This window comes from Pseudarthrobacter sp. WHRI 8279 (assembly GCF_040224115.2).
Taxonomy (GTDB): domain Bacteria; phylum Actinomycetota; class Actinomycetes; order Actinomycetales; family Micrococcaceae; genus Arthrobacter.
In genome coordinates, this window is record NZ_CP168162.1 from 1,773,934 (window position 1) to 1,889,276 (window position 115,343).

At 65.6% G+C, this 115,343-nt stretch carries 92 protein-coding genes, 2 tRNA genes and 1 riboswitch (2 of these 95 only partly in view); of the genes, 36 read left to right on the forward strand and 58 right to left on the reverse strand.

Annotation, left to right across the window (positions count from 1 at the left end; genetic code table 11):
• The 5 genes from ABRP28_RS08070 to glf all read right to left on the reverse strand — a co-directional run.
• On the reverse strand, window positions 1–589 hold the 5' portion of the coding sequence (locus ABRP28_RS08070; RefSeq protein WP_350001756.1) for a DUF6541 family protein. Its footprint begins 1,394 nt before the window's first position; 589 of the gene's 1,983 nt are visible here — the first part of the coding sequence; its start codon is at window positions 587–589; the stop codon falls past the left edge of the window.
• Window positions 590–679: 90 nt separating this feature from the next.
• Complete coding sequence (locus ABRP28_RS08075) at window positions 680–1,435, reverse strand: ABC transporter ATP-binding protein (protein ID WP_163162339.1); 756 nt, start codon at window positions 1,433–1,435, stop codon at window positions 680–682.
• A 1-nt stretch (window position 1,436) separates the two neighbouring features.
• Window positions 1,437–2,306, reverse strand: a complete 870-nt coding sequence (locus ABRP28_RS08080) for an ABC transporter permease (RefSeq protein WP_350001759.1) — start codon at window positions 2,304–2,306, stop codon at window positions 1,437–1,439.
• A complete protein-coding gene (locus tag ABRP28_RS08085) occupies window positions 2,307–4,298 on the reverse strand; it encodes a glycosyltransferase (RefSeq protein WP_350001761.1) in 1,992 nt (663 codons plus the stop codon).
• Window positions 4,295–5,482, reverse strand: coding sequence for a UDP-galactopyranose mutase (gene glf / locus ABRP28_RS08090; protein WP_350001763.1), 1,188 nt, complete (start codon window positions 5,480–5,482; stop codon window positions 4,295–4,297). Before glf ends, ABRP28_RS08085 begins: the two co-directional genes overlap by 4 nt.
• A 222-nt stretch (window positions 5,483–5,704) precedes the next feature.
• On the opposite strand from glf, the gene ABRP28_RS08095 reads away from it, so the two are divergent.
• Window positions 5,705–9,856, forward strand: a complete 4,152-nt coding sequence (locus tag ABRP28_RS08095; RefSeq protein ID WP_350001765.1) for an FtsK/SpoIIIE domain-containing protein — start codon at window positions 5,705–5,707, stop codon at window positions 9,854–9,856.
• 15 nt (window positions 9,857–9,871) lie between these two features.
• Here the strand turns inward: ABRP28_RS08095 and ABRP28_RS08100 are convergent, their stop codons facing one another.
• Window positions 9,872–10,279: a hypothetical protein gene (locus tag ABRP28_RS08100; RefSeq protein ID WP_350001768.1), complete on the reverse strand. Its 408-nt coding sequence runs from the start codon at window positions 10,277–10,279 to the stop codon at window positions 9,872–9,874.
• Window positions 10,280–10,590: 311 nt separating this feature from the next.
• On the opposite strand from ABRP28_RS08100, the gene ABRP28_RS08105 reads away from it, so the two are divergent.
• On the forward strand, window positions 10,591–10,839 hold the full coding sequence (locus tag ABRP28_RS08105) for a WhiB family transcriptional regulator (protein WP_015937605.1): 249 nt from the start codon (window positions 10,591–10,593) through the stop codon (window positions 10,837–10,839).
• A 122-nt stretch (window positions 10,840–10,961) separates the two neighbouring features.
• Here the strand turns inward: ABRP28_RS08105 and ABRP28_RS08110 are convergent, their stop codons facing one another.
• Genes ABRP28_RS08110 through ABRP28_RS08125 form a run of 4 tightly spaced genes read right to left on the reverse strand, consistent with a single transcriptional unit; the run spans window position 10,962 to window position 19,316 of the window.
• The gene (locus ABRP28_RS08110; RefSeq protein ID WP_104184989.1) at window positions 10,962–12,428 is read right to left on the reverse strand and encodes a sensor histidine kinase; all 1,467 of its coding nucleotides are present in this window, start codon (window positions 12,426–12,428) and stop codon (window positions 10,962–10,964) included.
• A 28-nt stretch (window positions 12,429–12,456) separates the two neighbouring features.
• The gene (locus ABRP28_RS08115; RefSeq protein WP_350001771.1) at window positions 12,457–17,310 is read right to left on the reverse strand and encodes an NAD-glutamate dehydrogenase; all 4,854 of its coding nucleotides are present in this window, start codon (window positions 17,308–17,310) and stop codon (window positions 12,457–12,459) included.
• Between the two features lie 57 nt (window positions 17,311–17,367).
• Window positions 17,368–18,675, reverse strand: coding sequence for a P-loop NTPase (locus tag ABRP28_RS08120; protein WP_350001773.1), 1,308 nt, complete (start codon window positions 18,673–18,675; stop codon window positions 17,368–17,370).
• A complete protein-coding gene (locus tag ABRP28_RS08125) occupies window positions 18,672–19,316 on the reverse strand; it encodes a hypothetical protein (protein WP_350001774.1) in 645 nt (214 codons plus the stop codon). Before ABRP28_RS08125 ends, ABRP28_RS08120 begins: the two co-directional genes overlap by 4 nt.
• Window positions 19,317–19,464: 148 nt before the next feature.
• Here ABRP28_RS08125 and ABRP28_RS08130 point away from each other — a divergent pair, with 148 nt between their 5' ends.
• Window positions 19,465–19,680 (forward strand): helix-turn-helix domain-containing protein, encoded by a 216-nt coding sequence (locus ABRP28_RS08130; protein ID WP_231455677.1) that lies wholly within the window; start codon window positions 19,465–19,467, stop codon window positions 19,678–19,680.
• 32 nt (window positions 19,681–19,712) lie between these two features.
• Here the strand turns inward: ABRP28_RS08130 and ABRP28_RS08135 are convergent, their stop codons facing one another.
• A complete protein-coding gene (locus ABRP28_RS08135) occupies window positions 19,713–20,285 on the reverse strand; it encodes a hypothetical protein (protein WP_350001776.1) in 573 nt (190 codons plus the stop codon).
• A 238-nt stretch (window positions 20,286–20,523) separates the two neighbouring features.
• Here ABRP28_RS08135 and ABRP28_RS08140 point away from each other — a divergent pair, with 238 nt between their 5' ends.
• Both ABRP28_RS08140 and ABRP28_RS08145 read left to right on the forward strand, forming a co-directional pair.
• The gene (locus ABRP28_RS08140) at window positions 20,524–21,321 is read left to right on the forward strand and encodes a LysM peptidoglycan-binding domain-containing protein (RefSeq protein ID WP_374152954.1); all 798 of its coding nucleotides are present in this window, start codon (window positions 20,524–20,526) and stop codon (window positions 21,319–21,321) included.
• A 188-nt stretch (window positions 21,322–21,509) separates the two neighbouring features.
• Window positions 21,510–21,857 (forward strand): Rv3235 family protein, encoded by a 348-nt coding sequence (locus tag ABRP28_RS08145; protein ID WP_350001779.1) that lies wholly within the window; start codon window positions 21,510–21,512, stop codon window positions 21,855–21,857.
• Between the two features lie 92 nt (window positions 21,858–21,949).
• Here the strand turns inward: ABRP28_RS08145 and secA are convergent, their stop codons facing one another.
• From secA to mtrA, 7 genes are all read right to left on the reverse strand, one after another.
• Window positions 21,950–24,688 carry a preprotein translocase subunit SecA gene (gene secA, locus ABRP28_RS08150; RefSeq protein ID WP_350001780.1) on the reverse strand — a complete coding sequence of 913 codons (2,739 nt, stop codon included), beginning with the start codon at window positions 24,686–24,688 and terminating at the stop codon, window positions 21,950–21,952.
• 46 nt (window positions 24,689–24,734) lie between these two features.
• Window positions 24,735–26,000, reverse strand: coding sequence for a DNA glycosylase AlkZ-like family protein (locus ABRP28_RS08155; RefSeq protein ID WP_350001782.1), 1,266 nt, complete (start codon window positions 25,998–26,000; stop codon window positions 24,735–24,737).
• A gap of 32 nt (window positions 26,001–26,032) precedes the next feature.
• The gene (gene hpf, locus ABRP28_RS08160; RefSeq protein WP_231455689.1) at window positions 26,033–26,758 is read right to left on the reverse strand and encodes a ribosome hibernation-promoting factor, HPF/YfiA family; all 726 of its coding nucleotides are present in this window, start codon (window positions 26,756–26,758) and stop codon (window positions 26,033–26,035) included.
• Between the two features lie 144 nt (window positions 26,759–26,902).
• A complete protein-coding gene (locus tag ABRP28_RS08165) occupies window positions 26,903–27,826 on the reverse strand; it encodes a phosphoribosyltransferase family protein (protein ID WP_350001784.1) in 924 nt (307 codons plus the stop codon).
• 104 nt (window positions 27,827–27,930) lie between these two features.
• Window positions 27,931–29,649, reverse strand: a complete 1,719-nt coding sequence (locus tag ABRP28_RS08170; RefSeq protein ID WP_350001786.1) for an LpqB family beta-propeller domain-containing protein — start codon at window positions 29,647–29,649, stop codon at window positions 27,931–27,933.
• A complete protein-coding gene (mtrB, locus tag ABRP28_RS08175; protein ID WP_374152971.1) occupies window positions 29,646–31,394 on the reverse strand; it encodes an MtrAB system histidine kinase MtrB in 1,749 nt (582 codons plus the stop codon). Before mtrB ends, ABRP28_RS08170 begins: the two co-directional genes overlap by 4 nt.
• Before the next feature lie 136 nt (window positions 31,395–31,530).
• The gene (mtrA, locus tag ABRP28_RS08180) at window positions 31,531–32,205 is read right to left on the reverse strand and encodes an MtrAB system response regulator MtrA (RefSeq protein WP_350001790.1); all 675 of its coding nucleotides are present in this window, start codon (window positions 32,203–32,205) and stop codon (window positions 31,531–31,533) included.
• A 509-nt stretch (window positions 32,206–32,714) separates the two neighbouring features.
• Here mtrA and ABRP28_RS08185 point away from each other — a divergent pair.
• From ABRP28_RS08185 to ABRP28_RS08210, 6 genes are read left to right on the forward strand one after another with little or no spacing between them, the layout of a single operon-like run.
• A complete protein-coding gene (locus ABRP28_RS08185; protein WP_350001791.1) occupies window positions 32,715–33,782 on the forward strand; it encodes a hypothetical protein in 1,068 nt (355 codons plus the stop codon).
• Window positions 33,772–34,464, forward strand: a complete 693-nt coding sequence (locus tag ABRP28_RS08190; RefSeq protein ID WP_350001793.1) for a DUF4129 domain-containing protein — start codon at window positions 33,772–33,774, stop codon at window positions 34,462–34,464. Before ABRP28_RS08185 ends, ABRP28_RS08190 begins: the two co-directional genes overlap by 11 nt.
• The gene (locus tag ABRP28_RS08195; RefSeq protein ID WP_350001795.1) at window positions 34,461–35,654 is read left to right on the forward strand and encodes a DUF4350 domain-containing protein; all 1,194 of its coding nucleotides are present in this window, start codon (window positions 34,461–34,463) and stop codon (window positions 35,652–35,654) included. Before ABRP28_RS08190 ends, ABRP28_RS08195 begins: the two co-directional genes overlap by 4 nt.
• The gene (locus tag ABRP28_RS08200; protein ID WP_350001796.1) at window positions 35,651–36,646 is read left to right on the forward strand and encodes a MoxR family ATPase; all 996 of its coding nucleotides are present in this window, start codon (window positions 35,651–35,653) and stop codon (window positions 36,644–36,646) included. Before ABRP28_RS08195 ends, ABRP28_RS08200 begins: the two co-directional genes overlap by 4 nt.
• The gene (locus ABRP28_RS08205) at window positions 36,646–37,938 is read left to right on the forward strand and encodes a DUF58 domain-containing protein (RefSeq protein ID WP_350001798.1); all 1,293 of its coding nucleotides are present in this window, start codon (window positions 36,646–36,648) and stop codon (window positions 37,936–37,938) included. The genes ABRP28_RS08200 and ABRP28_RS08205 overlap by 1 nt, the downstream gene beginning before the upstream one ends.
• A 45-nt stretch (window positions 37,939–37,983) precedes the next feature.
• The gene (locus tag ABRP28_RS08210; protein ID WP_231455702.1) at window positions 37,984–38,697 is read left to right on the forward strand and encodes a DUF4166 domain-containing protein; all 714 of its coding nucleotides are present in this window, start codon (window positions 37,984–37,986) and stop codon (window positions 38,695–38,697) included.
• A 24-nt stretch (window positions 38,698–38,721) separates the two neighbouring features.
• Here the strand turns inward: ABRP28_RS08210 and ABRP28_RS08215 are convergent, their stop codons facing one another.
• From ABRP28_RS08215 to ABRP28_RS08255, 9 genes are all read right to left on the reverse strand, one after another.
• Window positions 38,722–39,789 (reverse strand): hypothetical protein, encoded by a 1,068-nt coding sequence (locus ABRP28_RS08215; protein ID WP_350002130.1) that lies wholly within the window; start codon window positions 39,787–39,789, stop codon window positions 38,722–38,724.
• Between the two features lie 2 nt (window positions 39,790–39,791).
• Window positions 39,792–40,199 carry a chorismate mutase gene (locus tag ABRP28_RS08220; protein ID WP_231455704.1) on the reverse strand — a complete coding sequence of 136 codons (408 nt, stop codon included), beginning with the start codon at window positions 40,197–40,199 and terminating at the stop codon, window positions 39,792–39,794.
• Between the two features lie 105 nt (window positions 40,200–40,304).
• Window positions 40,305–42,029: an ABC transporter ATP-binding protein gene (locus ABRP28_RS08225; protein WP_350001799.1), complete on the reverse strand. Its 1,725-nt coding sequence runs from the start codon at window positions 42,027–42,029 to the stop codon at window positions 40,305–40,307.
• Window positions 42,026–43,039: an ABC transporter permease gene (locus tag ABRP28_RS08230; protein WP_350001801.1), complete on the reverse strand. Its 1,014-nt coding sequence runs from the start codon at window positions 43,037–43,039 to the stop codon at window positions 42,026–42,028. Before ABRP28_RS08230 ends, ABRP28_RS08225 begins: the two co-directional genes overlap by 4 nt.
• Window positions 43,040–43,041: 2 nt before the next feature.
• Window positions 43,042–44,133 carry an ABC transporter permease gene (locus ABRP28_RS08235; protein WP_190609954.1) on the reverse strand — a complete coding sequence of 364 codons (1,092 nt, stop codon included), beginning with the start codon at window positions 44,131–44,133 and terminating at the stop codon, window positions 43,042–43,044.
• A 142-nt stretch (window positions 44,134–44,275) separates the two neighbouring features.
• Window positions 44,276–45,910, reverse strand: a complete 1,635-nt coding sequence (locus ABRP28_RS08240; RefSeq protein WP_350001803.1) for an ABC transporter substrate-binding protein — start codon at window positions 45,908–45,910, stop codon at window positions 44,276–44,278.
• 237 nt (window positions 45,911–46,147) lie between these two features.
• Window positions 46,148–47,275: a tRNA 2-thiouridine(34) synthase MnmA gene (mnmA, locus tag ABRP28_RS08245; protein ID WP_350001804.1), complete on the reverse strand. Its 1,128-nt coding sequence runs from the start codon at window positions 47,273–47,275 to the stop codon at window positions 46,148–46,150.
• A 139-nt stretch (window positions 47,276–47,414) separates the two neighbouring features.
• Window positions 47,415–48,644, reverse strand: coding sequence for a cysteine desulfurase family protein (locus ABRP28_RS08250; protein WP_350001806.1), 1,230 nt, complete (start codon window positions 48,642–48,644; stop codon window positions 47,415–47,417).
• 47 nt (window positions 48,645–48,691) lie between these two features.
• Window positions 48,692–49,384, reverse strand: a complete 693-nt coding sequence (locus tag ABRP28_RS08255) for a hypothetical protein (RefSeq protein ID WP_350001808.1) — start codon at window positions 49,382–49,384, stop codon at window positions 48,692–48,694.
• Window positions 49,385–49,590: 206 nt separating this feature from the next.
• On the opposite strand from ABRP28_RS08255, the gene ABRP28_RS08260 reads away from it, so the two are divergent.
• From ABRP28_RS08260 to ABRP28_RS08275, 4 genes are all read left to right on the forward strand, one after another.
• Window positions 49,591–50,541, forward strand: a complete 951-nt coding sequence (locus ABRP28_RS08260) for a J domain-containing protein (RefSeq protein ID WP_350001809.1) — start codon at window positions 49,591–49,593, stop codon at window positions 50,539–50,541.
• A gap of 22 nt (window positions 50,542–50,563) precedes the next feature.
• Complete coding sequence (locus ABRP28_RS08265) at window positions 50,564–51,031, forward strand: tRNA (cytidine(34)-2'-O)-methyltransferase (protein WP_231457869.1); 468 nt, start codon at window positions 50,564–50,566, stop codon at window positions 51,029–51,031.
• 195 nt (window positions 51,032–51,226) lie between these two features.
• Window positions 51,227–51,835 carry an ECF RNA polymerase sigma factor SigK gene (sigK, locus tag ABRP28_RS08270; RefSeq protein ID WP_350002131.1) on the forward strand — a complete coding sequence of 203 codons (609 nt, stop codon included), beginning with the start codon at window positions 51,227–51,229 and terminating at the stop codon, window positions 51,833–51,835.
• 1 nt (window position 51,836) lies between these two features.
• The gene (locus tag ABRP28_RS08275) at window positions 51,837–52,724 is read left to right on the forward strand and encodes an anti-sigma factor (protein ID WP_350001811.1); all 888 of its coding nucleotides are present in this window, start codon (window positions 51,837–51,839) and stop codon (window positions 52,722–52,724) included.
• Window positions 52,725–52,801: 77 nt separating this feature from the next.
• Here ABRP28_RS08275 and ABRP28_RS08280 read toward each other — a convergent pair whose 3' ends face one another.
• The 4 genes from ABRP28_RS08280 to ABRP28_RS08295 form a co-directional block, all read right to left on the reverse strand.
• Complete coding sequence (locus ABRP28_RS08280) at window positions 52,802–53,581, reverse strand: PIG-L deacetylase family protein (RefSeq protein ID WP_350001813.1); 780 nt, start codon at window positions 53,579–53,581, stop codon at window positions 52,802–52,804.
• A 4-nt stretch (window positions 53,582–53,585) separates the two neighbouring features.
• A complete protein-coding gene (locus tag ABRP28_RS08285; protein WP_350001815.1) occupies window positions 53,586–54,533 on the reverse strand; it encodes an electron transfer flavoprotein subunit alpha/FixB family protein in 948 nt (315 codons plus the stop codon).
• Window positions 54,534–54,547: 14 nt separating this feature from the next.
• Entirely contained in the window at window positions 54,548–55,348 is an 801-nt protein-coding gene (locus ABRP28_RS08290) for an electron transfer flavoprotein subunit beta/FixA family protein (RefSeq protein ID WP_350002132.1), read from the reverse strand.
• A gap of 252 nt (window positions 55,349–55,600) precedes the next feature.
• Complete coding sequence (locus ABRP28_RS08295; protein WP_350001817.1) at window positions 55,601–57,259, reverse strand: trypsin-like peptidase domain-containing protein; 1,659 nt, start codon at window positions 57,257–57,259, stop codon at window positions 55,601–55,603.
• A 285-nt stretch (window positions 57,260–57,544) separates the two neighbouring features.
• Between ABRP28_RS08295 and ABRP28_RS08300 the strand changes: the two genes are divergently transcribed.
• The 3 genes from ABRP28_RS08300 to ABRP28_RS08310 all read left to right on the forward strand — a co-directional run bounded on the left by ABRP28_RS08300 (window position 57,545) and on the right by ABRP28_RS08310 (window position 62,029).
• Window positions 57,545–59,593, forward strand: coding sequence for a TPM domain-containing protein (locus ABRP28_RS08300; RefSeq protein WP_350001818.1), 2,049 nt, complete (start codon window positions 57,545–57,547; stop codon window positions 59,591–59,593).
• A 109-nt stretch (window positions 59,594–59,702) separates the two neighbouring features.
• A complete protein-coding gene (locus ABRP28_RS08305) occupies window positions 59,703–60,494 on the forward strand; it encodes a PspA/IM30 family protein (protein ID WP_231457986.1) in 792 nt (263 codons plus the stop codon).
• 101 nt (window positions 60,495–60,595) lie between these two features.
• On the forward strand, window positions 60,596–62,029 hold the full coding sequence (locus ABRP28_RS08310) for a deoxyribodipyrimidine photo-lyase (protein WP_350001820.1): 1,434 nt from the start codon (window positions 60,596–60,598) through the stop codon (window positions 62,027–62,029).
• Between the two features lie 30 nt (window positions 62,030–62,059).
• Here the strand turns inward: ABRP28_RS08310 and ABRP28_RS08315 are convergent, their stop codons facing one another.
• The 5 genes from ABRP28_RS08315 to ABRP28_RS08335 form a co-directional block, all read right to left on the reverse strand.
• Window positions 62,060–62,992 carry a hypothetical protein gene (locus ABRP28_RS08315; RefSeq protein WP_350001822.1) on the reverse strand — a complete coding sequence of 311 codons (933 nt, stop codon included), beginning with the start codon at window positions 62,990–62,992 and terminating at the stop codon, window positions 62,060–62,062.
• Window positions 62,993–63,134: 142 nt separating this feature from the next.
• A tRNA-Met gene (locus tag ABRP28_RS08320) sits at window positions 63,135–63,208 on the reverse strand.
• A 144-nt stretch (window positions 63,209–63,352) separates the two neighbouring features.
• Window positions 63,353–63,426, reverse strand: a tRNA-Met gene (locus ABRP28_RS08325).
• Between the two features lie 121 nt (window positions 63,427–63,547).
• The gene (locus ABRP28_RS08330) at window positions 63,548–66,532 is read right to left on the reverse strand and encodes a UPF0182 family protein (protein ID WP_350002133.1); all 2,985 of its coding nucleotides are present in this window, start codon (window positions 66,530–66,532) and stop codon (window positions 63,548–63,550) included.
• Window positions 66,533–66,699: 167 nt separating this feature from the next.
• Window positions 66,700–67,728 (reverse strand): S16 family serine protease, encoded by a 1,029-nt coding sequence (locus ABRP28_RS08335; protein ID WP_350002134.1) that lies wholly within the window; start codon window positions 67,726–67,728, stop codon window positions 66,700–66,702.
• Window positions 67,729–68,049: 321 nt separating this feature from the next.
• On the opposite strand from ABRP28_RS08335, the gene ABRP28_RS08340 reads away from it, so the two are divergent.
• On the forward strand, window positions 68,050–69,528 hold the full coding sequence (locus tag ABRP28_RS08340) for a zinc-dependent metalloprotease (protein ID WP_350001824.1): 1,479 nt from the start codon (window positions 68,050–68,052) through the stop codon (window positions 69,526–69,528).
• A 35-nt stretch (window positions 69,529–69,563) separates the two neighbouring features.
• Here ABRP28_RS08340 and ABRP28_RS08345 read toward each other — a convergent pair whose 3' ends face one another.
• The 3 genes from ABRP28_RS08345 to nudC are packed head-to-tail and all read right to left on the reverse strand — an operon-like array spanning window position 69,564 to window position 73,378.
• Window positions 69,564–70,163, reverse strand: a complete 600-nt coding sequence (locus ABRP28_RS08345; RefSeq protein WP_350001825.1) for a M48 family metallopeptidase — start codon at window positions 70,161–70,163, stop codon at window positions 69,564–69,566.
• Complete coding sequence (locus tag ABRP28_RS08350) at window positions 70,163–72,298, reverse strand: ATP-dependent DNA helicase UvrD2 (protein WP_350001829.1); 2,136 nt, start codon at window positions 72,296–72,298, stop codon at window positions 70,163–70,165. Before ABRP28_RS08350 ends, ABRP28_RS08345 begins: the two co-directional genes overlap by 1 nt.
• 57 nt (window positions 72,299–72,355) lie before the next feature.
• Complete coding sequence (nudC, locus tag ABRP28_RS08355; RefSeq protein WP_350001830.1) at window positions 72,356–73,378, reverse strand: NAD(+) diphosphatase; 1,023 nt, start codon at window positions 73,376–73,378, stop codon at window positions 72,356–72,358.
• A gap of 140 nt (window positions 73,379–73,518) precedes the next feature.
• On the opposite strand from nudC, the gene ABRP28_RS08360 reads away from it, so the two are divergent.
• Window positions 73,519–74,817 (forward strand): macrolide 2'-phosphotransferase, encoded by a 1,299-nt coding sequence (locus ABRP28_RS08360; RefSeq protein ID WP_350001832.1) that lies wholly within the window; start codon window positions 73,519–73,521, stop codon window positions 74,815–74,817.
• Window positions 74,818–74,829: 12 nt separating this feature from the next.
• Here ABRP28_RS08360 and ABRP28_RS08365 read toward each other — a convergent pair whose 3' ends face one another.
• From ABRP28_RS08365 to ABRP28_RS08375, 3 genes are read right to left on the reverse strand one after another with little or no spacing between them, the layout of a single operon-like run.
• On the reverse strand, window positions 74,830–78,468 hold the full coding sequence (locus ABRP28_RS08365) for an ATP-dependent DNA helicase (RefSeq protein WP_350002135.1): 3,639 nt from the start codon (window positions 78,466–78,468) through the stop codon (window positions 74,830–74,832).
• Window positions 78,469–78,521: 53 nt separating this feature from the next.
• Complete coding sequence (locus ABRP28_RS08370; RefSeq protein WP_374152955.1) at window positions 78,522–81,869, reverse strand: ATP-dependent helicase; 3,348 nt, start codon at window positions 81,867–81,869, stop codon at window positions 78,522–78,524.
• The gene (locus ABRP28_RS08375; protein ID WP_350001833.1) at window positions 81,866–82,282 is read right to left on the reverse strand and encodes an MGMT family protein; all 417 of its coding nucleotides are present in this window, start codon (window positions 82,280–82,282) and stop codon (window positions 81,866–81,868) included. Before ABRP28_RS08375 ends, ABRP28_RS08370 begins: the two co-directional genes overlap by 4 nt.
• Before the next feature lie 63 nt (window positions 82,283–82,345).
• Between ABRP28_RS08375 and ABRP28_RS08380 the strand changes: the two genes are divergently transcribed.
• The 4 genes from ABRP28_RS08380 (at window position 82,346) to ABRP28_RS08395 (ending at window position 85,832) form a co-directional block, all read left to right on the forward strand.
• On the forward strand, window positions 82,346–83,056 hold the full coding sequence (locus ABRP28_RS08380; RefSeq protein ID WP_350001834.1) for a 3'-5' exonuclease: 711 nt from the start codon (window positions 82,346–82,348) through the stop codon (window positions 83,054–83,056).
• A 325-nt stretch (window positions 83,057–83,381) separates the two neighbouring features.
• Window positions 83,382–84,317 carry an ABC transporter substrate-binding protein gene (locus tag ABRP28_RS08385; RefSeq protein ID WP_231456310.1) on the forward strand — a complete coding sequence of 312 codons (936 nt, stop codon included), beginning with the start codon at window positions 83,382–83,384 and terminating at the stop codon, window positions 84,315–84,317.
• Between the two features lie 16 nt (window positions 84,318–84,333).
• Window positions 84,334–85,098: an amino acid ABC transporter permease gene (locus ABRP28_RS08390; RefSeq protein WP_102974951.1), complete on the forward strand. Its 765-nt coding sequence runs from the start codon at window positions 84,334–84,336 to the stop codon at window positions 85,096–85,098.
• Window positions 85,095–85,832 carry an amino acid ABC transporter ATP-binding protein gene (locus tag ABRP28_RS08395; RefSeq protein ID WP_350001836.1) on the forward strand — a complete coding sequence of 246 codons (738 nt, stop codon included), beginning with the start codon at window positions 85,095–85,097 and terminating at the stop codon, window positions 85,830–85,832. The genes ABRP28_RS08390 and ABRP28_RS08395 overlap by 4 nt, the downstream gene beginning before the upstream one ends.
• A gap of 174 nt (window positions 85,833–86,006) precedes the next feature.
• Here the strand turns inward: ABRP28_RS08395 and hemL are convergent, their stop codons facing one another.
• From hemL to hemE, 9 genes are all read right to left on the reverse strand, one after another.
• Window positions 86,007–87,338, reverse strand: a complete 1,332-nt coding sequence (gene hemL, locus ABRP28_RS08400) for a glutamate-1-semialdehyde 2,1-aminomutase (protein ID WP_350001838.1) — start codon at window positions 87,336–87,338, stop codon at window positions 86,007–86,009.
• A gap of 17 nt (window positions 87,339–87,355) precedes the next feature.
• Window positions 87,356–88,471, reverse strand: a complete 1,116-nt coding sequence (locus ABRP28_RS08405) for an LLM class flavin-dependent oxidoreductase (protein ID WP_350001839.1) — start codon at window positions 88,469–88,471, stop codon at window positions 87,356–87,358.
• Window positions 88,468–89,451, reverse strand: a complete 984-nt coding sequence (gene hemB, locus ABRP28_RS08410; protein WP_350001840.1) for a porphobilinogen synthase — start codon at window positions 89,449–89,451, stop codon at window positions 88,468–88,470. The genes ABRP28_RS08405 and hemB overlap by 4 nt, the downstream gene beginning before the upstream one ends.
• Before the next feature lie 62 nt (window positions 89,452–89,513).
• Window positions 89,514–90,398, reverse strand: coding sequence for a uroporphyrinogen-III synthase (locus tag ABRP28_RS08415; protein WP_350001841.1), 885 nt, complete (start codon window positions 90,396–90,398; stop codon window positions 89,514–89,516).
• Window positions 90,399–90,468: 70 nt separating this feature from the next.
• Complete coding sequence (hemC, locus tag ABRP28_RS08420; protein WP_350001842.1) at window positions 90,469–91,467, reverse strand: hydroxymethylbilane synthase; 999 nt, start codon at window positions 91,465–91,467, stop codon at window positions 90,469–90,471.
• Complete coding sequence (locus ABRP28_RS08425; protein ID WP_350001843.1) at window positions 91,464–92,741, reverse strand: ferrochelatase; 1,278 nt, start codon at window positions 92,739–92,741, stop codon at window positions 91,464–91,466. The genes hemC and ABRP28_RS08425 overlap by 4 nt, the downstream gene beginning before the upstream one ends.
• Window positions 92,738–93,439 carry a hydrogen peroxide-dependent heme synthase gene (gene hemQ, locus ABRP28_RS08430; protein ID WP_188811698.1) on the reverse strand — a complete coding sequence of 234 codons (702 nt, stop codon included), beginning with the start codon at window positions 93,437–93,439 and terminating at the stop codon, window positions 92,738–92,740. The genes ABRP28_RS08425 and hemQ overlap by 4 nt, the downstream gene beginning before the upstream one ends.
• A 147-nt stretch (window positions 93,440–93,586) precedes the next feature.
• On the reverse strand, window positions 93,587–95,047 hold the full coding sequence (gene hemG, locus ABRP28_RS08435) for a protoporphyrinogen oxidase (protein ID WP_350001845.1): 1,461 nt from the start codon (window positions 95,045–95,047) through the stop codon (window positions 93,587–93,589).
• Window positions 95,048–95,051: 4 nt separating this feature from the next.
• Entirely contained in the window at window positions 95,052–96,146 is a 1,095-nt protein-coding gene (gene hemE, locus ABRP28_RS08440; protein ID WP_231456286.1) for a uroporphyrinogen decarboxylase, read from the reverse strand.
• Window positions 96,147–96,304: 158 nt separating this feature from the next.
• Between hemE and ABRP28_RS08445 the strand changes: the two genes are divergently transcribed.
• Window positions 96,305–97,621 carry a glutamyl-tRNA reductase gene (locus tag ABRP28_RS08445; RefSeq protein WP_350001846.1) on the forward strand — a complete coding sequence of 439 codons (1,317 nt, stop codon included), beginning with the start codon at window positions 96,305–96,307 and terminating at the stop codon, window positions 97,619–97,621.
• A 195-nt stretch (window positions 97,622–97,816) separates the two neighbouring features.
• On the opposite strand, the gene moeB is transcribed toward ABRP28_RS08445, so the two are convergent.
• A complete protein-coding gene (moeB, locus tag ABRP28_RS08450) occupies window positions 97,817–99,016 on the reverse strand; it encodes a molybdopterin-synthase adenylyltransferase MoeB (RefSeq protein ID WP_350001848.1) in 1,200 nt (399 codons plus the stop codon).
• Between the two features lie 83 nt (window positions 99,017–99,099).
• On the opposite strand from moeB, the gene ABRP28_RS08455 reads away from it, so the two are divergent.
• The 3 genes from ABRP28_RS08455 to ABRP28_RS08465 are packed head-to-tail and all read left to right on the forward strand — an operon-like array spanning window position 99,100 to window position 100,378.
• Window positions 99,100–99,765 (forward strand): TetR/AcrR family transcriptional regulator, encoded by a 666-nt coding sequence (locus tag ABRP28_RS08455; RefSeq protein ID WP_231456289.1) that lies wholly within the window; start codon window positions 99,100–99,102, stop codon window positions 99,763–99,765.
• A 48-nt stretch (window positions 99,766–99,813) separates the two neighbouring features.
• Entirely contained in the window at window positions 99,814–100,038 is a 225-nt protein-coding gene (locus ABRP28_RS08460; RefSeq protein ID WP_104185044.1) for a DUF3107 domain-containing protein, read from the forward strand.
• Window positions 100,039–100,075: 37 nt separating this feature from the next.
• A complete protein-coding gene (locus ABRP28_RS08465; RefSeq protein ID WP_350001850.1) occupies window positions 100,076–100,378 on the forward strand; it encodes a hypothetical protein in 303 nt (100 codons plus the stop codon).
• Between the two features lie 175 nt (window positions 100,379–100,553).
• Here the strand turns inward: ABRP28_RS08465 and ABRP28_RS08470 are convergent, their stop codons facing one another.
• The 4 genes from ABRP28_RS08470 to ABRP28_RS08485 all read right to left on the reverse strand — a co-directional run bounded on the left by ABRP28_RS08470 (window position 100,554) and on the right by ABRP28_RS08485 (window position 103,349).
• Window positions 100,554–100,892, reverse strand: a complete 339-nt coding sequence (locus ABRP28_RS08470) for a 4a-hydroxytetrahydrobiopterin dehydratase (protein ID WP_231456400.1) — start codon at window positions 100,890–100,892, stop codon at window positions 100,554–100,556.
• Between the two features lie 41 nt (window positions 100,893–100,933).
• Window positions 100,934–101,746 (reverse strand): thiazole synthase, encoded by an 813-nt coding sequence (locus tag ABRP28_RS08475; protein ID WP_350001851.1) that lies wholly within the window; start codon window positions 101,744–101,746, stop codon window positions 100,934–100,936.
• A 5-nt stretch (window positions 101,747–101,751) separates the two neighbouring features.
• Window positions 101,752–101,988 (reverse strand): sulfur carrier protein ThiS, encoded by a 237-nt coding sequence (gene thiS / locus ABRP28_RS08480; RefSeq protein WP_231456398.1) that lies wholly within the window; start codon window positions 101,986–101,988, stop codon window positions 101,752–101,754.
• An 8-nt stretch (window positions 101,989–101,996) separates the two neighbouring features.
• The gene (locus ABRP28_RS08485; protein WP_350001853.1) at window positions 101,997–103,349 is read right to left on the reverse strand and encodes an FAD-dependent oxidoreductase; all 1,353 of its coding nucleotides are present in this window, start codon (window positions 103,347–103,349) and stop codon (window positions 101,997–101,999) included.
• A riboswitch (TPP riboswitch) is annotated at window positions 103,345–103,462 on the reverse strand. (Overlaps the previous gene by 5 nt.)
• 27 nt (window positions 103,463–103,489) lie before the next feature.
• Between ABRP28_RS08485 and thiE the strand changes: the two genes are divergently transcribed.
• The 4 genes from thiE to ABRP28_RS08505 all read left to right on the forward strand — a co-directional run bounded on the left by thiE (window position 103,490) and on the right by ABRP28_RS08505 (window position 108,709).
• Window positions 103,490–104,239 (forward strand): thiamine phosphate synthase, encoded by a 750-nt coding sequence (gene thiE, locus ABRP28_RS08490; RefSeq protein ID WP_350001854.1) that lies wholly within the window; start codon window positions 103,490–103,492, stop codon window positions 104,237–104,239.
• A 75-nt stretch (window positions 104,240–104,314) separates the two neighbouring features.
• Entirely contained in the window at window positions 104,315–105,844 is a 1,530-nt protein-coding gene (locus ABRP28_RS08495; RefSeq protein ID WP_350001855.1) for an RNB domain-containing ribonuclease, read from the forward strand.
• Window positions 105,845–106,145: 301 nt separating this feature from the next.
• Window positions 106,146–107,828, forward strand: a complete 1,683-nt coding sequence (locus ABRP28_RS08500) for a DEAD/DEAH box helicase (RefSeq protein ID WP_350001856.1) — start codon at window positions 106,146–106,148, stop codon at window positions 107,826–107,828.
• Between the two features lie 8 nt (window positions 107,829–107,836).
• Window positions 107,837–108,709, forward strand: coding sequence for a DNA methyltransferase (locus ABRP28_RS08505; RefSeq protein WP_350001857.1), 873 nt, complete (start codon window positions 107,837–107,839; stop codon window positions 108,707–108,709).
• A gap of 14 nt (window positions 108,710–108,723) precedes the next feature.
• Here ABRP28_RS08505 and ABRP28_RS08510 read toward each other — a convergent pair whose 3' ends face one another.
• Window positions 108,724–109,572: a PHP domain-containing protein gene (locus tag ABRP28_RS08510; RefSeq protein WP_350001859.1), complete on the reverse strand. Its 849-nt coding sequence runs from the start codon at window positions 109,570–109,572 to the stop codon at window positions 108,724–108,726.
• A gap of 133 nt (window positions 109,573–109,705) precedes the next feature.
• Here ABRP28_RS08510 and ABRP28_RS08515 point away from each other — a divergent pair, with 133 nt between their 5' ends.
• Complete coding sequence (locus tag ABRP28_RS08515) at window positions 109,706–111,292, forward strand: aminopeptidase P family protein (protein WP_374152956.1); 1,587 nt, start codon at window positions 109,706–109,708, stop codon at window positions 111,290–111,292.
• Window positions 111,293–111,369: 77 nt separating this feature from the next.
• On the opposite strand, the gene ABRP28_RS08520 is transcribed toward ABRP28_RS08515, so the two are convergent.
• Window positions 111,370–112,287: a general stress protein gene (locus ABRP28_RS08520; RefSeq protein ID WP_350001860.1), complete on the reverse strand. Its 918-nt coding sequence runs from the start codon at window positions 112,285–112,287 to the stop codon at window positions 111,370–111,372.
• 77 nt (window positions 112,288–112,364) lie between these two features.
• Here ABRP28_RS08520 and ABRP28_RS08525 point away from each other — a divergent pair, with 77 nt between their 5' ends.
• The 3 genes in view from ABRP28_RS08525 to ABRP28_RS08535 are tightly spaced (each overlapping or abutting the next) and all read left to right on the forward strand, a layout consistent with a single transcriptional unit that may run on beyond the window.
• Entirely contained in the window at window positions 112,365–113,648 is a 1,284-nt protein-coding gene (locus tag ABRP28_RS08525) for a magnesium transporter MgtE N-terminal domain-containing protein (RefSeq protein WP_066277496.1), read from the forward strand.
• Complete coding sequence (locus ABRP28_RS08530) at window positions 113,632–114,333, forward strand: DUF1003 domain-containing protein (protein WP_350001862.1); 702 nt, start codon at window positions 113,632–113,634, stop codon at window positions 114,331–114,333. Before ABRP28_RS08525 ends, ABRP28_RS08530 begins: the two co-directional genes overlap by 17 nt.
• Window positions 114,333–115,343, forward strand: partial view of an Mrp/NBP35 family ATP-binding protein gene (locus ABRP28_RS08535; protein ID WP_350001864.1) — the 5' portion only. It continues 132 nt past the right edge of the window; the window shows 1,011 of its 1,143 coding nt (coding positions 1–1,011); its start codon is at window positions 114,333–114,335; its stop codon lies beyond the right edge, outside the window. The genes ABRP28_RS08530 and ABRP28_RS08535 overlap by 1 nt, the downstream gene beginning before the upstream one ends.

Genomic DNA, 115,343 nt, shown 5'->3' on the forward strand with positions numbered 1-115,343 from the left:
CGCCGATGGCAATGCTGGTGGAATTCACGAGGACGGGTATGGTCGCACCCGTGAGCTCCCCCACGATTGCCACAAATGCGTGCCAACCCGCGGGATAGGCACTGATCCCCGTAAAGGCTCCCAAATTGAGGGGTGATGAATTTTGTGACTCCATTGCCCAACGGACTGCATTCAAATGGAAGACATTATCGTAGGTCTGCGAAATGGAGTCGGGATGGATCATGGCAGTTGCCATTTGCATGCTGATGACCAAAGACGTAATGACGATTCCGACGCCCACCGTCAGGGATAATCCTGACCTGCTCCGAGGATGTTCGGCGCGGGCTTTCCCCGAACCCCAAAATTTGGACACAAAGAACGCAACAACTGAGACGACCGCGCAGCCTACAACGACCGGTACTGGCGACCACGGTATCCGGGCAAATGGAAATATCAGCGCCAGGAACCCGATAGTTCCGATGCTGAACGCTGGTGCGACCAGGAGGGCACTGATTCCCCGCATTCGGACAGCCAACGCGGTTGCCAAACCAGGAAGCAATAGCAGCAGCACTGCTGTAAGGATTACTGGCAATGATTGCCACCAGGACACGGAACACCACTCTCGGGAGATTTGGGACAGATACTGACAGGGAGGCGCCGGCTAGGAAACCACGTCGATCCAGTTCACCGGCTTCTAGCTCTAAGTCTCAGTGAGGGACCGGCGACGCAGTTCCGAAACGACGTCATGCACATCCCCGTCCATAATGACTTGGCCGTGCTCCAGAAGGACGCCGCGCTCACAGACAGTGGCAACGAGGTCCAGATCATGGCTGACCACAAAAAGCGTCTTGCCCAAATCGGCCAGCTCCTTGATCTTTGCGATGCACTTCCGTTGGAATGGTTCGTCGCCGACAGCCAAAATTTCGTCGATCAGGAACACTTCAGGATCTGTGTGCACTGCGATGGAGAAAGCGAGCCGGAGATACATTCCGGACGAATAGAATTTGACTTCGGTGTCGATGAATTCACCAATCTCGGAGAACTCGACGATTGAATCAAACATATTATCGATCTGCTTCTCAGTCATCCCGAGAATCGCGCCGTTCAGGTACACGTTGTCACGACCGCTCAGGTCATGGTGAAACCCGGCACCCACTTCAATCAGTCCGGCCACCCGGCCCCGTGTCCGGACAGTCCCGCCGTCTGGCTGCAGAACTCCAGAAATGAGCTTCAGCAGTGTCGACTTTCCGGAGCCGTTGAGGCCCATAAGCGCCACCGTTTCCCCTTGTTTCACCTCAAGAGAAACGTCTTTAAGCGCCAGGAACTTTTTGGACAAGTCCCCCTTCCGGCCCTTGACGAGCCAAACAAGGGCTTCCTTCAACGAGCGTGTATGGCGCAGGACAAACTGCTTCCTGAGGCCCACACAACTGATGGCCACGTTGCCGTGGGAAGTCATCTCAAAGCTCCTGTGCAAAGTGGATGGCAAGGCGGCGGAATGTCAACTGGCCCAGGAACAAAACTGCTAATGTCACCAGCATCGCTACGGGCAACCAGACCGTCAGAAGATCGGGCGGCATTGTGTCGGCGACCATCTGATCCGCTTTCAGCGTCGGTTCCCAAAACGCCCAGTGGAAGACCTCGACGGCGACTGTCATGGGGTTCAGCTGGTAGACCCAGAACCATGGTCCCATCACCCGTTCGACCATTGACCAGACATAGAGTACGGGCGAGGCCCACGTTACGACCATCACGATCATATCCACAATGTTTTCGGAGTCGCGGAAATAGACGTTGATAGCACCGAACATAAGGCCCAGCCCCGTGGCCAGAACAGCGACCATCCCGAAAATCAGGACCACCGCGCCCAATTGCAGGATCGATGGCGTCCAGCCCACAACAAAACAGGCACCAATCAGGACGAGTAGTTGCGGCAGGAAGTGGGCGGCCGAAACCCACACAGTGGATACCGGAAACAGTTCTCGGGGGAGGTAAATCTTCCGAATCAGATCACGATTATCAACAATGGAACGGGTTGCATTTGAGAGCGACTCCGTGAAGAAATTCACCAGGACAATGCCGGCAAACAAATAGATGGCGTAGTTGGGTGTGCCCCGCTGGAGGTTCAGGAAGATGCCCAGCGCAACGAAGTAGATGAGGAACTGCACCAGCGGCTTGACATAGGACCAGAGCAGCCCCAATACGGAGCCGCGGTAGCGCACCTTGATTTCCTTGCGCACCAGCAGCTTTAGGAGGAACCTGTCCCCGTATACGTCAAGAAGCCCTCGTCCGCTTCCAGGCTTTACTAACTGGTCGGTTTGACCGGCCATCTAGGCGTCGTCCTTCGCATTCGCCTCGAACGTCTTCTTCCAGGCGTCGAAGGAGCTGATTTCCGGCACAGCCCGACGATACTGGTCGGCGAGCTTGTCCCACTCTCGAAGTAGCTTGGCGTGCAGCAGGGTCGCTTCGGCGAGCATCGATTTCAGCTTTTTTGGGTCCCGCTGATACCACGAAGCACCGGTGCCTTCGGCGTTGGACACCACAACGCTGTCGTAGTGGGCAACCCTGAACCAACGGTTATCCCGGTGGGCCAAGTATCCTTGAGGACGCTCGGTGCTCTCCGGACCGGGCGCTTTGATCAGCTGCCGGGCAACCGTCTTTATCCCCCAAGGAATCAGCTCCTTCTTGCTGGGCATTCCTACGACTGTGCCCCCCATAGGTCCGCGGCCGATCTTCGGGGCAGGGAAGTCGTCCACGTCATCCTTCAGCTGGGCATCCGGATACTCGGACTTCAGCGCATTGATCTCCGGCAGTTTGGTGGGCAGGAGTTTATGGAGACCTTCGGGCCCCTTGAAGAGGTCCCGGAGCGCCTCAATCCGACCGTGCTCGGTGAAGTACTGCATGGACACAAGATGTTTAACATCGGCCTGCACGGATTCACGCAAAACACGGCCCCCCTTTGGATAGGGACTGTGGATCAGCGTGGTGATCAGCCGGTTCCTGGCGTGGAAATACGCCTGCCAGCCCACCAGGTCATCCTTGTCAATCCAGGAGACGTGCCACACAGCCGCACCGGGGAGTGACACGGTGGCGAATCCTGCTTCCCTCGCGCGAAGTCCATACTCGGCATCGTCCCATTTAATGAAGAGCGGAAGGGATAGGCCGATCTCCTTGATGACCGATGTTGGGATCAGACACATCCACCATCCGTTGTAATCCACATCCACGCGCCGGTGCAGCCACGGAGTCTGGCGGAGATTGGCTACGCTGAAGTCGTGCCGTGTTTCCATGTCGGCATGCGGCAGGGCCGGAACAATCCGGAACGGATCCACGACCTCGCCGAAGGTATGCAGGACGCTGCGGTTATAGAGGTCGAACATATGGCCACCAACAATGGTCGGTTTCCGGCAATGGTCGGCGAAAGTTAGCAGCCGGACAATGCTCTCGGGCTCCACCACAATGTCGTCATCGAGCAAAAGTACGTAGTCGCTGCCGTTTTCTACCGACTCATACATCCCGCGGGCGAAGCCGCCCGATCCCCCGAGGTTGGCCTGGTTTATCACCCTTAGCTTGCCGCCCAGTGATTCCCTAACAGCCTCGAAGTCCTCTTGCTGTTCGACCTTCAATGTTCCCTGGTCCACAATGAGAATCTCCTTGACGTTGTCCAACACGTCACGGTTCTCAGCCAAAATTCGGGCGTTGTTAAGGCAGAAGTCAGGTTTATTCATGGTGGTGATTTGCAGCGTTACCTGGCCCTTCGGCCGGGAACCGTCCCGGGCTTCCCACTGCCCGTTCTCAATAACGAGATCACCGGAGCTCGCAGCCAAGTCAAACCAATACCAGCCGCCGTCTCCGAACGGCTTCAGCGTCAGTTCAAAGATTGAAGTGGCAGTACCGTCGACATGTTTTCCATCGACCCGCTGCACAGACCCGCGGGCGTTGGACTTGTAGACAGTTACGGTCCCGGTTCCTTTTGTCTGGACTACGAGGCGCACGTCGCGCACGGAGGTCCAGCGCCGCCAGTAACTCGCAGGGAACGCGTTGAAGTAGGTGCCAAAAGACATCTGTTCACCAGAACGGATGCGCATGGAGTGACGGGACAAAAGGTCTTCGAAGTGTGCCTCACGGCTTTCCGAACTGGACATCTGCAGCTTATCTTCAAGCAGCTTGGGCGTTCGGGCAAACTCATCATTTTCGCGAAGCCGAATTCCACTGGCGGATCCGGCATCCACATAGAGGGACACTGTGTCCGGCTGGTCCGACGAGGGCAGAATGATGCGCTGAATAGGTGCCCAGCGGGTGCTTTCTTCTTGCTCACTCATGCGTCCACTCCTCCACTTTCAAGTTTGGTGCCCGCCTCGAAGTGCGGCCTGATTTTGTTGTCGAACATGCTGAGTGCAGAACCAATGGCCATATGCATATCAAGGTATTTGTATGTGCCCAGCCGGCCGCCAAACAGGACGTCATTCTCCACAGCAGCGAGGTCTCGGTACTTGAGCAGGCGTTCCCGGTCGGCGGAAGTGTTGACCGGGTAGTACGGCTCATCGCCCTTCTCGGCAAAGCGCGAGAATTCGCGCATGATAATTGTCTTCTCCGTCTGGTAGTCGCGCTCCGGATGAAAATGGCGGGGTTCGATGACGCGGGTGTAGGGGACGTCGTCGTCGTTGTAGTTCACAACCGAGGTGCCCTGGAAGTCACCGATATCCAGGACTTCTTCTTCAAAATCGATGGTGCGCCAGGAAAGGTCGCCTTCGGCGTAATCGAAATAGCGGTCAACCGGCCCCGTGTAAACAACCGGGATGTTGCCCACCACTCTTTTCTTGCTGTACTCATGCGACTCGTCGAAGAAATCTGTATTCAGCCGCACCTCAATGTTCGGGTGCTCTGCCATCTTCTCGATCCACGCGGTGTAGCCGTTCGTGGGAAGGCCCTCGTACTTGTCGTTAAAGTACCGGTTGTCGTAGTTGTAGCGAACCGGAAGCCGGGAGATGATGCCAGCCGGCAGGTCCTTGGGATCCGTCTGCCACTGCTTTCCTGTGTAGTGCTTGATGAATGCCTCGTACAAGGGACGGCCAATCAGCTGGATTCCCTTGTCATTCAGGTTCTGGGGATCCGTTCCGGCAAGTTCGCCTGCCTGCTCCTGGATAAGGTCACGCGCCTGGCCGGGCGTGAGGTTGGCACGGAAGAACTGATTGATCGTGGCCAAGTTGATGGGCAGGGAATAGACCTCGCCCTTGTGGACGCCGTAAACCTTGTGGACGTAGTTCGTGAACGTGGTGAAACGGTTGACGTACTCCCACACACGCTCGTTTGAGGTGTGGAACAGGTGGGCCCCGTAGCGGTGCACCTCGATACCTGTCTGCTCTTCTCTTTCGCTGTATGCATTACCACCGATGTGGTGGCGGCGGTCGATAACGACGACCTTCAAGCCGAGTTCAGTAGCGGCCTGTTCTGCGATTGTCAGGCCAAAAAAGCCGGACCCAACGATAACGAGGTCAGCGGTCACAAAATCTCCAGTGTCGTATGCGGGCAGCACAATGTCGTCCAAAGTCTGCTGCTCTAGCCTACCCGAGGCACAGCAGCCCTCGTCGAATCGGCTGGGCACCGGCGCGCACACAGCACCTCTGCCACGGACATGCGGAACTTGTCCACATGGGACATATGGGAGTGTCGCGCAGTCAGTGCCGCTGGCTAGCCTGAGTGCAAAGGCACCAAAGGATCTGCAACCATGACGCTTCACTGCACACTGGTCCGAGGCCCGCGGTCACCGCAAGCCGGACCGCCCCTGGAACTCACTGTCACGGCTCCCGCCGGCACGTCCGGTGAGGCAATCCACACTGAGCTTGTCAGTACGTTCGGCACGGGAGTTGTCTATGTTGACGGGGAGGATCTGCGTTCCCTGAGCCTCGGAACGGCACCCCTGATCGCGGGCGCCGTCCTGGTTGACGGCGGAAGCGAGCCCGCTGGCCGGAAAGCCCGGCGGCGGCCTGCCTCCGATTCCGGTGCCCCCATCGCTTTGGCGGTTCACAGCGGCGCCGGAGCCGGCACCCTGATTCCCCTGCAGCGCGGCACCTACACCATTGGCAGAAGTAGCACCCGCATCATCATCCCGGACCCTGAGCTTTCCCGGGAACACGCCCGTCTGGTCGTCACCGAAAAGGACATCATGATCGTCGATCTGGGCAGTGCCAACGGCACGTTCATCGACGGCGAGCGGGTACGCCATGCGCTGATCTCCTCGGCTACCTCCATCCGCTGTGGCAGTTCAACGATGTCCCTGATCTTTCTCGACGGCCCGGAGAAAGCACTTGCCGACGCCGGCACTTCAGTCCAGGATCCCCTTACCGTTGCGGGTCGTCCGGAGTCCGGCAACCGCGGAATCCTTGTGCTCACCGCAGTGCTTCCCCTGGTCATCGGCGTGGGACTCGCCGTCCTCACGGGCATGTGGATGTTCCTGGCTTTTGCGGCGGTTTCGGCAGTATCCGTGCTCATCCCGCTGGCTGCCGGGCGTCGGCAGCGGCTCGAATTCGCCAACAGGATCAGCGCCGCCGTCAAGGCGGACCAGGAGCGGCGGAAGCGCGCCGGCCCGTCACTGGCGCTGCTGGCGCTCGCTGCAGCCCAATGCCAGGTTGCGCCTTCGGCAGCTCCCGGGGAGGGCAGGGTGTGGCTGCGGCTTGGACTGGCTCCGCAGGCCGCCAACCTGAAGATCGAATCGGGGAACGCTCCGCAGGCGATTCCGTCCGCCGGGGAGATGCCCGTGTTGTTGAACCCGGCGCACAGCCCCACCACCTTGCGGGGACCCCGGACAATGCTCGACGGAATGCTGCGGTCACTCGTTATGCAACTCGCCGGGTATCCAGGAGGCTGCAGGGCGCGCATTGTGATCTGCGGCCATCCGGGAACACTTCCCCTTCCTGCCCGCTTTCTCCGCAGCGTCACGCTGGCCGCCTCCCTGGAGTCGTGCCTGCGCACGCTCACGGAAGGTTTCAATCACAACCATGATCACGGCGTGCTCCTGCTCACGTCCGCCTTGGGCGAGGATGAGGCAGGGCTGCTCGAGCAGGCGGCTCAACAGGGCTGGCAAGTGCTGGAGTTTCGTTCGGCTGACAGCCCTTCCGGTATTGCCGACGTAGAACTCACCGAAAAGGAGTCGTACCTGCGCGAGCCAGGCAGGGAAACCACGTTCATCCCGGACCTCGCGCCTGAGGATGTGTTCAGCAGCTACTGCCGGCAACTGGCGGCCTCCCCGCAGCGGCTGGACCGCGCGGAGAACCAAGTTCCCCCGGTCTGCACCCTTGACGGGCTGCTGCCTCCGTCCCCCACGCACACTGCTGCCCGCTGGAACTCCCCTGCGCGCGCGGGCACTCTGGCAGTCCCCCTGGGCCTCCAGGCAACGGGTCCCTTGATCCTGGACCTGCAAAGCGATGGTCCGCACGTGCTGGTTGCAGGAACAACTGGTTCAGGAAAGTCCGAACTGCTGCGCAGCCTGGTGCTGGCACTGGCTCTGACCCATCCGCCGGACCGCGTCAATTTCCTTTTCATCGATTTCAAAGGCGGTGCCGGACTCAGCCCCTTGGACGGACTGGTCCACTGCGTCGGCGTCCTGACCGACTTGTCCGCCCATGAGCTCGAACGTACGCTTACCTCGCTCAAGGCTGAGATCAGGCTCCGCGAGCAAGCCCTCGCTGCGGCACAGGTGCCGGACCTTGCAGCCTACCGAACCTCTCCTGCCTCCCGGGACAACCCACTTCCCCACTTGGTGATCGTCATCGACGAGTTCCGCATGCTCGTGGACGATGCGCCCGAAGTACTCCGAGAACTGATGCGCATCGCCTCAATCGGCCGCTCGCTTGGCCTGCACCTGGTCATGGCAACCCAGCGGCCCCAGGGCGCACTGACCGCAGATATCCGGGCAAACGTCACCTCAAGCATCGCGCTCCGCGTTCAATCCGGTATGGAGTCGCACGATATCCTCCAGAGCAACGCTGCTGCAGGAATCAGCATTGGCACCCCGGGGCGTGCCTTCATCGCCCGGGGTACGGAACCGCCTGTGGAGTTTCAGGCTGCATCAATCGGGATGCCCGCCCCGGACGGGGACCTGGAAGAAATCAAGGTGCAGCTCGCCGCTGATTTCCTTTCTGCCTGCGGCCAAATCAGCCCGGCACCTGCAGGTCCCGCGGGCCGGACTCCCGCACAGGCAGCTGCCCCTCTCGTCGCGATGGTTCGGCATCTTTGGACCATAGCGGCAGGTCCGGCACCGCGGATTCCGGTGGCCCCTCCGCTGCCGCTGAAGCCAGCCCGCCCTGAGTCCGGCGTGCCCGTGTTGCACCCGGGGGGCGGCAGGACAAAGGGGCCAGCTATTGCATTGGGCCTGATCGACATGCCCCATCGGCAGGAAATCAGGTCCTTGGTCTGGTGCCCGTCAACTGACGGCCATCTTGCCTTGATAGGTGCTCCCCTGTCCGGAGCATCAGAAGCCCTCGAACTGGCAGTCCGTGGCATGGCAGAACATGCGGAAGAAACCCACTTGTACTTCCTGGATGCGGTTGCCGCGTTCCGCGGACTGGCAGCGCACCCGCGCACCGGAGCTCACGCCGGCCTGCATGAGCTGCGGCGGGGCGTCCGTGTCCTTGAGCGGCTGGGCCAGGAACTGGCCACCCGGCTAAGCCGGGCTGACCACGGGGGTATTCCGCTGGTTCTCGCCATCTCTGGATGGGGTTCCTGGGTGTCAGCTTTTCGGGCGGGCCCGTTCGCTTGGGCCGAGGACGTAATGCTCGATCTTGTCCGCGACGGAATGAGGACCGGAATTACTGTCATCATCTCCGGAGAGCGGGAACTCGTTACCGCCAGGTTCTGCGGATCGCTGCCCAGCCGCATCTATTTCCCCACCGGTTCCAATGAGGACAGCAGGATAGCGTGGCCAAAGCTGCCCGCCACTGCAGCGGTCAAGGGTAGAGGCGTAGCGTTTGGTTCCATTGCCTGCGGCACCGCATCTGTGTGCCAGCTTTACGAGCCCGCTCCCGACACTTCCGGGCCCGACAGAGCCGGCAGGACCGTCACCCAGCAGTCTCTGGCACGGCCCTTTCGGATTGAGCCGCTGCCCGTCCGGCTGACAGTCGCGGAGGCCAGGGCAGCAGCCCATGGTACGCAAGGGACGGCGACGGGACGGGGACAGCCTGCTATTGCAGATGCAGTGGCCCAGACTAAGGCTGCGGTAGCCGCAAAGTACGGGCCAAGGCAAGCCGGGGACAACGCACCGGAAGGAATCTTCGCGCCAGCATTGGCAGGGGTTGCTGGACATCGCCCTGCGGCCGGTGCGTCCGTGCCGCGGGATGTGCTTGTCGGTGTCGGCGGCGACGAGCTGGACCCCGTCTTTGTGCAGGTGCCGCCAGGGGGCACCTTTGCCGTCTTGGGAGGACCTGGATCAGGAAAAACAAACTTCCTGCGGGCCCTGCAGGCGCTGAACCCGGGTGCAGACGCGTGGCTTCACCCCGCCAAGATGAGCGACCCCGCCGAGTTTTGGAAGGGAGTCCTCGAGAAGGCGAGGCAGGGAACACTGCCCCGATCAGCGGCGCTGTTGGTGGACGACATTGACCTGATGGCTGCCGGTACCCTCAGGGATCTCTCCGACCTGCACAGCCTGGGCCAGGCAGTGGTCTTCACGGCCAGCTACAGTCCTTTACTGATCCAGCGCGTTCCCGTGGCGATGGACGCCCGCGCCGCCGGGAGAGGGCTCCTGCTGGGGCCGCGATCAATGTCGGAGGGCGACCTTTTCGGAATCCGCTTCGAGATAGAACCGAACCCTCCCCCGGGCAGGGGGGTTCTGATTGCCCGCGGGAAGTCTTCGGCGGTGCAGGTTGCCTGGGCGGGGACGACCTGATGCGACGGAACCGGGTCATAATGCCGGGGTGGCACCTCCGGTGCGGGAGGCGTAGCTGATCACTTTGTTGTTGAACAGGAGCACGATCGCGGTGACCGCAGGAACCAGCATTGCGAGGCCGGCGGGCACGAGGCCGCTGCTGAGGGCTGGGAACCCGATGGTTAAAACAAACAGTTGCGCCACCAGGGCAGCGGCGCGGGTCCAGCGGTACCCCCGGAAAAGGAAGACGGCAACGGCGTACAGCCACGCAGAGAAGGCAAGCAATAGGCCTAAGGTGAATACAGCTCCCCAGAAGGACAGGACCGGGGCCCCGATCACCAACTGGTACCCGTACCAGCCGGCAGCGAGCAGTAGGGCCGTGGCTTCTGCTGCTACCACCAGAGTCACGACAATAGCGGCCGGCGGCCGGTGACCCTGGGCCATTCCATCAGGCCGTTCCGGCCCCTGACCGGGTTCTTCGAAGGAAGGCTGGGGGTTCGTTGGGTTTATCGGGGGTCTTGACACACTGGCACCCTACCGGACATAGTCGGACAGTGGTTGGGGCCGCCAGCGCCAGTGTGACGTATCGCTCAGCTTTCCGCGGATATCAAGCCGTATTACCTCTTGTTTACACGTCGTTAACATGACAGGCTTGATTCAGATGACCAAGGGGGCCCTGCCGGGCCCTTTTCCTTTGTAGCCACTAGTGAATAATTTCACAAGGGCTCTTCCCAGAAATGGAGCAACTGATCAGCATGGATTGGCGTAACCGCGCAGCGTGCCTCGAAAAGGACCCTGAACTCTTCTTCCCCGTCGGGAACACCGGGCCAGCCCTTCTGCAGATCGAAGAAGCAAAAAGCGTCTGCCGCCGCTGCCCCGTTGTGGACACGTGCCTGCAGTGGGCGTTGGAATCGGGCCAGGACGCAGGCGTCTGGGGCGGCATGAGTGAAGACGAGCGCCGTGCGCTGAAGCGCCGCGCTGCACGCGCCCGCCGCGCTTCCTAGGCATACAGCAAGGCATAAATAACAGCCCCGGCCGCAACCACAAGGTTGCAGCCGGGGCTGTTGCTTGTTCGGCCTGCCCAACCCGAAGGTCGGGCTAACCAACAGCTTCCCGCGGAATGGACTTACTTACCGGCCAGGCTTATCCGAATCTCCACTGCGGTGCCCCCGCCTTCGCGCGGCCGCCATTGGATAGTCCCGCCCAGCTCGCTGGTCACCAAGGTCCGAACGATTTGAAGCCCAAGCCCCTCAACGTGAGGCGTATCCGGAAGCCCCACGCCGTCGTCGGCAATGGTGACAGTCAGTTCCTCACCATCATCCCCCTCGGACCGGTCAGCGATGAGCCAGACAGTCCCGGCCCTGCCTTCGAGCCCGTGCTCCACAGCATTGGTCACCAGTTCATTGATGACAAGGGCCAGCGGGGTGGCAAGATCGCTCGGCAGCTCTCCGAAAGTGCCGGATCGCTCCGTCCGGACCTGCTGCGAGGGTGAGGCGACTTCGGCCGACAACCGGAACTGGCGCCCGATCAGCTCGTCGAAATCAACGCTCTGCGTAAGCCCCTGGGACAAAGTTTCGTGGACCAGCGCAATAGTGGCGACCCGGCGCATGGCCTGCTCCAGCCCCTGCTTTGCTTCGTCGCTGACCATCCGGCGGGACTGCATGCGCAGCAGCGCCGCTACAGTCTGGAGATTGTTCTTGACGCGGTGGTGGATCTCACGAATGGTTGCATCTTTGGTCACCAGCTCCATTTCGCGCCGGCGAAGCTCCGACACATCACGGCAAAGGACCAGCGCGCCGAACCGTTGCTGCTCATCCCGCAACGGAATCGCGCGCAGTGACAGGCTCACGCCACGTGATTCGATTTCACTGCGCCAGGGCATCCGCCCGGTAACCACCAGGGGCAATGTCTCGTCCACCATGCGGCGGTCCTTGAGCAGGCTGGCGGTCACCTCGGCCAGTGAGCGGCCCTCCAACGATTCCCCATCACCGAGCCGTCTGAACGCCGAGACGCCATTGGGGCTCGCGTACTGCACGATTCCCTCCGCATCCAGCCTGATGAGCCCGTCCCCTACGCGGGGTGCGCCGCGGCGGGAACCGGTGGGCGAGGCGAAGTCCGGCCACAGCCCCAGCGTGCCCATCCGCAGGAGGTCGTAGGCGCACTGGCGGTACGTGAGTTCAAGGCGGGACGGCATCCGCGAGCTGGAGAGATCCATATGGGTGGTGACCACCGCCAGCGTGCGCCCGTTGCGGACCATGGGAACGGCCTCCACGCGGAGGGCCATATCGCTGCTCCAATTGGTTTCGCTGGAGCGCTCGATGGAACGGCTGTTCCAGGCCTTGTCCACAAGGGGCTGCAGGTCGGAGCGGATGCCCTCCCCCACGAAATCCCCGTGGAACACGGTGTGCGTGGTGGAGGGCCGCACGTGGGCGAGCGCCACGTAGCCAAGCTCAGGGTGGGGAAACCACAGGGCCAGGTCGGCGAAAGCAAGGTCCGCAACCATCTGCCAGTCCCCCACCAGGAGGTGCAGCCACTCGGCATCGCCCGGCCCAAAATCAGCGTGTTCCCTGATAGGGTCCGTAAAGATTGCCACTGCACCTCCATTTGCGACGCCGGACTTGCTAGCGTCGGACGATTGACCTCAAGAGCCTCAATGCTACCGACAGTGAAGCCATATCGTCGGCCTCCAGCGAATTCACCTCGTCGAACATGCTCTTGGCCCTGGTGAGCTGCTCGGCATTCCGCGCCTCCCAGTCCTTCAGCCGCGCCTCCGGCGAGTCAGCGGCGGCAGTAGCGTCCAGCACCGCCGTCGTCATGTCTGAAATGGTGGAGTACAGGTCATCCCGCAAAGCCGCCCGGGCCAGCGCCTGCCACCTGTCCTGCCGGGGCAGGCTGCTGATCCGCTCCAGCAGTGAATCGGCGTGGAACCGGTTGAAGACGGTGTAGTAAACGGCCGCGATCTCCTCTACCGGGTCTTTGCGCACGTGCGCAATCTTGGCGATGTCGAGCAGCACAAAGCTTTCGAAAAGTTCTGCCCAACGCAGGGCAAGACCTTCCGGCAGCTCCCACTCGCGTGCGTTCTCCAGCCAGCCGGCCACCCGTTCCCGGTCATCACCGCGCAGGTATTCCAGCAGGCGCCCCCGCATTGGCTCCATCACGGGTTTGAACTCAGAGACTACGTCTGCGATGGGCCGCGACAGCGTTCCCTGTCCCAGGAGCCAGCGGACTGCCCGGTCCAGCAACCGCCTGATGTCCAGGTGGACGGTGCTCCAATGCTCCGTGGGGAAGGACGCCGGGAGGCTGTTCAGTTCCCCCACCATGGTGTCCAGATCGTAGACCTCCCTTAGCGCAACGAACGCCTTGGCCACGGCCACTTCACTGGCGGAGGTTTCCTCCATGACCCGGAAGGCGAACGTAATCCCGCCGAGGTTGATCATGTCGTTGGCGACCACCGTGGCGATGATTTCGCGGCGGAGCGGATGGGTGTCCAGTTCGGCGTCAAAGCGCTCGCGCAGCTGCGCCGGGAAATAGGCGCGCAGTGTCTGCCTGAACCACGGGTCGTCGGCCAGGTCGCTTTCCCTCAGAGCAGTCGCCAGCTCGATCTTTGCGTAGGCGGCCAGCACCGAGAGCTCCGGAGACGTCAGCCCCTGCCCCTGCTGCAGCCTCTCGTGCAGCGCCTCCGTTGTGGGAAGCGCCTCGAGATCCCTCTTCAGGTCGGCTTTCTTGTCCAGCCAGTCCATCAGACGTTCGTAGCTGGGGCTCCACTCGGCAACCCTGGTCCGGTCATTAAGCAGCAGGATGTTCTGGTCGATGTTGTCTTCGAGCACCAGCCGGCCCACTTCGTCGGTCATTGACGCCAGGAAGCCAGCGCGCTCTTCCGGCGACAGCTTTCCAGCCGCCACCATCCGGTCCACGAAAATCTTGATGTTGACCTCATGGTCGGAGCAGTCAACACCGGCAGAGTTGTCAATGGCGTCGGTATTGAGGATGACGCCCTGCAGCGCTGCTTCAATGCGGCCGCGCTGTGTCATGCCGAGGTTTCCGCCTTCGCCCACAACCTTGACGCGCAGGTCCCGGCCGTCGACGCGGATCGCGTCGTTCGCCTTGTCCCCGACCATAGCGTTGGTTTCGGTGCTCGCCTTAACGTATGTACCGATGCCGCCGTTGTACAGCAGGTCCGCCGGGGCCAGGAGGATGGCGCGGAGGAGTTCGGGCGGGCTGAGCTCGGTTGTTTCCGCCGGCAGCCCCAGTGCAGCACGAACCTGGGCTGACACCGGAATTGATTTGGCCTGCCGGGCAAAGACGCCGCCGCCCTCGCTGATCAGCGACTTGTTGTAGTCATCCCAGGAGGACCTCGGCAGCTCGAACAACCGCTGCCGTTCCGCGAACGAGGATTCCTCGTCGGGGTTGGGATCGAGGAAGATGTGCCGGTGGTCGAAAGCGGCGAGTAGGCGGATATGGCGGGACAGCAGCATGCCGTTGCCGAACACGTCTCCGGACATGTCACCCACGCCGACCACGGTGAACGGCTGGGTCTGCGTATCAAGGTCGAGCTCGCTGAAGTGGCGCTTCACCGACTCCCAGGCGCCGCGGGCGGTGATACCCATCGCTTTGTGGTCGTACCCTACAGAGCCGCCGGATGCGAACGCGTCACCCAGCCAGAAGCCATATTCCGCAGCCAGGCCGTTGGCGATGTCCGAGAAGGTCGCAGTGCCCTTGTCGGCGGCCACCACGAGGTAGGAATCGTCGTCGTCATGCCGGACAACGTCCGACGGCGGCACGAGCCTTTCGTTGTCACCCTCAGTAATAAGGTTGTCGGTGATGTCCAGCAGACCCCTGATAAAGGTCTTGTAGCTTTCGATTCCTTCCGCCATCCAGGCAGCACGGTCGGCGGTGGGGTCCGGCAGCTGCTTGGCGAAGAACCCGCCTTTGGCGCCCGTGGGCACGATGACCGCGTTCTTGACGGTCTGCGCCTTCACCAGTCCGAGGATCTCGGTGCGGAAATCCTCGCGACGGTCGGACCAGCGCAGCCCGCCGCGGGCCACCTTGCCGAAGCGGAGGTGGACGCCCTCTACCCGCGGCGAATAGACCCAAATCTCGAACATGGGACGCGGGAAGGGCAGTCCCTCGATCTGTGAAGGATCGAGTTTAAAGCTCAGGTGGGTTCTGTTCTGGTAGTAATTCGTCCGGAGCGTCGCCTCGATCAGGTTGACGAACGTGCGCAGGACCCTGTCGGCGTCGAGCGTTGCCACCTTCTCAATGGACACTTCCAGATCCTTGCGGACGGAAGCCTGCGCCTCGGCCCGCTCGTCTTCCGAGAGGGACGGGTCGAATCGCGCCGCGAACAGCGCATTGAGCCCCTTGGTTACGTGCGGGTTGGCCAGCAGGGTATCTGCCATGAACCCGAAGGAATTGGTGTTGCCCATCTGGCGCATGTACCGCGCATAGGCGCGCAGCACGGTGACCTGCCGCCATTGCAGGCCCTCCCGCAGGACCAGGCGGTCGAAGCTGTCCGATTCGGCTGCGCCCGTAACCGCGGCGCCGAAGGAATCGGCCAGCAGCTGCCCGGTCGAGAGCGGATCCACCTTGGCCGGGTACTTCAGGCCGAGGTCGTACAAAAAGAAGTCGCGGCTGTCCGCGGTCTCAATTTCAAAGGGCCGCTCGTCCAGGACTTCCAGGCCAAGGTTGTGGAAGTACGGCAGAATCTGGCTGAGGCTCTTGGGTTCCAGCATGTAGAGCTTGACGCGGGCGTCTTCCTCCAGCGTTGCGCCCGCTCCTTCCGGGAGGTAAACGTGCACGCCGGGCCGCTCCTGCACGGTGCCCCCAGACCGTTCTGCGGCCGCGCCGTATTTCTCGAAACGCGCGATATCTTCGAGGGCGTCCTCGACTTCGTAGTCCACGCGGTAGCTGGCCGGGAACGCCTCGGACCAGATGGCGGCAAGCTCCTTTGCCCCCGCAACGTCCCCCTTCTCGCGCAACACCTCCGCGATGCCCTCGCTCCAGGAACGGGCGGCGCGGACCAGGCGCTTCTCGAGCTCCACGGTATTCACGCCGCTGAAGTCGGCATTCTTGGGCAGCCGGATGCGGAAGAACAGCCGCGCCAGCGCCGACTCCGTCATGCGGGCTTCGTAGTCGATGGAAACGGCCTGGAAGGTTTCGCGGAGCTCCTGCTCGATACGGAGCCGGACGTTGGTGGTGTACCTGTCCCTGGGGAGGTACACCACGGCGGACATGAACCTGCCATAGATGTCCGGCCTGAGGAAAAGCCTGGTGCGCCGGCGCTCTTGAAGCTTCTGAATCCCAAGAGCCGTTGCGGCCAGGTCCTGGATCTCGATTTGGAACAGCTCGTCCCGCGGGTATGTTTCCAGGATTCCCAGCAGGTCCTTGCCGGAGTGGGAGTCCGGCGGAAAGCCTGCGCTCTGGAGCACCGCGTCCACCTTTTCCCGCACGATGGGGATATCCCGGACGGAGCCGGTGTAGGCGCTGGTGGCAAAAAGTCCAATGAAGCGGCGCTCCCCATTGACGTTGCCCTCGGCGTCAAAGCTCTTTACCCCGATGTAGTCCAGGTATGCCGAACGATGGACGGTGGACCTGGAGTTCGCCTTGGTGATGACCAGTGCACGCTTCTCACGGGCTTTTTTCCGGCCGGTATCTGTCAGGTGCTGGATATGGGGCGAGTCCTCGGAATCCCTCAACAGCCCAAGGCCGCTGTTGTCGCGCAGCTCCAGGACGTCTTCACCATCGACATTGACCAGGTCGTATTCCCGATAACCGAGGAACGTGAAGTTTCCATCGTCAAGCCAGCGCAACAGGTCCTTCGCTTGCCGCAGTTCCGCGATTTGTGCAGGATGGGCGATCTGGTCCAGGCTTTCCGCGATCTGGACGGCCTTCTGGCGCATCTTCGGCCAGTCCTCAACGGCGGCGCGGACATCCTTAAGGACACGTTCAAGGCCCTCGAGGAGAGCCGTCTTTGCTTCCTGCGACACACGGTTAATCTCGACGGCGATCCACGACTCCATGTGGGAGGCATCCCCGCCCTGGGCAATCAGGTGCGAAAGGCTGGGCATGGCAGCAGTGTCACCGCTGGATATGCCGAGGTGGGCCGGGACCCTGCTGACCTTGGCCAGCTGGCCGCTCTCCCGGTTGCGCGCCGCTACAAAAAGCGGGTGGATTACCAGCTTGATGGCGGCATGCTGCCGGACAAGCTCGGCATTCACGGAGTCGACCAGGAACGGCATGTCATCCGTGACAACGAAGACGACGCTGCTGTCTTCCTCGTCCATGACGGCGATATTCGCCTGTCCCCGCTGCCGGACCGAGGCGACCTTGCGGTGATAGTCCGCCCGCGCCACCAGCACGTCCCGAGGGTAGGCCCGGGCATCCTCTTCGGCTAGGTGCTGGTAGTAGTCCCCGATGAAACTCTCATCGCCTTCAATGGAAAGGGGCTGATCCTCCACGCTGGATCCAGACGACATCGACAAACGCCTCCATCACGAAATATTTGCTGCACCATTGCAGCTCTTATGGCGAGCCTAGTCCTTCGCCCGGCGGCTTGCTGTAGAAGAAAAGACAGAGGATTTCCGCTTTTGCTGGGCGGGTGCACAAACCAATTCCCGGATTGCGTGGCGAAGAGGAGAATCAGGTGCCGCTTCAAGCAGCAGCGAGCCTCCCAGGAGGGCGGCATCAGCCGCGGCAGCATCGTGGGGCAGGAACCCCTTGAGGTCAGATGACGGGCCATAACGTTCCCACGCGTCCCTCAACTGGCGTTCGGGGCCCCTGCCCACGGCCGAGGCACGCACCCTGTTCATGACGACAATTGGCGAGATGCCGGGTACGGCCTCGTCGAGTTCGGACAGACCGCGCACCAGTCTTGGCACCCCAACCGGATCGGCAGCACCGACTGCGTAAACCGTGTCGGCCAGTTCGAGGGACCGCAGCGTTGCCGCATTCCGCCGCGGCGCCATCGTGTCGAAGCTGAGCTCCTCATCCGCTTCAAGGCAGAATCCGGCGTCTACCACCACCACGTCAGCTATTTCCCGCGCCCGGCCGAGGACGAGCGCGAGTGCTGAGGCGCGAAGCTCCGTCCAGCGGTCTGCGCGGGTTATGCCCGTGAGCACCCTGAAGGTACCGGACTTCATGGCGACCGGCGCTGCGATCTTTTCAAGCGCTTCGCTGTCCAGCAGTCCCTGGTCTGCGAGCCGGCAAGCTTGTGCCAGGCCAGCGGACTCATCGAGGAGCCCGAGCACGGCAGCGATGCTGGCGCCATAGCTGTCAGCGTCGACAAGAATTACTCCTTTACCATCCGCCGCCAGCTCGCCGGCCATGTTTGCAGCCACGGTGGTCCGGCCGGGCGCTCCAGCCGGTCCCCAGACGGCGATGATCTTGCCCGGCCCAGGATCGTCAGCGCCTGGAGGCGGCTCCGCGGGGACCGGCTTCAGCGCGTCGCCGGGATCAGCCGGGCTGCTCCGGGCGGAAGCACGCGGTCCCGTTCCCGACAACTGGGACACAGCCTCGGCAATCCTGTCCGACAATGCAGCGGACTCCACCCCGGTCAGCGCGGACGCTACCCCTATCGCCCGGAGCCTGGCCGCTTCATCCGTGTTGTCTGTCAGGGCAACAATGGCCACCCCAACTGCTGAAAGCCGGTCCACCAGCGAGGAGGTCAGGCCTTCGGATCCTTCCGCCACGACGGCGGCCCGCGCCAGCCCGCTTTGGCATGCGGCGAGGAGTTCGGGAAGTTCCGCACACCTCCTGACCACCGTTACCGGCCCGTGCAGCCGCTCCAAGCCACCGACAAGATCCTCCCGGCTCTGACCGACGGTGACCACCGGAATGCTCATTTGGTGCCGCCGCCCGGGTTCCAGACAACTGAGATCTTAGCTCCGTTGGCTTGGGCTCCCAGCAAGGCAGGCATATGGCTGTCCTCCACCAGCACCATCAGGACGGTTTTCTTTGACGACCCCAAAGCCGTGGATCCGGCTGCCACCTCGGCTATCTCAGCGCCGGGAAGAAGGAGCTTCGGCTCGTTGAATCCATTGCGGGCATCCGGTAGCCCCACCCAGACGTCTACCCTGGCTCCGGCTACGGCCTGTGCCGGGAGTGTCTCGTCAACAGTGACAGCTACCGGCTTTCGGTCAAGTTCGTCCACCTCGCCGAGGCTGGCCCGGGGAACCAGCTGGTTCTCTCCAATACGCTGAAGTGCCACGACGCCTTCAGGGAGCCCGGACTCTGCTGTGATGTACTGGCTTTCGGTATCTCCCAGGCGCACCCTCGCACGAACCACGTTGTCTTGGGTCAGCCTCTCCCCTACAGCGATACCATCCCGCGCCGCGAATACTTCTGTTGTCCGGTCCGCGCTGCCGACAAGGAAAACAACACCCGCCACCGAGACCAAAACCAGGAGGATACCCACCAGCAGCCGGGGATCCTTCCAGGACGGCCGCTTCAGCCGTGCCGCTGTGGCAGATACTTCAGGCACCATCAAGTCTTCTCCCCCTATAAGCCGGCCCTGCTCGCCGTATCACCCTCATTGTTACCGCCGGGACGCCGGAACAGAAGTCATATCTGCAAACAAGGCCAATCTGTGGATAACAGCAGCACTTGAAGCCATTCGATGGCAAAATGGGATTATGCCCAGGTTCCTCACGCTCGCAGATGTTGCCGAACAACTCCAGATCAACTCTCCGGCCGCTTACGCACTGGTCCGCAGCGGAGAACTGAAAGCCATCCAGGTCGGTGGCCGGGGTCAGTGGCGCGTGGAGGAGAAGATGCTGGAGCAGTACATCGAGGAGCGCTACGCCGAGGCCAGCCGGATGATCCAGGAGTCGAAGGCCAAGTCCGTCTGAAGGCGCGTTGGTCATCCCGGCGGGCGAGGCCGCTAGAATTCTGCGGACCTTCGGGACCTGATGACTCCCAGCGCCGCGAAAGGGATGACTGCCACCTGCTTGACCTGGCTGCTGCGCCGCACCTCCCCGGGAGTGAAGACGGCCAGGTCCAGATGATCCTTGCCCACCCTGTCGATGACTCCAACCAGCCTGACCGGGCCGGAACCACGCCCCCTTACCGTCACTGACAGTTCCGCGCGGTCCCTTGCCAGGCCCCGCAGAGAGTGGGCAAGTCCAATACCCTTGCGCACCCGTGACGGCTCTGCCACGGCTGCGCGGCCCAGCCCTTCATACCAAATAACGGCCGTGTACGGGATGAGAACCTGATACTGTTCCTCGTCCACCAGCAAGGCGTCCGCACCCGCATGGCTCAACGCGCCCCTGACCACATCCCCACAGTCGAGATGGGCCGCAATCCGGCAGCCAACCGCCGCCCGCAGCCGATCCGCAAGTTCTGTGGATACCATCTCAGCCCGGGCGCGTTCAGTAATTTCAGAGTCAATCGCCAGCCGCTCTGATTCAGCGAATTGACTTTCCATGTCGTTGAAAAGGGAATCCCAGCGCATTGCGCCAGCGTAGGGCCCTGCAGGAGACCCGGTCAATCGGAAGAAACATCTATCCAGTGTATGGACAAATCAAGACACACTCCCGCAAACTTGGTCTATGCACACCAAACTGCATCAAACTGCATCAAAGCCGGTTAGCGCAGGCCGATCAGAAGCCTCCCGACAGGCGGGTGACACCCTCACCGCGCTTGCTCTGCTGCTCCTGGGACTGCTTCTCTGCCTCATTGGCTTGGGCCTCGTGGGTGAGCTGAAGGAAGCCGTCGGCCGACGCCAGGAGACCCGCATCGATGACCTCCTGGGTATCGGGTCGGTCGTGGCCGGGGCCTGCCTTCTGGGTTGGTGGATCTTGTCGCTCGTATGTGCTGCCCTGAGCGCCCTTCTGGACCGGACCGGCCGTACCCGCGCCGCGGCAGCGACACGAAAACTCTCACCCGCCTTCATGCAGAGACTGGTTCTGGGCGCACTGTCAGTCCACCTTCTGGCCGGGCCCGCAGCGCAGGCCGCAGTCACCGGCCCGGGGTCGGGGCCGGAATGGGCTCCCACCCAAGGACAGTTCTCCTCGGCTCCTGCCATACCCGCCACCGAAGAACCCGCAGAAGGGGTAGCGGGGGCAGCCGCGGTGGAGGACCAGACCCCGCAGGCCATCTTCGGGACGCCGGCCACCGTACCGGAGCCGTCCGCTGCACCACGAGAGGTCCCTTCGCCTGAACCGGCTGGAACAGTAGCCGCTCCCCCGTCAACCTTCAACCCAGGCTGGCAGCCCGTCCCACCCATCGTGGATCCTGGAATGCTCGCAGCTCCGGCCCACCGTTCCGCTCCAGGAGAAGGCCGCCTGCAGGACGAGGGTGTCACCGTCCAGGCCGGAGACACGCTCTGGGACATAGCGGCCCGCCATTTGGGACCCGGCGCGTCCGACCTGGACATCGCACTTCAATGGCCCCGCTGGTACGAGGCCAACCGGGGCGTCATCGGCCAGGATCCCGATGCGTTGCTCCCGGGGCAAATTCTTCAGCCACCACTGGCCGGACGGAAATAGCCCGGCCGCACCAATCAATCAACGTGAGGGGAAGACAGATGACTGCAGCAACACCATTACACGCCGTTCGGAAGAGGACCACGCCCGGAGCAACAGAACCCGCCAACCCACCCCAGGGGCTGGCTGCAACTGCCCCCGTGGTGCCTTTACGCGACGGAGCCTCGGCACCTCTGCGTCCTGTGGACCCTATGGCGGAAGTCCGCGCAATTACCCGCGGCACAGTCCAGGCCGCAATGGAAGTCCTTGCCGGAATCAGGCCCATCCATCAGCTCGCCAGGCGCCTTGACCCCCGGTGCCTTGCCGCACTGCAGCACCGCGCTGCCCTGATCAGGCGGGAAATCACCAGGACCGGCAATCCGGCGCTCGCCCGGCTCCACCGCAATTCCGCAGTCCGCTCCGTCCGTGTCTGCGAAGTCTCCGACGGCATCTACGAAGCCAGCGCTGTGGTGGTGGACGACGTGCGCGCACGCGCCGTGGCCGTCCGGCTTGAGCGGAGCAAACAGGTGTGGCGGGTGACTGAACTTGTCATCGGCTGAAAGGGAACGGAACGCGGCAGGGCCGGGAACACCGTTCCCGGCCCTGCCAAAACCACTGTGAGCCCCAGCGCGGCTGGCAGCTCAGCCCTCGGTCAGCGGCGCTTCTTCTTCGCCGGACGTTTGGCCGCATCCTGTGCTGCCGCCTTGGCCGGGTTGCCTGACCTGCCCGAAGAGCGCGTCTCCACACGGGTCTGCGTTCCACCGCTTTCGCTGGGGGCGGTGTACTGCAGCTGGGCTGGTTTCTCCGGCGCTTCAAGCCCGGCAGCGTGAACCTGTGGCTGCACGTGCTCGGTGTGTTCGCCGGCGTCGTCCGCGACCACGACATCCTGTGCGGGGGTGACCTCAACTTCGAGATTGAACAGGAATCCGACGCTTTCTTCCCGGATAGCTTCCATCATGCCCTGGAAGAGAATGAAGCCTTCACGCTGGTATTCCACCAGGGGGTCGCGCTGGGCCATGGCGCGGAGGCCGATTCCTTCCTTGAGGTAGTCCATCTCATACAAGTGTTCCTGCCACTTGCGGCCGATGACGGAGAGGACCACGCGGCGCTCAAGTTCGCGCATGCTCTCGGAGCCAAGGGCCTCCTCCCGCGCCTGGTACACAAGCCGCGCGTCGGACAGCAGTTCTTCCTTCAGGAATTCCACCGTCAGCCTGGACCTGCCGCCGGCTTCCTCGATGATCTCTTCCGGCGTGACGCTCACGGGATACAGGGTCTTGAGGTTGGTCCAGAGCTGGTTGAAGTCCCAGTCGTCGCCGTTGCCTTCCGCCGTTGCGGCGTCGATGAGGGCGGTGACGGTGTCTTCGACGAAGAACTGGACCTTCTCGTGCAGGTCGTCGCCTTCCAGGATCCGCCGCCGGTCGCTGTAGATAGCCTCACGCTGGCGATTGAGGACGTCGTCGTATTTCAGGACGTTCTTGCGCTGTTCGGCGTTGCGGCCCTCAACCTGGCCCTGCGCCGAGGCGATGGCCCGGGACACGAGCTTCGATTCCAGTGCGACGTCGTCGGGCACGGAACTGTTCATGAGCCGCTCCGCGGCGCCCGAGTTGAAAAGCCGCATGAGGTCATCGGTCAGCGACAGGTAGAAGCGGGATTCGCCGGGGTCACCCTGGCGGCCGGAGCGTCCGCGGAGCTGATTGTCGATGCGGCGCGACTCGTGGCGCTCTGTTCCAAGGACGTAGAGTCCGCCGAGGTTCAGGACTTCCTCGTGCTCGTCCTTGACCGACTGCTTGGCAGCTTCGAGCGCTGCGGGCCAGGCGGACTCGTACTCCTCGGAGTTCTCCTCCGGATCCAGCCCGCGCTTTGCCAGCTCGGCCACGGCGGTGAATTCAGCGTTGCCGCCAAGCATGATGTCCGTACCGCGGCCGGCCATGTTGGTTGCCACCGTGACGGCGCCCTTGCGCCCGGCCTGGGCGACGATGGCAGCCTCGCGTGCATGGTTCTTCGCGTTGAGGACCTCGTGCCGGATGCCTTCCTTGGCAAGGAGCCGGGAAAGGTATTCGCTCTTCTCCACGCTGGTGGTGCCCACCAGGACTGGCTGGCCCTTTTCATGCCGTTCGGCGATGTCCCGGACAACGGCGTCGAACTTTACCGTTTCGTTCTTGAAGACCAGGTCCGCCTGGTCGATGCGCTGCATGTCGCGGTTGGTGGGAATGGCCACCACGCCCAGCTTGTAGGTGCTCATGAATTCCGCTGCCTCGGTTTCGGCAGTACCGGTCATGCCTGAGAGCTTCTGGTACATGCGGAAGTAGTTCTGCAGCGTCACGGTGGCCAGGGTCTGGTTCTCGGCCTTGATCTCGACGCCTTCCTTGGCCTCAATCGCCTGGTGCATGCCCTCGTTGTAGCGGCGGCCGGCAAGGATGCGGCCCGTGTGCTCATCGACAATCAGGACTTCCCCGTCCAGGATGACGTAGTCCTTGTCCCGCTTGAAAAGTTCCTTGGCCTTGATGGCGTTGTTGAGGAACCCGATGAGGGGTGTGTTGGCAGACTCGTACAGGTTCTGGATACCGAGGTAGTCCTCCACCTTCTCGATGCCGCTCTCCAGTACGCCGACGGTGCGCTTCTTCTCGTCGACCTCGTAGTCCTTCTCAGGCTGGAGCCGGAGGACCACCTTGGCGAATTCGCTGTACCACCGGTTGGTGTCCCCCTGCGCCGGACCGGAGATGATGAGCGGTGTGCGGGCCTCGTCAATGAGGATGGAGTCCACTTCGTCAACAATGGCGAAGTGGTGCCCGCGCTGGACCAGCTCATTCTTGTCCCAGGCCATGTTGTCGCGCAGGTAGTCGAAACCGAACTCGTTGTTCGTGCCGTACGTGATGTCAGCGGCGTACTGCTGGCGCCGGACGGCGGGATCCTGGTTCGCGAGGATGCACCCGCTGCTCAGGCCCAGGAAACGGTAGACACGTCCCATCAGGTCCGACTGGTATTCAGCGAGGTAGTCGTTCACGGTGATCACATGGACGCCCTTGCCGGTGAGCGCATTCAGGTAGGCGGGAGCGGTCGCCACCAGGGTCTTGCCTTCACCGGTCTTCATCTCTGCGATGTTGCCCAGGTGCAGCGCGGCGCCGCCCATCATCTGGACATCGAAGTGGCGCATGCCCAAGGTACGCGAGGAAGCTTCCCGGACGGCGGCGAACGCTTCCGGAAGCAGGTCATCCAGCTTCTCCCCGTCCTGGTGCCGCTCCCTCAGCCGGTCGGTTTCCTCCCGGAGTTCGGCGTCCGTGAACGACTTGAACGAATCTTCCAGGGCATTGATGGAGTCGGCATAGTTCCGCAGTTGCCGGAGGGTTTTTTTATCACCGGTGCGGAGAAGTTTTTCGATAAGTGATGCCACGTGAAGATGCTCCCAGTCTTTGCCGCCGAATTCTGGCGTTTTTAGTCTACGGGAGAGACACCGCCGAGGCGCCCGCTTGTTCCCTCAGAGCGGAGTCCGCTCCCCTGCCTACAGCGTGGGCGAGGCTGCCTGCAAGGTCGCCAACGGGGAAAACCTCAACGTCGGGCAGGCCCAGCCAGCCGGCCATGAGCCAAAGCTCCGCAGCAAGTTCAACGGCGGTGTCCGGCGGGGCGCCGGGTTCCGCGAAGGAGGACCTTACCAGCAGCTTCCCTTCTTTCCGGTCGGCCTTGAGGTCCACCCGCGCCACGATGCTTTCCCGGAGGAGGAAGGGCAGGACGTAGTAGCCGAAGCGTCTTTTGTGTTCAGGTGTGTAGATTTCGATCCTGTAGTGAAAGCCGAACAGTTCCTCAAGCCGCCGGCGTTCGAAGACCAGTGAATCGAAGGGGCTCAGCAGCGCACGGCCCGTCGCCCGTCGGGGCATTTTCGCGTCGACGTGGCGGAAGACGGCACGGTCCCAGCCGGCCACGGTCACCGGTTCCAGCCTTCCCCGCTGCACAAGATGTCCGACGGCGGCCGCTGCCTCTTTGACAGGCGTGCGGAAGTAGTCCGCGAAGCAACGTACGGTGCCGATGCCGTGGGCCTGCGCGGCGGCGTCGATCAGGCGTTGCATCGCCTCGGCTGCCGCGTCGGCGCCTGTTACCTGGATGGGAGGCTGCGGCAACACTTTGGGAGCCAGCGCGTACCTCCGCTCGAACTGCTCCGTCCGCGATGCAGCTGACACCAGGCCCTCCTCAAAGAGGTGCTCCAGGACCCTCTTCACCGCATTCCAGTTCCAGCCCCAGTTCACTGTCTGCGTTTCCTCAACGTGCCCTATCCGGGCGGTCAGCTCGGCAGCGGTCAGGGGGCGCGACCGGGCGAGGGTGTCGAGGATACGCCCGGAGATGTCGGCACGAAGTGCGGGGTCCATACGGGAGGCACCCACCCAGGACCGCTTCTGCCATAAGAGGAGGTCCGCATAGTGTTCCGGCCGGATGTAGCTGGCCTCATGTGCCCAGTACTCCACCATGCGCCGCGGATGAACGGCGGACATCCGCTGGAGGATCGTGCGGTCGTAATTGCCGAGCCGGGAAAAGAACGGAAGGAAGTGGCTGCGGGCTACAACATTGACGGAATCGATCTGGACAAGCTGGATCCGGGCAAAGGTGCGGCCCACCGTCCGTGATGTCACGGGGCCGGCGGGCCGTCCTTTATCAAGTCCCTGAGCTGCCAAAGCGATCCGCCGTGCCTGGTCCAGGCTCAGCGTTGCCGGCACATCAGTCCTCTCTGTTGATGGTTTTCACCACCCTAGGCATTGGCCGGGGTGTCGTCCGAACGGTAGGCAAGGACTTTTTCCTCCACCACTGTGTCACCGGGTTCGCATTCGTGGTCCAGGGTGATCACCCCGTAGGTCCAGCCGCGGCGGCGGTACACGACCGATGGCGTGTTAGTGGCCTTATCCACGAAAAGGTAGAAATCGTGGCCAACGAGCTCCATGTTGTCCACGGCATCATCGAGGGAAAGCGAAGCGGCCGGGAAGACTTTCCGCCGGATCAGGACCGGGGAATTGCCGGCCGGGATGTCGTTTTCGACATCGTAGGGAGACTTGTCGTCAGGGGCAGCAGCAGCCTCGTTCCGGTGGCTTGCCTCTACGTAGAGGGGCTCGTTCGGGCTGGCGGGCTCGAGGGAGGCGGTAGCTTCGCGGACAGCTTTGGGTGTGTGCCGTCCATGGTGGACCTTCTTGCGGTCCTTGGCGCGCCGGAGGCGTTCGAGCAGCTTGTTGTAGGCGAGGTCGAATGCTGCGAACTTGTCAGCGGCGCTGGCCTCAGCGCGGATCACGGGCCCCCTGCCCAGGACTGTCACCTCAACGGTCAGCTGATCGCCGGTCTGCCGGGCATTGGTCTCCTTGGAGACTTTCGCATCGACCCGCTGGACCTTGTCTCCAAGCGATTCGATTTTCGAGATCTTTTCCCCGGCGTATTCGCGGAACCGGTCTGAAACTGTCAGATTTCGTCCGCTGATCATAAACTCCATGGTGCCCTCCAAATGACTTCGGTGACACGACGGCGGCGCTTCCCTGGGCCGATCTGCCTGACAGTCGAGCCCCTCTCCGAGCCGCCATCGAAAGGTACATTCTGTTCTTGGTACCCACCACCGACGTTAGTTCATAGGCACCCGTTATTCATCCTTTCCCGGTTTATTTTTTTCTAAGTCATGGCAGGTTCCGCGGGTCTGCGCGGCCGCTGCGGCGTAGCCATCGGCGTCCGGCGGGCGTGTCGCCGCGAGGACGACGGCGCCCGCCACCTGCGCCCCGGCCGCATGAAGGGCCCGGGCTGCTTCAGCCAGCGTAGCCCCGGTGGTCAGGACGTCGTCGACGATGACGCAGGGGTATCCGGCGACCTTGTTCCGGGCCCGTCGGCGGACCCGCATGGAGCCGCGCACCCGCTTTGCCCGGGCACCACGGCCAAGGCCTTTCTGCCCGCCGGACAGCAGCAGGCCCGGCCCGCGTGTTTTGGTGAGGACATCTGCAACACCCAGCCCCGGCAGCTGTCCTGGCGTGCCGCCCAGGAGCAAATGAACAGGGCTGAACCCCCGGTTCAGGTACGCCGCGGCGCCGGTAGGGACAGGGACCAGGAAGAATTCTCCTGCACCTTCCGCAGCGGCACGGACCGCGCCGCCCAGCGCGCGCCCCAGGCTTCCCTTGAGCTGGTGCTGGCCATGCCTTTTGAAGGAGAGCAGCGCCTGGGCAAGTTCTTCGCGGTAGACGCCGGCGGCAACCACGGGAAGCAGCACCGTCCCCGCCACGTCCATAAGCGCCGGGGCTGCGCTCTCCGCACGGAACGGGTTCGCGGTGAGCCGCCGGATGTTGCGGTCGCACCGGATGCAGAGCGCCCGGTCTTCAGCACCGCAGCAGACGCAGTCCACGGGAACTGCCAGGGAAAGCAGGTCAGCCGCCGCGCCCGCCAGCTGGTCCAGGGAGCGCAGGACCCTGCTGCCGTGCTCCGCACGGTGCCTGGCGCTGTATCCGGGCGGCGGGGCCAGGTCAGGGTCCAGCCGCAAGGGTGTCCCGGCGCTGTCACGCAGTCCTGCTCTGGTGGCCATTCCTTGACTGTCCTCCGGCCGGCGGCTCCGGGACAGCACCTACCTGCGTTATGTGGACAAGGCCCGGTCCTGCGGGGCCCCGCGCCGCTCCACGCAGATGGTGGTCAGCCTGGAAAGGATGGATCGGTAGGCCCCTTAATCTGCGGTGACCAGCCGTTCCCCAGTCGCTGGAAGACGCCCTCAGCTGACTGGGCATAGATGTCCTCAGGACCGTTCCCCGCGCTCAAGGCGACGAGGCCTGGCCAGGGCGCCAGCTGTTGCGGCTGCCCGGAGGCCAGTGACAGCAACTCCGGCGTTACGTTTGATGCCGCCGACCCCTTCATGACCGCGATGGTTGTGTCGGAGACCCAGGCGCCCTGGTCGGGCTCGCTGCCGGTTGCCAAAGTGATGGGCGGTGTCAGCTCACGGGGTGTACCGTCGCCGCCGCGGATTATGCCGGTCACCTGCACCCGGGTCTTTCCGTTCTGCTCCGAAATCACCAGCGCCCGGACCCCTTCCCTGGAAATCCTGAACTCTTTGACGGTCCGCCCGGCCAGCCAGGCCGGCGTCAGGGTGACGGAGGGCACGGTGGCGCCCTCGGCAATACCCTCCGGGCGGTAAGCCACCACTTCGGTGCCCCCCGTTGCTCCGGGCCCGGCCGACCAGACCCATTCATTAAGCCCGAAGGACGGCCTGCTCAGGGTGCTCCTCGTGGTGAGCGCCCGGGCCGGTTGCCCGGGGCTGATGCTGTACAGGGTGGTGCGGCTGTCATTGAGGAAGGCCGCAGTCTGGGACACGGGAGATTCCGCGGGAAGCCTGGGGTTGAGGGAGGAGACGGGCTGCATGTCGGGCAGCGGCGAAACCCTGTTGTTTTCATACCGCACCAGCTCGTTGCCGCTGATGGCTATCTGGCGAGAGGGCACGTTCTTGTCCTGCACAGGCGGAAGCACGGATCCGTCGTCTTCCACCCGCACGAGGTCCTGGTTTGCCCGCAGTTCGACATTGACGACGTCGGGCTGGCTGCGGAAAGTCAACGTCAGCTGCATCTGCATCCGCAGCCTGTCCTCCGGCGACGTTTCCATCAGCTCTTTTGCAGTGAGGTCCACCTGCGCCGCGCCGGAAACGACCGGGACCGACTCACGGGCCAGCTTGATGCCGGAAGGAAAGGCGCTTGCGACGGCGCCGCGCAGGTAGGGTGCCGGCCCCGCCAGCAATGCACTGGTCATCGCTTTGACGGTCTTGTTCTTGATGAACCAGCGGACGTCCGGGACGGCGAACGTAAAGGAGGGGTCGTAGAAATAGATCGGGTAGGCACCGTAGATGACCTTGAAGGTTTCCTCCGCGATGGCGGTGCCGTCCGGAATGTCGGAGATCCTCCATTCACCTTCCACCTGGGTGACGGTCACTGGGATGTTTTCAATCGTTCCCTGCGGCGACTGAGTGGCAATGCCGTCTGCGTCCACCGTGTAGGCGACGTCAAGCTCGTAGTTGTAGACGTTCTCGGTGGCGGTCGCCACCACCCGCGCCTCCCGGTACACGAGGGCACGCTGGTCCGGTTTCCAGGACACGGAGGAGGCCTGCGTCAGGTACTGGCGGGCCACGGCGTAATCGTCTTCGTAGCCGCTTCCGGCCCGGTAGAAGTAATCGATGATGGTCTCTGGCGAGGCGCCCGGCTGCGGCGCCGCCGGCAGGAACACCGGCGCGCTGAGGTTGCCCGCGCTGCCCTCACTGCTTTTGCCCACCGGCCCGGACGTGGGAATCCTGGCGCAGCCCGCCATCAGGACGAGCAGGAGGACCAGCAGGGAGGCAGACAGTTGTGCCCGGCGGCTGGCGCAGCTTGTCATGTTCCCTCCTCGGGGGCAGGCCCTGTTCCGGCCGGGGCGCGTGTTCCCAGGACCAGCATGTTGCCGTTCCCCTGTTCTCCAGGCATCACAATGTCCTCCGGCTCAAGCTGGACCGGCGATTTGTCGATGTCTTCCCCCTGGCGCAGGGGCAGAGTCAGCCGGAAGTTCGCCCCGCTGCCTTTCTTGCCCCAGGCCTGGAGCCAGCCGTTGTGCAGCTTGGTGTCCTCCATGGCGATGGACAGGCCCAGGCCGCTTCCGCCGGTTGTTCGGGCACGTGCGGGGTCGGCCCGCCAGAAACGGTCGAAGACGCGCGCCGCCTCTGCGGGCGCCATTCCGATCCCATGGTCACGGACGGCGATTCCGACGGCGGTCTGGCTGGCTCCAACTGTGACAGTGACCGGCTTCCCTTCGCCGTGCTCCACCGCATTAAGGATCAGGTTCCGCATGATCCTGTCGATGCGCCGGGCGTCCATCTCCACGATGATGGCACCCTCCGGCGCCCTGAGGACGATCTCCGAACCGTATTCCGCAGCTACCGGTGCTGCGCCCTCGATGGCATGGGTGACCACCTGCAGGATGTCCTCCGCCTCGGCGTCGAGCACTGCCACGCCGGCGTCGAAGCGGGAGATTTCGAGCAGGTCCGACAAGAGTGACTGGAAGCGTTCAACCTGGTTGTAGAGCAGCTCGGCGGAGCGCTTATTGATGGGATCGAAGTCGTGCCGCGCGTCGTACAGGACTTCCGCTGCCATCCGCACCGTGGTCAACGGCGTGCGCAGTTCGTGGGAGACGTCGGAGACGAATCGCTGCTGCATCTGCGAGAGGGTCGCCAGCTGGGTGATCTGCTCCTGGAGGCTGGCTGCCATGTGGTTGAAGGATGCCCCCAGACGCGCAACTTCGTCTTCGCCCCGGACCACCATCCGTTCCTGCAGCTGGCCGGCGGCGAGTTTCTCGGACACCATGGCGGCATGGCTGACGGGGCTGACCACGTTGCGGGTGACGTACCAGGCAACGGCGCCGATCAGCAGGACAAGCACCGCGCCGCCGGCCCAGAGGACGCTCTGGATCTCATCCAGGGTCTGTTGTGCGGAGTTGAGGTCGTAGATGAGGTAGAGCTCATAGACGGTGCCGTTAAAGGTCACCTTGTTCCCCACTGCAATGCCGGGGCGGTCCTCGGTGCCCACCGGAATGACGGTGGAGGCCCAGTACTGGTCCTTACCCGACTCCTGCACGGCCTTGCGCAGTTCGGGCGGGATGACGCTCACAGTCAGCTGGTCCGAGGCCCGGGATTCGACCCAGCGGTTCCTGGGCTTGGTCTGCTCCGGCATGGCCTCAAAAACGTACCTGCGCTGGATGACCGAGCCGCGTCCTTCCACCGCGTTGAGGGTGTCGTATACAAGGGTGATAACACTGGCCTGGTCGGTGACCTGCGCGCCGTCGAACGTGTCCTGCACCTGCTTGACGTGGTAGCTGGTCTCCGACTCAGCCTGCGCCAGACGCTCCTGGAAGAGGTTGTTGGCGATCTGGTTGGACAGGTAGGCGCCCACAACCGCGAACGAGGTGACGGCAAGGAGGAGCGTGGTGAGGACTGTCCGGAACTGCAGTGACCGGCGCCACCGCCGGTGAAGGGACCGGCCGATGAATCGGAGCGCCGGCAGGAATCGCCGGAATCCCGTCCTGACCAGCCGCGCGACCCGCAGGCTGACGATCAGGGCTCGCCGCTGCCAGAGGTGGGAGCGGAACGTCAGGCGCCGGAGGCGGGCAGTGACGGCGTCGGTGTGCTCGGGCCCTGGAGGCAGGCCCGCCCCGCCGTGATGCCCCGAAGAGGAACTCCCCCCGGAAGCGGGCGCGCCCGTACCCGGAGCACTGTCCTGCGCCGCGGGTTCAGGCCCCTGCTTTGTAGCCGACACCACGCACCGTCAATACGACTTCCGGGGCTTCCGGATCCTGTTCGATCTTGGACCGGAGGCGCTGAACATGGACGTTCACGAGGCGCGTGTCGGCAGCATGGCGGTAGCCCCAGACCTGCTCAAGCAGCAGTTCGCGGGTAAACACCTGCCACGGTTTCCGGGCCAGGGCCACCAGGAGGTCGAACTCCAGGGGCGTCAGCGAAATCCGGTCGTTGCCCCGGCTCACGGTGTGCCCGGCAACGTCGATGGTGATGTCGGCAATGCGCAGGGTTTCCGGAGCCTTCTGGTCGCCCGGGCGGAGCCGGGCCCGCACGCGCGCCACCAGTTCAGCAGGCTTGAAAGGCTTGGGCACGTAGTCGTCGGCACCGGACTCAAGTCCCCGAACGACGTCGGACGTGTCCGATTTGGCGGTGAGCATGACAATGGGCACATCCGACTCTCCCCGGATCTGCCGGCAGACCTCTATGCCGTCCACGCCCGGAAGCATGAGGTCCAGCAGAACAAGGTCCGGCCGCGATGACCGGAAAACATCGAGCGCCTGGGCGCCGTCCGCGCAAAAGACCGGCTCAAAGCCGTCGTTGCGAAGGACAATTCCAATCATTTCGGCCAGCGCTTCATCATCATCTACCACCAGAATGCGTGCCTTCATAGTTATATATTCCCTTATCAGGATGGCTTTGTCCTGTTCAGCGCCCTCCGGCATGGCGGGCGCTAGGATGCCCGACGCCGGAACTATAGGCTGGTGCCACGCCGGACGTTCAGAGCGACATGCGGGAGTTGCGGAAGCGGCGCCAGGCCGACGGCGGACTGCATGGGGGAAGGAACATGGTGTCACCAAAGGATTCGGACGCGGAGGAGCCCCGCGACCCCGGCCTGCCTGCATGGCGGCAGGCTCCGGAGCAGCACCCGCCTCCGGGAGGGCAGCAACCCTGGGGGCCACCGCCGGATCGGCAGCAACCCTGGGGCGCGCCAGCGGATCAGCAGCAACCCTGGGGTCCACCGCCGGATCAGCAGCACCCCTGGGGGCCGCCGGCGTGGCAGCAATCGTGGGGCCAGCCCGGTCCGGCATACCCAGGCCCGCCGCGGGCGCAACCTCCCAACGCCGGCTATCCCGCCGGCTATCCCCATGGGGGCTCCCCCTACGGCCAGCCACGGTATGTGGCTCCGCCCAAGCCGGGCATCGTCGCCCTGCGCCCCCTGATGTTCGGCGAGATCATGGACGGTTCCTTCCAAACGATCAGGCGGAATGCAAAAGCCATGCTGGGTGCTTCCCTCCTGGCCCAGTCCCTTGCCGCCATCCTGACGGCTGTCCTTACGGCCGCCACAGCCACATCGGTGGGCTCCATCGAGGCCTGGGCGGAAAGCGCCAGCCCCGCCGACCTCACATCGCTCGGCCTGGGCTTCGTTGCCGCCATCATGCTGGTTGCTGTCCTGACCATCTTCCTGGCCTCAGTCCTGCAGGGCGCCATGGTGGTGCCGGTGGCGCGGTCCATCCTGAACCGCCCCACCGGTTTCCGCCAGATGTGGGCCCTGGCCAGGCCGCGGGTGGGAGCACTGATGCGGCTGGCGGCACTGCTGATGGTTGCCGGCCTGCTTGGCATCCTCATCCCGGCAGCGGCAACCGTCGCACTGATAGCCAGCATGGAGCGGATAGGCATCCTGCTGCTCATCCCCATGTTCCTCGGCTTTGTTGCCCTGTTCGTTTGGATCTACATCAAACTTCTGGTGGCCCCGGCCGCCGTCGTCATTGAAGAACTGGGCGCCCTGGCCGCCCTGCGCCGGTCCTGGGAACTGACCCGGGCCAACTGGTGGCGGATCCTTGGAATCACCCTGGTGGTGGGCATCATGGTGGGCGTCATCAGCCAGGTGGTCATGATCCCGGTGAGCCTTGTGCCTCCGCTGATGGCGGGCTTCCTCTCACCCCACGGTGGTGCCGGGCAGGACGTAGCCATTGCCGTCGGCGTCGGAATCGTCACCGCCATCCTCGGTGCACTTGCAGGAGCGTTGGGTTACGCCTTCCAGACGTCCGTCATGGCGCTGATCTACATGGATCTCCGGATGCGGAAGGACGGACTGGATATCGCGCTGCTCCGCATGATGGAGTCCGGCGCGGATCCGGACGGCATCCCGGGCCGTAGCCAGGGAACCGCCCGGACCGGAGGGTACGCCGGTGGCTGGAACCCCGGCCCCGGGCCTGCGCCAAAGGCATGGCCGGATGGCCGCTGAACCGCCGGTGCTGCCCGGCGCCGAGGAAGCCCGACGCTGGGCAGCAGAGGAGCTTTCGCAACCTGAATACCGTGACGCCGCCCCGCCTTGGGTGGAGACGCTTTGGGAGGACTTCCTGGATTGGCTTTCGTCCCTGGACGGGTCGCCCGATCCGTCCAGCACGGTGCCAAGCCCCGTCATTGGAGTGGTGATCGCAGTGATCGTCGTGGCCGCGGTGATCATTGCCAGGCCCCGCCTGAACCACAAGGCGCGGCAGGCTAACGAGGTGTTCGGTACCGAAAGCGTCCTGGCAGCGGGCGACTACCGGCGGCGCGCTGAAAATTCCGCAGCGAATGGAAGGTGGGCAGACGCCGTCGTGGACCGTTTCCGGGCCCTGGTCCGCTCTGCCGAAGACCGCACCATCCTGGACCCCCAGCCGGGGCGGACGGCCGATGAAGTAGCCCGGGACCTGGCTCTTCCCTTCAGCGCCGAAGCCCAGCGCCTGGGCTGGGCGGCAGGCACCTTCGACGCCATCCGCTATGGAAACAGGGCGGCGGACGGGGCAGACTACCGGGCGATGGCCGGCCTGGACGACGCGCTCGAAGCCCTCAAGCCCATCCGCAGCCCGGACCACCAGCAGGAAAGCCACCGGGACGGAAGCCACCAGGACCACGGGGCATCGCATCCGGCGGCCCTGCCATGACCGGCGCAACTCCGGCTTCCACACTTCATGAAAGCCCCGACGCGGAGCCGGCTCCCCTCCGCAGGACAGGGTGGCTCCGACGGCACCGTGCAATTGCGGTATTCAGCGCAGTGGTGGCTGCCGCGCTGGGACTTGTCCTCTGGGCTCAGCTCAGTCCCAAAGGCGACGCCGTTCCGTTGTCGGTGCACAACGCCGGTCCCGCGGGTGCCCGCGCCGTCACGCAGATCCTGGGAAGGCACGGCGTTGCGGTCCAGGATGCAGGAAGCTACGAAGCAGCCATGGCAGCGCTGCAGGCGGGTTCCTCCCCCACCCTGCTGCTCTACGACAGGAACGGCTTCCTGGACGGGCCCCGTCTCCTCAACCTGGCGGCGTCCGCGCAGAGGATGGTGGTGGTATCCCCGAGGCTGCAGACCCTCGACGGCCTCGATGCCGGCATCCGGCAGGCCGGAGTTGTGCCGGACGCCTCTCCGGTGCTGGAGCCCGGGTGCAGCCTGACTGACCCGCAAGCCGCAGGTACGGTTTCCGGGGAGTCCGGCTTCCTGTACGACGGCGGGACGTCCTGCTACCGGCCGGACGGTTCCGACGCCGGACTCGTTGCCGCCAGCAGCGACGGCCGGCTCATCGTCGTCGGCAGCACCGCCGTCTTCAGTAACGGAGAGCTGGACCGGCTTGGGCATGCCGCGCTGGCCATCCGGACCCTGGGCCCGTCCCCGGACCTTGTCTGGTACATCCCAACCCTTGAAGACCTGGAAACCGAGGGCCGGCCCGAAAGCCTGGATGAGCTGGCCCCCGACTGGGTGCGCTTCCTTGGCCCCTGGCTCGTCCTGGTTGCCCTGGCGGCAATAGCCTGGCGTGGCAGGCGCCTTGGCCCGCTGGTGTTTGAGCCTTTGCCGGTTGTGGTCAAGGCAGCGGAGACGGCCGAGGGCCGGGCACGGCTTTATCAAGACTCCCGCGCCGTGGACCAGGCGCGGGACAACCTCCGGGCCGGTACCCTGGTGCGGCTTTCCGGGCATCTGCGGACCGGGCCAGAGGCCACTGCCGGCCAGGTCATCGAAGCAGCCGCGCAGCACCTCGGCAGGCCGGCCCGGGATATCCGCGAACTCGTTAATGAACGTCCCGGCACCGAGGCGAGGCTTGTGGCCTGGTCGCGCGAGCTGGACACCCTAGAGAAAGAAGTCAAGAGCCGATGAGCGAGCAAGGCAGCAGCCCCCGGGTCCTGGACCACATGGACCACGATTCCGCCCGGCAGGCCCTTTTGGACGTGCGGCACGAGGTAGCCAAGGCCGTGGTGGGGCAGGACGCCACCGTCACAGGGCTGCTGATTGCGCTCCTCTCCCAGGGGCACGTGCTGCTTGAGGGCGTCCCGGGCGTCGCAAAAACCCTGCTTGTTCGTGCGTTGTCCGCAGCCCTGAGCCTGGACACAAAGCGCGTGCAGTTCACGCCGGACCTCATGCCCGGTGACGTGACGGGATCCCTGGTCTACGACTCGCACACCTCAGAATTCACGTTCCGCGAAGGGCCGGTATTCACCAACATCCTGCTGGCGGACGAGATCAACCGCACGCCGCCCAAGACGCAGGCATCCCTGCTCGAGGCCATGGAGGAACGGCAGGTTTCAGTGGACGGGGTGTCCCGTCCACTGCCCGCACCTTTCCTCGTGGCTGCCACCCAGAACCCGGTGGAGTACGAAGGCACTTATCCCCTGCCCGAAGCACAGCTGGACCGCTTCCTCCTCAAGCTGACCATGCCGCTGCCCGAACGCCAGGATGAAATGGAGGTCATCCGGCGCCATGCTGCCGGCTTTGATCCGCGGGACCTCACAGCGGCCGGGGTCCGCGCAGTAGCGGGCGCGGCAGACCTGGCCAAAGCCCGGCAGGCGGTGGCTTCGGTGGCGGTGGAGCCGGAAATCATCGCTTACATCGTGGACCTGGTGCGGGCCACCCGCTCTGCCCCGTCCTTCCTGCTGGGAGTCTCGCCCCGTGGGGCCACTGCCCTGCTGAACACGTCCAGGTCCTGGGCCTGGCTGTCAGGCCGGAGCTTTGTCACCCCGGACGATGTCAAGGCCCTCGCCCTCCCCTGCCTGCGGCACCGCGTGGCGCTCCAGCCGGAAGCCCAGATGGACGGGGTCCGGGTGGATGACGTGCTGGGCAGCATCCTGGCTTCCGTTCCCGTGCCCCGCTGATGGCCATCTCCGGCCGTTTCGTGCTCCTGGTTCTGCTGGGTGTGGTGCCGGTCCTGGTGCTGCCCGGCTGGGGAACGGTGCTGTTGGTAGCCGGGCTGCTGACGGTTCTTGCCGCCGTCGACCTTCTGGCAGCGGCTCCGCTGCGGACGGTCAGCGTCCAGCGCACGGAGCCCGGAAACGTTACGCTGCATGCGGCCGTGGACGCCGGGCTGAAAGTCCGGAACGACGGCGGCCGCCGGCTCCGCGGAGTCCTGCGCGATGCCTGGCAACCCTCGGCCGGAGCGGAGAATCCGGTCCAGGACGTTGAGGTTCCGGCCGGCGAGGGCAGGCGCGTCACCGTCCGGCTGCGGCCCGTCCGGCGCGGAGACCTGCGGGCACCGCACGTCACACTCCGGTCTTTCGGCCCCCTGCTGCTGGCTGCGCGCCAGCGGACCATCGATTGCCCCGGGTCGCTGCGGGTGCTGCCTCCTTTCCACTCCCGCCGGCACCTGCCGTCCAAGCTGCGGAAACTGCGCGAGCTCGACGGCAAGGCCGCGGCACAGATCCGCGGGGCGGGCACCGAGTTCGATTCCCTGCGGGACTACGTCCGCGGCGACGACGTCCGGTCGATTGACTGGCGGGCCACGGCACGCCGGTCCGCGGTGGTGGTACGCACGTGGCGGCCGGAACGCGACCGCCGTGTGGTCATGGTTCTTGATACCTCGAGGACGTCCGCAGCAAGGATCGACGACGAAACCCGCCTGGATACGGGCATGGAAGCGGCGCTCCTGCTGGGCGTCCTCGCGGAGCGGGGCGGGGACCGGGTGGATTTCCTCGCCTTTGACCGCCGGACACGCGCCCGGGCAGGGTCCGCCGGGCAGGGGAACCTCCTGGGACAGATGGTCCAGGCCATGGCACCGCTTGAGCCCGACCTCATCGAGATGGACTGGCCGGCCGTCCCGGCGCAGGTCCGCGCCGTGTCCGCGCACCGGTCCCTCGTTGTGCTGCTCACGTCGCTGGACGGCGGCGCACCCGAGGAAGGCCTGCTTCCCGTTGCGGCCCAGCTGGCCCGGCAGCATGTGGTGGTGGTTGCGGCGGTCCGGGACCCGCAGCTGGGAACCATGCTTGGGGAACGCGACGACGCCACCGGTGTCTTCCGGGCCGCAGCGGCAGAACGGGCGCTCCTGCAGCGTGCGGCGATCAGCGCAGAGCTCCGGCGGCACGGCGTGTCAGTGGTGGATGCCGAACCCCACCAGCTGCCGCCCCGGCTGGCGGACATGTACATCAGGCTCAAGGCTGCCGGTACATTGTGAAACCACAGCACCTTGTTCCAGCCACATTCCCAGCAGGAGGTTCCCATGAACATTCCCATCTACCAGCAGGCCCTCGGCGCGGACTTTTCGCGCCTGCAGCCCGAGCTGCAGGACTACTTTTCCCTGGTGCCCGGCTCGGGCCGGTACGGCGTCGGTGAAGGAACGTTCGACGTCGTGGGCTGCCGGCAGGAGTGGCTACGGCCTTTGCTGCGGCTCACCAGCGGGGAGGAAGCGTTCTTTCCCGAGTACGGCGAAAATATTCCGTTCCGCATCGAAAACCACGCCCACCAGGACCCCTTTGGCCGCTCCAGCCTTACGGCGCGCCGTGAGATCCGGTTCCCGGGGCGCACCCGCATTTTCCAGGACACCACAAGCGCCACCCGCCGGGACGGAGCGCCCCAGCTGGTGGATTACGTGGGCCGGTACCGGCGGCTGGTCACCGACCTGAACCTGAGCGTCACGGCGGAGGGCAGGCTGCGGGGCGTATCGGAAGCATCACGGCTCCTCCTGGGCCCCCTGCGCATTCCGCTTCCGGCCGCCCTGGACGCCAAGGCCTACGCCGAACAGTGGTGGGACCCGGCAGAAGGACCCGCCGGGAAACACCGGATCCAGGTGAAGGTCATCCAGCCCCAGATCGGGCTGGTCCTGGTCTACGCCGGCAGCTTCGACTACCGGCTGCGCCCCTACACCGGCGGCAGTTCAGCCCACAGCTTCCTGCCGCGCTACGCGCAGCCGGACCGCTGGGAGAACCGGGTCTGACACCCGTGGCGGAAGCCGCGCCGGCTAGCCCTGGGCGAGCTGGTTTAGCCCGTCAGCAAGCTGGGTGAGCCTGCCCAGCACGGCGGTGGCCTGCGATGGCGAGCCGCCGGCAAGCCCGGCCGAGGGTGTGACCCGGATGGAAGCCAGGGTGTCTGCCGGCAGCCCCAGCTGCCGCCAGGGCCGCCACACTGCCTCCGCTGATTCAGCGACCTTGGGCAGCGGCCCGCCGCCTGCCTCCAGCGCGCCGAGCCAGAGGCGTGCGCCGGATTCCGCTGCTCCAGCCAGCTGCTCCCACTGCCGCGAGGTCAAGGCCTTCAGCGGAACAGCGATGCCGTCCGCCCCGGCAGCCAGGATCTGCTCGAAGGGCGCCTCCACCTCCGGAACAGAAATGACTGTTTCGACGGCACCCGCGGCCCGCAGGGCGTCAAGGACCACCCGCCATGATTCGCGTGCTTCGGATACCGGCACCGCCCGGAGGGTACGGTAGCCGCTGGAGGTTGGAATGGTGCCGGCCAGCACCGCGGCAATGTCCGGTTCGTCCATCTGGACTACCAGGCGCGCGCCCGGCACGGCGGCCGCCACCCGGGAGAGGTATGCCCCTACCCCGGCGGCAAGCGAGGCTGCAAGGTCCCGCCGGGCGCCGTAGTCGAGGAGTGCCCGCTCGCCGTTGTGCAGGTGGAGCCCCGCCGCCAGGCTCAGCGGCCCTACCAGCTGGACCTTGATCTCCGTGGCAGGGTTCTCCTCGGCACCGGCCACGTCCGCAAGGACGTTGATGTCCGTGGCCAGGGCTGACGCGGCGCGGCGGAAGTCCTTGCCGGGACGGTCAACCAGCCGCCACCCATACGGCTGGACGTCAACGGCCAGCTCCGCAAGGAGGGAGGCCGTGCGCCCCAGGGCATCGGAACCAACTCCGCGGTCCGGCAGTTCGGCGAGGAACGGCAGGTGCGGGCTGCCGAGTTCGCCCCGGATGATCCTGGCCGCCTCGACGGGGTCTTCGCCCGGCCACGGTCCCAGCGCGGTGGCCGTTACTTCACGGGGCGGAGCCGGCGCCTGCGACGAAGTGCCAGCGCGGGATTCATGCCTTTCAACCATGCTCACGCGAGGGCTGATGCCTGCGGGTGCTGGCCCGAGGCAGCCTCATGGTCTTCGGCGATGGCCTCGTGGTGCCTGATGACTTCGCCAATGATGAAGTTGAGGAACTTCTCGGCAAAGGCCGGGTCCAGATGGGCGTCCTCGGCAAGGCGGCGAAGCCTGGCGATCTGCGCGGCCTCGCGGCCGGGATCCCCGGCGGGCAGCCGGTGGGCGGCCTTGAGGAAGCCCACCTTCTGGGTGGCCTTGAAGCGCTCCGCCAGCAGGTAAACCAGGGTGGCGTCAATGTTGTCGATGCTCGAACGGATGGAGAGCAGTTCAGCCATCACCGACTGGTCCACCTGGTCCGCCAGCGAACTGGCTGAGGGGTCGTAGTCATCGGAGTCAGGGGTGTGAAGGTTGTGCTGCGTCATGGTTCAAGTCTATGGGCAGGCACCGGAATCATCCGGGTGTTAAGCGCCGGTGCCGGTATCCGGCACCGGCGCTTAAGGTCCCAACGCCGGCCTGCGGCTTAGCGCTCAGATGCCAAGCAGCGCTCGGTGCGCTTCCCTCCGCTTCGCCTGTTCATCCGGATCGGGCACGGGCAGTGACGCGATGAGCCGCCGCGTGTAATCGTGCTGTGGGTTCCCCATCACCTGGCTGCCGATCCCCTGCTCCACCAGCCGGCCCTTGTACAGGACGCCCACCCACGAGGACAGCGTGTCCACCACCGCGAGGTCGTGGCTGATGAACAGGCATGCGAAGCCAAACTCCTGCTGGATGTCCCTGAACAGTTCCAGGACCTTGGCCTGCACCGAAACGTCCAAAGCCGACGTTGGCTCATCGGCTATCAGCAGCCGCGGATTCAGGCTGAGTGCCCGTGCCAGCGACGCCCGCTGGCGCTGGCCGCCGGACAGTTCGTGCGGGTACCGTCCTGCGTACGACGCCGGCAGCTGGACTGATTCTAGGAGCTCGCCCACGCGTTTGCGCGCCTGCGCCGGGCTTGGCTTTGTGTGGATGACCATGGGTTCTGCGATGCAGTCCCCGATGGTCAGTTGGGGGTTGAAGGAGGCCGCAGGGTCCTGGAACACAAAACCGATGTCCTTGCGGAGCGGCTTGAAGGTGCGTTCCTTGAGGTTCAGCATCTCGTACCCGAGCACCTTCAGGCTGCCGCCGGTTGTCCTGTTCAAGCCGGCGATGGCGCGCCCAATGGTGGTCTTCCCGGAACCCGACTCCCCCACCAGGCCGAACACTTCGCCCCTGGACAGCGTGAAGCTGACCCTGTCCACTGCCTTGAACGCCGGCGTGCCCAGCCTGCCCGGGTACTCGATGGACAGGTTGTTGGCCTCCACCAGGACCTCCTCCTCCTGGTGGGCCCGGCTGCTGAGCCCCTCGGAGGCGGAGTTCCGCCCGAGGTGGGGAACCGCCGCCAGGAGGGCCCGGGTGTAGTCCTGCCGCGGTTCTGCGAACAGGGTCCGGGACGGGGCTTCCTCCACCACGTCCCCCTGGTACATCACCACCACGCGGTCAGCGAGGTCCGCCACCACCCCCATGTTGTGCGTGATGAGCACAATGGACGTACCGTACTTGTCCCGCAGGTCCCGGAGCAGTTCCAGGATTTCCGCCTGGACGGTAACGTCCAGGGCAGTGGTGGGCTCGTCGGCGACAATCAGCCCGGGGTTCAGGGCCAGCGCCGCGGCGATGACCACGCGCTGCTTTTGGCCGCCGGAGAACTGGTGCGGGTAGTAGTTGACCCGGTGTTCCGGATCGGGGATGCCCACCTTGCGCAGCGCCTCGATGGCCCGGGATTTGGCTTCTTTGGCCGGGACCCGCTTCCCGTCGCTGCCTGCGTGGGCCCGGATGCCTTCTGCGATCTGCCAGCCCACGGTGAACACAGGGTTCAGCGCGGTGGACGGTTCCTGGAACACCATGGCAACGTCCCGGCCGCGGATCTGGCGCAGCCGTGCCGCGCTGACGCTGATGACGTCGGCCCCGTTGATCACCACCGCCCCGGAACTGCTGGCCGTTTCGGGAAGAAGGCCCAGAATGGCCTTGGCGGTGACAGTCTTGCCGGATCCGGACTCCCCTACGATCGCCAGTACCTCCCCCTTCCGGACCTCCAGGCTGACGTCCTTGACTGCATGGACTGGCCCACCGTCAGTGGCGAACGTGACCTGGAGGTGGTCGATGTCCAGAACGGGACGGCCGTCGTCGGGCTCCCCGTTGGAGTTCCGCCCGGACAGCGGATCGATGTTGACGGTCATGATGCCCTCACTTCGGTTGCGATCCCGGCGCTGTCCACCGGCGCCGGGGAGCTGCTCCCCGTGCTCTTGCGGCCGCGGAGGCGCGGATCGTTCAGGTCGTTGATGCTCTCGCCCACCAGGGTCAGGCCCACCACGGTCAGCACGATGGCCAGGCCGGGAAACAGGCCCGTCCACCAGATGCCGGACGTGGTGTCGGCGAGCGCCTTGTTGAGGTCGAAGCCCCACTCCGCCGCGGAACTGGGTTCGATGCCGAAGCCGAGGAAGCCGAGGCCAGCCAGGGTGAGGATGGCTTCGGAAGCGTTCAGGGTAAAGATCAGCGGCAGTGTCCGGGTGGCGTTGCGGTAGATATGGCGGGTCATGATGCGGATGTTGGACGCTCCCACCACTTTGGCGGACTCCACGAACGGCTCAGCCTTCAGCCTGACGGTCTCTGCCCTGATGACCCGGAAATACTGCGGAATGAAGACCAGCGTGATGGCAGTGCCGGCAGCGAAGATGCCGCCGGTGAGGCTGGATTGTCCGCCGCTGATGACGATGGCCATGACAATGGCCACCAGCAGCGAGGGAAAGGCGTACACGGCATCGGCGATGACCACCAGGATCCGGTCAAGCCACCCGCCGAGGTAGCCGCTGACCAGGCCAAGGACGACGCCGATGACGATTGACATGGTCACGGCGACGACGATCACCAGGATCGCCGTCTGCGCCCCCCAGATGACCCGGGACAGGACGTCGTAGCCGCCCACTGTCGTCCCCAGGAGGTGTTTGCCTCCGGGGGCCTGCTGCGTGGGGAAGTTGCCGTCGGCGTCGGAAAGCTGCGAGAAACCGTACGGTGCCAGCAGCGGTGCGAAAAGCGCCGTCAGGACGAACAGGCCGGTGAGGATCAGTCCGGCCACCAGCATGCCGCGCTGGAGGCCGACGCTTTTGTTGTAGTGCGAGACCACCGGAAGGCGGCGGTACCAAGGGGCCCGCGGGCTTTCCATCGGGACGGGAACGGCCGGGATGCTCATGGTCAGTACCTCACGCGGGGGTCGATCAGCGCGGCGATGATGTCCACGATGAAGTTGGTCATGGCCACGATGATGGCGAGCAGCACCACGATGCCCTGGACGGCCACGAAGTCACGGGCCGTGAGGTAGTTGGCGAGCTGGAATCCCAGCCCCTTCCACTCGAAGGTTTTCTCGGTCAGCACCGCCCCGCCGAGCATCACTGCTATTTGCAGGCCCATCACCGTGATGATGGGTATCAGGGCTGGCTTGTAGGCGTGCTTGGTGACCAGGCGGTATTCGCTGACACCCCTGGACCGGCCTGCCTCAATGTAGTCCCTGCCGAGTGTGCCGATGACGTTGGTCCGGACGAGGCGGAGGAAGATGCCGGCTGTCAGCAGCCCCAATGCCACCGCGGGGAGCACGGCATGGGCCATGACGTCTCCGAGGGCGGCCATGTTGCCGCTTCGAAGCGCGTCGAGCCAGTAGATTCCGGTGGGCGCTTCCAGGGACGTCAGGGCAAGTTCACTGGACGTCTTTGCCCGCCCTGCGACCGGCAGCCAGCCGAGCCACACGGAGAAGGTCAGCTTCAGCAGCATGCCGGCGAAGAACACAGGGGTTGCGTAGCAAAGAATGGCGAAGACGCGCAGGACGGCGTCCGGTGCCTTGTCCCGGCGGTGGGCGGCCACCATGCCCAGGGGAATGCCGACCAGGAGGGCGACGAGCAGCGCGTTGATGCTCAGCTCAAGGGTGGCCGAACCGTAGGTGGTGAGCATTTCGACGACGGCGCGGTTGTCCGTGAGCGTCCGTCCGAAGTTGCCGGTGGCCAGCTGGCCGAGGTACTCGAAATATTGGACCAGGATGGGCCGGTCGTAGCCGGCGGCCTGGATTCGTTCCTGGAGCTGGTCCGCCGGCAGGCGTCCGCCCATGGCTGCGGTGATGGGGTCACCGGTGATCCTCATCAGGAAGAAGACCATGGTGACCAGGATGAAGATGGTGGGGAAGATGAGCAGGAAGCGGACCAGGATGTACTGTCCCAGTCCGCCGCCGGATGATTTTTTGGCGGCCGGGAGCAGGCCGTCCGCGTCAGTGGGTGGCGCGTCGATCAATGTAGTCATGGGTACCTCAGGTTGTCTTTGCGGTGCCCGCGTTGGGCCGGCACCGCTTCCCGACCAGCACGCGGGGCGGGACACGTGCACCTGGCATCAGGTGCACCGTGTCCCGCCCCGTGTGCGGTCAGAGCCGGATGGTGCGGTGGACCTACTTGGACATCACGCCAAGACGGGTCTTGAACGAGGCATCGAGGGTCTTTTCCACTCCCTGGACATCCGTTCCGGCCACCATGACCTGGGCACCCTGCAGCAGCGGCAGCGTGGAAAGGTCCTTGGCGATGGCTTCCTGGGCCTCGCCCAGGAGTTCGCTCCGCTCCGCCTTGTCCGCGGTGACCAGCTGCTTCTTGACAATGTCCGTCACGGCCGGGTTCTCGTAATGGTTGCCGAGGAAGTTGCCCGGGATGAAGAACGGCGTCAGGTAGTTGTCCGCGTCCGAATAGTCCGGGAACCAGCCCAGCTGGTACACGGGGTACGCGTCGGCCCGGCGTTCCTTGGTGTAGGTGGTCCACTCGGTCGACTTGAGGTCCACGGTGAAGAGCCCTGACTTTTCGAGCTGTTCCTTGACCAGGGCGTATTCATCGGCCGCCGAGGTGCCGTAGCGGTCCGTGTACTGCAGCTTCACGTCGACCACCGAGGTGATGCCGGCGTCGGCCAGGACCTGCTTTGCCTTGTCCAGGCTCGGCTTGCCGCTGCCGTCGCCGTAAAGGCTCTTCAGCGGCTCCGTTGCGCCTTCGAATTCCTTGGGCACATAGGAGTAGACCGGGGTGTAGGTGTCCTTGAAGACCTGCGAGGCAATGACGTCGCGGTCAACCAGGTGGGCTATGGCCTGGCGTACGGCGAGGGCCTTGGCGGGATCGGCTTCCGGGGTCTTCGCACCGAACGGCATGGTGTCGAAGTTGAACACCATGTAGCGCAGTTCCCCGCCGGGGCCCTTGTGGACCTTCACCTTGTCGTCGCTCTCGAGGTCTGCGACGTCGGTCGCGGTAAGGATCCGCCCGGCGACGTCGATGTTGCCCTGCTGGACGTCGAGCTTCAGGTTGTTCGGGTCAGCGTAGTGCTTGAGGGTGGCACCGTCGTTGGCCGCAGCACCCAGCATCCCCTGGTAATCCGGGTTGGGCTTGAAGCTCACCAGTTCGTTCTTCTTGTAGCTTTCGATGGTGTACTGGCCGGCGAAGGGTTTGGCCGCGACGATGGCGTCGTCGTCCATGATCTTGTCTGCCGGGAAGACTTCCTCGTCCACGATCGGGCCCGGGTTGGAAGCGAGGACGCCCGGGAACACCTGGTCGTTGCCGGCGGCAAGGGTGAACACCACGGTGTTGGCGTCCGTCGCCTCGATCTTCTCCATGTTGGAGAGCAGGGACGCCGGCCCGTTGGGGTCATCGATCGATTTGACCCGGTTGAACGAGAACACCACGTCGGAGGAATCCAGCGTGTTGCCATTGGCGAATTTCAGGCCGGGCTTGAGCTTCACCGTGTATTCAGTGGGGCTGGTGAAGGAAGCCGACTCGGCGATGTCCGGGGCGGCATCGGCGGTGCCGGGCTTGTAGTTGAGCAGGAAGGGATAGATCTGGTTCATGACCATGAAGGATCCGCCGTCGTAGGACCCGGCCGGATCCAGGGTGACCACTTTGTCCGTGGTGCCGTACGTGATGGCACCACCCCCTGCATCGCCGGTCGAGGTCCCGCCGCCTCCGCCTGAGGGGCCCGTGCAGGCCGTCAGTGCGAGGGCGGAAACGCCTGCCAGCGCGATTGCGCCGTGCAGTGCTTTATTGCTCTTCGTCATCTGTGAACTTTCTGTTCGATGAGTGCGCGCCCGCCGACCGCTGATGGGTGCATTTGCTCAGGCGGGAAGCGCGCGGTGCTGATGCCTAGATTCAATCAGAGAGTCAACACTCAGACCGGCCCATTTTGTGAGTTGAGACACAAAATTTACCTGATTGCTCTGCAGCGCCCGGGAACCGGCGGCACAACCAACAACACCGCCCCGGCGGAACCGGGGCGGTGTTGTTGTACTGATGGATTAGAGCTCGGCGCGCTGAAGCGAGCGGGCAGCGTCAATCGTCGCCTGGCCCAGCACCCGGCTGCCCTGGTAGAGGACAACAGTCTGCCCGGGCGCCACCCCGCGGAGGGGGTCTGTCAGCCGGACCACCAGCTGCCCAGTTGAATGCCCGGCCGTCTCCATGCGGGCCGTCGCGGGGACGGGGTCGCCGTGCGCCCGGACCTGGGCGTAGCAGTCGAACTCCTCGCCGGTTTCGACTTCCCTGATGGGCAGTCCTGCCCAGGAGACCTTGATGCCCCGGATCTCGTCGATCGCCAGCAGGGCCTCGGGGCCCACCACCACTTTGTTTTCCTTGGGCCGGATCTCCAGGACGAAGCGGGGCTTGCCGTCGGCGGCGGGGGTGCCCAGCTTCAAACCGCGGCGCTGGCCCACGGTGAAGGCGTTGGCGCCCGGGTGCTCGCCCACCTTCGTGCCGGTTTCGTCCACGATGTCCCCGGTGGACATGTCGATTTTTTCGGCCAGCCATCCCGCCGTGTCACCGTCAGGGATGAAGCAGATATCGTGGCTGTCCGGCTTGTTGGCCACCGAGAGGCCGCGGCGCTCGGCTTCCGCACGCACTTCGGCCTTGGAGGGCGTGTCGGCCAGCGGGAACATGGAGTGCTTGAGTTGCTCGTGGGTCAGGACGCCCAGGACGTAGCTCTGGTCCTTGGCCCAGTCCGCCGCACGGTGGAGCTCGCGGTTGCCGTCGGCATCCTCGATGACCTTGGCGTAGTGTCCGGTGCACACAGCGTCAAACCCCAGGGCGATGGCCTTTTCCAGGAGTGCGGCGAACTTGATCCGTTCGTTGCACCGCATGCAGGGGTTGGGGGTGCGGCCGGCCGCGTATTCATCGATGAAGTCCTGGACGACGTCTTCCTTGAACCGTTCGGAGAAATCCCAGACGTAGTACGGGATGCCCAGGACGTCGCACGCGCGCCAGGCATCGCGGGAGTCCTCGATGGTGCAGCAGCCGCGGCTTCCGGTGCGCAGCGTGCCGGGCATGCGTGAGAGCGCCAGGTGGACGCCGACGACGTCATGCCCCGCCTCTACGGCGCGGGCGGCGGCAACGGCGGAGTCGACTCCGCCGCTCATGGCTGCTAGAACTCGCATGATGGCTTTCTGTTGGGGAAGGTCCGGCTCTGGCCGGGGCTGGCGGACGCGCTGGGTAACAGGAAGGCAGGCTCCCGGAAACGATCCTTGCCTATCTATTCTACGGCCCCTGCCCCACGTTCCGTGAGGCGGGGCTCCTTCAGCCGCCGCTGGGGGCCCGGCGGGCCAGGGTTCCCGCCGTCTGGATGCTGGACTCATGCCCGGCCATACCTGCCTGGCGGGCCCGTGCGTAGGCATCAGGCAGTGCGGCCAGGAGGGCGTCGACGTCGCCCTCCACGGAAGCATGGCCCAGGGTGAAGCGCTGCGCGCCGCGGGCGGTCTCCTCGTCCAGGCCCATGGCCAGCAGGACGTGGGAAGGCCGGGGCACACCCGCTGTGCAGGCCGAACCGGTGGACGACTCCACGCCGGCCAGGTCCAGGAGGAACAGCAGGGAATCCCCCTCGCACCCGGGGAAGGTGAAGTGCGCATTGCCGGGGAGCCGGCCGTTCCCGGCAGCACCGCGCAGGACTGCTTCCGGAATCCGTTCCAGGACACCGTCGATCAGCTTGTCGCGCAGGCCCGCGATGCGTTCAGACTCGGCGCCCAAGGTGGCTGCGGCCTTCCCCGCGGCAGCTGCGAAGGCTGCGATGGAGGCGGTGTCCAGGGTGCCCGAGCGGACGTCACGTTCCTGGCCTCCGCCGTGCTGGACGGGGGTCAGTTTCACTGCCCGCCCCAGCAGGAGTGCGCCCACCCCCACCGGTCCGCCGATCTTGTGGCCGGAAATGGACATGGCGTCCAGGCCTGAGGCTTTGAAATCCACGGGGAGCGAGCCGAACGCCTGGACCGCGTCCGAGTGCACGGGGACGCCGGCGGCGTGCGCCAGCTCCACGATCCTGGTGATGGGCTGGACAGTGCCTACCTCGTTGTTGGCCCACATGACAGTGACCAGGGCAATGGTGTCCGGCTCACGGGACAGTTCTTTTTCAAGGACAGCGAGGTCCACCACTCCGGTGCTGTCCACCGGCAGCCATACGACCTCCGCGCCTTCGTGCCGTTCCAGCCATTCCACCGTGTCCAGGACCGCGTGGTGTTCGACGGCGGAGCACAGGATGCGGCGCCGTGCGGGCATCCCTGCCACGCGGGACCAGTACAGCCCCTTTACGGCCAGGTTGTCCGACTCCGTGCCACCCGACGTGAAAATGACTTCCGACGGATGGGCCCCAGCGGCGGCAGCAACAGCCTCCCGGGCATCCTCCACGGCACGGCGGGCCCGCCGGCCGGAACCGTGCAGCGATGACGGGTTGCCGGTGCGGGCCAGTTCACGGGTCAGCGCGGCCAGCGCCTCAGGTGCAAGGGGGGTGGTTGCTGCATGATCGAGGTAAACGGGCACGCCACAATTCTACCGGCCCGCCCTCCCGGGCTGATGCCGTCCTGCTGCTAGGCGGATGGCGGGATCAGAGGCAGGAAACGGGCGACGTCGGCCCTCGCCCCTGCGAGCGCGGCAGCGTCGGGGCACGAAAGGGAGATATAGACGGACGAACCGGCTGTGCCGAACAGCCGGGCCAGCACTGCAGTTGCCCTTCCTGCTGGCTGGGCTGCCTGCTCCAGGGCCAGGACCTCAACAGTCCTGCCGGGCCCTTCCGGGTCCCCGCCCCACCGCAGGGTCTCCGCTTTCAGGTAGCCGGGCAGGATGGACGGGTCCAGATACTCAAAAAGTGCAACGGTGGATTCCCTGTCGTCACCCCGGACCAGGGCGGCCTGGTTGGTGCGCACCTTGGCCGCCACAAGGCAACCGTCCCCCTTCACGTACCGGGTTTCGCCGGCCACGTTGCCGCTGGCGGCCTTCCATCCCGGCGCCTCCTTCAGCCCGTCCGCGATGCCTATGGGCTTGCCGGGGGCCAGGCTGCCGCCGGCGGCAAAGGGAAGATCCTGCGCGGCCACCGCAGCAGCGTCATGGCCAGGGGTAATGGTGGGCGTTGCCAGCACCGGCGTACTGGCGGCAGGTTGCGGAGCCGCAGGGTCCCGCACGTCCACGCTGCAGCCGCCGGCCAGCAAAGCTCCAAGGGCGGCTGCCAGCACCGGCGCCGCCCGCCGCCTGGCCCCGCCGGGCCATCGCGCCGTCGTCGGCATATCCATCCCCTCCCCACTACGTTGCGCCGCGGCCGGGACAGCCGCCCATGCACGAGTCTAGATGCACCCGCCCCGGGCACCGCACCAGGTCCGTTTCCTTCAAGGGAACCTTGCGGGGCTGGAGCGTCGTTGTTCAAGACAGGCCGTTAAACTGTGCGGACCGGGCTACCTGCGAAGACTGGCCATACCAACAGAAGGATGAGGGCTTGACCGAGAGCAGCAGCTCCTATTACCAGGTGCTTCGCGTGGCGGTAACTGCCACGGAGAAGGAGATCAAGGTGGCCTACCGCAGGGCTGCAAGGACGGCGCATCCCGATCACGGCGGAGACGCCGCCGCGTTCCGGCAGGTAACCCGTGCCTACGAGACCCTCATCGACCCCACCCGCAGGAAAGCCTACGACCGCTCCTATGCAGCCGGTACGCTCCGCAACGAGGATGCGGACACGGAAGCGCATTTCGACGCGCCTCCGGCGGGCAGCCGCGCTTCAGCCACCGTGCACAGGCAGGGCAACGCCCGCAACACCGCGGGCGACCCGCCTGTGTACGTCCCGCCGTATGATGACTCCCCCGCCGGCGGGGTCCCGTTGGTTCCCCTGGCAGTCGCCCGCCAGCAGGTGCACGGCATGCCCCGCAAACGCGGTATTTTCGGGGCCGAGGCCCGTATCCAGCGTGAGATGCACACCGTCCAGCTCCTGACCCGCCAGGTCCTGCCGGCCATCCCGGCCGCACGCCTGATCAACGGCCTCCAGTCCCCTGCCGACAACAGCCACATCGACCACGCAGTCCTGTCCGGGTACCGGCTCGCACTGATCGGCTCCATGCTGCTGCCCAAGGGCGCCTACGCCTGGGACGGCCGCACTTTGAACCATGGAGGCCGCGCCATCGCCCCGCCGCAGCTCACGCACGTTGTCCGGGCCATGCAGGACATCTTCCCGGAGCTGAACGTCACGGGCTGGACCGTTGTGCTCAACCCTGGCGGCAACCTCCACGAGCCCGTCATAGACAACCACCGCCGGTCAGCCGGCGCCCTCGAGGCCGTCCAGGTTGTCAACGCGGCGGGGATGGTGCGTGGGCTGAAAGAATTCCTTGCTGCCGGGCCCGCGCCCAATACCGTCAATGTTCCGGTGCTGGCCAGGCTGCTGCGCGGCATGCACTGACAACGGTGGCTAGGATGGAACGGTGTTCCGCATCCTTTTCCACGCCCCCGAAATCCCCGGCAATACCGGCAATGCCATCAGGCTCGCGGCCATCACGGGCGCCGAACTGCACCTCGTGGAACCGCTGGGGTTCGACTTCTCGGATGCGAAGCTCCGCCGTGCCGGGCTGGATTACCACGACCTCGCCGTCGTCACAGTGCACGCGGGCATCGAGGAGGCGTGGCAGCACCTGCAACCGGAACGGGTCTACGCCTTCACCTCCGATGGTGCCGCCAGCTATACCGACATCTCCTACCAGCCGGGCGACGTCCTCATGTTCGGACGGGAGTCCGTGGGACTGCCGCCGGAGTTGAAGGCGGATCCGCATGTGACCGCCACGGTGCGGCTGCCCATGCTTCCGGCCCTGCGCTCCCTGAACCTTGCCAATGCCGCCTCCATTGCCGTCTACGAAGCCTGGCGCCAGCAGGGCTTTGCCGGAGCCAAAATCTGACACCGCACAAACCGGCAACTTCTTTGCGCATCCGGCCCATCCATCCCGGCAGCTGCTCCGAATCACTCCCGACAACATTCCCAGGCGTTCGAGGAGCTGCAGGTGACATTGCTGGAGTCAAGATCCAGGACCTCACGCAGCAGCCACGGCGCTACTGCTGAGCATTCACGGCCGGGAGACTTATGCTTGGTAATGATGGAAACCCCCAACGCGCCACATTCCGAGGCCCACGCCGCGGTGACAGACCCCCCGGCCGACCTCAGCCACCGGCTTTCAGTGCTGCTGGAAGGCATAGGCCGGGGTGACCAGGCGGCCTTCGCCGAGTTCTACCAGCTCACGTCCCGACGCGTCTTTGGCATGGCCCGCAGGGTCCTGATCGACCCCGAGCTCAGCGCGGACACTACGCAGGAGGTCTTCCTCCAGGTGTGGCAGAACGCTTCCAAGTTCGATCCCAAGGCCGGGAGCCCGCTCTCCTGGCTGATGACTATTTCGCACCGCCGGGCCGTGGACAGGGTCCGGTCCTCGCAGTCCTCCACGGATCGCGAGGCCAAGTACGGCGCCAGCACCCAGGACATCGACCACGACTCCGTGGCGGACCAGGTGGGAAGCAGGCTGGAGGCCGAGGCCGTGGTGCGGTGTTTGGAGACACTGACCGAAACGCAGCAGGAGTCCGTGCGCCTGGCGTACTACGGCGGCCTCACCTACCGGGAAGTTGCCGAACGCCTGAACGCCGCAGTTCCCACCATAAAATCCCGTATCCGCGATGGATTGATCCGACTGAAGACCTGTCTGGGGGTGAGTTGAGATGGCTGAAACCAATAACGGCCATTCCGGTTCGTTTGGAGACACCGTCGCCATGGACCTGGCTTCCGGACGGGCTGTGGACCTGGCCGAGCTCTATGCACTGGATGCGGTGACTGATGGGGAACGCCAGGCAATCGAACAGTACATGTCTGCCGCCCCGGCGGCGGAACGGACCGAATTCTTCGACCGGGTGCGCCAGGCGAGGGAAACCCTGGCAAGGACCTTCCGCGTCGAGGATCAGCCGCCGGCTGATCTTTTCGACCGTATCGTTGCCCAGCTGCCCGTCCAGGGCAGCCGGCCGGACGCCGGCAACCCGGCTCCTCCTGCCCCAGGACAAATTGCGGCAGGACAGTCCGCACCTGGGCAGGCGGCACCATGGCAAGCGCAGCCTGCCGGCGGAGACGAACTCGCCAAAGCACGGCAGCGCCGCGAGGAACGGCGCCGGCCTGGAGGCACTCGCCGTTGGCTCGCCGGCGTCGCGGCTGCCGCCGCCATAGCCCTGGGCGGTGTAGGCGTGGGTTCCTACTTGGCTGACCAGAATGACCCAATGAACCAGGTGGTGCGTGCCGGAGACCTGCGGGAAGCTTCGGTGGACGTGGCGGGCGGCGGTACCGCGACCCTCCTGATCTCCTCGTCGGAGGATGCCGCCGTCGTCAAAATGAACGGCGTTCCCGCCCCGCCGGAGGGAAAGGTCTACCAGATGTGGCTGATTCCCAAGGACGGCTCGGCGCCGGTATCACAAGGCCTGATGGACGAGGAAGCACTGTCCAAGCCTGCAGTGGTGGAGGGGATTTCCTCAGCCGCAGCGCTCGGAATAACAGTAGAGCCGGCAGGCGGATCCCAGTCCCCCACCCTGCCCACGGTTGCCGCCGCCCCGCTGGGGGCCTGAGGCACCGGCAAGGACGCCAAAAGCGCCTCGTTCCATTCCGCCAAGGAAGGAGCGGGGCGCTTTTTTGCCTGTACTTGTCAGAAGCCGGCGATGGTTCCGGGCCCGTTGACCGCCACCACGTGGAAGGCCTCAGCACTGCGCCCGTCCGGGAGTCCCGCACGGGCGGCGTTTACCCTCATGCCCTGCCGGACAGTCGCCTCCATGGCTTCAATGTCAGGGTGCTGGCTGACGTGGACATGGATCGCCCCGAGCTTGGACTCCACGTGGTCCGTGACATCCACAAAGTGGTTCTCCCGTTCCTCGGGTCCGGCGTATAGCCACAGCCACGGGAGCTTGTAGGCCTCCAGCCCGGCCTCTGCCAGTTCGGGGTAGGCGAAGGGGTTTTCCACGGCAGGGTACACGGCGCGGGTTACGGCCTCCCCCACAGCGAGGTGGTCCGGGTGGCTCTTCTGGATGCGCTTCCAGTTCCGTTCCGGGTGCATGGAAAGCACGACGTCGGGACGGATTTCCCGGATCAGCTTCACCACGCCCTTCATCACCTCGTGCGAGGGTTCAAGGAACCCGTCCCGCTGGTGGAGGTAGTGGATATCGGTAACCCCCACCAGCTCCGCGGCGCGCCGCTGCTCAGCGTCGCGGAGGGCGATGATGTCGGGCCGGTGCGCCGGGTCGAAGCCGCCGGCGTCGCCGTCGGTCATGATGCAGTAGCTGACCTGGACGCCGGCGGCCGTCCAGGCAGCGATGGTGCCGGCAGCACCGAAATCGATGTCATCCGGGTGCGCCGCAAAACAGAGCACCCGCCCAACCCGGTGTACGTCCGGGTTGAACGGGCTCTGTGCCTGCTGGGGAAAGGCAGTCAAAGAGTCAGCCTTTTCGCTTCTTGATCTCGGCGGTGGCCTGCGGGAGGACGTCGAAGAGGTCGCCCACGATGCCGAAGTCCGCGATCTCGAAAACCGGGGATTCGGCATCCTTGTTGACTGCAACAATGACCTTCGCCGTCTGCATGCCGGCCTTCTGCTGGATTGCGCCGGAGATGCCTGCGGAAATGTAGAGCTGCGGGGATACGGTCTTGCCGGTCTGTCCAACCTGCGCGTCGTGGCTGATCCAACCGGCGTCGGTGGCGGCGCGGGAGGCGCCTACTGCTGCTCCGAGGGCGTCGGCAAGTTCTTCCACCGGCCCGAAGTCGCCGTCGAGGCCGCGTCCGCCGGCTACGACGATGCGGGCATCGGTGAGGTCAGGACGGCCGCTGGCAACCTTCTGCTCCCGGGCCGTGATCCGGGCCGCGGCGTTGACGGCGGGCACCTCGACCGTGACGGTCTCCAGCGCGGCCGGGGCCGCAGCGGGTTCGGGGACCACATTGTTCGCCTTGACGGTCAGCACGCTGACCGCAGTGCCGGCCTTGCAGGCGGTGTTGTAGGACCCGGCGAGGACTGACTTGTGCGCGGTGCCGTCCGCATCCACGGCAACCACGTCGGTGATGACTCCGGCGCTGAGGCGGATCCCCGCCCGGGCCGCGATCTCCTTGCCTTCCGGAGAGTTGTCCAGCAGGACTATTGAGGCGCCGGCCTGTTCAGCGGCAGCCGCCACGTAGGCAGCCTTGGGTGCCACCAGGAAATCATCAAGGTCTTCCGCAGAGGGAAGCAGCACGGTGCTGGCGCCGTATTCCGCGAAGCTGGCGGCGACGTCATCGTGCAGCTTTCCGTTGAGGGCAACCGCGGTTTCCCCAAGCGACCGTCCCAGGGTGAGCAGCTCAAGGCTGCTCTTCTTGAGCGACGTGCCGGGGTTGTCAATGAATACAAGTACTTTTGCCATGTCTGTGGTCCCTCTTAGAGCAGCTTCTGGGCGGCCAGGAAGTCAACGAGCTTGATGCCGGCATCGCCTTCGTCGGTGATGATGGTGCCGGCGGTCCGGGGCGGACGCTCCTCGGCGCTGAGCACGCTGGTCCAGGAACCTGTGTGTCCAACCTGCGCCGGGTCCACCCCGATGTCGGCCAGGGAGAGGGTGGTGATGCTCTTGCGCTTGGCAGCGATAATCCCCTTGAAGTTGGGGTAGCGCGGCTCGTTGATCTGGTCTGTCACCGAAACGAGAGCGGGGAGGGGGGCTTCGACTGTCTCGGAGGACGTGTCGGCGTCGCGGCGTGCGGTGAGGCGGCCGCCGTCGACCTCAAGCGAGGACGCGAAGGTGACCTGCGGCAGTCCCAGGCGCTCCGCGAGCTGCGCGGGAACCAGCGAGGTCTCCCCGTCGGTTGAAGCCATGCCGGTGAGGACCAGGTCCACGGGCGCGTCAGCGCCCAGGTGCCGGATGGCCGCAGCCAGCGCCAGCGACGTAGCCGCGGCGTCCGAACCTGCAAGGGCATCGTCGGTGAGGTGCACGCCTTCGGTTGCACCAATCTGCAGTGCCTTCTTGATGGCATTCACTGCACCCGAGGGGCCCATGCTCAGCGCGATGACCTGGTTTCCTGCCTTGGCTCCGCCGCGGGCTTCGGCCAGCTGTAGCGCTGCCTCAAGGGCGTATTCGTCAAGCTCGGACAGGATGCTCTCGTCGCGGTCAGTCGTGTGGCCCTCACCGGTGAGGTGGCGGTCAAACTGGGCGTCCGGTACATGCTTGACCAGGACGATGATCTTCAATGTATCTTCCACTGTGTTTACAGCAGCCTTCCATGCTTGTGGACAGCCAGCCGGGTGAGGTCATGGCCGCGGAATGCCCCGGCATGCGGGTAGCTCCTAGCTAACCATATAGGCGCACTCCAGCGCCCTCTTCCGTTAACGCCTGTGTCAGCGCTCCCCGGCTGCCATTCAGGGCGGATACATAACGACGGCGGCGCCCACCACATGGGGGCACCGCCGCCTGTCCTTGCCTGTTGACTTGCCGGCCCCGTGCTAGCTGGCTGCGGCGCCCAGGGTTACATCGAACGTCTGTTCCTTGCCGTTCCGAAGGACGGTGATCTCGACGCTGGACCCCGCGGGCTGTTCCCGCACTGCAGCGGTCAGCTGTTCCGGTTCGCCAATGGCGAGATCATTGAATTTGGTGATCACGTCGCCCACCTTGATCCCTGCCTTGCCGGCTGCGGAATCGGGCTCCACCGTGGCAACGTCCGCGCCGACCGAGAACCCCGAAGCGGCACTGGAGGCAGTTTTCTTCTTCACGCTGACACCCAGCTGGCCGTGCGAGGCCTTGCCGGTGTCAATGATTTCCTGCGCCACCCGCTTGGCATGGTTGATGGGGATGCTGAAGCCGACGCCAATGTTTCCGCTGGTTGAGGATGCGCTGGATCCCGCGGATGCGATGGCCACGTTGACGCCAATAACCTCGCCGCTGCTGTTAACCAGGGCACCACCGGAATTCCCCGGGTTGATGGCGGCGTCAGTCTGGATGACGTTGATGGAGATCTCGCCCTGGTCCGCCGTCTGCTGGCTCTGGCCCCCACCCGGAGGCGCGAACTGGAATCCGCCTTCGTCGTCACCCTCGGCGTTGTCCCCCTCTTCCGGGGCGGCCGCGGAGGCGACACTGATGGTCCTGTTCAGCGTCGAAACGATGCCATCAGTCACCGTGCCGGTGAGGCCCAGCGGCGAGCCAATGGCGATGGCGGTGTCCCCCACATTGAGCTTTCCGGAGTCCCCCAGGGTGGCGGGGGTGAGGCCGGAGGCGTTGTCCACCTTGATCACTGCGAGATCAGACAACGGGTCCGTGCCAACGAGTTTGGCGGCGAGGACCTTGCCGTCACTGGTCCGGACTTCAAGGGCAGCGTCGGCCGTCTGGCCGTCCAGGGTGACAACATGGGTGTTGGTGAGCACATGGCCCTGGTCGTCCAGGATGATCCCGGAGCCCGTTCCTCCGGCGCCGCCGCTTGCAGCACTGATGGTCACCACGCTGGGCGACGCCTTCAGGGCAGCTGCCGTAATGGCGTTGACATTGTCCTTGTTGTTGACGATGACTGTGCCGGGCTGGCTGTTGCTGCTCACGGCAGCACCGGAACCGGCGTTGCCGGACAGTTCCGCGGAACCAACAGTGGCCACTCCCCCTCCCACCAGCCCGGCCGCCAGGATGCTGGCTACGAGGGTGCCCACGCCGAACGTCGCTTTCCGCCGCGGGGCATCTTTGGGATTGGGGGCGAAAGAGTTGCCGCTGTGGGCGCTGCTGGCGCCGAGGGTGGTTGCGCCATGGTCCTGGCCCGCGTACTGGCTTTCCCGGCGGTTCTGGCTGGCGTAGCCGTAACCGGGGTGGGGCGCCTGGTACTGGCCGGGCGCCTGCTGCGCCGTGGGGTCCTGCCCAGCACTGTGCTGGCCGCCGTGGAAGGGCTGCCGCTGCGGGTAGACGGGACGCTGGGTTCCGGGGAGTTCCTCGGTGGGGTTGCCGCCCTGCTGTTCAAGCCGCTCAGTGGGGTACTGGCGGGAGCCAGACTCGTTCACGCCGGGATCACGTGCAAGCTGCTCTCCGGCAGCCGGCTCCTGCGTCTGTTCGGCGTGCTGCCCCCAGGGATCCTGCCCGTCTTGGCCGCTGTTCCGCGGGGCCGGACCCGGTGTCTGGTTCTCAGTCATGGGACTTCCTTTCATCCTCGTCTGCATTAACTATGGACTCCCTGGCTGGAACAAGCTCGGATGTTTGCTGAGAGCTTCCTGAAGGGCCGTTCCGCTCCGGACTAACGGCGGTTGGCGTTTCGCTGCTGGCATATTCCGGCCGATGGACTGGCTGTGGGGTGCACCATAGAATCAAGATGAATTGCCACAGCGACCTGCGGCTTCACACCAAGCGTGGGGGCGCTGCTGGATTCTGAGACGACTGATTCGTCCCGAATCGGTGTCAGGCGTGCTGAAGGGTTGCACATGCGGTCAAAGTTCAAACGTATATTCGCCGTGATCGGCCTTACCGCCTTCCTGGGGTTGCCCGCCGGCGCGGCCTGGGCCGAGGATCCGGTCAGCATTCCCTCCGGCCAGAACATCGTGGATAACGCAGATGTACTCGGAGGCCGCGAGGGCGAAGTCCAGGAAGCCATCCAGAAGTTGCTGAAGGACGACAAATACAACCTCTACGTCGTGACCGTTGACAGGTTCACCAACCCAACGGTGCCAGCAGAATGGGCCGCAGCCGTTGCCACGCAGAAGGGCATGGGCAGGTCCGATGCCATCCTCGCGATAGCCAAGGACGACGGCAAATTCAGCTTTGTCCTAAACTCTGCCAGCCCCATCAAGTCGAAGCAGGGGGCAATAAGCCAGAACGCTGTCACGGCAAACTTGGCCGGTGGCAGCCCGGATTTCGCGCAGGCAGCAATTGACACGGCAGCGGCGATTGGGGATGCCGCCAGTGGTGGCAGCGGCGACGTCCCCTCTGATGCGGGCGCTGGCGCAGCCGTTCTGGTCGGAACGGGCGTCGTGGCAGCGGGTGGCGCAGGTGCATACCTGTACTTCCGCAACAAGCGCAAGAAGGCAGCCGGACAGGCAGCCAATGCCAGCTATGGCCCGCAGGGCGCTGAGCTGGATCCGCTGGCATCGCTCAGCATCGAGGAACTTCGCCGCAAGGGCGGCTCCCTGCTGATTGAGGCGGACGATGCCATCAAGTCCAGTGAGCAGGAACTTATGTTCGCCCAGGCGCAGTACGGTGATTCCGCCGTCGGCAACTTCACCAAGGCTCTGAACGAAGCCAAGGCCCACCTGAGCGAATCCTTCAAGCTGCAGCAGCAGCTGGACGACCACATCCCGGACACTGAAGAGCAGCAGCGGACATGGCTCGGCGAGATCATCCGCCGGTCCGAAGCCGCGCTTGCGTCCCTCCAGGAGCAAAAGGCGGACTTCGATTCCCTGCGTGAACTTGAGAAGAACGCACCGCAGGCGCTTGCAGCTGTTAACGCCGGTGCGCGCGAAGCGGACTCGAAGATCTCCAGCGCGGAAGAGTCCCTCACCTCACTCCGTTCGAAGTATGCGGACAGTGCCCTGACCCAGGTCTCTGACAACATCCTGCAGGCCAAGGAACGCCTGGCCTTTGTCCAGAACGCCACCGCCACCGCCCAGCAGAAGCTGGCTGAGGGCGAAGGCAGCCTCGCCGCTGTAGCAGTCCGCGCAGCCGAAGAGAGCCTGCACCAGACCAACGTCCTCCTCGACGCCATCGCCAAGGTTTCCTCCAACCTGGATGAAGCCCGGGGCAGCCTCGAAAGTGCAGTGGTGGACACCTCCCAGGACCTCGCGCAGGCACGGGCCATGATCCAGTCCGGCGCCCACCCCGAACTGGCTGGACCGGTAGCCGGGGTTGAGAACGCCCTCGCACAGGTCAAGGCAGAAATCCAGGGCGGCAAGATCGACCCCATTGCCACCCTTCAGCGCGTTGAGACTGCCCACCAGTCGCTGGACCAGGCCCTCAGCGGCATCAGGGATCAGCAGGAACAATCCCGCCGGGCGCAGGCTTCGCTCCAGCAGACCATCATGTCTGCCCAGGCCCAGATCAGCGCGACGTCGGACTACATCACTGCCCGCCGTGGCGGCGTGGGCACAGAGGCACGTACGCGGCTGGCCGAGTCGCAGCGGAACCTTGACTATGCCCTCTCCATTGCACGCACCGACCCGGTGACGGCTTTGACGTACGCCCAGCAGGCGCACGCCCTGGCCGCCCAGGCAGCCCAGCTGGCGCAGGCGGATGTTGACCATTTTGGCGGCTACGCCAACCAGGGCTACGGCCGCGGCGGGATGTTTGGGGGCGGAGGTGGCGGAGGCCTGGGCGGTGCAATCCTCGGCGGCATCCTCATCAACTCCATCCTCAACGGAGGCGGCGGGGCAGGCTGGGGCGGCGGCCACAGCGACGGCGGAGGCTGGGGCGGAGGCGACTTCGGCGGCGGAGATTTTGGCGGCGGCGACTTCGGCGGCGGCGACTCAGGAAGTTTCTGACCACCACAAACCGGCGCTGGCCCGTGATCTGCCCCCGCTACATCAAAGCCACAACATAACTGTTCACTGATTTCAGTGGTCACCACAGAGCAGGACGAAAGGTAGCAACATGGTTAAGCAGTCCATCTTTGGCCGTATCGCGCAGCTGGCTAAGGCAAACATCAACACTTTGCTTGACAACGCTGAGGATCCCCAGAAGATGCTGGACCAGATGGTCCGGGACTACACAAACAACATCGCTGAGGCCGAGTCCGCCGTGGCACAGACCATCGGCAACCTGCGGATGCTCGAGGACGACTACCGCGAGGACGTCAAGAACGCACAGGACTGGGGCAACAAAGCCCTCGCGGCCTCGCGGAAGGCGGACGAATACCGCGCCAGCGGCGACACGGTTGATGCCGAGAAGTTCGACAACCTTGCCAAGGTGGCCCTCCAGCGCCAGATGTCCGCCGAAAACGAAGCCAAGGGAGCAGAACCCAGCATTGCCTCCCAGCGCGAAGTGGTGGACAAGCTCAAGTCCGGCCTGGACCAAATGAAGGGCAAGCTCAACGAGCTGACCAGCAAACGGAATGAACTCGTGGCCCGGTCGAAGACCGCTGCCGCCCAGTCCCAGGTTCACGACGCCATCAAGAGCATCGATTTCATGGATCCCACCAGCGAAGTGGGCCGCTTCGAGGAAAAGATCCGCCGCGAGGAGGCCAAGGTCCGTGGCCAGCAGGAACTCGCCGCCTCGAGCCTGGACGCGCAGTTCAACCAGCTTGAGGACCTTGGTGAGCAGGTTGAAATCGAAGCGCGCCTGGCGGCCCTGAAGTCCGGCAACTCCTCAAAGCCGGCCATTGGCGCCTCGGGTTCAGCAGCAACAGCCTCAACGGTGGACGAAGCAGACTTCGACAAACTCTGACCAGGGGCAGGACGTACCACCTGCCAAAGAAGCAACAGGTAGGGCCGGGGCCATCGATGGCCCCGGCCCTACCTGTCCCTGCCGGTGTGTAGCGTGGTTGCATGGCTTCTTCCACTGAGACTTCCATCGTCTGGCTCCGCGACGACCTTCGGCTTGATGACAATCCGGCTCTTTCCGAGGCTGCCGCGCTCGGCCTGCCCCTGACTGTCGTCTACATCCTCGACGAGGAGTCCGATGGCGTACGGCCGCTTGGAGGAGCCACGAAGTGGTGGCTGCACCATTCCCTCGCTTCACTCGCGGGTGCCCTGGAAACTAAAGGCTCCAGCCTGCTCCTCCGCCGCGGCCCGGCCGAGGAGATCATCAGGGAACTCGCCGCCGAAACCAACGCCCGCCACCTGTTCTGGAACCGCCGCTACGGCCAGCCTGAGCGCACGGTGGACGCTGCTGTCAAGGCGTGGGCCACTGAGAACGGTTTACAGGCCTCGAGCTTCCAGGCGAACCTCCTGTTTGAGCCATGGACGGTCCAGACAGGCGCGGGCGGGCCGTACAAGGTGTTCACGCCGTTTTGGCGGGCCTGCCTGGCCGGCGCTGATATCCGCGACCCGCTCCAGGTTCCGGGAACGCTGCCGGCGCCTCCGGAGCGAACCGGGACTGCACAGGCGGACGACACACTTGATGGCTGGGGCCTCCTGCCCTCCGCCCCCGACTGGAGCGCCGGACTTGCCGCCGTCTGGGAACCGGGCGAGGACGGCGCAAGGCACCGGCTCGAGGATTTCCTGGACGGGCCGGCGGAGGAATACGGGACAGGCCGTAATATCCCTGGCGTGGAAGGTACCAGCCGGCTTTCACCCCATCTGCGGTTCGGCGAAGTCAGTCCTTTCCGCGTGTGGCGGCAGATCCGCCGCCGCTACCCGCACAAAGTACCTGCCGACGTCGGCATCTTCCGCGCGGAGCTTGGCTGGCGGGAATTCTGCTGGCACCTTCTGTACACCAACCCGGACCTTGCCACCCGCAACTACCGTCCTGACTTTGACCGGTTCGAGTGGGAGAAGCCCGGCAAGGATGAGCTGGACGCCTGGCAACAGGGCCGGACCGGGTATCCGTTCGTCGATGCAGGCATGCGCCAGCTGTGGCAAACCGGCTGGATGCATAACCGGGTGCGGATGGCCACGGCGTCTTTCCTGGTCAAGAACCTCCTGACGGACTGGCGCGTCGGGGAAGCCTGGTTTTGGGACACTCTCGTGGACGCGGACGCGGCCAGCAATCCTGCCAACTGGCAGTGGGTTGCCGGCTCAGGAGCAGACGCCTCACCGTACTACCGGATCTTCAACCCCGTCACGCAAAGCAAGAAATTCGACGCCGCGGGCAACTACCTGCGCCGCTTCATACCTGAGCTGGCGGACCTTGACGGTAAAGCCATCCACGAGCCCTGGAAGGCGGGCGTTGAACTGGACGGGTATCCGGGGCCCCTGGTGGACCTGCCCGAGTCCAGGGAACGGGCACTCGAGGCCTACCAGAAGCTCAGGGACAGCTGACCCGTCCCGGCGGCAGGCGGCCGGGACCCGTCAGCGGCTGACTTTGCCCATCAGGGAGGCGATAGGCCGGAGGAACAAGGGGCGTGCCAGGAACCAGGCGGCCACCATCACCACAACCGAGGCGAGGAAAACCCAGAAGCCGAACCAGCCGTCGTCGTCCCGCACGGCGTACATGTGGTTGAGGTTGCGCAGGGCTCCCGTAGCCAGCACCAGGAAGACGTGCACGGCAATGAAGGCAACGAAGTAGATCATCACCGGGAAGTGGACGGCGCGCGCCCATTCGATGGGGAAGGCCTTGTTCAGGCCCGCAGCCTTCTTGGGCCACGCACCGGACATGCGCAGGCCCGTGACAAACGCCAGCGGAGCGGCAATGAAGACAGTAACGAAGTAGGAGAGCAACTGCAGGGCGTTGTAGTTGACCCAGCCGTTCTCGGTGGGCCAGTCCAGGGAGGCGTACTGCAGGGCTGCGGACAGTGCATTGGGAATGACGCCCCAGCTGGTGGGAACAATCCGCATCCACTGGCCGGTGGCGAAAAGCAGGACCGCGAAGACCAGGCCGTTCAGGATCCACAGGACGTCCAGCGTCAGGTGGAACCACAGCTCCAGGCTGATTTTGGTTGGCGGGTTCTTCGTCTTGATCATGCCCTTGTTGTTCCGGGTCCAGTGTCCGCTGGGGCGGGTGGTGGTCCGCACCTGCCACCCCGTGCGAATGATCAGCAGCAGGAAGAACGCGTTCAGGAAGTGCTGCCAGGCGAGCCAGGCAGGAAAGCCCACCGGAGCGTTGTCCGGGAGCTCTGAGTGTCCCGGGTAGTCCGCCACGAACGAAGCCACGGCAGGCAGCCCCATGAGCCACTTGGCAACCAGCACCACCAGGACCAGCCCTCCGAGGACGGCAGGCACCGCCCAGTAGAGTCGCGACCGCTTACCCGCCGCGGTACGGGGCTTCTTCGTGGGTGTGGACATCGAACAACATTCCTCTCGAGAATGACTGGCCAAGTGCTCACGGCGTGTGAGGCTCTGCGAAAGAGAATACTAGGAACTGCACGTATCCACGGAAAAAAGAAGACCCCGTCCGGCTGGTAGGCCGGTCGGGGTCTTCACATAGTTGCGGGGACAGGATTTGAACCTGTGACCTCTGGGTTATGAGCCCAGCGAGCTACCGAACTGCTCCACCCCGCGTCGCTGAAACAACACTACCCTAGTTTTCCGGCTTCGTTTTCCACTCCGGGATTTACATACCTTTTGTCTATCAACCGGGAGAGGGCACGGGGCTTAAACGAAAAGATCCGGACACTGTCTCCAGTGTCCGGATCTTTTCTTCAGTTGCGGGGACAGGATTTGAACCTGTGACCTCTGGGTTATGAGCCCAGCGAGCTACCGAACTGCTCCACCCCGCGTCGCAAGAACTACTTTACCGGTAGGTGAACACCTGGCCAAATTGGGGCAGCGTGATCTCCGTCTCGCCCACGGAAACGGCACCTGCCCCGAAGGAGCAGGTGCCGTTAGCCGACGTCGTAATCAGCTGGTGGCTGAGGGTGACGGGCTCGCTTCAGGTGCACCGGTGGCTGCCGGCGCGGGGGTGGCCTCGGGTGCGGCAACCGGGATCTTGGCTTCCGCAGCCACGGCCTTTTGGAGGGCAGCCGCGATCTTCCTCTGCGCCTCGCCATAAGCTGCGAAGTCCCCCGAGGCAAGAGCCGACTGGCCCTCCTGGATCGCCGCATTCGCTTCATCCAGCGCGGCCTTCAGCTCTGCCTTGGCGTCCGCACCTGCAGGTGTTCCCGGCGCAGCCGGATCTGCAGGTGTCTGGCCGTTGTTGTCCGAATCACCGGCGGCAGCTCCGGAGTCCCCGCCGAAGAGCTGCTTCAGTGCCTCATCGAGGGTGGGAGCGAAGCCCACCTTGTCGCCGAAGGCCACAAGGACACGCTGCAGGGTGGGGTAGGACGTCTCGCCGGTGGACTTGAGGTACACGGGCTGGACGTACAGAATGCCACCGCCCACCGGAAGCGTCAGCAGGTTGCCGTTGAGCACTTCGGAGGCACCCTGGCGCAGCAGGTTAAGGGCCTGGGACACCGTGGGATCGGAGTTGAACTTGTTTTGCGCCTGGCCTGGGCCGGGCACCTGGATCTCCGGCGGGATCTGGAGCAACCGCAACTTGCCGTAGCTCTCCGCCTTCACACCCGCCTCGTTCCCGGCATCCGAGTCAGCGGCCAGGAAGCCATAGAGCACGTTGCGTGCGTTTCCGTTGACAATCTGTGGAATGAACGACGACGTCAGCTGGAAGGCGGGCTTGTCCTGGTCCGGCATCTGCAGGGACATGTAGAACGGTGGCTGCTTCACGCCGCTGTTGGAATCAACTGTGGGATCAGCCGGCACGCTCCAGACATCCTTCGTCTGGTAGAACGTGGACGGATCGGTCACGTGGTACTCCCCCAGGAGCTGGCGCTGGACCTTGAAAAGGTCCTCCGGGTACCGGACGTGGCTCATGACATCCCCGGACATTTCCGAGAACGGCTTGAGCGATGAGGGGAACACCTTCTGCCAGGACTTCAGGAGGGGGTCCTGGTCGTCCCAGGCGTACAGGGTGACCGAACCGTCGTAAGCATCAACGGTGGCTTTCACGGAGTTCCGGATGTAGTTGACAGTGCTGTTGGGCAAGGCAACTGCGCGGCCGGACGTGGTCTGGGTGTCAGCCGTGGCGTCGGAGAGCCGCTCCTGCTGGGAGTACGGGTAGTACTGGCTGGTGGTGTAACCGTCCACGATCCACTTGACGCGCCCGTCCACCACAGCCGGATAGGCGTTGCCATCCACCGTCAGGTACGGGGCAACTTTTTCCACGCGTTCACGGGGATTGCGGTCGTAGAGGATCTGGGATTCCGGGTTGACGCCGTCCGAAAGCAGCAGGTCCGAGGACTGGAATTTGATGGAGTACAGCACGCGGTTGAAGAACGTTCCCACGTTGGGCCCGCCGTTGCCTTCAAAGGTGTACTGGTTGTCCCCCTCACCTTCCCGGCCCGAAGGCCTGTCCTGCTCGCGGGCAGGGGCGCCGTCCGGGGCCCCAACAATCGAGTAGTCCGGCGAGGATTCACCGAAGTAGATCCGGGGCTCGTAGGTCGAATCGTCACCCAAGACACCTGTCGACGGGATACCCGACTGCAGGAATTCAGGCTTTCCGTCCACCGTGAACTTGTTGCCCTTGGCGGCCACGACGCCGTAGCCGTGGGTGTACACCACGTGCTGGTTGAGCCAGCCCTGCTGGTTGGTTGCCACGTTTGCCGGGTTGAGTTCGCGGACAGCAATGACAGTGTCCTGGATCTTCCCGTCAACCTCGTACCGGTCCACGTTGAGGGCTTCCGGGAACTGGTAGTACGGGCGGTACTGTTCCAGCTGCGAGAACGCATCCGAGATCAGGTTCGGGTCCAGCAAGCGGATGTTCGCCGTGGTCTGGGCATCCGGGGCAAGGGCCCCTGTGCTGGCTGTGTTGGTGGCGTCATAACGTTCCACCTGGATCTTGTCCAGGCCGTAGGCCGCCCGTGTGTTGTCGATATTGCGCTGGATGTATTCCTTCTCCAGCGTCTCCTCGGAAGGACGCACCTGGAACTGCTGGATCACCCAGGGGTAGACGCCACCGGCCAGGATCGACGTGATGACCAGCATCGCGGTACCGATGACGGGCAGCCGCCAATTGCCGATGATGGCGGCGACCACGAACAGGATGGCTACGAGTACCGCCGCCACGGCAAGGATGGCCTTCGTGGGGATGACGGCGTTGACATCCGTGTAGAGGGCACCCGCCCAGCGGCCGCTGTTGCTCTGAACAGCGGTGAAGCGGTCCAGCCAGAAGTTGATGCCAAGGAGCACCAGGAAGGAAGCGCCGGCGACGGCGATATGGATTTGCGCAGCCCGGCTGGTGAAGACACCGCGTTCCATCAGGCGGATGCTGCCGTAGAGGTAGTGCGTCAGGATGCCCGCGATCCCGGCAATTACCACAACACTGATCAGGAATCCGGTCACGAAGCCGAGGAACGGGAGGGTCATCAGGTAGAAACTGATGTCCATGTCGAATTCCGGATCGTTTGCGCCGAAGGGCTCCTGGTTGAAGAACAGGAGGACTTTCTGCCACTGGCTGGCGGCGGCACTGCCGGCGAAGAGCCCAAAGAGGACGGGAAGGCCGATCATCACCACGCGGCGGACGGGTTCCAGCTGCGCCTGGTACCGGTTCAGGTTGTCCCTGATTTCCGAGTCGGGGGCGTACACCGGCCGGGCGTTATACGCGATGCGGATGGCAAAGAACACCGCCAGGAACATGATGGCGAATCCGGCGGCAAAAATTCCGATCCGGACCAGGTTCTCGGTGATGAACACCTCGATAAAGCCCAACTGCCGGTACCAGAGGACGTCGGTCCAGACGTTGGCAAAGAAGATGAAGCCCACTACCACCAGGGCAACAACGATCAAAGTGGGCGTCAACGCCCCGCGTCGTGAAGGGGGCCTGCCTGTGGACATGGTGCTGGCGGGACGGGACAAACTGGGTACCTCATAGCTGGTCGTCAGATAAATCAGAGCGTGCGTGCGGGCGACGTCCGGCACCGGTCAAACGGCCGGTTTCGTCCGTCATAATTGCCACGAGTGGCGGTAAAACTAAGTTCCTGTCGAGTCTAGTTGCGCCCAGTCTAGTTGCCGGGGCACGCCGGGAGGCCGGACGTGTCCTGACCGTTACCCGCACGTTCGACTGCGTCGCGTGCCTCCGCCAGGGTCTCCACCCGGACCACCTGCAGGCCATCGGGGATGCGACCTGCAACCTCCGGGCAATTTGCGGCGGGTGCAAGGAACAGCGTCGCTCCCCCGGCCCGCGCCCCCTGGAGTTTCTGTTCGATGCCGCCGATGGGTCCCACCAGGCCGTCCGGGGAGATGGTGCCGGTGCCCGCAATGTGCTTGCCGCCGGTCAGATCCCCTGGCGTGACGGTGTCGATGATGCCAAGGGAAAACATCAGCCCTGCGCTGGGGCCGCCGACTTTCTCGAGCGAGATCTCGACATCGAACGGGAAGGTGAAGAGGTACTTGAGCATCACTCCGAGGATGAAGCGGCCCTCGCCGTTGTCCTTGGGGGTGATGGTTTCCGTGACCGGCTGCCCGTCACGCTCCACCACCACGGAAACCGGCGCGCCGTTTCCCGCAACCAACTCCTCCTGGACGACCGCCAGTGCGGTGATGTCCCTGCCGTTAATGGTTTTCAGGATGTCGCCGGGCTGGATCTTTCCGGCCGAAGCGGAATTCTCGGAGAGGTCGGCTGCCTGAAGCTGCTGCCCAAAGGGAATATCAAGCTCCGTCAGGGCAGAGGCGACGGCGTTCTCCTGTGAAGTGGTCATGGCCACGGAACTCTGTTCCTCGGCCTCTTCCTTGGTGGTTCCCGTGGGATAGAGCAGTTCCACTGGATGGACCGCCTTGGAAGGATCGATCCACGCCGAGAACGCATCAAGGATGCTGACTGGCCCGTTTGGTCCGCCGTCCACATAGACCGTGGTCAGGTCAAGGTTTCCCTTGGCCGGGTACGTTTCGCGGCCGCTGATGCTGATGACCGGGCTCCCCTGGCTTTCACCCAGGGTGTTGTACGTCGGTCCGGGCGACTCCACGACGTACGGCACGGGAAGGGTGCCCACGGCGATTCCCAGGCCCAGCGCCGACATTCCCGCGAGGAGCATCGCCGACACTTTCCTGTCCCGGGGTGCGCGTTCCGCAGCAGGCGCTCCGTCCGCCGTGCCGTCGTCGGCCTTTTCTTCATGGCCAGGTGTGCGGGGCAGGGGCGTTTCGCCTGTTTCCGCCGGCAGGTTGCGGGTGAAAAGCTCAGGAGCGTGGTCCTCTGAGGGGTGGCCGCCGCGGGTTGTAGTCACCCAACCAAGACTACGCGGTGCCGGTGTATGCCAGCTCTTTGCCTAGAGCGAACGGCAACGCAGTCCGGCAGACAGCCGACCATGGCCGGGGTACCGTGAAGGTTGACAGCCACACCGACGATCGGCGGGATCATGACCTCCAATCCACTCAATCCGTCCAACGGCGACGACACCCCCAAGGATCCGTTGACCGAGATGCTGCAGAACCTGATGGGCGGCAAGGGGATGGAGAATTTCGACCCCGCCGAGCTGGCCAAGGCTGCAGGGCTTCCGAACGACCCCAACCTGCTGGCCCAGATGTTCTCCCAAGTGCAGGCAATGATGAGCGCCCCGTCCGAGGGCCCCGTCAACTGGCAGCTTGCCCATGACAACGCCCGCCGCGTAGCCGCGAGCGGAAGCGACCCGTCGGTAACGTCCCAGCAGTCGCGCGAGGTTGACGAGGCACTGCGCCTGGCGGAACTGTGGCTGGACCCCGTCACGGATCTTCCCGCCACCGGCCTGATCGGCCGGGCCTGGTCCCGGGCGGAATGGGTTGAGGCGACGCTGGGCACCTGGAAACGGCTCACCGAGCCGGTGGCCAACAGCATCGCCAATGCCCTGTCCTCCGCCATGACGGAGCAGATGCCCGAGGAAATGAAGTCCATGATGGGTGGGGCGTCCTCGATGCTCCAGAACATGGGCGGCGCGATCTTTGGCATGCAGCTGGGTCAGGCGATCGGTGCCCTGTCCGCTGATGTGGTCAGTTCCACCGACATCGGCGTCCCCCTCGCGGACCTTGAGATGGCGCTGCTGCCGTCCAACGTCGCGGCGTTCGGGGAGGGCCTGTCCCTGCCCGAGAATGACATCCGGCTTTTCCTTGCCGTGCGGGAAGCAGCCCACGCCCGGCTGTTTGTCCAGGTCCCCTGGCTCCGCGGGCACCTGCTGGGTGCAATTGAGGCGTACGCCCGCGGCATCCACATCGACACCTCACGCATTGAGGAGCTCGCACGGGACCTTGACCCCAGCAACCCGGAAGGCATCCAGGAAGCCCTGTCGCAAGGGGTCTTTATGCCGCAGCGGACGCCCGCCCAGGAACAGGCCCTGGAGAAGCTTGAGACCGCCTTGGCCCTGGTGGAGGGCTGGGTGGACGAACTCACCGCGGCGGCCACCGAGAAGGTGTTGCCGTCCGCGGGCGCACTGCGCGAGACCGTGCGGCGGCGCCGTGCAACCGGCGGCCCGGCGGAGCACGCTTTCGCTTCCCTGGTCGGCCTGGAGCTGCGGCCCCGCAGGCTGCGGGATGCTGCCACGTTGTGGGCCACCCTCAAGGAAGAGCGCGGCATCGAGGGCCGGGACGCCATCTGGCACCACCCGGACCTGTTGCCCACCGCCGAGGACCTGGACGATCCCAAGGGTTTCAGCGGCCGCCGCAAGCTGGCTGAGGCCAGCGACAGCGAAGTGGACGACGCCCTGCAGAAGCTCCTCAGTGGCGGCTTCGACTCCGCACCTGAGCCGGAAGAAGGCACTGGCGACGGCGGACGGGACGGCGCTGCCGACACTGCAAAGGACGACGGCGGACGTCCGGACGAAGGCAAGGACGACGAGGGCGGCCAGGAGGGTCGGCCGAAAGGCTAGGACACCGCCCGGCGCTGGCTGTTTGCGGGATGCAGTCAGTCGGCGTCGGGATCGGCCAGGCCGCGTCCGGTGGCGAAGGAGACACCCTCAAGGAACGCCTTGGCCCGCTGCGTCTCGGGATACGCTTCAAGCAGCTTCCAGAAGGCCGAGTTGTGGGAGGCCACCAGCAGGTGGGCCAACTCATGGAGCAGGACGTAGTCGATCACCCACTGGGGCATGGGGCGCAGCTTGTCCGAAAGCCTGATGGTTCCCTCTGCCGGAGTGGCAGAGCCCCATCGCGAGTTCTGATTGCTGACCCAGCGCACCGACGTCGGCACGGCACGTCCTCCCAGGTATTTGGCGGACAGTTGGGCCGCGTGTTCGGCGAGGGCAGCGTCCGTGGCCGGTCGCCTCCTGCCCGCTGCTGCCCGCCGCTCCCCTTGGCGCTGCAGTTTGGCCACCATCTTGTGCACCCACTCAGCCTCTTGGGCAGCAGTGAACCGGGCGGGTATCGCGACCACCGCGGTCCCGTTCTCCCAAAAAGCGGCTACGGTGCGGGTGCGCCGTGACGAACGCCGTACCACTACAGGCGCACCGTCTTCCGTGGTTATCGAAGAAGCAGCCGCCACCGTATGCCTCGCGGAGTGGCCGGCCATTACAGAGACGTGCTTTCCGTCAAGACACGCAGGACGTCTTCCCCATACCGTTCCAGCTTTGAAGGGCCTACACCTGCCAGCCGGGCGAGCTCTTCGAGCGAAGCGGGCCGGGCTTCGGCAATGGCAGTCAGGGTTGCGTCGGTAAACACCACGAATGCGGGCACCTCCGCGGAGAGGGCAACTTCCCGGCGCCAGTTCCGGAGGGCGTCGAAGGTCTGCTCCTCGTAGCCCGGCGGGCAGGAGTTGCACCGGCCCACTTTGCGTTCCGCCCCTGTGCCGAGCATGCTTCCGCAGACCCTGCACATGGCGGGAGCCGCGGCTTTCCTGCGGGTCACCGTCACCTTCCCCCGGGTGCTTGAACTGGCCACGGAGTCCGGACGCAGCCCGTCAAGGAACCGTGAGGGTTTGCGGTTGGCGCGGCCTCCCGGGGTCCGGGCGGTGGACCATGACAGCGAAAGGTGTTCACGGGCACGGGTGATTCCCACGTACAGGAGCCGGCGTTCCTCGTCCACCGATTCCGGTGAGTCAGCAAAGGAGATGGGCATCAGGCCCTCACTGAGGCCAACCAGGAACACGGCATCCCATTCCAGGCCCTTGGCGGCGTGGAGCGAGGCAAGGGTCACCCCCTGGACGGTGGGGGCGTGCTGGGCCAGGGAACGTTCCTGGAGTTCGTTGACGAAGTCGGCCAGGCTGAACTGTGGGCCGCGTACCTGAACCAGTTCGTCGGCGAGGGCAACCAGCGCGGCAAGGGACTCCCAGCGCTCCCGGAGGGCGCCGCCGCTGTGCGGGGCCGAATCCGTGTAGCCGAGCGAGGAGACGATGTCCCGGACCAGCTGCCCGAGCGGTTGAGGGGAGTCCGTTTCCGCCACAGCCCGGGTTGCTGCGCGCAGTTGCAGGATGGCGTCGCGCACCTCTTTGCGGGCGAAGAACCGCTCACCGCCGCGCAACTGGTACCCGATGCCGGCGGCGGCCAGGGCCTGCTCGTATGCCTCGGACTGGCCGTTGGTGCGGAACAGGACAGCCACCTCGCTGGCGGGCGTGCCGGCGTCGAGCAGTGCCTTGATCTTCTGGGCAACAGTGGCGGCCTCGGCCTCGTCATCCGCGCACTCGGTAAACTGTGGTGCCGGTCCCGCCGGCCGCTGGGCCACGAGCTGAAGGGGCGCCGCCCAGGCGGCGTCGGCCACGGGACCCCCGCTGCGCCTGCCTGCCAGAAGGTCGTTCGCGAGCTTCACCACCTGCGGCGTGGAGCGGTAGTCACGGATGAGCTTGACCACGTTGGCCTGCGGATACCGTGCCTTGAACTCCAGCAGGTGTTTGGGGGACGCCCCCGTGAACGAATAGATGGTCTGGCTGGCATCGCCGACCACGCAGAGCTCGTCGCGGCCGCCCAGCCACAGTTCGAGGAGACGCTGCTGCAGAGGGGAAACGTCCTGGTACTCGTCCACCACGAAGTGGCGGTACTGCTCGCGGACAGTGGCAGCGACTTTCTCGTCCTCCTGGAGAATTCCCACCGTGATCAGCAGGACGTCCTCGAAGTCAATAACGTTGCGGTCCGTCTTCACGTCCTCGTAGGACTGGAAGACCCTTGCCACGGCGGTGAGGTCGAAGCCGCCCGGGGCACCCCGGTCCTGCGCGTTCTCCAGATAGTTCGCCGGCGTCAGCATGGACACTTTGGCCCACTCGATTTCCGAGGCGAGGTCGCGGATGGAGGCCCTGTCGGTGCTGAGCCGGAGCCGCCGTGCGGCCTCCGCCAGCATCTGGGCCTTGTGGTCCAGGAGGTTGGGCAGGGTCCCGCCGACAGCCTGCGGCCAGAAGAACTGAAGCTGGCGCAGCGCCGCGGCGTGGAACGTTCGCGCCTGGACGTTGCCTGCTCCAAGGTCACGCAGCCGGCTCCGCATTTCCGCAGCAGCGCGGGCCGTAAAAGTCACGGCCAGCAGCCGCTGCGGCGAGTAGACCCCGGAGTGGACGCCGTAGGCGATGCGGTGGGTGATGGCACGGGTCTTGCCCGTTCCTGCCCCGGCCAGGACGCACAGCGGGCCGTTCAGGGTGCTGGCCACCTCCCGCTGCTCCGCGTCCAGGCCTCCCAGGATGCGGTCCTCAAGCGATGCTGCCCCGTCAAAATCTTCTGTAGTCACTTCTGCTGCTCTTTGTCTCGACTACCGCGTGCTGGAGTCTGGTGGATTCGTAGTAGGTCAGTCCCCGGGCCGGTCCTGGATGCGTCCGCCATACCAGTGCTCTATGAGCGAGCGGGCAATGGAAAGCCGGCTCGAAATGGTGATATCACCGGCGAGCACAGCCTCCTGGAGTTCTTCGCGGCTGAACCAGCGCGCCCTGGTGACCTCAACGCCGTCGGGCCTTGCCTCGGTGTCTTCAGTGATGGCGGTAAATCCAAGCATAAGGGAGGCGGGGAACGGCCACGACTGCGATCCGAGGTACTGGCAGGCAGTCACCTTGACTCCCACCTCCTCAAAAATCTCGCGGACTACTGCCTGTTCAAGGGACTCCCCGGGCTCCACGAAGCCGGCCAGTGTGGAATAGTTCCGGGCGTCCTGCGGACCGCCGCCGCCCAGCAGCAGCCGGCCGTCAGGGCCCACCACAGTGACAATGATGGCCGGGTCAGTCCGCGGGTAGTGTTCCGAGGAGTCCGCGGGGCACCGGCGCACCCAACCGCCTGCCTCCACGTTTGTGGAGGTCCCGCAGCGCGGGCAGTGCGTGTGCCCGGCGTGCCAGTTGGTGATGGCGCTGGCTTCAACGAAAAGGGCGGTGTGCGTTGCGCTCAGGCCGCCAGCAACCTCACGAAAGCCGGCCCAGCGGGCATCGGAAGGGATGCCCGCGGTGCCCGGAGTTACTTGCTCCGGCAGGACATACAGCAGGAGGCCGGTTCCAGCCGGCAGATCCGAATCCGGAAGCGCGGAACCCAGGTAGATGACGAGTTCGGGCGACGACCCGGCTGCAGTGAGGTCCTGGAGCAGCGGCTGCGCGGGAGCCAGGCACAGGCGATCGTCCTGAACGAGGCCCTGCCGCCCCGAGAGGACAACTGCAAGCGTCTCGGGACTGGCCAATTGGTCATCCACGATTCCGGGGGCCGTCCGGACAACCGACCCGCGGTCCACCAGCGCCGGCCTGACAGGGAGCAGTGTGTCCATGAGGTGGTTCGCAGGCAGCGTTGCAGGCTGCCCCTGGTAGACCGGTGTAACAGACTCCGCGTGGCTCATACGTCAACCGTACTGACTGGGGCTGACAATTGACATTTGTAGCCTGGCCACGCGGCAGCACCCCCCCTGATTTTCAGGTATCTCAAGACTCGCCGCCGCCGGACCGGCCTCACGGTCCGCGGGCAATCTACCGTTGAAAGGTGAGAAGAAAAGCGATTGAATTGGCAGCCGTTGCAACCGCGGCCGTTCCCGGCCTGACCCCGACGGCAGTCAGCTCTGCCCCGGATGACCCCGCGGACTTCGACTCAGCGCTGCTCCTTGACTCGGAGGGAAAGCGCTGGCGGGTCAGGTCGCCGCGCCATGCCGAGGCCAGCGCCCGGCTCGAAACAGAGTTCCTGGTCCTGCGCGCCTTCGCCCCGGCTATCCGCGCCGAGCTGCCCTTCCTGATGCCTACCGTTGCCGGCAGCGTGCGCCTGGGAAGCCTGACCACGTTCGTCTACTCACACCTGGGCGGGATCACCCGCAGCGTCGAGGAACTGACGGCCGGGCCGGATGCCCTGGCCCGGGAAATCGGTGCGGCACTGGCAGCCATTCACGATCTTCCCCGCGCGATCGTCAGCAACGCCGACCTGCCCAGCTACACCCCGAACGAATTCCGGCAGCGCAGGCTGAACGAGCTGGACCAGGCGGCCACCACGGGCAAAATCCCTCCGGCCCTGCTGCTGCGCTGGGAGCACGCCCTTGAGGACGTCTCCTTGTGGCGCTTCAATCCCTCCGTGGTGCATGGCGATCTCCATGAGGACAACCTTCTCGTGGAAGGCCCAAGGGTCACCGCCGTGACGGGCTGGACCGACCTCCGCATCGGCGACCCCGCGGACGACTTCGCCTGGCTGGTCGCATCCAACGAGCAGGACTTTGTGGACGCCGTCCTGGACGCGTACACCACCGCCCGCCGGGACAAGCCTGACAAGCACCTGCTGCGGCGGGCAGCGCTCTCAGCTGAATTCGCCCTGGCCCAGTACCTGGTTAAGGGCATCGCAGCCGGAGACGCCACCATGGTTGCCGAGGCAGAGGAGATGCTGGCCACCCTGGCCAGCGACATTGCAGAACACGGCGGCCAGCCCATCAGCGTGGAACCCCTTCCGTCCGCGGCGGCTGCCGCGGTTCCCGGCGCGGCCGCGCCCGCTGCGCCGCTTTCCGGAGCACATGCCGCAGGGGCCGGAGCCGGCCCTGGTATGCGGGCGGCCGACGGCGGTGCACCCACCCCCGTGCCTCCGGTCACCGTCATTCCGGTTCCGGCAGACCAGCCGGCTGTGCACGTGACACCGATACCCGCAGACCCGGCACCAGCACCGGCCGGCGCTGAAGGCGGTGCCGGTGCGGGAAGCAGCACCGGCGACGGTGCAACGACCAACTCCCCGGACGTACCGGGCGTACCGGGCGGTCCGGATGACACGTCGACGGCGGCCCTCGCCATTGTTGAGGTCCACAAGAACTAGCCCGAAGGGCGCTTAGGCAAGGGGACGTCCGCGAGGCGCCTTTCCGGCAGCGGTGAAGGCAGCGGCGACTATCTCCTCCAACTGCCCGGCGGATGCGAGGTCATGGGGCCGCACAATCTCGTCGTCCGCCACGTAGAAGAACGCCGCCCTGACATCCTCCAGGGGCACGTCTTTCAGCCGCGACCATGCCAGGCGGTACACGGCAAGCTGCACTGCCCGGGACCGCAGCTGGGCCCCCGATGGCCGCCGCCCGGTCTTCCAGTCCACCAGGTCCCAGCGGCCGTCCGCGTCCTGGAAGACGGCGTCGATCCGTCCACGGACCACCACGTCCCCAACCCGCGTCTCCACCGGCACCTCCACAAAGGCAGGCGAACGATGGGCCCACGGGGACGACCGGAAAGTGGCCACCATGGCGTCCAGGTCATACGCCGCATCGATGTGGTCATCCGAGCCGGGCGCCTCGCCGAGGTCGAGCATGCCTGCGCTTCCGAAGTACTCTTCCACCCAGGCGTGGAAAGCCGTTCCCTTCCGCGCCGACATGCCTGGCTCCCGCGGTACGGGCCTGCGGAGCTGCCAGAGCACCGCCCCCGGGTCTTCACCCAGGTCCACCAGGGTGGATGCAGAGATGTGGCTGGGGAGGTGGACCTCCTGCACGGACGACTTCCTCGCCCGGCGTTCCAGCAGCAGCGCCGCTTCACGCGCCCAGCCGGCAGCCGGGCCGGCCAACGGCGGATGAGGGGCTATCACGGCGTCCTGGCCTGGCACAGCACCCGCCGGCACTCCGGCCTCACGCAGGGACAGTCCGCTCCCATCCCTCATGGCCTCCAACGCAGCCATCACCCCGGCGGATGCCCTTTCCATGGCGTTCCTGCGGCCCCCGGCAAGGCGAAGGCGCTCTCCCGTCCGGGGATCCACCGGCCCCTCCAACGGATCGTAGGGCCAGCTGGCCACCTCCACGCCGACAGTCAGTGGGCTGGCCTCCGGCAAGGAAGCTTCCTCAACCGAACGCGGATGAATGCCTGCCAGCACTGGAGCACCCCCGCGGGCCGATGCGGCCAGTGGCTCCAGTTCTGCAAGGAACGGCGACATTTCAGCCCGCCCGGACCTGGACCCTACCCACGCTGCGCTGGACGCCCAAAGGACGTGCTTGGCCCGTGTGTAAGCCACGTATGCCAAGCGGCGCTCCTCGGACTCCCCATGCGCCTGGACGGCTGCCTTGAAGTCCTTTTCCGCGTCCAGCCACCCTTTTTGGTCCGGCTGGTCCAGGTCCCACTGGGGCAAATCCGCCCGGTCGCCGCGCAGCGGCCAGGGCAGGGCAGCTGATCCGCTGCTCCAGCGCGAGTCGCGGTCGCTGGGAAAGTCCTTGGCATTAAGCCCCGGCACAAAGACAACGTCCCATTCCAGGCCCTTGGAGGCGTGCACGGTGAGCAGCTGGACAGCCTCACGGTTGACATCGCTTGGCGGTGCTTCCAGGCCGTTTTCTTCAGCTGACGCCGCCTCCAGCCAGGACAAAAATGCGAGGATGTCGACGCGCTGGGAGGTCCGCAGGAAGCCCGCGGCTGCGTCCTGGAAGGCATCAAGGTTCCTGCGGGCCTGGTGGATGCTGATGCCCGGCCGTGCGGCAACCTCGATATCGAGGAGCATCGCCCTTTCCACTTCCCCCAGCAGCGTGGTGAGGTCGTCTCCCAGGTACCCCCGGAGCTGGCGCAGTTCCGTGGAAAGCCGAAGCATCCGCCCGCGTCCGGCAGGTGTAAGGGACCTGCCGTTCGATGAGGTCCACCCTTCCCGCGGCAGCCAGTCCAGCGCCTCTACCAGGCTGGCGGCGTCTGTGAGGTCGCCTTCCAGGACGGCCGGTTCGCCGTCCGGGGCGTTGTCGTCGGCTGCTCCGGGCTGGCCGCGCCGCCGGGCCAGCTGGCTGGACCAGTCCCTCAGCGCCATCAAATCTGCCGGGCCTATCCGCCAGCGGGCCCCGGCCAACAGGCGCATGTGCGCGTCGGAGCGGCCGGGGTCGGCGAGGACGCGCAAGGTGGCCACGAGATCGACAATTTCCGGAGTATCGAGGAGGCCGCCAAGACCGACGATCTCGTAGGCAATCCCGCGGGCCTCCAGCTGGCGGCGGATGGGTTCCATCTGGGCACGACGCCGGCACAGCACGGCGATGGCGGGCGGAACCGGGGAACCGTCGGGCTTGAGCTCAAAGTCCGTCACACGGTATTTGAGGATGTCCTCAGCGAGCGCGGTGGCTTCGTCCACGTCGCTGGCAAAACGGCCCAGCACCACAGATCCCGCGGTTGCGTGCGGACTGGGCTGCAGCGGCGGCACTTCGGGGGCCGCCGCTGCTCCCCCGCCGGCCGGGCCGCGCTGCGCCGCCGCCCGTCCCAGGGATTCGGACATGACGTTGGCTGCCGCCAGGATAGATCGCCCGTTCCGCCATGCCGTTGTCAGGTAGGACGTCGGCGCAGGAGCCCAGGTCCCGGCGTCTTCCGCTGTCTCTTTCCCTACGGCCGTTTCCTCCGCTGCCCCCTTACCGCTCGTCCCCGTCCTCACCGGGAACTCCCGGACAAAATGGAAGAGCTGCCCCGCCGAGGCGCCACGGAATCCGTAAATTGACTGGTTGGGATCGCCCACGGCCGTCACCGCGTGCCCGCCGCCGAAGAGCCGTGAGAACAGGACCAGCTGGGCGTGGGAGGTGTCCTGGAACTCGTCCAGCAGGACCACCTTGTAGCGCTGCCGCTCCATCTGGGCAGCCAGGGGGACTTCCCGCGCCACACGGGCGGCGAGGGCCACCAGGTCACCGAAGTCCAGTGCACCCCGCGCCCGTTTGGCCGCCGCATAGCGTCCAACCATGTCGGCCACGCTTGCCCTGGTCCGCAGCATCCCGGCGAGGTCGGCCGCTGCCTGCGGGGGGTTCTTCTTCCTATCGGCAAGGTAAGGGAGTGACTCGAAGTCGGACAACCGCGCCATGAGCCACGCTTCAACGTCCTCGGGCTCCTGGAGGTGCTCGGCGCACTCACCGGCCAGCTGGATAACTGCCTTCACAAGCGTGGACTTGGCAGCCCGGAAATGCCCGTATTCGCCGTCATAGGCCTCCACGACCTCACTGGCGAGTTGCCAGGCCTGGGCACCGCCCAGCAGGACCACGTCACGCTCCACACCAAGCCGGAGCCCGTAATCGGAAACGATGCCGCTGGCGAACGAGTGGTACGTGGAGACTTTCGGTTCCAGGGCATCGCTGCTGAGTAGTCCCTCCGGAAATACCCCACGACCATCATTCCGGGCAGCCTTGTCCTGCGCCATTTTGTCCTGGGCCATCTTGTCCTGGGCAACCAGGCGCTGGAGGGCAGCCAGCTTCGCACGGATGCGGGAGGCCAGTTCACCGGCTGCTTTCCGGGTAAAGGTCACGCCCAGCACTTCCTCCGGCCTCACCCAACCGTTGGCCACAAGCCAGACCACGCGGTCGGCCATAGTGGCCGTCTTCCCCGATCCTGCCCCCGCAATGACCAGCCGAGGAGTCAGCGGCGAGGCAATGATGGCCGACTGTTCCGGGGTGGGAACGTTTTTTTCACCCAGAAGCACAGATAGCTCTTCCGGGCTGAACCGCGGCGGGGGCGGTGTGGCGGCACCGGCCCCGTGCCCGGCAGCCAAGGGCATGGCAGCCGACGGCGCGGCAGAAAAGGAAGCCTCCTGCTCTTGCACATCCTGCATCATTCAGTCACTTGCCTTCCACGCACACACAGCGGACAGACCTCGGGGAGCCGGCAGCCATGGCCGCCGTGGCTGCCTTTGGACGGATCATGCCGAGCTTCAAAGGCGCTGCCTCCCATCACCGACGCCGCATCCTTCACCATGTCAAGGGCCCAGTTGTCCTGGGGATCGATCGGGTCCTGCTGCTGGATGGCCGGACTTTTCGCTCCGGTTCCCAGCTGGGCCAGCACAGCCCCGCCGGGCACTGGAGCCTGGCTGCCCGGACCGTCGTCGAACCCGCCGGCGAGCATAGCGGCCTGGTAGGCACCCAACTGCGGATGCCGCGCCAGTTCTGCCTTGCCTGGCTGGCGTTTCCCCGTCTTCAGATCCACGATCACCAGCCTGCCCTCGGCATCTATCTCCAGACGGTCCACCTGGCCGCGCAGGACGGCGTCCCGGTCAGGGGCGTCGTCAACAGGGACCCCGCCTAGCGCCACCTCGAAATCCTGTTCCACTCCAACGAGGCTCCTGCCGTCGCTGCGCATCAGGAGGACATACTGGGCCAGCTTTCGCACCATGGACTCGGCACGCTGGAAATCAAGCCTGCCCTCCCAGTTGTCCTTCATGCCCAGCGCAGGCCAGCGCCGGACGAGTTCAGCGACGTACTCGGCGCCGGACGCGTCCGGCAGTTCCTGGGCAATCGCGTGAACCAGGGTGCCCAGGCTGCGGGCGAAGTCGGTGGCAGCTTCGCCCCCAGCGGCCTGGACGAACCAGTCAAGCGGTGATTTCTGGACTGTCTCCACTTTTGACGGCGAAACGAAGACCGTACCGCCCGGTGGAACCACTGCCGCTTCGGAGCTCAGCGGCGGAAGACCCCACCAGTTCTGTGGATGCGCGCCCGGAACCGGCGGCTCCGCCTTGGCCAGGCGTGCAAGCACCCTGGCCGCTTCCTCAGCCTGCGGAGCGTCCCTTCCGTCCAGCTGGGCATGCTGTCGCAGCTCGGCAACAAGCGCCCGCAGCGTCATGGGGCGCTCCACAGATGTGAAGCCCCGGGTTTCCTGTCCGGGCGCCAACGGTGCCACGTAATCAAGGAAGGAGGAGGGCTGTTCGTCTTCCGAAGATACCGCGGTGCAGACCAGAAGGTCGCAGGCGCGGGACACCGCAGTTGAAAAGCTGCGGAGCTCGTCATACCGGATATCGCGAAGCCGGCTCAAGGGATCCCGCTGCAGGGCATAGCCGGCGCCGTGCTCCACCGCATCGCTGTACAGGGTGCTGCCCAGGAGCTCGCCGCGGAGCCGGGTGTTGGGCCAGACGCCCTCCTGGAGGCCGGCAACAATCACCACCGGCCATTCACGCCCGGCTGCACTGGCAGGAGTCATAAGTTCGACGGCGTCGTCCACCTGGGCGCGGGCGGCAAGGGTGTCCATGGGCAGCTCCTGGTTCAGGAGATATTCTAGGAACTGTTCAGGGCCCGCCCCGGGCATCTGGTCCACATAGCGCTCCGCGGTGTGGAAGAGCGCCATCATGGCGTCCAGGTCGCGGTCCGCGCGGGCCCCGTGGGGTCCGCCGGAGAGAGCCGTCGCGGTCCAGCTGCCGGCGAGCCCTGTGGAGTTCCAAAGGGCCCAGAGGACTGACTCGGCGTTGGCGCCGGGTTCAGCAGCTGCCCGGCTGCCTGCCTGGATCATGCGTGCCGCCCTCCGTGCGGCACTGCCCTCGATGCCGAGGGTTGACAGCGCACCGGGCTCCAGCAGAGCCTCAACCAGCAGCGCATCACTGGTCCGCCCTCGGCCGCCCAGGATTTCTTCCCTTCTCAGGGATTGCCGCAGCCGGCGGAGCTCGATGGACGTTGCTCCACCGATACGCGAGGTCAGGAGCGACACTGCTGCCTCGGGGGTGAGCAGTGCCGGGTCCAGCGCGATGGCGAAAGCATCAAGCAGCGGACGGACGGCTACCTCGTCCCGGACAGCGGACTCAGCCACCGGGACCCTTACTGCGATCCCCTGGCCGGACAGGTACCGCTGGAACTCGCTGACCTGCGCGCCGTTGCGCACAATGACCGCGACGTCGGCCAAATCCCGGCCATGGTTGATGTGCTGGTCCAGGATCCGCTGGGCCACGTAGCGCAGTTCGTGCACGGCGGACGGAACGAGGTGTGCTTCCACTGCCCCTTCCGCCCCGCCGCCGTCGTGCTCGAGACGCCTGGCCAGCTGGCCGCCGGCCCTCTGGGAGATCCGTCCGGCAACGCTCAGCCAGGCTTCGGCAACCGCGCGTTTCTGCCGGTGGGCGTGCCGCAGCGGCCGCTCCACAACGGGGGCGCCGGGCGACAGCAGGTGCGGCAGCTCAGCCACCAGGTCTGGCCTTGCCCCCCGGAAGCCCTGGACGACGGTGTCCGGGCAGAAGGCTACGAAGGAGTCCTTACCGCCGGCGATATCGGCCAGCAGCTCAAAGACTGCGGGGTTGGCCTCCTGGATGTCGTCTACCAGGATGACCTGCAGCCGCTCGCGTTCCGCAGCCAGGAAAGCAGGAAAGTCCTGGAAAATCTGCCGGGCAGCCGTGATGATCCCGGCGGGGTCGAAAGCCTCGGGCATCCGCAGGTCCAGGACGTCCCGGTACTCCGAGTAGAGCGCGGCAGCGGCAATCCAGTCCGGCCTGCCGCAGTCATGTCCGAGCCGCACAAGGTCCTCCGGGGTGCGCCCCGATTCGATGATCCGGTCAAACAACTGCCGGACTTCCTGCCGGAAACCGCGCGTTTCCAGCGCTCCCTCCATATCCGCCGGCCAGGGCAGTTCCAGCCCCGGGAGCCGGTGTCCTTCAAGGAGCTCCTTGATAATAAGGTCCTGCTCCGGGCCCGAGAGGAGCCTAGGCGGCCTTGACAGGGAAAGAAGCCCTTCGGCTTTGGCCCGCCTGATGACATCGAAGGCGTAGGAGGCCCAGGTACGCGCCGGCGGTGTGCTCAGGCTCCTGTCCAACCGTGCGGTAAAGCGGTCACGAAGGGTATCTGCGGCAAGGCGGCTGGGTGCCAGAATCAGCATCCGCTCAGGATCCACGCCGTCCCGCAATGCCCTGCGGACGGCGGCCTCGACGAGGGTGGTGGTCTTGCCTGTTCCCGGAGCGCCGGGCATCAGGACCGGGCCGGCTCCTTGGGGGACATCAACGGCGGCCTGTTGGTCGGCAGTCAGCCGGGGCTCTACCGCATGGATGTGGCGCGGCGGCAGCAGCCTGAGGCCGGCTGCCTCAGGGTTTCCATGACTGCGGTCAGGGCTGCCGTCTCCAGGGCCGGCAGTTGAGTCCGCATCAGGTGCCGGACCTGCCGGCGAATCATCCCGGTACTCGTCGCGTGGGCCGGTGAAAGGCGTTGTTACTGTCACTCAGACATTCCATCATCAGCCACTGACAATCCATGCAGCCGGCGCTCCAGCCCGCCGGCAACGGCATCAATGACGTCCAGCTCACCGTCGGTCGGCGTCCACCGGGCAGCCGGAAGATCCACCCGCCAGCGTCCTTCCGCGGTCCGTTCGTATTCCACATATGCGCCCACCAGGGGTGTCCCCTCGGCAAGGTAGTGGCGGAGGGCTTCGGCCTCATGCCCTGCAGGTGCATGGCCGCTCGCCTTGAGGATCCGCCACCAGGGCACGCTGCTTCCGTAGTGGCTCATCACGCTGCCTACCTGCCTGGGGCCCCCCGAGCCCAGCAGCTCGGCGACGTCTCCGTACGCCACGGCCGAAGCGGCGGGCACCAGCTCCACCACGGCCAGCACCGCGTCCACGTACTCAATCCGCATTGATCCAATCTAGCGGCAGTGGCGCTCCACGGAATTGTCAGTGGTGCCCTTTAGCGTTGACATATGAGCACCTGGAACACCCTCCCCCGCGCAGCGTTCGACCTCGAAACCACGGGCCGCAACTCGCGGGCTGCACGTATCGTCACGGCTTCGGTAACGGTGGTGGACCATCATGGCGACGTCATCACGGAACATGAGTGGCTGGCCGATCCCGGGGTGGAGATTCCCACGGAGGCCAGCGACGTGCACGGGGTCACCACGGAAAAGGCGCGGCGGGAGGGCAGGCCGGCACACGAAGTCACGCAGGAGCTTGCCTCAGTCCTGCAGGAACTTTTCGATACAAACGTCCCTGTCATCGCCTTCAACGCGAGCTACGACTTCACCGTCCTGGCCGCGGAATCCGCACGCTATGGCGTGCCCCAGCTGAGCCGCTTCCCGGTCCTGGATCCCTACATCATGAACAAGCAGGTGGACCGCTACCGGAAAGGCAAACGCACCCTGACCGCGCTGTGTGAAGAGTACGGTGTGGCGCTGGACAATGCCCACACCTCCGCGGCCGATGCCCTGGCCACGCTGAGGGTCCTGGACGCCATGGCCGGGAAATTTCCCAAGCTGATGATGCCCGCGAGCCAGCTTCACCAGTTGCAGGTGGACTGGGCCATCAGCCAGGCAGCAGACTTCCAGGGGTACCTCCGGAAAACCAAGCCGGCTGCGGTCATCGAGGGTGACTGGCCCGTACTTCCCCCGCAGGACGCGAGCCTCGGCGGCTTCTGAAACCTGCCGCGGCAAGGGTGCGAGGCAAGTCACAGTAACAGGGCTTCACATACCGGGCCGTACTTCCACTGCCACCATTCGGCAGCTCCCGGCCTAGCCCGTTCGATCGAAGTGGATGATGCCGCCACAAGGGAAGAACCTTCGATTCTGGCGGGCTTTGCCCTTCCATAGTTCGGTTCATGAGGGAAAAGTGCCAGGTGAGAGAATAAAGTTTTGCGGTCACCCCTGCCTAGCCGTGCGTGAACAGCGCCGGGCAGGTGCCAGGCGCCACCAGCGCAGCCTTGCGGCCCGGTTGACTAATGACTCAGATGAAAGCGACAACCTGATGAAAATCAAAGCGATGAAGTGGCTCACCACGGCGCCCGTGGCACTTGCCCTGGCTGTCTCCCTCGCCGCCTGCGGCTCAGGGTCCGCCGAGCCCTCAGGGACACCCACGGATGCCCTCGCCGGCAGCGACCAGCAAACGCTGGACAAGTACACCACCGCCGACGTCACTCCGGTCGACCAGATTGACACGGCCACGCTGGGCCTCAACACAGAGGGCAAGCTTGAGGTGGGCACGCTCTCCGACGCCCCCCCGAATATCTTCATCGACCCCTCCGGCAAGTTCACGGGCTACGACAACGAACTGCTGCGCGCCATCGCCGGCAAACTCGGCCTTGAGGTCGAGTTCGTTGCCACCGATTTCTCGGCACTCCTCTCCCAGGTCCAGACGAAGCAGTTCGACGTCGGGTCCTCCTCCATCTCCACCACGGATGCCCGCCGCCAGAACGTAGGCTTCACCAACGGCTACGACTTTGGATTCATGGCCGTGGTTGCCAAGACCGACAGCGACGTCAAGGGGTTCGCCGACCTCACCGGCGACCTCCGCATCGGCGTGGTCCAGGGCACCGTCCAGGACGATTACGTCACCAACACCCTCAAGCTTGAGCCGATCCGCTTCCCGGACTACGCCACCGTGTACGCCAACGTGCGCAACGGCCAAGTGGACGCCTGGGTTGCGCCGTCCCAGCAGGCCACCGGCCAGGTCAAGGAAGGCGACGGCACCGTCATCGCCGAATCCGTCGTCAACACGCAGAACTTCACTGCCTACGCCGTGGCCAAGGACAACCAGCCGCTGATCGATGCGCTGAACTCCGGCCTGGACGCTGTAATCGCCGATGGAACCTGGTCCAAGCTGACCAAGGAGTGGTACCCGGACCGCGAAATGCCGGCCGACTGGAAGCCGGGCAGCAAGGCCGCCACGGTTCCGCAGAGCTGATTGAGCCGGGACGTATATGGATCTCCTGGACCAACTGGCTGACACTTTCTTCAACTGGGAGGAAATGGCCAAGGTCATTCCTGCCCTGCTCATGGTGGGCCTGCCCAACACGCTGATACTGGCGGTAGCGTCAGGGATCCTGGGCTCCGTGCTGGGGCTGGCCCTGGCCATGATGGGAATCTCCCGGAACGCGGGAGCCCGGTGGGTGGCTCGGATTTACACCGACATCTTCCGGGGCCTCCCCGCCATCCTGGTAATCCTCGTGATCGGTATCGGGCTCAGCCCCATCGCACGGGAAATCACTGGATCCCGGAACCCTTACCCGCTGGGCATCCTGGCCCTGACCCTGATCGCGGCTGCCTACATCGGTGAAATTTTCCGGTCGGGGATCCAGAGCGTGGAGAAGGGGCAGCTTGAGGCATCCCGGGCGCTGGGTTTCAGCTATGGCAGTTCGATGCGCCTGGTGGTGGTGCCGCAGGGCATCCGGCGGGTCTTGCCCGCACTGGTGAACCAGTTCATCTCGCTGCTGAAGGACTCGTCGCTCGTGTTTATGCTTGGACTCGCCGCTTCCGACCGGGAAATCTTCCGGATCGGAAATGACGCCATGGCCAATACCGGAAACCTCTCTCCGCTCGTCGCCGCTGGCGTGCTCTACCTGATCCTGACCGTCCCGCTGACGCATTTCGTGAACTTCATCGACAACCGCCTGCGCACCGGCAAGCCCGAAAAGAAGGAACCGGATGAGCTGGCCGCGCCTATCGGCAAGGGGGCACAGGCATGACGGAATTCGCTTCCGGCACCCTGACCGGCAAGAACCTGCACCTTTCCTTCGGCCACAACCATGTTCTCCGCGGCATTGACCTGCATGTGGAGAAGGGCACCACGGCCTCCGTGATCGGCCCGTCGGGATCCGGCAAGTCCACGCTCCTGCGGGTCATGAACCGGCTGATTGAACCCGACCAGGGCGATATCCTCCTGGACGGCCGCTCGGTGCTGAAGGATAATCCCGACGAGCTCCGGCAGCGGATTGGCATGGTGTTCCAGCAGTTCAACCTGTTCCCGCACAAAACGGTGGTGGACAATGTGTCCCTGGCGCTGCGGAAGCTGCGGAAGCTGTCCAAGGAGCAGGCACGTGCCGAAGCCCTGGAACAGCTGGACCTGGTGGGGCTGAAGCACAAGGCTGACTCCCGCCCGGCCAACCTGTCCGGCGGACAGCAGCAGCGCGTGGCCATTGCCCGGGCACTGGCCATGAAGCCCGAGGTCATGTTTTTCGATGAGGCAACGTCCGCCCTTGACCCGGAGCTCGTCAAAGGCGTCCTGGCGCTGATGACGGACCTGGCGAAGGGCGGGATGACCATGGTGGTGGTGACCCATGAGATGGGATTCTCCCGCAACGTGTCGGACACCGTGACCTTCATGGATGCCGGCGTCGTGGTGGAATCCGGGCCGCCCGAGCAGATCTTCACCGAGCCTCGGACGGACCGGCTGAGGGGCTTCCTCTCGGACGTCCTCTAGCTCCAAAAGCTCAAGCACCAAAAGCACAGAAAGAAATCCCCGGCTGCAGCCCGCAGCCGGGGATTTCTGGTTTTACGCCGAGATGGCATTTTGCGGCAGTTTCACGCGCCGGAATTGCCGTCAAGTGCCATCTCGCGGGAGCAAAAGGGACGACGGCGGGACTCGCCTGGGTCCCTACCCCTGCGCCGCGGCGGCGGCCTTTGCCGCGGCCGGCAGTGCGTCGAAGATCCGGTTCATGGCGGCGTCATCGTGCGCGGCGGAGAGGAACCAGGCCTCGAAGACCGAGGGCGGCAGGTACACCCCTGACTCCAGCATCGAGTGGAAGAACGGCGCGTAGCGGAAGCTTTCCTGGGCCTGGGCGTCGGCGTAGTTGTGGACGCCGTGGGCCGAGGTGCCAAAGGCCACGGAGAAGAGGTTGCCGGCGAACTGGATGGAGTGGTCCACGCCTGCGGCGTCCAGGGCGGTGGACAGTGCCGACGAAAGTTCCAGCGACCGGACATCGATGAAGGAGTAGACGTCGCGGGTGGCATGGGTCAGGGTGGCCACGCCGGCCGCCATCGCCACCGGGTTTCCGGAGAGCGTTCCGGCCTGGTACACGGGCCCCGTGGGCGCGAGGTAGTCCATGACGTCGGCACGTCCGCCGAGGGCCGCCGTCGGCATTCCTCCGCCGATGACCTTGCCGAAGGTGAGCAGGTCCGGAGTCCACGGCTCGGCGGCGTCCGGCGCTCCGCCGGTAAGCCCCCAGTAGCCGGAGTAGCCTGTGCGGAAACCGGTGAGCACTTCGTCGACGATGAGCAGGGCACCGTATTCACGGGTGATACGGGACAGGCCGAGGTTGAAGCCCTCCCCCGGGGTCACCACGCCCATGTTGGCCGGGGCTGCTTCGGTAATCACGGCCGCGATGTTCTGCCCGTGGGTGGCGAAGGCTTCCTTGACGGCGGTGAGGTCGTTGTACGGCAGCACCAGCGTCTCGGCGGCGGTGGCTTCCGTGACCCCGGCGGACCCGGGCAGGGCAAGGGTGGCGACGCCGGAACCTGCGGCCGCGAGGAGACCGTCCAAATGGCCGTGGTAGCAGCCGGCGAACTTGATGATGAGGTTGCGCCCCGTGAAGCCGCGGGCCAGGCGGACGGCGGTCATGGTGGCCTCGGTGCCGGTGGATACCATCCGGAGGCGTTCGACGGCGGGAACGCGTTCCTTGACGATCTCGGCAAGGTTCGCCTCATCCGGGGTGGAGGCACCGAAGGACAGGCCGCGGTCCACGGCCGCGTGCACGGCGTCCAGCACAGCGGGGTGTGCGTGGCCCAGCAGCGCCGGACCCCAGGAGCACACCAGGTCCACGTATTCCTTGCCGTCGGCGTCCGTCAGGTACGGCCCCTTGGCGGAGACCATGAAGCGCGGCGTACCGCCCACGGACCCGAAGGCGCGGACCGGGGAGTTGACCCCGCCCGGCATGAGCTGGCGGGCGCGGTCGAAAAGTTCCTCGTTGCGAGGATAGCTGGAAGTCATGGTTCCTATTCTCTCAGTTAGCGGGCCGGTGAATCGGCCAGCAGTTCAGCAACGCGGGGCGCCACTGCCGTCCCCATCAGCTCAATGGAGCGCATCATGGCGGAGTGCGGCAGCGGGCCGTTACTGTATTTGAAGTCGAAGCGGTCTACGCCCAGGTTCTGCTTCAGCAGGACGATCTTCCGGGCCACGGTCTCGGGTGAGCCGACGTACAAGGCACCCTCGGGCGCGCACAGGGCGTCGAACTCGCCCCTTCCCGCAGGTCCCCAGCCCCGCTCGGCGCCAAGCTTGTTCCGCAGCTTCAGCCAGTGCGGGAAAAGCTCCTCACGGGCCTGCTCGTCGGTGTCCGCCACATGTCCGGGTGAATGGGTGGCCACCTGCTGCATGGGGTGGCCGTACTTCGCCATCGCTTCCCTGTACAGGTCCACGAGGGGGCGGAAGGCGCGGGGCTGCCCGCCGATGATGGCGAAGATGATGGGATAGCCGTACTGCGCGCACCTCAGCACGGATTCGGGCGTGCCGCCCACCCCGATCCAGGTAGGCAGCAGGTGGCGCTCCAGCGGCGGGTACACGCTCAACCCGGCAACTGCCGGCCTGGTACGGCCCTCCCAGTGCACGGGCTTCTGTGTCCGGACTTTGTCGAAGAGCTCGAGTTTTTCCTCGAACAGGACCTCGTAGTCGGCCAGGTCGAGCCCGAACAGCGGAAACGATTCGATGAAGGAACCACGGCCCAGCATGACTTCAGCGCGGCCGTTGGAAATGGCGTCCACGGTGGAGAACCGCTGGAACACCCGGATGGGATCATCGGAACTCAGGACGGTGACAGCGGAGCCCAACCTGATGCGGGTGGTGCGGGCGGCAGCGGCGGCGAGGAAGACTTCCGGTGCGGACACCGCGTAATCCCTGCGGTGGTGCTCCCCCACGCCAAAGGCATGAAGTCCGACGGCGTCCGCCAGTTGGGCCTCTTCCAGCAGCTGGCGCAGCACCCGGGCATGCGGCTGCTGGCTTCCGTCCCGATTCTCGCCGACATCGCCAAACGTGTTGAGGCCCAGAAGTATCCGGTCCGGTGCAACAGGGGCGGTGGGACTCTCGGGAACGGACACGGACACGGACCTGGGAGCCGGGGAGGCGGTCATCGGGACTCCTTCAGCCAGCCGGCCAGCTCGGCGGCCCAGTAGGTCAGGACCATGTGGGCGCCGGCGCGCCGGATGCCCAGCACGGACTCGGTGATCGCGGCCCGCCTGTCGATCCAGCCGTTGGCGGCAGCAGCCTCGATCATCGCGTACTCGCCGGAGATCTGGTACGCCGCCACCGGGACCGGGCTCATGGCGGCAACATCGGCCACGATGTCCAGGTAGCTCATGGCAGGTTTGACCATCACGATGTCAGCGCCCTCGGCGAGGTCCAGTTCAACCTCGCGAAGGGCCTCGGTACGATTGCCGGCGTCCATCTGGTAGGTCCGCCGGTCGCCCTTCAACTGGGAATCGACTGCTTCGCGGAAGGGACCGTAAAAAGCGGAGGCGTACTTGGCGGAATACGCGATCACGGATGTCGCCGTGTGGCCCGCCCCGTCCAGGGCGCCACGGATGGCGGCAATTTGGCCGTCCATCATGCCGGAGGGGCCCAGCATATGGGCGCCGGCGTCTGCCTGGGCCACGGCCATCCGGGCGTAGATTTCCACGGTACGGTCGTTGTCCACATACCCGTCGTTGTCGAGCACGCCGCAGTGGCCGTGGTCCGTGAACTCATCGAGGCATACGTCGCTCATGACCACCAGGTCGTCTCCAACCTCTGCCCGCACGTCCCTGATTGCTTTGTTCAGGACTCCGTCCGGGTCAAGGGACGCCGTTCCCTCGGCGTCGCGGGTCTCCGGGATGCCGAACAGCATGATGCCGCCCAGCCCGAGCTCCACCGCTTCCGCCGCGGCACGCTTCAAAGTCTCCGTGGTGTGCTGGACAACGCCGGGCATTGAGGTGATGGGGTTGGGCTCCGCCAGGCCTTCCCGGATGAAGGCCGGAAGGATAAGTTCCGCGGGCGCCAGGCGGGTTTCCGCCGTCAGCCGCCGCATGGCGGGGGTGGTGCGCAGGCGGCGGGGGCGGTGGCTGGGAAAAGTCATGGTCCTGTCCTTAACGTTGGTATGGGTGGTATATGGATGCCCGCTGGCGGGCGTCCCCCGCGTCAGGGTGGTTCTCCGCCGGCATCCTCGGTTATGCGGAGTGCTGCAACGACGGCGGCAACCAGCCCGTTGGGTGAAGGCTCTGCTGCAATGGCAGCGACTGGTAAGCCAAGCGCGTCGGCCTGGTCCGCCGTCGAACGCCCGATGGCCACGAAGCGGCACCCGCGCAACGGGGAAAGTTCGTGGATGCGCCGGGCGGCGCTGGGGGAAGCGGCGATGACGGCGTCGAGGCGTCCGGCCGCCAGCTCAGCTGCGGCGTTTTCCGGTGTGAGCAGGGCGTACGACGGCGGCTGCCGGTCCGCTCCCCGGCTTACCCCCGGGATGGCCAGCCTGCGTTCGGCTGCTGCGGGGTAATCAACGGTGCGGTAGGCGGTCACTGCGGTCACCTTGCTTCCGGCGGCTGACAGGCCCCCCGCCAGGCGGGGCGATGCTATGTCGGCCTGAGGCAGCAGGACCTTGCCGTCCCCTCCCGGCCACACAGCGAGCAGGCCTGCTGCGGACTGGTCCTCCTCCGGCATGAGTGCGACCTCAAGCCCCTGGTCTTCCAGGAGCCTGCGCGTCGCCGCCCCCACCGCGGCTATCCGGGTAGCAGGCGGGATCCACTGGGCCGGTGACAGGCCCCGTTCAGCGGACTTGGCCGTGAGCACATGGACTGTGGTGGCACTGCTGACCACCAGCCAGTCGAAGGCCCCCGCACCCAGCGCATCGCAGGCAACATCGAGGGAGTGCTGGTCCGGCGCACGCTCGAAGTCGATCAAGGGCAGCAGGAGTGCACTGGCACCGGCCGCCTGCAGCGCGTCCACGAGCGCCAGCGACCGCTCCGGACTGCGCGTGATCAGTACCCGCGCCCCGGACAGTGGCCGCTCCGGCAAACCCTTGTCCTGCATGCTTACCCGCGTCCCGGCCGGACCGGCCGGACCTGACAGACGCACTGGACAGGCAACCGCATGGCCGGAATCAGGAAGCCTGCAGGTCCGCGATGTCCGCGGCGCCGGCGGCGAGCAGGACTTCGGCCAGTTCGATGCCGAGCAGCGTGGCGCCCACCTCGGTGAGGCCGTCGGTTGCCCGCTTGTCCCGGACAGAGGCCGTGCCGTCCACCGCGCACACCACGGCTTCCAGGTGCAGCAGGCTGCCCTTGCGGAAGGCATAGGCGCCCACCGGTGCCGCGCAGCCGGCCTCGAGCCGGGCCAGCAGGGCCCGCTCGGCGGTGACCGCGAGCCGGGTATCGGGATCGTCAAGTGCGCTGAGGGCCTGGGCCAGGACGTCCTTGGACCCTTCGGCAAAGCCGGGCCGGGCCGGAGCGTCGGCCGTGCGGCACTCGATGGCCAACGACCCCTGGCCGGCGGCGGGAAGCATAACGTCCGTTTCGAGGAACTCGCTGACGGTGTCCAGCCTGCTGATGCGTTCCAGGCCTGCGGCGGCCAGGACCACGGCATCAAGGTCGCAGGACTTGCCGGGAATCACATCGGTTGTGGCGTTGCCCGGCAGCCCGGGGACCCGGCCCAGGCGGGTGTCCACGTTGCCGCGGATGTCGATGATCTCCAGGTCCGGCCGGGCGGCACGGAGCTGGGCGGCGCGCCGCGGAGAGCCGGTGCCCACCCGTGCGCCCGCGGGGAGGTCGGCCAGTTTCAGCCCGTCCCGGGCGCACAGGACATCGCGGACATCCACCCGCCGCGGAGTTGCCGCCAGGCTCAGCCCTACGGCCGCGCCCGTGGGCAGGTCCTTGAGTGAATGGATGGCGACGTCGCACTCGTTGCGCAGCAGCGCATCCCGCAGGGCGGCGACAAAAACGCCGGTGCCGCCCATCTGGGAGAGCGAACCCGTCAGCACATCGCCGTCGGTCCGAATGTGGACCAGCTCCACCGGAAACCCTCCGACGGCGGCCAGCTGGTCCGCGGTCTGCTGCGTCTGCGTGAGCGCCAGCTTGCTGGCGCGGGTGCCGATCCGGACCGTCACTGCTGCGGCGCTCCCCCGGAAGCGGCTGGCTGGCTGGCGCCGGCCTCGCCGGGGTAGGAGTCGTGCCCGGTACCCACGGTGGTGTCCGCACCGGCAATGGTGGGCTTTTCGCCGCGGAAGTTCTGGCAGCAGCCCGGCCGGCAGACGTCATACCAGGGGCCGAGGTCCGTCAGCGCCGGACGGTCACTGATGTTGTTGGCAGCCGTCCGCTCTGAAATCAGGTCCACCATGCCGTTGACAAACTTGCGGTGTGTCCCGGGTGTGGGGACGCGCGTGGCGGTAAGCCCCAGGTTGGCGCAGGTTTCCAGGGCTTCGGTATCCAGGTCCCAGACAACTTCCATGTGGTCGCTGACGAATCCGAGCGGGACGATGACAATTCCCTTGACACCCTGGCCGGCCAGTTCCTCGATGGCGTCGTTGATGTCCGGCTCCAGCCAGGGCACGTGCGGAGCGCCGGACCGGGACTGGTACACCAGGGACCAGGGCGCCGTCAGGCCCGATTCCTCTTCCACGCGCCGGATGACGGCGGCAGCCGTGGCCAGGTGCTGGGCAACGTAGGCGGAGCCTTCCGCAAATTCGCGGGGCTCGCCCTCTGAGCGGCCGGCTGCCTCCGCGTCCCGGGTGGGGATGGAGTGGGTGGCGAACAGGATCTGGACCGGCGCGTCCGGGGTTCCTGCGGCTGCGAGCTTTTCCCGGACTTCCGCCAGGCCGGCGGCGGTGCCCTCTACGAACGGCTCCACGAAACCGGGGTGGTCGAAGTACTGGCGCACCTTGTCCACTTCGAGCCGGCCGTCCAGGCCGGTTTCGGTCAGTGCCATGCCGATGTCCTCGCGGTACTGGCGGCAGCTGGAGTAACAGGAGTAGGCACTCGTGGTGATCATCAGGAGGCGGCGGTGGCCGGCGTCGTATGCGTCCTGCAGGGTCTGCGGAATGTACGGCGCCCAGTTGCGGTTGCCCCAGAGGACCGGCAGCTCGATGCCGCGGGCAGCAAGTTCGGCCTCCAGGGCAGCCTTGAGCTCGCGGTTCTGCTGGTTGATGGGGCTGATGCCGCCGTTGGCGCGGTAGTGGTGCGAGACCTCTTCCAGCCGTTCATCCGGGATGCCGCGGCCGCGGGTCACGTTGCGGAGGAACGGGATGACGTCCTCCTGGCCTTCCGGCCCGCCGAAGGAGGCGAGGAGGACGGCGTCGTAATTCTTGGGTGCCATCCGCCCGGCCTCGGTGACAGGGTTGACGACGACGGCGCCGCCGGCGGTTGTGGGGTCAAGCTGGCTCATGCGAGCACCTCCGCTACTTCTGCCGGGGAAATCCGGCGTCCGGTGTAGAACGGGACTTCCTCCCGGACGTGGTTGCGTGCTTCGGTGGCGCGCAGGTGGCGCATCAGGTCCACCAGGTCCACCAGTTCGGGGGCCTCAAGGCCCAGGATCCATTCCCAGTCACCGAGGGCGAACGAGGAGACGGTGTTGGAGATGACCTGCGGGAACTCCCGGCCCAGGAGGCCGTGTTCGCGAAGCATCGCGCCCCGCTCTTCCTCGGGCAGGATGTACCACTCGTAGGAGCGGACGAACGGGTAGACGCACAGCCATTCCGCAGGCGCTACCCCACGGGAGTATGCGGGCGTGTGGTTCTTGGCGAACTCGGCCTCCCGGTGCACGCCCATGGCGGACCAGACAATTTCCGTGCCGGCAAAGAGGGTACTGCGGCGGATGTCGCGGATGGCCTGCTGCAGCGCCTCCGGCTTGGGGCCGTGGAGCCACACCATGACGTCCGCATCGGCCCGCATGGCGGAGACGTCGTAGCTGCCGCGGTGCGTCACGCCGGCCTGGGCCAGCCGTTCCAGGAGGGCCTCGAAGTCAGCGGCTGCGTCGGCGCTGCGGATCAGGGTTTCGGAGCGCTTGAATACCGTCCAGAGGGTGAAAAACTGCTCGGCTGATTCTTCGGTTTTAGTGACAGATTCGGCAGAAGTGTGGCTCATGGTTACAAGTTTGCCCCCTCCTACCCGTCAAGTCGAAACCAACAACTTCTACAAGCCGTAGAAGTGCGCAACGTCACATCGGGGAAGGACGATGCCGTGGCTAAGGGGGCAGCGAAGCCTCGGCCGCCGAAAGATGTGCCAGGGGATTCAGCGGACCACGTTCTGGATCTGTTCGATCGTGTCGGAGACCACAGCGGCCAGCCCGTTGCCCGCCACCCAGCCGCCAACGACGGCCAGGTTCCCCGCCGCGGCACAGGCCTTTCGGATGTCCGCCACGCGGGCGCGGTGTCCCACAGCGGCGAAGGGCAGCGATCCCCGCCACCGGACCACATCCCAGTCCACCACGTCCCCGGCTTCGATGGCCACGCCCAGCAGGGCCTGCGCATCACGCAGGGACGCGGCCAGCAGTTCGTCGTCGGTGCCAGGACCGCCCGGCTCTTCGCCGGCCCCGTCCACCCGGCCGTAGGAGAGCCGGACAACGTGACGGCCGGGGCCGGCTGCTTCGGCCAGCCAATCCCATTTGCCGGTGGCGTGGGTCAGGGCTTTCGCTTCAATGCCGGGGGTCTGGGGCGCCACCAGCACGCCCGTGCCGCGGGGCCGGCGGTCCAGTTCGGGCTTGTCGAGAACGAGTGTGACGAGCTTGACGTCGGGTCCTGAGGGAGGCTGTCGCCCTGCCAGGGCGGGCACCGCGGCTTCCAAAAGTCCGACGGCGGCCGGACCGTCAACTCCTACCACCAGCAGGCTGGCGTCGAACGTTGCTCCCGGCGAACTGACCCGCCACCCTTCAGCCGTCCGGGCCACCGCCGAGGCGGACGTCGCTGACAGGAGCGTCACCCCGCGGGTGCGAAGGTTGCCCACCAAAGCGGTGACCAGCGTGTGCATCCCGCGTTCAAGGCCGGCAACGGCAGAGCCTGCCTTGGCCGGAGCGGCGGGCTCCGGCCTGCGGCCGTTGTGCGCGGGTGACCCGGCGCCGGCACGGCGCTGGGCGGAAACTGCGGCGGCCAGGGAGCCGTGCCGCCTGATACCGGCGCGGAGCCCCGGAGCCACCATGTCGACGTCGAGCAGTCCTGGATCCGCGGAGTGGACACCGCCCACCACCGGGGCCACCAGACGTTCCAGGACCCTGTTTCCCATGCGTGCTTTTACCAGGGCGGAGACGCTGATGACATCGTCCGCCGTCCCCACTGAGGCCGGGAGGAACCTGTCCAGGGCGGCCCGGAGGGTTCCCAGGACGCCCAACGACCTCCTGACTTCCGGGTCCCACGGGTTGGCCGGAATACCCAGGACGCCCGTCTTGGGCAGTTCGCGCGGGCCGTCCGGAAGCTGGACCCAGGCTCCCCCCGGGCGCGGAGGGACGATGCTGCCGGCGAGGCCAAGCTCGCCGGCCAGGCGCGCGACGGCGTCGGAGCGGGTGGTGAAAGATTCCGCGCCGCTGTCCAGAGTCAGGCCAGCAACGGTGTGGCTGCCCACGCAGCCGCCCCATTCCGGTCCGGCTTCCAGGACTGTGACCTGATAGCCGGCGGAAGCCAGCTCGCGGGCGGAGAGCAGTCCGGAAATACCGCCGCCCAGCACCAGCGCGGTCCGGGGCTGAGCCGGCATGCTGCCCATGGGGTTACTCCGGGGAGATGGAGTGGATGAGTTCGACCACCCGGGTGAGGACGGCGGGATCCGTCTCCGGCGGAACGCCGTGCCCCAGGTTGACCACGTGCCCGGGGGCTGCCGCGCCGGCGGCTATGACCTCGCGGACGTGCGCTTCGAGGATGTCCCAGGGGGCCGGCAGGAGGGCGGGGTCGATGTTTCCCTGCAGGGGTACCGTGCCGCCCAGCCGGCGGTTTGCCTCATCGAGCGGGAGCCGGTAGTCCACGCCCACCACGTCCACGCCGACGTCGCGCATGGCCACCAGGAGTTCTGACGTGCCCGTGCCGAAGTGGATCAGCGGAGCGCCGAGGTGCCGCACATGGTCCAGGGCGCGTGCCGAGGCCGGCGCCACATACCTGGTGTAGTCCGCCAGGCCCAGGGACCCGGCCCAGGAGTCGAACAGCTGGGCTGCGGAAGCGCCGGCCTCGAGCTGTGCCTGCAAGAACATGCCGGAGGCGTCGGCGGCCCAGTTGGCCAGGGCGTTCCAGGTTTCCGGGTCGGCGTGCATCATGGTGCGCGGACCCAGGTGGTCACGGGACGGCCTGCCCTCCACCATGTAGGCCGCAAGCGTGAACGGTGCGCCGGCGAAACCGATCAGCGGGGTGCTGCCGAGCTCGGCCACGGTGAGGCGGACCGCTTCACGGATCGGCTCCAGCGATTCCCATGTGAGCTGGGGCAGCGCCGCCACGTCTGCGGCCGTACGGACGGGAGTGTCAAGGACCGGTCCCACGCCAGGCACGATGTCCACGCCGACTCCGGCAAGCTTCAGGGGAATGACGATGTCCGAGAAGAAGATGCCCGCGTCAACGTCGTGGCGGCGGACGGGTTGGAGCGTAATCTCGGAAGCCAGCTCCGGGCGCAGGCAGGAGTCCAGCATGGCAACACCTTCGCGGACCTTGAGGTACTCAGGCAGCGAACGTCCGGCCTGCCGCATGAACCAGACGGGGCGCCGGGACGGTTTGCCTCCACGGTATGCCGTGATCAGCGGGGAATCTGCGGTGCGGCCGTCCAGCAGCGGGTGGTCTGCGGCGAGGGCGCCGGCAGGGGACATGGCGGGGCTGGAAGTCATGCCTTTGATTGTGCCGAAAATCGGCTGCAAAAGATAACGACAAAGTGTCATCCGAAGGTGCTTTGGCCGCGCCGTGTCAGGAATCACAGCCTCCGCCTGCACCAGGCCACGCCCGGAGTTGTTCTACCGAGTAACGAAAAAGCTATGATTGTCCTGCTGTGGTTCTTTTTTCATTGGTGGCTACACACGCCGACATCGATCTTGAGACCGTTGCTCAGTTGAGCAACGGTTCCTCGGGTATCGCCACATCCGCCCTCTCCGGATCGCCGGCAGTGACGGGTGCCATTGTCCTTGCCACCTGCAACCGCTACGAGATCTACGGCGAGGCACCCCATCCGGATGATGTGGAGGCAGCCCGCGCCGCCCTGGTGGCCCAGATCAGCCACGTCAGTGGACTAAGCGAACCCCTAGTCTCACGCTCCTTCAGTACCCGCACCGGTCCGGAAGTCAGCCAGCACCTCTTTGCCGTCAGCGCAGGCCTGGACTCCGCCGTCGTCGGAGAGCGTGAAATCGCCGGGCAGGTCCGGCGGGCACTGATCACCGCCCAGCATGAAGGCACGGCAAGCGCCGGCCTGGTACGGCTGTTCCAGGCGGCCTCAAAAACTGCCAAGGATGTCGGCGCGCAGACAGCCCTCGGCTCCCGGGGCCTGTCCATTGTTTCCGTCGCCCTGGACCTGGCAACGGACCTGTCCGAGAATCCGGACTGGTCCAGCAAGAAAGTGGTGGTGTTCGGAACGGGAGCCTACGCGGGGGCCACCATGGCGCTCCTGCGCGAACGCGGCTGCACGGACATCTCGGTCTTTTCCTCGTCCGGCCGCGCTGAAGGTTTTGTGGCCACCCGTGGCGGCACCGCGCTTGACGCCGACTCCCTCCGCCCGGCCGTGGCTGCGGCTGATGTCATGATCGGCTGCAGCGGTTCCGATACCAGGGTGGAGGCCGATGAACTGGCTGATGTCCGCGCGAACTCCCCGCAGCCGCTGATTGCCATCGACCTTGCGCTTACCCATGACTTCGACCCCGGAGTTGGCGAACTTGATGGCGTTGAGCTCCTCACCCTGGAGTCGGTGCGCCTCGCCGCCCCGCAGGAGCAGGCCGAATCGCTGGCCCAGGCCAGCGGCATTGTGAGCGGGGCCGCGAAGGCCTTCGAGCACGAGCGCGAGGTCAGGTCCGTGGATTCCGCTATCGTTGCCCTGCGCCGGCACACCATGAGCGTCCTGGACGCGGAAATGGAAAAGGTCCGGGCCCGGCACGGCTGCACCGCCGCTGCCGAGGAAGTGGAGTTTGCGCTTCGCCGCATGGTCAAGCAGCTCCTCCATGTGCCTACGGTGCGTGCCCGCGAGCTCGCCGCGAATGGCCAGCAGGACGACTACGTGGCAGCCCTGGAGGCCCTCTACGGCATCACCGTGGAGCAGCCGGCGGCTGCGGCCCCCCAGGCCGAATGCCCGGTGGACCACCGCGGCCTCGAAACCGCCTGATCCGCCCTCCCCGCAACGCTCTCTCACTCGACGCGCCTTTCCCGCCAGCGCTGGCTCACCTCCTGCAGGAAAGTGAGCAGTTCAAACTGATAGAGCGTTCCGGTTCAACCCACATCAAGTGATAGAGCGTTCCGGTTCAACCCACATCAAGTGATAGAGCGTTTCGGTTTAACCGACATCAAGGGAGAGAGCGTCCTAGTAGACGGGCTTGTTGGGTTCCACCTCACGCACCCAGGCAAGAATGCCGCCGTCGAGATGGCTGACCCGCTGGTAGCCCGCTTTCCTGGCCGCGGCCAGGACGTTGGCGGACCGTGTACCGGCTTTGCAGAGGAACACCACGTCCCGGTCCTGGGGAATCTCCGGCCAGGCCTCCCCCGCCAGTATCCGGCCTTGCGGGATGAGCACGGCGCCGTCGATGCGGACAATGTCGTACTCACCCGGTTCCCGCACGTCCACCAGGTCGAAGTCCTTGAGGCCTGCCTTCCGTGAGGCGAGCATGGTGGCGAGCTGCGTGGCTGTGACGGTATGTTCCGTGTCCGACGGGGCCGCCGGGGTAATGCCACAAAACGCCTCGTAGTCCACCAGTTCCGTGATCGGCTCCGCCGCCGGGTCCTTGGACACCCGGATCTCCCGCCAGCTTCCGCCGAGGGCGTCGTACAGCGCCACCCGGCCCAGCAGGGAACGTCCGACGCCGGTGATCAGCTTGACCGCTTCGGTCACCATCAGCGACCCCACGGCCGCGCACAGCATGCCGAACACGCCGCCCTCGCCGCAGGACGGCACAGAGCCGGCGGGGGGTGCCTCAGGGTAGAGGTCCCGGTACGTGGGCCCGTGCTTTTCCCAGAACACGCTGACCTGGCCGTCAAAACGGAAGATGGAACCCCAGACGTACGGCTTGCCCAGGATGGCTGCAGCGTCATTAACCAGGTAGCGGGTAGCGAAGTTGTCCGCACCGTCCAGGATGAGGTCGTAGCCCGCGAACAGTTCCAGTGCGTTGGAGGCATCCAGCCGGACATTGTGCAGCCGCACGTCCACCAGGGGGTTCAGGGCGGCGATGGCGTCGCGGGCCGACTCGATCTTGGGCCGGCCAACGTCCTTCACCCCGTGGATGACCTGGCGCTGCAGGTTGCTAAGGTCAACGTCGTCGTCGTCAATGATTCCCAGCGTCCCCACCCCGGCGGCGGCGAGGTACAGCAGCGCAGGCGATCCCAACCCGCCGGCCCCGATAACCAGCACTCTTGCGTTCTTGAGCCGCCGCTGCCCGATGGCGCCGATCTCGGGAATGATCAGATGCCGCGAATAGCGCTCCACCTCTGCGGCGGTGAGGTCGGCTGCCGGTTCCACCAGCGGATCCAAGGACACAGTTGAAACATTTGCATTGAACGTCGAGGCCATACTTCAATGTATGCCCCGGGATACCGCCCGGTCATATTACCCCGCAGTAAAGTGGAGGTAACTGCAACGAAAGAAGGACAACCGTGGTCCATGAAGCTCGGGCTAACCGCCCGCCGGCCGTCGAACCGCAAACGCCCTCGCGTCCTGCAGGCCAACGGTCAGCCAGGCTTCCACGGGACGAACGCCGCGCCCAGCTGCTCATGGCAGCCCAGGAAGTCTTCGTGGCCAACGGTTACCACGGTGCAGCCATGGACGAGATCGCCGAGACGGCGCACGTCAGCAAACCGGTGCTCTACCAGCACTTTCCCTCAAAACGGGAACTGTACCTCGCCCTGCTCGAAAGCCACCTCGCGTCCCTGACCGACCTCATGCTGGGGGCGCTGAACTCCACCACGGACAATGACGAGCGCGTCCAGGCCGTCATGCGGGCGTATTTCCAGTTCATAGCCAACGACGACCAGGCCCACCGGCTGGTGTTCGAGTCGGACCTGATCAATGACCCTGACGTCAGCGCACGGCTGGAAACCTTCAACAGGACGTTTGCCGACGCCATCGCCCGCGTCATCGCCGAGGACACCAAGCTCCCCCATCTTGAGGCGCAACTCCTGGGCCGGGGACTCGCTGGAATGGCGCAGGTCAGTGCCCGTTACTGGCTTGAAACGGACGGCAACCTGGACCTCGATGTCGCCAGCGACCTCATCTACCGTTTAGCTTGGCGCGGAATCTCTCGCTTCCCCAAAGAGTCCTAGACTACAAATAAGACATAAGCAACGAACGTGAATGGCTGGGAGGCCCCTGTGGAAATTAAGATCGGCGTTCAGAATATCGGCCGCGAAATCGTACTGGAATCAAACGAGGATGCGGATTCGGTAGCCAAGATTGTGGAGGATGCCATCACCAAGGGCAGTGAGCTCCGCCTGAAGGATGACAAGGGACGCCTGATCATTGTTCCCGGAAACGCCCTGGGCTACGTGGAAATCGGGGCCGAAGAAGCGCGGCGCGTAGGGTTCGGCCAGTTCTAGGACCTGCCGAAGAACCGCCCGCAGTCCAAGGAGGACCATGCTTTCGCTGACCATCGTTGTACTGGCAGCCGCAGCCGCAGGCTTTATTGTCTGGGCTAACGACAAGCGGCATGCCAAGTATGGGGCCGGTGTGCCCGCCGGGGCTTCCGTGGCCGTGGCGGCCCTGGCGTGGATCATCCTGATGGCCGCCGGATTCGGATACCTGCCGGGACTCACCTGGATCCCCTGGGTGCTGCCGATCGTGCTCGGAGCCGCGGCCGCAACAGCGGCCGCCATCTACCTTGGCCGCTCCCGTGCCCGGCAGGATACGGAACGTCTGACGGCGATCCTGCGGGCCTGAGGCCCAGCCAGGAACGTGGACGGGCGCGGAACCTGGCGCAGCGCCAACCAGCCACATGTGGCCGCCAACCCTCGGGATGGCGGCCACGGCCGTTTAAAGGAAACAGTCTCTGGTGGACGCGGCCGCCTGGTGCCCCCTCTGCCACACGGTGCGGCACTTGGCGCTGTGCAGGCGCCTAGTGCCCCTGCACGTACTTCGCCGGCTCGGCCACGGCCCCCGCCGCTGCCGCTGCTTCACTTGCTCCCGCGGCTGCCGCGAGGTCCCGCGCCGTCACCTGTCCCCCGGCGTCGTGGGACGTGTAGCGGATGAAGACGCGGTTGTAGCGCCAGTCGAGGTCCGGATGGTGGTTCTGCTCCTCGGCTAGGCGTCCGACGTCGGCAATCACCTTAAGTGCGGCAGCCGCCGTCGGCATCTTGAAGACGGTGACCAACCCGCCGTTGCCGGCCCGCCAGTCAGGCAGCCCAGCCAGGGCTTCATCGATGCGTTCCGGGGGAAGTGCGTCTTTGCCGGCCACTGCTGCTCCTGGGATCAGGGCGCGGCCGGCAGAATGCGGGCCTACAGGAACTCGGCCCGGCCCTCCATTGCCGACGACGCCAGCGCGTGTTCACGGCGGGGTATGCGGCCCGCCGCTTTCGCCAGCCTACCGGCGATGACAGCGTGCTTGAAGGCCTCCCCCATCAGGGCAGGGTTCTGCGCCCGCGTCACCGCAGTGGCCAGGAGCACGGCGTCACAGCCCAGTTCCATCGCGAGGGCGGCGTCGGAGGCAGTACCGATGCCCGCGTCCAGCACCACAGGGACCGAGGCCCGGGACACAATGAGTTCAATGTTGTGCGGATTGAGGATGCCCAGGCCGGTCCCGATCGGCGAGCCAAGCGGCATCACAGCGGTGGCTCCGAGGTTTTCGAGCCGCAGGGCCAGGACGGGATCGTCATTGGTGTACGCGAAGACCTTGAATCCCCTGTTGACCAGCTGCTCCGTGGCGTCCACAAGCTCAACGGCGTCCGGCAGGAGGGTGTGTTCGTCTGCGATGACCTCGAGCTTCACCCAGTCGGTTTCGAGGGCTTCCCGGGCCAATTCGGCAGTGAGGACAGCGTCACGCGCCGTAAAACACCCTGCCGTGTTGGGCAGGACCCGAATGCCGTGGTCCACCAGCAGCTGGAAGAGCGAGCCTGCCTCGTCCGGCGAATAGCGGCGCATGGCCACGGTGGTGAGTGAAGTGCCGGAAGCCAGGAGCGCGGCGCCCAGCCCGTCGAGGCTGGGTGCGCCGCCGGTGCCCATGATGAGCCGGGATGCCAAGATGACGCCGTCAATGACCAGCGGGTCATTGAGGCCGGAGAGCTGGCTGCTGTTGATGGTGGTTTCGGTCATGGTGGTCAGCCTCCCTGTACTGCCGTGACAAGTTCGACGTCGTCGCCCTCGGCGAGCGCCGTGGCGGACCACAGGCTGCGGGGCACAACCTGGGCATTGCGGGCCACGGCCACGCCCAGCTTCCGGCCGTCCGTGGCCCGGCCGTCAGCAGCCAGTGGACGGCCCGTGACCTCGCTGACGAGCGCCGCGATGGACGAATCGCCGGCCACGGTGCGGCCGGTTCCGTTCAGGGTGATGTTCATGCTGTCTCCTAAATGTTGAGTGGGTGGGCCGCGTCAGCCAGGTGGGAGGGAGCCGCCCAGAACCGGCCCGGGTTGAACGGGGCCCAGCGGGGGTCTTCCCTGCCGTCCAGGAGTTCGCGGCAGATTGCGGCCGCGGCCGGGGTGAGCAGGATGCCATGGCGGAAGAACCCGGTGGCAACAATGAGCCCCGGCACGTCGCCGGCCCCCGGAGCGGTGGGCCCTCCGGGAGCGGGATGGCGGCCTGCGGAGGGCTCGCCGGGCAGGGGCACCCGTCCAAGCAGCGGGGCGTTATCCGGTGTGCCGGGACGGGCACGTGCCGTGCATTCGAGCAGCTCAAGCTCCGCGACGGCGGGCACAAGCACCTGGGCGTCGCGGAGAAGCTGGTACACGCCCCCGGCAGACACTGCCCCCGCGCTGGAGCCTGCGTCCCTTCCCAGCGCATCCTCACGCTGGGTTGCCCCGACCACCACGGTTCCGTCCTGCCTGGGGACGATATACACGGGGGTCCCGCGGACCAGCCCCCGGACAGTTGAGGTCACCAGTGGCCGCAGGTGGGCAGGTACTGCGAGCCGCAGGATGTCCCCGTGCACCGGCCGCAGTGGAAGGTGCAGGCCTGCCGGCAGTCCCGCGAGTTCCGCGGCGTGCAGTCCGTTGGCCACCACCGTCTCCCCGGCCAGGACGGTCCCACCGCCCTCCAGGACTGCTCCGGCAACGGCGCCGTCCCTCCAGAGCAGGCCGGCTGCCTTGTCCGGCACCGCGTATCCGTCGACGGCGCCCGGCACATGACTTCGGTTGCCTGCCGTCCCGCCGGAAGGCCGGGCCAACGCGCGGCGGAGGCAGGCCACCAGCAGCCTGGGATCCACCTGGTGGTCCGCCGGGGTATCCAGCGCACAGGCAATGCCCGGGCTGAGCAGGGGCTCGCGGCGCCGGGCCTCGCGGATGGTGAGCGGTTCAACCGTGAGCCCGTGGGACAGCTGGACGGCACGCAGGTCCAGCAGGGCGCGTCTGTCCGCGGCGTCGGCACCAACGGCGAGGGTCGGCGTCGTCAGATATCCCGGATCCGAACCCGCGGCCGAGGCGAGGTCCGCGGCGAAACCCGGCCAGCGGGCGGAGGCATCGAGCATGAGTTCCAGGAGGTCCTCCTCCTGGTAGTGCAGCTCGCTCACCGGGGCAAGCATCCCCGCGGCCGCCCAACTGGCTCCCGAACCCGGGGCGTCATCGATCACCACCACCGAACGGCCCGACCGCCTCGCCTCCCAGGCGATGCCGTGGCCGATGGCTCCCCCGCCGATCACGGCAACATCCGCCGTGATCGCGGAGCCGGGAACAGGGCGGCTGCTCACACCTTGTGCGTGAGGCATCGATTGTCTCCTTCCCTACGCCGGTATTAACCGGATCAGGTCAAGCGGTCGGCTCTGACGCCCTCTCAGCCCGGCGCTTTGTGACAGCTGCCGCGGCTCCCGCAGTACGAGCCCAGTGTAGAGGAACTAGGCTGGCTCCCATGAATGTGTCCCACCCCCCTGCCGCCGCTTCCCGTCCGTCCGGTACAGACGCCTTTATCAATGCGGAAGGCAGTGCCGGAATCCACAATGCGCGCCTGTACCTCTGCACGGATGCGCGCCGCCGCCAGGGCGACTTCGAACAGTTCGTGGATGCCGCATTCGCGGGCGGCGTGGACACCATCCAGCTCCGGGACAAATCCATCGAAGCCGCCGAGGAGCTGGAACTCCTGGCCGTCCTGAAGGAGGCAGCGGTCCGCCACGGCAGGCTGTGGGCAGTAAATGACCGCGCGGATATTGCTGTGCTCTCCGGCGCTCCCGTCTTCCACATCGGCCAGAAAGACCTTCCCCTCAAGGCAGCCCGGACGCTGCTGAACGGGAACGCCGCAATCGGCCTGTCCAGCCACAGCCCTGACCAGGTGGACGCCGCCCTGGCCGCTGCCGCCGGCCCAGCCGCACTCGACTACTTCTGCGTGGGCCCCCTGTGGGCAACACCCACCAAGCCCGGCCGCGCCGCCGTCGGCCTGGGCCTGGTGAAGCATGCGGCCGCCGCCTCGGCGGCGCAGGGGCAGGGAAAGCCCGACGGCGGCGTGCCCTGGTTCGCGATCGGCGGGATTGACCACGGCAACGTGGAGCAGGTGGTGGCGGCCGGTGCCAGCAGGATCGTTGTGGTCCGGGCCATCACGGAAGCCGATGATCCGGCAGCCGCTGCCGCATCGCTGCTCGGCGCCCTGGACGCTGCCCGCCCCTGACGCGGAGCCGGATCTCCGGGGCAGCCGCGGGCGGCCCGGTGCACTATTTGCGAAATTCGGGCTACGCTGATTTTCGTGTCACATCATCGGCTGGCCCCCAATGTCCACGAGCACACCAACGCCCTCGAGGCTGCACTCAGCGCCCTGCGGACGGAGCTTGAGCTGCCGAACGAGTATCCAAAAGATGCCGTGAAGGACGCCGAGGCCGCGGTGTCGGCACTGCAGCTGCCAGCCCATGACCTCACCGCCATCGACTTCATCACCATCGACCCGGCGTCGTCCACCGACCTTGACCAGGCGCTCTACATTGAGCGGGACGGCAGCGGCTACCGCGTGCTGTATGCCATCGCCGACGTTCCCGCCTTCGTGGCTCCCGGCGGGCCGCTGGACGCCGAGACACGGCGCCGGGGGCAGACTTTCTACACCCCGGACGGCCGCATTCCGCTGCACCCGGAAGTCATCAGCGAAGGCGCGGGAAGCCTCCTGCCGGGGCAGGACTGTTCGGCGTTCGTTTGGGATTTCCGGCTCGACGCCAGCGCCGAAGTCACCGCCGTCACGGTCAGGCGGGCCCGCATGCGCAGCCGCGCCAAGCTCAGCTACAAGGGCGCCCAGGAGGAGCTGGACGGCGGCAGCCCTTCCGCCGTCCTGGTCCTCCTCAAAGAGGTGGGGCTAAAGCGCGTGGCGCTGGAGCGCGCGCGGGACGGCGCAAGCCTGAACATGCCGGACCAGGAGATTGTCCAGCTTCCCGACGGCGGCTACCGGATTTCGGCGGCCCCGCAGCTGCCCGTCGAGGACTGGAACGCCCAGATCTCGCTTATGACGGGCATGGCGGCGGCGCAGCTGATGCTGGCCGGCAAAGTGGGCATCCTCCGCACCATGCCGTCACCGGACGAGCGTTCCCTGCACCATTTCCGGCTCCAGACGGAGGCCCTCGGAAAGCCCTGGGACGGTGAGGTGAGCTACGGCGAGTACCTTCGCAGCCTCGACCCCACCGAGCCCCGGCAGCTGGCCATTATGCATTCAGCGGGAATGCTCTTCCGGGGGGCTGCGTACACGGCGTTCGACGGCACGGTCCCCGAAGACGCCGTTCAGTCCGCCATTGGCGCGGCCTACGCCCACACCACCGCGCCTCTGCGCCGCCTGGTGGACCGCTTTGTCCTGGTGACCTGCGAGGCCCTGTGCAATGGTGGCGAGGTGCCCGGCTGGGTCCGTGATGCGCTGCCCTCGCTTCCCGAGATCATGGCCGGCTCGGACCAGTTGGCGTCCCGGATGGAGCGCATGGCCCTGGACACCGTGGAGGCGGCGCTCCTGGTCAACCACATCGGGCAGGAGTTCGACGCAATTGTCATCTCCGGATCCAAGCCCCAAAAGGAAAACGGGAACGGGAGCACCGGCAAGAACGGCAACGGCGGCAACGGCAGGAACGGAAACGGCCGCAATGGCAACGGCAACGGGGGCTCCGGCATTATCCAGATTGCCGAACCTGCCGTCACGGCCCGCTGCGCCGGCGAGCTGGAGGCCGGCACCAAGGTCCGCGTGCGCCTGGTGTCCTCCGATATCGCCACCCGCGAAGTGCATTTTGAACTGGTCCCGCCACTGTCCTGAAGCGGGCTGATTTCCTTCCAGCTGGCAGGCACGGCGGTCCAAAGCCGGGTTTCCCTGCCCTTGCGGCTAGACTGGAGAGGTAGAAATGGATGCCCGGTCGTTGATTTCCTTGATTTGAAACCAACAAGCCCGCCCCTACGCGATCTTGAGAAACACCCGCTGGTCACCAGTGCCAGCATTTTAGATAGCCCGCGATCGGCTTCCACTGGAATTGCTTGCGCGCCTGAGCGTGCTCCGGAACGGCCAAGGCCGGCCCGTTGAGCAGGCAGCGCCCTTGCCCAAATGAATAAGGAAACTCCACGTGAGTGAATTGCATACCCACCAGCTTCTGACGGACGACTCCGGCACCGAAACGATCGAGCCGGAAGAAACCATCATCTCCGACGAGAAGCCGCACGAGATCGAGGAAAAGTCCTTCGCGGACTTCAACGTCCGCGCCGACATCGTGGAATCCCTGGCGGACGCCGGAATCACCCATCCCTTCCCCATCCAGGCCATGACCCTGCCGGTGGCCCTCTCCGGCCACGACATCATTGGCCAGGCCAAGACCGGCACCGGCAAGACGCTGGGCTTCGGCATCCCCGCCCTGCAGCGGGTAGTGGGCCGGGACGACGCCGGCTACGAGAAACTCGCGGTCCCCGGCGCACCGCAGGCCCTGGTCATCGTCCCTACCCGCGAACTCGCGGTGCAGGTGGCCAACGATCTTCAGACTGCTTCCCGCAAGCGGAACGCCCGCATCGCCACCATCTACGGCGGCCGGGCCTACGAGCCCCAGGTGGAGGCCCTGAAGAACGGCGTGGAGGTTGTGGTGGGAACCCCCGGGCGCCTCATCGACCTTTACAAGCAGAAGCACCTGAGCCTGAAAAACGTGAAGATCGTCATCCTGGACGAGGCCGACGAAATGCTTGACCTCGGCTTCCTGCCCGACGTCGAGACCCTGATCGCGGCCACGCCGGCGGTCCGCCAGACCCTCCTGTTCTCCGCCACCATGCCCGGGCCGGTCATTGCCATGGCCCGCCGCTACATGACCCAGCCCACCCACATCCGCGCCGCTGACCCGGATGACGAAGGCCTCACCAAGCGGGACATCCGCCAGCTGATCTACCGCGCGCACAGCATGGACAAGATCGAGGTGGTGGCCCGCATCCTCCAGGCCAAGGGGCGCGGCCGCACCATCATCTTCACCAAGACCAAGCGCACCGCGGCCAAGGTTGCAGAGGAACTGGTGGACCGCGGCTTCGCGGCAGCAGCGATCCACGGCGACCTCGGACAGGGTGCGCGCGAACAGGCACTCCGGGCCTTCCGCAACAACAAGGTGGATGTCCTGGTGGCAACCGACGTCGCCGCCCGCGGCATCGACGTGGACGACGTCACGCACGTCATCAACTACCAGTGCGTGGAAGACGAGAAGATCTACCTGCACCGGGTGGGCCGCACCGGCCGCGCCGGCAACAAGGGCACCGCCGTCACGTTCGTGGACTGGGATGACATGCCGCGCTGGGGACTGATCAACAAAGCCCTGGGCCTGAGCGTGCCCGAGCCCGTCGAAACCTACTCGTCCTCCCCGCACCTGTACGAGGACCTGGACATCCCCGAGGGCACCAAGGGCCGGCTTCCGCGCGACAAGCGCACCCTCGCCGGTGTTGACGCTGAGGTGCTCGAGGACCTGGGCGAAACGGGAAAGAAGAACAGCCGCGGGGGCCGCGAGACCGGCAGCTCGCGCGACGGCCGTGGCCGCGACAGCAGGGACCGTGGCGCCAAGCGCGAAGCGGGCCGCAGCAGCGACTCCGCTGCCCGCTCCGGTGAGCGCCGCCGTCGTACGCCTGATTCAGCCGCAGCACCCGCTGCTGCCAGTGACGCTCCGGCAGCAGCCGGAGCCGAGCAGCCCTCACGCACCCGGCGCCCCCGCACCCGCACACGGCGCCGCAACGGTGAAGTGGTGGGCGGCGGGAACGCTGCACAGCCCGGAAGCACCGAGGCCTAACGCCCTTCATGACTGACACTGTCTGGGCGCCGGACGGCAGCAGCCTGGTGGTCCACGCGGACAACGCGGACTTCCTTCCCTCGCTGCCGGACGGCGCCTTCACGCTTATCTATGTGGACCCCCCGTTCAACACGGGCCGGGCCCAAAGCCGCCAGCAGACCACCATGGTGGCCAACGCGGACGGCACCGGCGACCGCGTCGGCTTCAAGGGGCGCTCCTACGACACCATCAAAGGGGCGCTGCACCGCTACGACGATGCCTTCAGCGACTACTGGTCCTTCCTGGAGCCGCGCCTCGTGGAGGCGTGGCGGCTGCTCGCCGAGGACGGCACCCTGTACCTGCACCTGGACTACCGCGAAGTGCACTACGCCAAGGTGATGCTGGACGCGATCTTCGGCCGGGAGTGCTTCCTGAACGAGATCATCTGGGCATACGACTACGGCGCCCGTGCCAAGAACCGCTGGCCCACCAAGCACGACAACATCCTGGTGTACGTCAAGAATCCAGCGAAGTACCACTTCAACAGCGCCGAAGTGGACCGGGAACCGTACATGGCGCCGGGCCTGGTCACACCGGCCAAACGCGAACTGGGCAAGCTGCCCACGGACGTCTGGTGGCACACCATCGTCTCCCCCACCGGCAAGGAAAAGACCGGGTACCCCACGCAAAAGCCGGAGGGCCTCATCCGCCGGGTGGTGGCAGCGTCCAGCCGGCCCGGTGACTGGTGCCTCGATTTCTTCGCCGGTTCCGGGACACTGGGCGCGGTGGCCGCAAAGATGGACCGCAGGTTTGTGTGCGTGGACCAGAACCAGCCGGCCATTGACATCATGGCCCAGCGCCTGGGTGCCCACGCCCAGTTCACCGCCTACCCTCCCAACTAGGGGTCAGCGCGGGATCAGGGACGGACGACGGCGGTCCCGGTCCCCAGTTCCTCGATCCGGGCGAGGACGTCCGGCTCGGTGAGGTTCTCCCCCAGCAGGTTGGGCTTGCCGGTGCCGTGGTAATCCGATGATCCGGTGATCAGGAGGTCATGCTTGGCGGCCAGCCGCCGCAGGAACACGCGCCCCTCTTCCGGATTGTCCCGGTGGTCGATTTCCAGGCCCGCCAGGCCGGCGTCAATCATCTCCTGGTACACCCGCTCGCCCACGATCCTCCCGCGCGAGGATGCCACGGGGTGGGCGAAGACAGGGACCCCGCCGGCGGCACGGACAAGTTCGACGGCGATGGCCGGCGCGGGTGCGTAGTGCTGGATGAAGTAGCGCGACCGCGAGGTGAGGATGGAGGCGAAGGCCTCCGAGCGGTCCTCCACCACGCCAGCGGCCACGAGGGCGTCCGCGATGTGGGGCCGGCCGAGGGTAGCCCCCGGGGCCACATGGTGGATGACGTCGTCCCAGGTGAGGGGGTAGTCCTCCGCGAGCAGGGTGACCATCCGTTCGGCACGCGTATGGCGCGCGTCCTTGGCCTTGGTGATTTCCTCGAGGAGTCCCGGGTGTTCCGGGTCATGCAGATAGCTCAAGAGGTGGACGCTGATGCCCTCCTCCGTCCGGCAGGAAACCTCCATCCCGGGGACCAGGGCTACTCCGTGCTCAATGGCTGCGGCGGACGCCTCATCCCAGCCGGCCGTGGAATCGTGGTCCGTCAGCGCAATGACGTCCAGGCCGGCACGGGCAGCAGAAGCCATGACGTCTACGGGATTCTCGGTGCCGTCCGAGACATTGGAGTGGGCATGCAGGTCAATCCTCACCTTTCCAGAGTAGTTGACCCGGCGTTCACCCTGCGTATGCGCGGCCGCAACGACCGGCCGGCCTTCCCGCAGGGCCCCGCACACGGGGCTCCGCCTGTTCGCGTAGCCGCGGAGCTGGTGAGACGATGGTGCCGTGAAAGATGCCGAAAACACCCCCGCCTCTGCTTCCCAGCCACTGGAGGAGCGCGTCAACAACCGCTCGCAGCGGCCCAGCTCCGACGCTTTCAAGGCCTTCATGGCCGGCAACTGGGCGCCCGCCAGCCAGGAGCTCCCGGAGCGTGACGCCGTAGCCGGCTACGCCGCAACCCGGCGCAGGGCAATCTCCGGACAGTTCAAGGGCGAACGCCTGGTGATCCCTGCCGGCCCGTTGAAAGTCCGCTCCAACGACTGCGACTACCGCTTCCGTCCCCACTCCGGATTCGCGCACCTGACCGGGCTTGGCCTCGACCACGAGCCTGACGCCGTCCTGATCCTTGAGCCCGTCGCGGAAGGAAAGGGCGACGACGGCGGCCACCACCGGGCAACGCTTTACTTCCGGCCGCTGGCCGGACGCGACACCGAGCAGTTCTATGCAGACTCCCGGGCCGGCGAATTCTGGATCGGCGCGCGCCCCACCCTCGCCGAATTCGAGGCACGCCTTGGGCTGGCGACAGCGCACATCGACCAACTGGAGACCGCCATCACCAAGGACGTGGGCGCTCCGGAAATCGGCGGCATCTCCATCCGGCTGGTCCGCAAGGTGGACGAGAACATCGACGCGCTGGTGGACACTGCCCGCTACAACACAGCAAAGGATCCGGACAACCTGGACCTCGCCGTCCTCGATGCCCTGGACGAAAAGCTGAGCGAAGCCCTCTCCGAACTGCGCCTGATCAAGGACGATTGGGAAATCGAGCAGATGAAGCTCGCGGTGGCAGCCACTGTTGAAGGGTTCGAGGAAGTGGTGAAAGTCCTGCCGCGCGCGCTCACGCACGCCCGCGGGGAGCGCGTGGTGGAAGGCGCCTTCTTCGCCCGGGCACGCGAGGTAGGGAACGAGCTGGGATACGACACCATCGCAGCCTCCGGGAGCAACGCCACGGTTCTGCACTGGACCCGTAATACGGGCAGGATCCATGCCGGAGAGCTCCTACTGCTGGACGCCGGCGTTGAAGCGGATTCCCTGTACACGGCTGACATCACCCGCACCCTTCCCGCCGGCGGCGTGTTCACGGACATCCAGCGCAAAGTCTACGAAGCAGTGCTTGACGCTGCGGACGCCGGCTTTGCCGCGGCACAGCCCGGGGCAAAGTTCCGGGACATCCACACCGCAGCCACCACTGTCCTGGCCGAGCGGCTTGCGGCGTGGGGGCTCCTCCCCGTGACAGTGGAGGAGGCCATCAGTCCCGAAGGCCAGCAGCACCGCCGCTGGATGCCGCACGGCACCAGCCACCATCTGGGCCTGGACGTCCACGACTGCGCCCAGGCCAAACGCGAGCTCTACCTGGATGGCATCCTCACCGAAGGAATGGTGTTCACCATCGAACCCGGCTTGTACTTCAAGGCCGAGGACCTGGCCATCCCGGAGGAATACCGTGGAATCGGTGTCCGCATTGAGGACGACGTCCTGATGACGGCCGACGGACCGGTCAACCTGAGCGCTGCCCTGCCGCGCAAGGCCGAGGACGTGCAGGACTGGATGGCGGGTATCTACCGCGAAGCCGACGGAACCCTGGAAGCGTAAGCAGAAAAAACGGGGCCGCCGGAACATTGTGTTCCGGCGGCCCCGTTCATGTCTTTGCCCGTTCAGCAGCCCGCAGGCTACTGCCGCGGCTCACCCGGGTGCTGTTCGGGTGTGTCCTGCTGGCCGTCAACGCGCTGTCCCGGCGTGTGCTGCTGGCCGGCGTCAGGGTGGCCGGCATCAGAGTGGCTGGCGTCAGCGGCGGGAGCCTGCGGCAGCCGGACTCCATATTGCGGTCGCCCGTCCGGCAGGTCCGGGTAGCGTACTGCCCGCGCCGGAGCGGGCTGCTCCTGCGCGTCCTGGGCGGCAGCAGGCTGGCCCTGGTTCTCCTGGACCGGCTGTGCCTGGGCGGAGGACCCCGAGGACTGCTGGCCGTAGGGATCGTTCCACCCTGACGGGCGGGCCGGACCCTGGCCGGGCTGGTTCTGCTGGTAGGGCTGGCTGTTGTAGTCGCGCTGGGTGTAAGGACCACCGCCGGCGGCCGCATCCGACCGGGTCATCGGCAACTGCTGGAGCAGGCGCCGGGCCTCGTGGGAAGCCTCCGGCGAGACCACGACGTCGTAGCTGGTGGCCACCACCTGGTTGGTGGAGGTGAAGTCGCGCTTGCCGCGCTGCATGGCGTAGGTGACGATGCCGAAGAGCATAAAGAACGCTGCGCCCATCAGTACCGAGGTAAGGATGGAGAAGTACCCCGGTGACGGTGCGAAGAAGGACAGCATGACACCCACGAACAGGCCGAACCACATGCCGCTCAGCGCTCCGGAAAGTGCAACCCGGGGGTAGCTCAGGCGGCCGGTCACCCGTTCCACCATCTTCAGCTCGTTGCCCACGATGGACACCATGTGGACCGGGAACTGCTGGTCCGCCAGGTAGTCCACGGCCTTCTGGGCATCCAGGTAGGACGTGTAGGAACCCACGGTATCGCCGGTGGGAACGGCCCGGGCTTCATCCATTCCGCCGGGCCCGCCGGCCTTGGGAGCACCAAATATGTTTGCCATACCCCCATTCTTGCCCATGAGCATGTGTGCTGCCTGTAAATTCAGCTAAAAGAGAGCAGACTCGGTAGCCTGTAGGAGTGAGCACAACTCCTACCCGCGTCTTCGTGGCGCGCCTTTTGGGCCTCGACGTCTTCGACCCGCTGGGCGACCGGCTGGGCCGGCTGCGCGATGTTGTTGTGCTGTCCCGGGGAACGCAGGGCGCACCCCACGTGGTGGGCATCGTCGTCGAAGTTCCCGGCAAGAAGCGCGTCTTCGTGCCGATGACGCGCATCACCTCCATTGACCAGACCCAGATCATCTGCACCGGGCTGGTGAACCTGCGCCGCTTCGAACAGCGCGGTGCCGAAACACTGGTGGTGGCCGAGATGTTCGACCGCCGTGTCACGCTGCGGGACGGCAGCGGCGACGCCACCATCGAAGACATCGCCATGGACCAGCACCGCTCACGCGACTGGTTCGTCAGCAAGCTCTTTGTCCGCCGCGGCCACTCCCTCTCCCCGCTGAGCCGGCTCCGCCGCAATGAAACCCTGATCATCGACTGGGCCGACGCCCTCCAGGGCCCGCGGACCGAGCCGCAGGCCGCCACCCAGTTTGTGGCCAACCATGAGGACCTCAAACCCGCGGACTTCGCCGAAGCCCTGCAGGAGATGAGCGACAAACGCCGTTTCGAGGTGGCGAGCGAGCTGCAGGACGAGCGCCTGGCCGATGTCCTCCAGGAGCTCCCGGAGGATGACCAGGTGGAGATCCTCTCCGCCCTGGACGTCCAGCGCGCAGCCGACGTGCTGGAGGAGATGGACCCTGACGACGCCGCTGACCTCCTTGGTGAGCTCCCCTCTGCCCAGGCGGAGGAGCTGCTTCAGTTGATGGAGCCCGAAGGCGCAGAGGACGTCCGGCGCCTGCTGGAGTACGACGAAGACACCGCAGGCGGGCTTATGACCCCGGTACCGGTCATCCTTCCTCCCGAGGCCACGGTCGCAGAGGCCCTGGCCCACGTGCGCCGCGAGGAACTCTCCCCCGCACTTGCCTCCTCCATCTTCATAGCCAGGCCGCCGCTGGAAACGCCCACCGGCCGTTTCCTGGGAGTTGTCCACATCCAGCAGCTGCTCCGGTTCCCGCCGTTCGAGCCGCTCGGCAACCTGGTGGACAAGAACCTGGAACCACTGTCGGACCAGGCCCACATCAGCGAAGTGGCGCGCACGCTGGCTACCTACAATTTGAACTCCCTCCCCGTGGTCAATGACGCCGGCAGGCTTGTGGGGGCGGTGACTGTTGATGACGTTCTGGATCATCTGTTGCCGGATGATTGGCGCGCCCACGATGGCGAAGCCCCGATAAGAAGGCTTGGTGGCCGTATTGGCTGAGAGCAGCGCACCCAAGAATCCCAACCAGCGGATACCCGCCCGGAAAACGGCCGACAAGGGCAGCCTGGATACGCCACTGAGCGGGCGCCAGCGCATCCTGCCCAAGTTCTCGCCGGATCCGGACGCCTTCGGCCACGCCACGGAAGGCTTTGCCCGTTTCATGGGCACGCCGCAGTTCCTCGTCTACATGACGGTCTTCGTGGTCATCTGGCTGGCCTGGAACACCTGGGCGCCGCTGGCGTGGCAGTTCGATTCCCGCGACCTCGGCTTTACCCTGCTCACCCTGATGCTGTCCCTGCAGGCCTCCTACGCCGCACCGCTTCTGCTGCTGGCCCAGAACCGGCAGGACGACCGCGACCGCGTCTCGCTCCAGCAGGACCGCCAGCGCGCCGAGCGCAACCTCTCCGACACGGAGTACCTGACCCGGGAACTCGCATCCCTGCGGATTGCGCTGCGCGAGGTTGCCACGCGCGACTACGTCCGTGCCGAGCTGCGTTCACTGCTTGAGGACATGCTGGAGGCCCAGGAGGAGCTCCGGACCCATGATCCCTCCGGCCAGGGGCAGCACGAGTCCCCGCGCGACAAGGTCAAGGAAAAACTCAAGGAACAGCGTGACCGGCAGCGCAACCCGCGCACCCAGCAGATCCCCCGGGTCAAGCCCGGCCATTCCACCCAGGACCGTTAATGAGCAAACCCACTGCCAACACTGCGTTGGCTGAGGCAGTCAACGCTGCCCTGGCCACGGTGATCGACCCCGAACTCCGCCGCCCCATCACCGAACTGGGCATGGTTGAGTCCGTCTCCGTAGACGACGCCGGCAGGGCCAGCCTGGTTGTCCTGCTCACCATTTCCGGCTGCCCCCTAAGGGACACCATCACGGCCGATGCCACAAAGGCGCTGCTGGCAGTTCCCGGCGTAGCCGCCGTCGACGTTGAACTCAAGGTGATGACCCAGGAACAGCGCGATGCCCTCAAGGAGCTGCTCCGCGGCGCGGGAGGCCAGCGCGGGATCCCCTTCAACGAGCCCGGTTCCCTGACCAGGGTCTACGCGGTGGCAAGCGGCAAGGGCGGAGTCGGCAAGTCCTCCGTGACTGTCAACCTTGCCTGTGCCCTGGCAGCCCAGGGCCTGCGCGTCGGCATCGTGGACGCGGACGTCTACGGTTTCTCCGTGCCGGGCCTGATGGGCATCACGCAGCCGCCCACCCGGGTGGATGACATGATCCTTCCCCCTGTCGCGTACGGGGTGAAGGTGATTTCCATCGGCATGTTCGTCAGCGGCAACCAGCCCGTGGCCTGGCGCGGGCCGATGCTGCACCGCGCCTTGGAGCAGTTCCTCACCGACGTCTATTTCGGCGACCTGGATGCCCTGTTCCTCGATCTGCCGCCCGGCACCGGCGACATTGCCATCTCGGTGGCCCAGCTGCTGCCCAAGGCGGAAATCCTGGTGGTCACCACGCCGCAGGCGGCTGCCGCCGACGTCGCCGAGCGCGCCGGCGCCATCGCCACGCAAACGGGCCAGAAGGTGGCGGGAGTCATCGAGAACATGTCCTACCTGGAAATGCCCGACGGCGGCAGGATGGAATTGTTCGGCAGCGGCGGCGGGCAGGTCCTCGCCGAACGGCTGACGGCAACGGTAGGGGCGGAGGTGCCGCTGCTGGGCCAGATTCCGCTGGACATCCAGCTGCGGGAGGGCGGG

What these genes read in the sequence shown, in the direction of transcription:
- ABRP28_RS08075 (WP_163162339.1), bottom strand. Translation starts at nt 1,435, where the DNA reads ATGACTTCCCACGGCAACGTGGCCATCAGTTGTGTGGGCCTCAGGAAG.
- ABRP28_RS08080 (WP_350001759.1), bottom strand. Translation starts at nt 2,306, where the DNA reads ATGGCCGGTCAAACCGACCAGTTAGTAAAGCCTGGAAGCGGACGAGGG.
- ABRP28_RS08085 (WP_350001761.1), bottom strand. Translation starts at nt 4,298, where the DNA reads ATGAGTGAGCAAGAAGAAAGCACCCGCTGGGCACCTATTCAGCGCATC.
- ABRP28_RS08095 (WP_350001765.1), top strand. Translation starts at nt 5,705, where the DNA reads ATGACGCTTCACTGCACACTGGTCCGAGGCCCGCGGTCACCGCAAGCC.
- ABRP28_RS08100 (WP_350001768.1), bottom strand. Translation starts at nt 10,279, where the DNA reads ATGGCCCAGGGTCACCGGCCGCCGGCCGCTATTGTCGTGACTCTGGTG.
- ABRP28_RS08105 (WP_015937605.1), top strand. Translation starts at nt 10,591, where the DNA reads ATGGATTGGCGTAACCGCGCAGCGTGCCTCGAAAAGGACCCTGAACTC.
- ABRP28_RS08115 (WP_350001771.1), bottom strand. Translation starts at nt 17,310, where the DNA reads ATGTCGTCTGGATCCAGCGTGGAGGATCAGCCCCTTTCCATTGAAGGC.
- ABRP28_RS08120 (WP_350001773.1), bottom strand. Translation starts at nt 18,675, where the DNA reads ATGAGCATTCCGGTGGTCACCGTCGGTCAGAGCCGGGAGGATCTTGTC.
- ABRP28_RS08125 (WP_350001774.1), bottom strand. Translation starts at nt 19,316, where the DNA reads ATGGTGCCTGAAGTATCTGCCACAGCGGCACGGCTGAAGCGGCCGTCC.
- ABRP28_RS08130 (WP_231455677.1), top strand. Translation starts at nt 19,465, where the DNA reads ATGCCCAGGTTCCTCACGCTCGCAGATGTTGCCGAACAACTCCAGATC.
- ABRP28_RS08135 (WP_350001776.1), bottom strand. Translation starts at nt 20,285, where the DNA reads ATGCGCTGGGATTCCCTTTTCAACGACATGGAAAGTCAATTCGCTGAA.
- ABRP28_RS08145 (WP_350001779.1), top strand. Translation starts at nt 21,510, where the DNA reads ATGGCGGAAGTCCGCGCAATTACCCGCGGCACAGTCCAGGCCGCAATG.
- hpf (WP_231455689.1), bottom strand. Translation starts at nt 26,758, where the DNA reads ATGGAGTTTATGATCAGCGGACGAAATCTGACAGTTTCAGACCGGTTC.
- ABRP28_RS08165 (WP_350001784.1), bottom strand. Translation starts at nt 27,826, where the DNA reads ATGGCCACCAGAGCAGGACTGCGTGACAGCGCCGGGACACCCTTGCGG.
- ABRP28_RS08170 (WP_350001786.1), bottom strand. Translation starts at nt 29,649, where the DNA reads ATGACAAGCTGCGCCAGCCGCCGGGCACAACTGTCTGCCTCCCTGCTG.
- mtrA (WP_350001790.1), bottom strand. Translation starts at nt 32,205, where the DNA reads ATGAAGGCACGCATTCTGGTGGTAGATGATGATGAAGCGCTGGCCGAA.
- ABRP28_RS08190 (WP_350001793.1), top strand. Translation starts at nt 33,772, where the DNA reads ATGGCCGCTGAACCGCCGGTGCTGCCCGGCGCCGAGGAAGCCCGACGC.
- ABRP28_RS08195 (WP_350001795.1), top strand. Translation starts at nt 34,461, where the DNA reads ATGACCGGCGCAACTCCGGCTTCCACACTTCATGAAAGCCCCGACGCG.
- ABRP28_RS08200 (WP_350001796.1), top strand. Translation starts at nt 35,651, where the DNA reads ATGAGCGAGCAAGGCAGCAGCCCCCGGGTCCTGGACCACATGGACCAC.
- ABRP28_RS08205 (WP_350001798.1), top strand. Translation starts at nt 36,646, where the DNA reads ATGGCCATCTCCGGCCGTTTCGTGCTCCTGGTTCTGCTGGGTGTGGTG.
- ABRP28_RS08210 (WP_231455702.1), top strand. Translation starts at nt 37,984, where the DNA reads ATGAACATTCCCATCTACCAGCAGGCCCTCGGCGCGGACTTTTCGCGC.
- ABRP28_RS08215 (WP_350002130.1), bottom strand. Translation starts at nt 39,789, where the DNA reads ATGGTTGAAAGGCATGAATCCCGCGCTGGCACTTCGTCGCAGGCGCCG.
- ABRP28_RS08220 (WP_231455704.1), bottom strand. Translation starts at nt 40,199, where the DNA reads ATGACGCAGCACAACCTTCACACCCCTGACTCCGATGACTACGACCCC.
- ABRP28_RS08225 (WP_350001799.1), bottom strand. Translation starts at nt 42,029, where the DNA reads ATGACCGTCAACATCGATCCGCTGTCCGGGCGGAACTCCAACGGGGAG.
- ABRP28_RS08230 (WP_350001801.1), bottom strand. Translation starts at nt 43,039, where the DNA reads ATGAGCATCCCGGCCGTTCCCGTCCCGATGGAAAGCCCGCGGGCCCCT.
- ABRP28_RS08235 (WP_190609954.1), bottom strand. Translation starts at nt 44,133, where the DNA reads ATGACTACATTGATCGACGCGCCACCCACTGACGCGGACGGCCTGCTC.
- ABRP28_RS08240 (WP_350001803.1), bottom strand. Translation starts at nt 45,910, where the DNA reads ATGACGAAGAGCAATAAAGCACTGCACGGCGCAATCGCGCTGGCAGGC.
- mnmA (WP_350001804.1), bottom strand. Translation starts at nt 47,275, where the DNA reads ATGCGAGTTCTAGCAGCCATGAGCGGCGGAGTCGACTCCGCCGTTGCC.
- ABRP28_RS08255 (WP_350001808.1), bottom strand. Translation starts at nt 49,384, where the DNA reads ATGCCGACGACGGCGCGATGGCCCGGCGGGGCCAGGCGGCGGGCGGCG.
- sigK (WP_350002131.1), top strand. Translation starts at nt 51,227, where the DNA reads ATGGAAACCCCCAACGCGCCACATTCCGAGGCCCACGCCGCGGTGACA.
- ABRP28_RS08275 (WP_350001811.1), top strand. Translation starts at nt 51,837, where the DNA reads ATGGCTGAAACCAATAACGGCCATTCCGGTTCGTTTGGAGACACCGTC.
- ABRP28_RS08285 (WP_350001815.1), bottom strand. Translation starts at nt 54,533, where the DNA reads ATGGCAAAAGTACTTGTATTCATTGACAACCCCGGCACGTCGCTCAAG.
- ABRP28_RS08295 (WP_350001817.1), bottom strand. Translation starts at nt 57,259, where the DNA reads ATGACTGAGAACCAGACACCGGGTCCGGCCCCGCGGAACAGCGGCCAA.
- ABRP28_RS08300 (WP_350001818.1), top strand. Translation starts at nt 57,545, where the DNA reads ATGCGGTCAAAGTTCAAACGTATATTCGCCGTGATCGGCCTTACCGCC.
- ABRP28_RS08305 (WP_231457986.1), top strand. Translation starts at nt 59,703, where the DNA reads ATGGTTAAGCAGTCCATCTTTGGCCGTATCGCGCAGCTGGCTAAGGCA.
- ABRP28_RS08310 (WP_350001820.1), top strand. Translation starts at nt 60,596, where the DNA reads ATGGCTTCTTCCACTGAGACTTCCATCGTCTGGCTCCGCGACGACCTT.
- ABRP28_RS08315 (WP_350001822.1), bottom strand. Translation starts at nt 62,992, where the DNA reads ATGTCCACACCCACGAAGAAGCCCCGTACCGCGGCGGGTAAGCGGTCG.
- ABRP28_RS08330 (WP_350002133.1), bottom strand. Translation starts at nt 66,532, where the DNA reads ATGTCCACAGGCAGGCCCCCTTCACGACGCGGGGCGTTGACGCCCACT.
- ABRP28_RS08335 (WP_350002134.1), bottom strand. Translation starts at nt 67,728, where the DNA reads ATGCTCCTCGCGGGAATGTCGGCGCTGGGCCTGGGAATCGCCGTGGGC.
- ABRP28_RS08340 (WP_350001824.1), top strand. Translation starts at nt 68,050, where the DNA reads ATGACCTCCAATCCACTCAATCCGTCCAACGGCGACGACACCCCCAAG.
- ABRP28_RS08345 (WP_350001825.1), bottom strand. Translation starts at nt 70,163, where the DNA reads ATGGCCGGCCACTCCGCGAGGCATACGGTGGCGGCTGCTTCTTCGATA.
- nudC (WP_350001830.1), bottom strand. Translation starts at nt 73,378, where the DNA reads ATGAGCCACGCGGAGTCTGTTACACCGGTCTACCAGGGGCAGCCTGCA.
- ABRP28_RS08365 (WP_350002135.1), bottom strand. Translation starts at nt 78,468, where the DNA reads ATGCCCTTGGCTGCCGGGCACGGGGCCGGTGCCGCCACACCGCCCCCG.
- ABRP28_RS08375 (WP_350001833.1), bottom strand. Translation starts at nt 82,282, where the DNA reads ATGCGGATTGAGTACGTGGACGCGGTGCTGGCCGTGGTGGAGCTGGTG.
- ABRP28_RS08380 (WP_350001834.1), top strand. Translation starts at nt 82,346, where the DNA reads ATGAGCACCTGGAACACCCTCCCCCGCGCAGCGTTCGACCTCGAAACC.
- ABRP28_RS08385 (WP_231456310.1), top strand. Translation starts at nt 83,382, where the DNA reads ATGAAAATCAAAGCGATGAAGTGGCTCACCACGGCGCCCGTGGCACTT.
- ABRP28_RS08390 (WP_102974951.1), top strand. Translation starts at nt 84,334, where the DNA reads ATGGATCTCCTGGACCAACTGGCTGACACTTTCTTCAACTGGGAGGAA.
- ABRP28_RS08395 (WP_350001836.1), top strand. Translation starts at nt 85,095, where the DNA reads ATGACGGAATTCGCTTCCGGCACCCTGACCGGCAAGAACCTGCACCTT.
- hemL (WP_350001838.1), bottom strand. Translation starts at nt 87,338, where the DNA reads ATGACTTCCAGCTATCCTCGCAACGAGGAACTTTTCGACCGCGCCCGC.
- ABRP28_RS08405 (WP_350001839.1), bottom strand. Translation starts at nt 88,471, where the DNA reads ATGACCGCCTCCCCGGCTCCCAGGTCCGTGTCCGTGTCCGTTCCCGAG.
- hemB (WP_350001840.1), bottom strand. Translation starts at nt 89,451, where the DNA reads ATGACTTTTCCCAGCCACCGCCCCCGCCGCCTGCGCACCACCCCCGCC.
- ABRP28_RS08415 (WP_350001841.1), bottom strand. Translation starts at nt 90,398, where the DNA reads ATGCAGGACAAGGGTTTGCCGGAGCGGCCACTGTCCGGGGCGCGGGTA.
- ABRP28_RS08425 (WP_350001843.1), bottom strand. Translation starts at nt 92,741, where the DNA reads ATGAGCCAGCTTGACCCCACAACCGCCGGCGGCGCCGTCGTCGTCAAC.
- hemQ (WP_188811698.1), bottom strand. Translation starts at nt 93,439, where the DNA reads ATGAGCCACACTTCTGCCGAATCTGTCACTAAAACCGAAGAATCAGCC.
- hemG (WP_350001845.1), bottom strand. Translation starts at nt 95,047, where the DNA reads ATGGGCAGCATGCCGGCTCAGCCCCGGACCGCGCTGGTGCTGGGCGGC.
- hemE (WP_231456286.1), bottom strand. Translation starts at nt 96,146, where the DNA reads ATGACTTCCAGCCCCGCCATGTCCCCTGCCGGCGCCCTCGCCGCAGAC.
- moeB (WP_350001848.1), bottom strand. Translation starts at nt 99,016, where the DNA reads ATGGCCTCGACGTTCAATGCAAATGTTTCAACTGTGTCCTTGGATCCG.
- ABRP28_RS08465 (WP_350001850.1), top strand. Translation starts at nt 100,076, where the DNA reads ATGCTTTCGCTGACCATCGTTGTACTGGCAGCCGCAGCCGCAGGCTTT.
- ABRP28_RS08475 (WP_350001851.1), bottom strand. Translation starts at nt 101,746, where the DNA reads ATGACCGAAACCACCATCAACAGCAGCCAGCTCTCCGGCCTCAATGAC.
- thiS (WP_231456398.1), bottom strand. Translation starts at nt 101,988, where the DNA reads ATGAACATCACCCTGAACGGAACCGGCCGCACCGTGGCCGGCGATTCG.
- ABRP28_RS08485 (WP_350001853.1), bottom strand. Translation starts at nt 103,349, where the DNA reads ATGCCTCACGCACAAGGTGTGAGCAGCCGCCCTGTTCCCGGCTCCGCG.
- thiE (WP_350001854.1), top strand. Translation starts at nt 103,490, where the DNA reads ATGAATGTGTCCCACCCCCCTGCCGCCGCTTCCCGTCCGTCCGGTACA.
- ABRP28_RS08505 (WP_350001857.1), top strand. Translation starts at nt 107,837, where the DNA reads ATGACTGACACTGTCTGGGCGCCGGACGGCAGCAGCCTGGTGGTCCAC.
- ABRP28_RS08520 (WP_350001860.1), bottom strand. Translation starts at nt 112,287, where the DNA reads ATGGCAAACATATTTGGTGCTCCCAAGGCCGGCGGGCCCGGCGGAATG.